Source organism: Nocardia cyriacigeorgica, assembly GCF_010858045.1.
GTDB lineage: Bacteria > Actinomycetota > Actinomycetes > Mycobacteriales > Mycobacteriaceae > Nocardia > Nocardia cyriacigeorgica_E.
Map to the genome: position 1 here is coordinate 1 of NZ_JAAGVC010000004.1, position 115,343 is coordinate 115,343.

The window sequence follows — 115,343 nt, forward strand, 5'->3', positions numbered from 1 at the left end:
CTTCTTCGAGGGCGCCGAGGGCGGCTTCTTTGACCACGCGGGTCAGGATGCGTTGCAGCAGTTGCCGCATGGTGAGCCGGATCGCGGCTTGGGTGGCGACGCGGGCGGCGGCGCCGGCGGCCGCGCCGGCGGGGGCGCCGACACCGGTGGCCATGGCGGCCAGCGCTGCGGCCATTTCGACGGCGAAGATCACCAGTTGGGCGATGATCATCAGTTTGGTGTGTTCGATGTCGTTGGCGCCGTCATCGACCAGGTCGGCCTGGTCTTTCAACAGCCCGGTCAGCGCGGCGAGGGCGCCGTCGTCGTTGCCGAGTTTCTTCCAGAACGCCTCGATCGCATCCGCGGTCTGCCCGTCCAGCGCGGACAGCAGCTGGTTGACCTGGCGTTGAGCATCGTCACCGAGATCATCGAGGGTGGTGGCGGCGCTGTTGTAGGCGTCGGCCATGCGCCGCATCGCGGTCTCATCGCCCTCGGGCCAATCACCGGCCCCCACGACATACTTCGCGGCCCACTGCAACGCCTCGGGAATCTCGATGCCCACCCCAGAACCCTCCACTCCGCCGATTGAGCCCAGAACTTACCTACGCAGACATGGACGCACCGGACCCGGTGCTGGTTCCATTGATTCCCGGCTGCATTCCGTAACGGCCGGAATCCGCCAGGAAGGGACGGCTGTCCGGCGGGCGCTGGCGGCGACCTAGTGTCTGTTCGTATGACTCCTTCACGGTGGGCTACCTGCGGCATCGCAGCCGCCGCGATTGCCGCGGCCTTCGCCGGATCGACAGCCGGCGCCGCTCCGGCCGGATCGACCACTCCGGTGGTGTACTGGCGCGATCCGGGGTTGTCACCGCAATTGGGTGCGGCGGCGGTTACGGCCGAACGCCCGCCCGATGACCCGCAGGTGATCGTGCTGCGGTTCCGGGCCGAGGAAGGGGACGGGCCGGCGAAGGAACTCGCGGTGCACTGGCACGGCATGGTGACGGGAGCAGGAGGTGTCGCTTGGTTGACGTCCGGTACTCCGCTGCGGGTCCGGGTCGGTGCAGGCCCGGTGCTCGTGACCGCCACGGGCCGGGTGACGCTGATCCCCGGCGCCGGCGTGATCGGCTGATCGCAGCCGGACGCGCATCACAACCAGAGCGCGGACCTGCTGATTGTCGCCTTACTCACCTGCTGGATCGCGTGGGTGTGAGCATGGTCCGGAGCCCGCGAACGGCCTCGCGGCCCCGCCGCCAGCGACGATGTCCGCAGGCTATGGGCGTTGGTTGGTCCGGTGCCCAGGGCGACGGTAGATTGATTCGGTGATCAGCAGCGAAGTTCGCGGATGTGCCGCGTGGGCGACCTCGGGTCCGGTCGTGCCCATGTAACAAGTGGCCCGGCGGACAGATAGTGCCAATGAACATTTTTGTCTGATTGATACGAGAACTGAGCTCGGAGAAGTGGACGCCACGCTTGGATAGGTGAGCGTCCTGTCCGGGTGTCGTCGGGGAGCGCTTGCGTGGTGTTCCGGAAGCGAGGTTACGGTTGGACCGGCTGGATTTCGGCGGAAACGGCGAAACTGGTGGTGAGCGGGATGAATTCTTTCCGTTGTCCCCGGCGCAGCTGGGTATCTGGTATGCCCAGCATGTCGATCCTCAGGTGCCGGTCAACATCGCGCAGTATGTCGATCTGCGCGGCGACCTGGATGTAGCGGCCCTCGAGCGGGCCAGTGCCGATGCCGCTCTCGAGATGGGCTCGGGCTTCCTGCGGATCATCGAACGCGATGGTGAACCGCTGCAGACCGTCGATCCGTCGCTGGACGCCACCCTCGAATACGTGGATCTGCGCGACGCCGAGGATCCCGAAGCCGCCGCCCAGGAGTGGATGCGCGCGGAGTACTCCCAGCCGCTCGACATCGTCAAGGATCGCCTGATCCGTGCGGCCGCGCTGCGGATCGAGGATCACCGCTGGTTCTGGTACTCGCGCGCCCATCACATCGCCCTCGACGGCTTCGGCGCGATGACGTTCATGACGCGCATCGCCGAGCTCTACACCGCCTATGTCACCGGCGCCGAGCCCGCGCCGAGCAAGGCCGCCGACCTGCGCACCCTCTACGAATCCGAGATCGCCTACCGCGACAGCACGCGCTTCCAGTCCGATAAGGAGCACTGGGCTCAGCGGGTAGCGGGCTTGGAGGAGGGGTCGAGCCTGGCGGGTCGTTCGGCGCCGCCGTCGCCGGTGAACGGGATCGTCAGCGCCGCCCTGTCGGAGGAGCAGGATTCGCTGCTCACCGAGGCCGTCGCCCGCCACGACTCGTCGCCCGCCGCGATGCTGATCGCCGGTTTCGCCGCGTACCTGGCCCAGTTGACCGGCAATGAGGAAGTCATCCTCAGCCTGCCGGTCACCGCACGTACTACCGCGGCGATGCGCCGCTCCGGCGGTGTGGCCTCCAATATCGTGCCGCTGCGGCTGCACGTCGGCTATGACACCTCGGTCACCGAACTGCTGCGGCAGGTGCAGGTGGAGGTGTCGGGGGCGCTGCGTCATCAGCGCTACCGGCATGAGGACATCCGCCGTGACTCGGCCGGCGACGGTGTGGTGACCACGGAGTTCTTCGGTCCGTGGGTCAACATCATGCTGTTCCACGACGAGCTGGTGCTCGGCCCGATGGTCGGCCAGCTCAGCGTGCTGTCCACCGGCAGCATCGAGGATCTGGGCGTCAACTTCTATCAGTCGGTGGCGGGCACCCGTTCGCATATCGACTTCGAGACCAACCCGAACCTCTACACCGAGGACGAGGCGCGCCGCCATCACGGCCGCTTCCTGGAGTTCTTCGACCGGTTCCTGGCCGCCGACGCCGAGACCGCGGTCTGGCAGCTCGAGGTCACCACGGCCGCCGAGCGCACCGAATCGCTGGTGGAGTGGAACGATTCGGCGCACGAGGTGCCGACCACCACGCTGCCCGCACTGCTGGACGCGCAGATCCCGCGCACCCCGGACAACATCGCGCTCGATTTCGAGGGCGCCACCCTCACCTACGCCGAGTTCGACGAGCGGGTCAACCGGCTGGCCCGGTTCCTGATCGCCGACGGTGTCGGCCCGGAATCGCTGGTCGCGCTGGGTATGCGGCGTTCGCTGGAGCTGGTCATCGGCATGCACGCGGTGCTGAAGGCCGGTGGCGCGTACGTGCCGATCGATCCGGATCATCCGGGCGATCGCACCGCCTACATCCTCGACAGCGCGGCACCGGTCTGTGTGCTGACGATCTCCGGTGACGAGCTGGAGCTGCCCGAATCGGTGCAGCGCGTGGAGATCGACACCCTTGATGTGTCGGGCTACTCGGCCGAGCCGATCACCGACGCCGACCGCCGGGCCCCGCTGCGGCCGGACAACACCGCCTACGTCATCTACACCTCGGGTTCGACCGGCCGCCCCAAGGGCGTCGCGGTGACCCATCACGCGATCGTCAACCAGCAGCTGTGGATGCTCGACGAGTACCAGCTCACTGCCGACGACGTGTACCTGCAGAAGACCGCGACCACCTTCGACGTGTCGCTGTGGGGCTACTTCCTGCCGTTGATGGTGGGCGCGAAGCTGGTCATCGCCGCACCCGACGGCCATCGCGATCCGCTGTACGTGGCGGACATGATCGCCACGCACCGGGTGACGTTCACCGACTTCGTCCCCTCGATGCTCACCGTCTTCGTCTCCCATGCCACCCCCGCACAGGTGGAGTCGCTGCGCGCGGTGTTCGTCATCGGTGAGGCGCTGCCGCCGGAGACGGCGGCGGCTTTCCGCGCGATCACCTCGGCCGGCCTGCACAACCTGTACGGCCCCACCGAGGCCGCGGTCTCGGTGACCTACTGGGAGGCCACGGCCGCCGACACCGTGACGGTGCCGATCGGTATCCCGGAGTGGAATGTCGAGGTCTACGTTCTGGATTCGCGGCTGCGGCCCGCGCCGATCGGCGCGCCGGGCGAGCTGTATCTGGGTGGACGTCAGCTGGCGCGCGGCTACCGTGGCCGCCCGGATCTGACCTCCGACCGCTTCGTCGCCAACCCGCTGTCCTCGAACGGCGAGCGCATGTACCGCACCGGCGACTTGGTGCGCTGGAACGCGGCGGGTGTGCTGGAATACATCGGCCGCACCGACTTCCAGGTGAAGTTCCGTGGTCAGCGCATCGAGCTCGGCGAGATCGAGACCGATCTGCTCGCGCACAGCGCCGTCAGCCAGGCCGTGGTGCTGGTGGTCGACACCGCCACCGGTCAGCAGCTGGTGGCCTATGTGGTGCCCGCGCCAGGGCAGACGGTGGAATCGGCGGAGCTGACGCGGTTCGTCGCGGAGAAGCTGCCGAGCTACATGGTGCCAGCGTCGATCATGGTGCTGGACGCCTTCCCGCTCAACACCAGCGGCAAGCTGGACCGCAAGGCCTTGCCGGAGCCGGTGTTCGCCGCCGACGCCTCCGGTTTCCGGGCCCCGCGCACCCAGGCCGAGCAGGTGGTGGCCGGCATCTTCGCCGATGTGCTGAGCCAGGATCGGATCGGCATCGACGACAACTTCTTCGACCTCGGCGGTAACTCGCTGGTCGCCACCCAGGTGGTGTCGCGGATCAGCGCGGCGTTCGACACCCAGCTCGGGGTGCGTGCGCTGTTCGAGACGCCGACGGTCGCCGGAATCGCGGCGCGCGCGGAGCATTCGGCCGCCACCGCGGGTGCCCGGCCGCCACTGGTGGCGCAGCGCCTGCCCGAACGGGTTCCGCTGTCGCTGGCGCAGCAGCGCATGTGGTTCATCAACCAGTTCGACCCCACCGTGCCGACCTACAACCTGCCGTTCGTGGTGCGGTTGCGCGGCCGGGTGGACGTGGAGGCGTTGCAGACCGCGCTCGAGGACGTGGTGGCGCGGCAGGAATCGCTGCGCACCATCTTCCCGGAGTCCGGTGACGGCGGCTATCAGTTCGTCATCCCGGTCGAGCAGGTCGATCTCGGCATCACCGTCGAGCCCATCGATGAATCCGAATTGCCCGGTGTGCTGGCCGGATTCGCCTCCACCGGTTTCGACGTCTCGCGTGAGCTGCCGATCCGGGTGCGGATCTACGAGGTCACCGGTGGCCGCGGTAACGGCACCCCGGAATACGCGGTGGCGTTCGTGGTGCATCACATCGCCGCCGACGGTTTCTCCTTCGGCCCGCTGGCCCGCGACGTCGCGGCCGCCTACCTGGCGCGCGCCGAGGGCGAGGAGCCGTCCTGGGCGCCGCTGCCGGTGCAGTACCAGGATTACAGCATCTGGCAGCGTGAACTGCTCGGCTCGGAATCGGATCCGGAGTCGATGGCCGCGCGCGAGATCGCCTACTGGCAGCGCGCGCTGGCCGGGCTGCCCGATCAGCTGGATCTGCCCGCCGATCGGCCGCGGCCGGCGGTGCAGAGCTTCCGTGGTGGCCGGGTCGGTTTCACCATCGATGCCGAACTGCACCAGCGGCTGTCCGCGCTGGCTCGCGCGCAGGGCGTCAGCCTGTTCATGGTCATGCACGCCTCGCTGGCGGTGCTGCTCGCGCGATTGTCCGGCACCACCGATATCGCCATCGGCACGCCGGTCGCGGGCCGCGGTGAGCAGGCGCTCGACGATCTGATCGGCATGTTCGTCAACACCCTGGTGTTGCGTTCCGAGGTCGACGGCAGCGAGCAGTTCACCGAATTCCTCACCCGCACCAGGGAAACCGACCTGGCGGCGTTCGCGAATACCGATGTGCCGTTCGAGCGGCTGGTCGAGGTGCTCAACCCGACCCGTTCGCAGGCGCGGCATCCGCTGTTCCAGGTGATGCTGTCGTTCCAGGAGATGTCGCACGCGACGCTGGAGCTGCCCGGGTTGTCGGTCACCGCCGACGAGCTCGAGGTCGATATCGCCAAGTTCGACCTGCAATGGACGGTCACCGAGGAGCGTGCGGGCGACGGCGCGCCCGCAGGCATGGCCGCGGTGGTCTCCTACGCCACCGATCTGTTCGACGAATCCACCGTCGACGAATTCACCCGCCGCTACCTTCGGGTGCTGGAAACCGTTGTCGCCGAACCGAATACCGCGGTGCGCGATATCGAGATCCTCGACGACGCCGAACGCGCCACCGTGCTCTCGGGCTGGAACGACACCACCCATGAGATTCCGGCATCCACCGTGCTGGAGCTGTTCGCCGAGCAGGTGCGGCAGCGCCCGGACGAGCTCGCCGTCGTCTTCGACGCCGCGGGCCGCATCGACGGCCTGGACGAAGAGCTCACCTACGCCGAGTTCGCGAGCCGGGTCAACCGCCTGGCCCGCAAGCTGATCGACGCGGGCGTCGGCCCGGAATCGCTGGTCGCCGTGGGCATCCGGCGTTCGGTGGACATGCTCGTCGCGCTCTACGCGACCATGACCGCCGGTGGCGGCTATGTGCCGATCGATCCCGATCACCCGGCCGAGCGCACCGAATACGTGCTCGAATCCTCGGCACCGGTGTGTGTGCTCACCACCGTCGCCGACAACATCAGCGCCGGCGAGGTGCCGGTGATCTTCCTCGACACCGAGGATCTGAGCGGTTACTCCGACGCGCCGGTCACCGACGCTGATCGCCTGGCGCCGCTGCGTCCGTCGAACACCGCGTACGTGCTCTACACCTCCGGTTCCACCGGCCGTCCGAAGGGTGTGGCGGTCAGCCATGCCTCGGTGGTCAACCAGATCACCTGGATCACCGCCGAATACCGGATGAACCCGGCCGATGTGGTGCTGCAGAAGACCCCGGTGACCTTCGACGTCTCGGTGTGGGAGCTGTTCGGCACGCTCGCCGTCGGCGCCCGGATGCTGATCGCGGCGCCGGACGGGCATCGCGATCCGCTGTACCTCTCGGAGATCATCGGACGGCACCGGGTCACCATGACCTCGTTCGTGCCGTCGATGCTCTCGGTGTTCGCCGGTGCCGCCAACTCGGCCGAATGCGCTTCACTGCGTGCGGTGCTGGTGGCCGGTGAGGCGCTGCCGCCTGCGACGGTGACCGCCTTCCGGCAGTTCTCCACGGCCGCGATGCACAACCTGTACGGCCCCACCGAGTTCACCGTGCATGCCACCGCCTGGCATCTGAACGAGGTGGCCCCGGCCAGCGTGCCGATCGGGCGCCCGGTGTGGAACGCGCGCACCTATGTGCTCGACGAGGGGCTCTCGCCGGTGCCGGTGGGCGTCCCCGGTGAGCTGTACCTCGGCGGCATCCAGACCGCGCGCGGCTATCACGGCCGCCCCGACCTGACCGCCGAACGCTTCGTCGCCGACCCGTTCGGCCCGCCCGGTTCGCGGCTCTACCGCACCGGCGACCTGGTGCGCTGGGTCGAACCGCATGACCCCGAGGTCGGCACGGCCGGTGTGCTGGAATACATCGGCCGCACCGACTTCCAGGTGAAGTTCCGTGGTCAGCGCATCGAGCTCGGTGAGATCGAGACCGCGCTGCTGGATCATCCGGCCGTCAACCAGGCCGTGGTGCTCGTGCTCGACACGGTGGCAGGCGATCAGCTCGTCGGCTACGTCGTCACCGACGCGGGCCCGGTCGATATCGACAGCATCAAGGGCGCGCTGCACCGCACGTTACCGTCGTACATGGTGCCCTCGGCGATCGTGGTGCTCGAGGCGCTGCCGCTGAACCCGTCGGGCAAGCTGGATCGCAAGGCGCTGCCGGCGCCGGTGTTCGAGGTGCGCGAATTCCGTGCTCCGACAACGCCGATCGAGGAGATCGTCGCGCAGATCTTCGGTGAGGTGCTCGGCATCACCCGGGTGGGTGTGGACGACGACTTCTTCGAGCTCGGCGGCAACTCGCTGATCGCGACCCAGGTCGCATCCCGGCTCGGCATCGCACTCGACACCCGGGTGCCGGTGCGCATGCTGTTCGAGGCCTCCACCGTCGCGGCGCTGGCCGCACGGGTGGAATCGCACGCCGGTGACGGCGCCCGCAAGGCGCTGGTGGCGCGGGACCGGCCGGAGGAGGTGCCGCTGTCGCTGGCTCAGCAGCGCATGTGGTTCCTCAACCGCTTCGACACCGAATCCGCGGTCAACAACATTCCGGTCGCCATCCGGCTCTCCGGCGATCTGGACGTCGCCGCGCTCCAGGTCGCGGTCATCGACGTGATCGACCGGCACGAGTCGTTGCGCACCGTGTTCCCGGAGACCAGCGCGGGCCCGGTGCAGGTGGTACTGGATGCCGCCCAGATCGTGCCGGACCTGACCCCGATCCCGGTCACCGAGCACAACCTGATCGACCATCTGGTGGAGCTGGCCTCGATGGCCTTCGACGTCACCAGCGAAGTGCCGTTGCACGCGCGGCTGTTCGAGATCAACGAGACCGAGTATGTGCTCGGCATGGTGGTGCACCACATCTCGGCCGACGGCTGGTCGATGGGGCCGCTGGCTCGCGACGTCATGGTCGCCTACGCCGCACGCACCTCATGGGAGGCTCCCGCCTGGTCGGCGCTGCCGGTGCAGTACGCCGATTACGCGCTCTGGCAGCGCGAGGTGCTCGGCTCCGAGGACGATCCGAACTCGTTGATCTCCAACCAGATCCGGTACTGGTCGCGTGAACTCGCCGACCTGCCGGATGAATTGGTGCTGCCCTCGGACCGGCCGCGTCCGGCCGTCGCTTCCTATCGCGGTGGCACCTATCCGTTCGTCATCTCCGGGCACACCCAGCGTGCGCTGGTGGAGCTGGGCCGCAGGCACAATGCCTCACTGTTCATGGTGATGCATTCGGCGCTGGCGGTACTGCTGGCACGGCTGTCGGGCACCAGCGATATCGCCATCGGCACCCCGGTCGCCGGCCGTGGTGAAGCCGCGCTGGACGATCTGATCGGCATGTTCGTCAACACCTTGGTGCTGCGCACCGAGGTCGACGGCGCCGCCGGTTTCGACGAGCTGCTGGCCCGCGCCCGCGAAACCGACCTGCATGCCTTCGCGCACGCCGACGTGCCGTTCGAGCGCCTGGTCGAGGTGTTGAACCCGGCTCGCTCGCAGGCCAGGCATCCGCTGTTCCAGGTGATGCTGACCTTCCAGAACACCCGGCAGGCCAGCCTGGAGCTGCCCGGGCTGTCGGTCAACGGCATCGACTACGACGCCAGGCTGGCGAAGTTCGATCTGCAGCTGACGCTCTCGGAAACCCAGGACGAGCTGGGCGAGGCCGCCGGTATGTCGGCCGAGTTCTCCTACGCGCTGGATCTGTTCGACGAGGCCACGGTCGCCGAATTCGCCAACCGCCTCGACCGGGTGCTGGCCGCGATCACCGCCGACCCGACCGTCGCCATCGGCGATATCGATCTGCTCGCGGCCGATGAGCGGGCCAAGGTCCTCACCGACTGGAACGACACCACCCATCCGGTGCCCGAGGCGACGCTGGTGTCGCTGTTCGAGCAGCAGGCCGCGGCGACCCCGGACGCGGTGGCGCTGGTCTTCGAAGACGAGCAGGCCCACCCGTCGCCCGACCACCACCCCTCATCGAATCGCTACGCGAACTTGTCTTATGCCGAATTCGCCGGGCGAGTGCATCGGCTGGCCCGCAGGCTGCTGGCCGACGGCGTGGGCGCGGATGCGCTGGTGGCGCTGGCCATCCGGCGTTCGGTGGATCTGGTCGTCGCGATGTACGCGGTGCTGGAGACCGGCGCGGGATACGTCCCGATCGACCCGGATCAGCCCGCCGACCGCATCGATTACGTGCTGGCCACCGCGCAGCCCGCGGTCGTCCTGACCACCACGCGGGACGAATTCACCGCCGAGACCGCGCCGCTGCTGGAGGTGGACGCGCTAGACCTGTCCGCCTTCGACTCGGCCCCGATCACCGATGCCGAGCGGATCCGGCCGATCCTGGGCGCGGGCACCGCCTACGTCATCTTCACCTCTGGCTCCACCGGACGTCCCAAGGGTGTGGCGGTCAGCCATGCCGCGATCGTCAACCGGCTGCTGTGGATGCAGCACGAGTACCCGATCGACGCCGACGACGCCGTGCTCCAGAAGACCCCCGCGACCTTCGACGTGTCGGTGTGGGAGTTCTTCTGGCCCTTGCAGACCGGGGCCCGCCTGGTCGTCGCCAAGCCCGACGGCCATCGCGACCCGGTGTACCTGGCCCGGATCATCGCCGAACAGGGCATCACCACCGCGCACTTCGTGCCGTCGATGCTGTCGGTGTTCGTGGCCACCCTCGGCAGCGAGAACGGTGACGCCGCGGCCCTTCCCGCACCGCGACTGCGGCAGGTGTTCGCCTCCGGTGAGGCGCTGCCGGCACCGACGGCCGCGCGCTTGCGTGAGCTGACCGGCGCCCGGCTGCACAACCTGTACGGCCCCACCGAGGCCGCCGTCGACGTCACCTATCACGAGGCGACCGACGCCGACACCGTCTCGGTGCCGATCGGCCGCCCGGTGTGGAACACCCGGGTCTTCGTGCTCGACGCCCGGCTGCGACCGGTCGCCCCCGGTATCGCGGGAGAGCTCTATCTCGCGGGCGATCAGCTGGCACTCGGCTATCTCGGTCGCGCCGACCTGACCTCCGACCGGTTCGTCGCCAACCCCTACGGCGCTCCCGGCGAGCGCATGTACCGCAGCGGTGACCTCGTCACCTGGACTTCGGATGGTGAGCTGGAGTACCTGGGCCGCACCGACTTCCAGGTGAAGCTGCGTGGTCTGCGCATCGAACTGGGCGAGATCGAGGCCGCGCTGCTGGCGCACCCGGGTATCGCGCAGTCGGTGGTGGTGGTGCGCGCCGATGCGCATTCGGGCGATCAGCTGGTGGGCTATGTGGTGCGCGAAGCCGACGCCGTCATCGATCCCGACGCGGTGAAGGCAGCCCTCGCGGCCACCCTGCCCGGCTACATGATCCCCGCCGCTCTCGTGGTGCTCGACGCCTTCCCGGTGAATGCCAGCGGCAAGCTGGACCGCAAGGCATTGCCCGCGCCGAAGTTCGAGGCCAAGAGCTTCCGTGCGCCCTCGACGCCGATCGAGGAGATCGTGGCGGAGGTCTTCGCCGATCTGCTCGGCGTCGGCCGGGTCGGTGTGGACGACGACTTCTTCGAGCTCGGCGGTAACTCGCTGGTCGCCACCCAGGCGGTGGCGCGGCTCAGCGCCGCACTCGACACCCAGGTGGGCGTGCGCACCCTGTTCGAGGCACCCACCGTGGGTGCGCTCGCCGCGCGGATGGAATCGCATGCGGGCAGTGGCGCCAGGCAGGCGCTCGCCGAGCAGGTGCGTCCGGAGCATCCGCCGCTGTCGCTGGCTCAGCAGCGGATGTGGTTCCTCAACCGCTTCGACGCCGATTCCGCGGCCAACAACATCCCGGCCGCGGTCCGGTTGCAGGGCGTGCTCGATCTGGACGCGCTGCGTGGCGCGGTGTCGGATGTGATCGTGCGCCACGAGTCGCTGCGCACCATCTACCCGTCCCACGACGGCGTTGCCTATCAGCGGGTGCTGCCCTCGACCCGGGCCATCCCCGAACTGGACGTGGTGGCGCTCGGCGAGGACGAGATCGGTTCCGCCCTCTACGAATTCGCCTCCCGCGGCTACGACGTCACCACCGAACTGCCGGTGCGGCTGCGGCTGTTCCAGCTGGGCGAGCAGGACTTCGTGCTGGCCGTGGTGGTGCACCACATCGCCGCCGACGGCTTCTCCATGCGTCCACTGGTGCGCGATCTGATGACGGCCTACGTGGCCAGGACGGCGTCGGTGGAGCCGGGCTGGCCGCCGCTGGCCGTCCAGTACATCGACTACGCGCTGTGGCAGCGCGAGGCGCTCGGCTCCGAGGACGATCCGACCTCGCTGATCTCCGAACAGCTCGACTACTGGCGCACCGCGCTGGCCGGGCTGCCCGACGAGCTGCGCCTGGCCGGCCGCCCCCGCCCCGCCGTCGCGAGCTACGGCGCGGGCACCCACCGCTTCCGGGTGCCTGGCGCGCTGATCGAGGAACTGAACCAGGTCGCGCACGGCACCGGCACCACGCTGTTCATGGTGGTGCACGGCGCGTTCGCGGCGCTGCTGGCGCGGTTGAGCGGCACCGACGACATCGCCATCGGTATTCCGGTGGCCGGCCGTGGTGAGCAGGCGCTCGACGATCTGGTCGGCATGTTCGTCAACACCCTGGTGCTGCGCACCGAGGTCGATCCGGCGCAGCCGTTCGGCGAACTGCTCGCGCAGGTGCGTGAGCGCGATCTGGCGGCCTTCGCGCACGCCGACGTGCCGTTCGAACGTCTGGTCGAGGTGCTGAACCCGGCGCGTTCGCAGGCGCGGCATCCGCTGTTCCAGGTGATGCTGTCGTTCCAGAACCTCGGCCGCACCTCACTGGAGCTGCCCGGTCTCACGGTGACCGAACTCGGCATCGATCAGCCGACGGCCAAGTTCGATCTCCAGCTCACGCTGAGCGAGGTGCCCGGCGCGGATTCGGAGATGGACGCCGAACTCGTCTACGCCACCGACCTTTTCGACTCCGGCTACGCGAAGACCTTCGCCGAGCGGTTCCTGCGGGTGCTGCGCGGCGTGGCCGACGCGCCCGGCACCTCGGTCGGCGATATCGAGCTGCTCGACTCCATCGAACGCACCCGCGTGCTGGATCGGTGGAACGACACCGAATTCCCGGTCGACGCCGCGCTGACCTCGCCGGTCGGCGATGCCGCCGCCACCCTGGTCTCGCTGTTCGAGGCCCAGGTCGCGCGCACCCCGGACGCGTACGCCGTCACCTTCGAGGGGACAAGTCTCACCTACGCCGAGTTCGCCGCCAGGGTGCACCGGCTGGCGCGCTGGCTCAAGCAGAACGGGGTCGGCCCGGAATCGTATGTGGCGCTGGGTATGCGGCGCTCCATCGACCTGGTCGTCGGCATGTACGCGATCAGCGTCGCCGGTGGCGCGTATGTGCCGCTGGATCCGGATCATCCGGCCGAGCGCATCGACTACATCCTGGAGACCGCGCGCCCGGTGTGCGTGCTCACCTCCGGTTCCGATCTGGACACCACGCTGTCACGGCAGGTGCGCATCGATGAGCTGGATCTCTCGGCGTTCTCCGGCGAAGTGCTCACCGACGCCGACCGGCATCGTCCGCTGCGTCCGGGCAATACCGCCTACGTCATCTTCACCTCCGGTTCGACCGGGCGCCCCAAGGGTGTCGCGGTCAGCCACGCGGCCATCGTCAACCGGCTGGTGTGGATGCACGCCGAATACGGTCTGGCCGCCGACGATGTGGTGATCCAGAAGACGCCGTCCACCTTCGACGTGTCGGTGTGGGAGTTCTTCTGGCCCTTGCAGGTCGGCGCGCGGTTGGTGGTGGCCAAGCCCGACGGGCATCGCGATCCGGCCTACCTGGCCCAGCTGATGGCCGACGAGCAGGTCACCACGGTGCACTTCGTGCCGTCGATGCTGTCGGTGTTCGTGGCCGAACCGCTGGCCGCCGAATACCTGGGCCTGCGCAACGTCTTCGCCTCCGGTGAGGCGCTGCCCGCGGTCACCGCGCAGCGCTTGCGCGAGCTCACCGGCGCCCGGCTGCACAACCTGTACGGCCCCACCGAGGCCGCGGTCGACGTCACCTTCCACGAGGTCACCGACGCCGACACCACCTCGGTGCCGATCGGCGCACCGGTGTTCAACACCCAGGTCTACGTGCTGGACGCGCGGCTGCGGCCGGTGCCGGCGGGTGTTCCGGGTGAGCTGTATCTGGCGGGCGCCCAGCTCGCGCACGGCTACGTCGGCCGGCCGGACCTCACCATGGACCGGTTCATCGCCAATCCCTTCACCGCGGGCGAGCGCATGTACCGCACCGGCGATCTCGTCGCCTGGACCGCGGACGGTGAACTGGAATACCTCGGCCGCACCGACTTCCAGGTGAAGATGCGCGGCCTGCGCATCGAACTCGGCGAGATCGAGAACGCGCTCACCGCACTGGAATCCATCGCCCAGGCCGTGGTCGTGGTGCGTTCGGACGAGCACACCGGCGATCAGCTGGTCGCCTATGTGGTGGCCGACCCGGACCGCGTGGTCGATATCGACGCGGTGCGCGCCGAACTCGGCAGGCAGCTGCCCGCCTACATGGTGCCGGCGGCCTACGTGGTGCTCGATGCGTTCCCGCTCAACGCCTCCGGCAAGCTCGACCGCAAGGCACTGCCCGAACCCACCTTCGCGGCCACCGCGTTCCGCGCACCGGTGACCCCGGTGCAGGAGATCGTGGCGGGCACCTTCGCCGATGTGCTCGGCGTCGAACGCGTCGGCCTCGACGACGATTTCTTCGCCCTCGGCGGTAACTCACTGGTGGCCACTCAGGTGGCGGCGCGACTCGGCGCTGCCCTGGACACCCAGATTCCGGTGCGGGTGCTGTTCGAGGCGCCCACGGTGGCCGCGCTGGCCACCCGGGTGGAGTCGTCGGCCGGTGCGGGCGGACAGGTGCCGCTGGTGCCGCGCGAGCGCGGCGAGCTGGTGCCGCTGTCGCCGGCGCAGCAGCGGATGTGGTTCCTCAACCGCTTCGACAATCAGACCGCCGTCAACAACATCCCGGTCGCCATCCGGCTCACCGGCGAACTCGACCTCGCCGCGCTCGATGCCGCCATCGGCGATGTGCTGGCCAGGCACGAGGCGCTGCGCACCGTGTACCCCGAGGTGGAGGGCACCGGCTATCAGCGGGTCCTGCCCGCCGACGAGGTGCGGGTGCGGCTGACCCCCGAGCCGGTCACCGCCGAGGAGCTCCCGGCCCGGATCGTGGCGCTGGCGAGCACCTTCTTCGATGTCACCACCGCGATCCCGTTCCGGGCCGCGCTGCTGGCCCTCGATCCGCAGACTCATGTGGTGGTGCTGGTCATGCACCACATCAGCACCGACGGTTTCTCGCTGCGCCCGCTGCTGCGGGATGTGGTCACCGCCTATGCCGAACGCGCCAGGGGTGAGCTGCCCGGCTGGGCGCCGCTCGAGGTGCAGTACGCCGACTACGCGCTGTGGCAGCGCGAGGTGCTCGGCGAGGAATCCGATCCGGAATCGGTGGCCGCCCGCCAGATCGCGTACTGGACCGAACGGCTGCGTGATCTGCCCGATCAGATCGAGCTGCCCGCCGACCGGCCGCGGCCCGAAATCGCCACCAATGCCGGTGGTACGCATACCTTCTCGATCGACGCGGAACTGCGCGGCGAGCTCGAGGAGCTGGCCCGCGCCAATGGCGTCACCCTGTTCATGGTGGTGCACGCGGCGCTGGCGACCTGGGCGGCACGACTGTCCAACAGCAGTGATATCGCCATCGGCACTCCCATCGCCGGACGCGGCGAGCAGGCGCTCGACGATCTGGTCGGCATGTTCGTCAACACCCTGGTGCTGCGCACCGAGGTGACGCCGGGCGTGGCCTTCGACGCACTGCTCGAGCAGGTGCGCCGCACCGACCTGGAAGCGTTCGCGCACGCCGATGTGCCGTTCGAGCGGCTGGTCGACGTCATCAGCCCCGCTCGCTCCCAGGCCCATCACCCGCTGTTCCAGATCGCGCTGACCTTCGAGGCCGCCTCGGCCGCCGATATGGGCACCGTCTCGCTGCCAGGTCTCGACCTGGACGTGGTCGAGTTCGATCCGGGCACCGCGAAGTTCGACATCCAGCTCACCGTCGGCGAGATCGGTGACGGCGGCCTGTCGCTGTCGTGGAACTACGCCACCGACCTGTTCGACCCGGAGACCGTCTCCGCGTTCGCCGACCGGCTGGTGCGCATCCTGCGCGGTGCCGCCGAGGACGCCTCGGTCGCCGTCGGCGATATCGACCTGCTGGGTGAAGCCGAGCGGCTCGATGTGTCGCAGCGGTGGGTCTCCTCGGGCGCCGATGCGCTCGCCACCGAGACCGGCACCGGCATCTTCGGCGACGCCGACGCCACCCTGTCGTCCCTGTTCGACGCCGCAGCGGCCGCGCACCCGCATCGGATCGCGGCCCGCTTCGGCGCCGACACCCTCACCTACGCCGAACTCGATCGGCGCGCGAATGTGCTGGCGCGCAGGCTGATCGCCGACGGCGCCGGTCCGGAGTCGCTGGTCGCGGTGATCCTGCCGCGGTCGCTGGATCTGGTGGTCGCGCTGCTCGCGGTGGTCAAGACCGGCGCCGGTTATGTGCCCGTGGACCCGGCCTACCCGGCCGACCGCATCGCCTACGTGCTCTCCGATGCCGCTCCGACCAGCGTGATCATCGACTCGACGGTTCAGGTGACGGTGCCCGAGCACCTACCGAGCGTGGTGCTGGACGGGTTCGCCGTGGAAGCCGGCAATGTGGAGGACGCCGACGACGCGCCGATCACCGACGCCGACCGCCGCGCCCCGCTGCACCCCGATCACGTCGCCTACGTCATCTACACCTCCGGTTCCACCGGACGCCCCAAGGGTGTCGCGGTGGCCCACCGGAATGTGGTGCGGCTGTTCGCCAATACCGACCGAGATTTCGGTTTCGGCCCGGACGATGTCTGGACGCTGTTCCACTCCTACGCCTTCGACTTCTCGGTGTGGGAGCTGTGGGGTCCGCTGCTGTTCGGCGGCACCCTGATCGTCGTCGACTACTACACCTCGCGCTCGCCCGAACAGTTCCTGGAACTGCTGCGCGCGGAGAAGGTGACGGTGCTCAACCAGACGCCGTCGGCCTTCTATCAGCTGGCCGAGGCCGACCGCAATGCCCAGGACGCCACGCCGCTGTCGCTGCGGTACGTAGTGTTCGGCGGTGAGGCGCTGGAACTGCGCCGCCTCTCGGATTGGGTTGCCCGGCACGGCGATACGGCGCCGCTGCTGGTCAACATGTATGGCATCACCGAGACCACGGTGCACGTGTCTTACCGTGCGCTGGACGCGGCGACCATCGCCGGGGCCGCCGGTAGCGTCGTCGGCCGGGCCATCGCCGGACTGCAGGTGTTCGTGCTGGACAACCGGTTGCGGCCGGTGCCGGTCGGCGTTGCGGGCGAAATGTATGTGGCCGGACCGCAGTTGGCGCGCGGCTACCTCGGCCGCCCGGATCTGTCGGCGGCGCGGTTCGTGGCCAATCCGCTCGGCGAGGGCACGGGCTCGCGACTATACCGCTCCGGCGACCTGGCGCGCTGGAATCGCTTCGGCGAACTCGAATACCTCGGTCGCGCCGACGATCAGGTGAAGGTGCGCGGTTTCCGCATCGAGCTCGGCGAGATCGAATCCGCCGTGCTGGCCCAGCCGGGCATCGCCCAGGCCGCGGTCATCGTGCGCGAGGACCAGCCGGGCGACCAGCGGATCGTCGCCTATGTGGTGTCGGAGCCGGATACCGCCCCGAACCTGGACCAGGTGCGTGAGGGCGCGGCCGAGCTGCTGCCCGCCTACATGGTTCCCTCGGCCGTGGTGCGGCTGGAATGGATTCCGCTGACCGTCAACGGGAAGCTGGATCGCCGCGCGCTACCCGCACCGGCCGTGCAGGCCAGGGCGTTCCGCGCCCCCGTCACCCCGGTGCAGGAGACGGTGGCCGCGGTGTTCGCCGAGGTGCTCGACCTGCCGCGGGTCGGCGTCGACGACGATTTCTTCGACCTGGGCGGCAACTCGCTGATCGCCACCCGGGTGGTCTCCCGGATCGGCGCGGCGCTGGGCACCACGGTGCCGGTGCGCACGCTGTTCGAGGCGTCGACGGTGGAATCGCTGGCCGCGCGGGTGGAATCGCATACCGGCACCGAGGCCAGGACCAGGCTGACGGCGCGTCCGCGCGCCACCGGCGAAACCGTGCCGCTGTCGTTCGCGCAGCAGCGCATGTGGTTCCTGAACAAGTACGACACCACCTCGGCCGCCTACAACCTGCCGATCGCGCTGCGGCTGTCCGGTGCGCTCGATGCGGAGGCGCTGCGCCTGGCGATGGCCGATGTGGTGCGCAGGCACGAATCGCTGCGCACCCGCTACCCCGAGCACGGCGGCAGCCCGGTCCAGGTGATCGTGCCCGCCGAGCAGATCCATCTGGATCTGAACCCGGTTCCGGTCGACGCCGGTGAGCTGCTCGAGACCGTCACCGCGTTCGTGTCCACCGGATTCGATGTGGCCGAACAGGTTCCGCTGCGTGCCCGGCTGTACCAGGTCGGCGCCGACGAGCAAGTGCTGGTCGTGGTGGTGCACCACATCGCCGCTGACGGCTTCTCGATGGGCCCGCTCACCCGCGACGTGATGCTGGCCTACAGCGCCCGCATCCAGGACAGCGCCCCCGGCTGGGAGCCGCTGTCGGTGCAGTACGCCGATTTCGCGCTGTGGCAGCGCGAGGTGCTCGGCTCCGAGGACGATCCGCAGTCGCTGATGGCCCGCCAGGTCGCCTACTGGCAGCGCGCGCTCGACGGCATCCCCGACGAGCTGGCCCTGCCGACCGACCGGCCGCGTCCGGCGGTCGCCTCGCTGCGCGGCGCCACCCTGCACACCGAACTGCCCGGCGACCTGGTGGCCGCACTGGACGAGGTGGCCCGCCGCAGCGGCGCCTCGCTGTTCATGGTCATGCACGGCGCGCTGACGGTGCTGCTGTCGCGGCTGTCCGGCAGCGATGACGTCGCCGTCGGCACCCCCATCGCCGGCCGCGGCGAACAGGCCCTCGACGACCTGGTCGGCATGTTCGTCAACACGCTGGTGCTGCGCACCGGCATCGACCCGGCCGAAACGTTCACCGAGCTGCTGGATCGGGTGCGCCGCACCGATCTGGACGCCTACGGCAATGCCGATGTGCCGTTCGAGCGGCTGGTGGAACTGCTGGCGCCGGAGCGTTCGCAGGCCCGCAACCCGCTGTTCCAGGTGATGCTGGCGTTCCAGAACCTCGACCGCACCAGCCTGGAACTGCCGGGGCTGTCGGTGTCGGCGCTGGATCTGGAAGAAAACGTCGCCCGGTTCGATCTCCAGTTCACGCTCTCCGAGCACGGTGAATCCGGCGCGGGCATGGCGTTGGCGCTGACCTACGCCACCGAGCTGTTCGACGAGGCCACGGTGGCCGAGATCGCGGCGCGCTGGCGGCGGGTGCTCGAGGCGATCGCCGCCGACGCCTCGATCAGCGTCGGGGCCATCGACGTCCTCGATGCCGCCGAACGCGCCGATCTGGTCTCGCGCACCGGTGCGCCCGCGGTGGCGCCGCGGGTGCTGGCCGATCTGCTGGCCGAGGCCGCCGCACGCGACCCGAAGGCGCCCGCGGTGGTGTTCGAGGGGACAACTCTGTCCTACGGCGAGCTGGACGAGCGTTCCAACCGCCTGGCCCGCCTGCTGATCGCCGAGGGCATCGGCGCCGAAGACCTTGTCGCCGTCGGCGTTCCGCGTTCGGCGGATTCGGTGTTCGCGGCCTGGGCTGTCGCCAAGACCGGCGCGGCGTTCGTGCCGGTCGACCCGAACTACCCGGCCGAGCGCATCGCGCACATGGTCACCGACTCCGGTTCGCCGGTCGGCCTCACCGTGGCCTCGGTGCGCGAGGGGCTACCGGAATCGGCGCGCTGGCTGGTGCTCGACGATCTGGACCTGGACGGGTTCGACGGTGGCCCGATCACCGACGCCGACCGGGTGCGCCCGGTGCGGCCGCAGCATCCGGCCTACGTCATCTACACCTCCGGCTCCACCGGCGTCCCCAAGGGCGTCGTGGTCACCCACAGCGGCCTGGCGAACTTCAGTGCCGAGCAGATCCAGCGCTACGCGCTCGACTCCGATGCGCGCGCACTGCATTTCGCCTCGCCCAGCTTCGACGCCTCGATCCTCGAGCTGCTGCTCGCGATCGGTGCGGGCGGTGCGCTGGTCGTGGTACCGCCCGGTGTGTACGGCGGCGAGGAGCTGTCGGAACTGATCCGCACCGAGCGGGTCACCCACGCCTTCATCACCCCGGCCGCGCTGGCCACCTTCGATCCGAGCGGCCTGGACACCCTGCGGGTGCTGGTCGCCGGTGGTGAGGCCTGCCCGCCGGAACTGGTGGCCAAGTGGGCGGTGCCGCTGGACGGCGAGTCCGGCGAGGTGCGCCACTTCCACAACGGCTACGGCCCCACCGAGACCACCATCATGACCAACATCAGCGATCCGCTGGTGCCGGGCGAGACGGTGACCATCGGCGGTCCGATCCGCGGTATGCGGTCGCTGATCCTGGACGCCCAGCTCAGGCCGGTGCCGGTGGGTGTCGCGGGTGAGCTCTATCTGTCGGGCGTGCAGTTGGCGCGCGGCTACCACGCGCGTCCGGGGCTGACGGCCGACCGGTTCGTGGCCAACCCCTACGGCGACGGTGAGCGGATGTACCGCACCGGTGACGTCGTCCGCTGGACGCGTACCGGCGAGGTCGAGTACGTCGGCCGCTCCGACTTCCAGGTGAAGGTGCGCGGTTTCCGCATCGAGCTCGGTGAGATCGACGCGGCGCTGGCCTCGCACGAGACCGTCGACTTCGCGGTCACCATCGGGCACAAGAACGCCGCGGGCGCGGTCTCGCTGGTGTCGTATGTGGTGGCGGCGCAGGGTCGTTCGATCGATGTGGCGACGTTGACGGCGCACGTCGAGGACCGGCTGCCCGCCTACATGGTGCCCTCGTCGATCATGGTGATCGACCGGGTACCGCTGACCCCGGTCGGCAAGCTGGACCGCAAGGCACTGCCGGAGCCGGTCTTCGCCACCGAGGTGGTGTTCCGGGCCCCGCGCACGCCGGTCGAGCAGACCATCGCGGAGGTCTTCGCCGAGGTGCTCGGCGTGCAGCGGGTCGGCGTGGACGATTCGTTCTTCGCGCTCGGCGGCGACAGCATCGTCTCCATTCAGCTGGTGTCGCGGGCCAAGGCGCGCGGTGTCGTGTTCACCCCGCGCCACGTCTTCGAACAGCGCACCGTGGCCGGTCTGGCCGCGGTCGCCGAGACCACCGACGGCACCGCGACCGCCGCGCCAGCGCTGGAGGAGCTGCCCGGCGGTGGTGTCGGCACCATGCCGCTCACCCCGGTGGTGCGGTTCATGGCGCAGCGGCGCGGTTCGTTCGGCCGGTTCAATCAGACGCTTGCGCTGGAACTTCCGGTCGGCATCGACCGGGCCGGTATCGCCGCCACCGTCGGCGCCGTCATCGACCGGCACGACATGCTGCGCGCGAGCCTGCGCCGCTCCGCCGGTGACTGGGTCGTGCAGACCGCGGCGCCGGGCACCGTCGACGTGGACGCGCTCATCGACCACACGGTGTTCTCCGCCGACGTCGACGACGCGCAGCTGTTCGACCTGGCCGCCACCGCGCTGGACGCCTCGCTGAACCGGCTCGACCCCGCCACCGGTGTGGTGGTCCGGTTCGTCTGGCTGGAACCCGACCGCGCCGACCGCGCGGGCCGGCTCATCGTCGTCGCCCATCACCTGGTGGTCGACGGCGTGTCCTGGCGCATCCTGGTGCCCGATTTCGTCGCCGCCTGGGGCCAGCTCACCGCCGGTCAGGAACCGGAGCTGGTGGCGCCCGCGACGTCGATGCGGGCCTGGGCGCACGCCCTCGAACGGGAGGCGCGCAACCCGGAGCGGGTCGCCGAACTCGACTACTGGCGTTCGGTGGTCGGTGTGGCCGACCCGCTGCTGACCGAGCGTCCGATGGATCCGGCGGTGGACACCTCCGGCGTCATCGAGAAGCATCAGGTCGAGGTATCGCCAGAGGTCACCAAGGCCCTGCTCACCACCGTGCCCGCGCTGTTCCACGGCGGCGTCAACGATGGTCTGCTCACCGCGCTGGCGCTGGCCACCGCGGTCTGGCGGTCGCGGCGCACCCGCGGGGTGCGGCCCGACGACTCGCTGCTGATCCGGCTGGAAGGCCACGGCCGCGAGGAAGACATCGTCGCCGGCGCCGATCTGTCCCGCACCGTCGGCTGGTTCACCGCGATCTTCCCGGTGCGTTTCGACCTGCGCGGCATCGATATCGACGGTGCGCTGGCCGGTGGTCCCGCGCTGGGCGCCGCGCTCAAGGCGGTCAAGGAGCAGCTGCTCGCGGTGCCGGACAAGGGCATCGGCTATGGCCTGCTGCGCTACCTGAACACCGACACCGCCGCCGAACTGCCGAATGAGCTGCCCGGCCAGATCAGCTTCAACTACCTGGGCCGGGTTTCCGACGGCGACGTGCCGGAATCGCTGCGCGGTTTCGGCTGGATTCCCGCTCCCGAACTCGGTTCGCTCGGTGGCGCCTACGACGCGGATATGCCCGCGATGGCGCCGCTGGACGTCAACGCCATCGTGGTCGGCGACAAGCTCACCGCCAATATCGGCTACCCGTCCACCCTGCTGGACGCCGCGTCGGTGCGCGAGTTCGCCGAACTGTGGGTGACCGCGCTGGAAGCGGTTGCCCGGCACGCCAATTCGACCGGCGCGGGCGGGCACACACCGTCCGACTTCGCGCTGGTGCGCACCGAGCAGCGCGATATCGACGGCTGGGAGCAGCGTTTCCCGGCGCTCACCGATGTGTGGCCGCTGTCGGCGCTGCAGTCGGGTCTGCTGTTCCACGCCAGGCTCGCCGCCGATTCGGTGGACGTCTACACCGCGCAGGCGGTGCTGACGCTGACCGGCCGGGTCGACGCCGACCGGCTGCGCGCCGCCGCGCAGGCGCTGGTGGACCGCTACGAGAACCTGCGCACCGCGTTCGTCTCCGATCACGACGGCAACCCGGTGCAGGTGGTGCTCGACAGCGTCCGCGTGGACTGGTCCGAGTACGACCGCACCGAGACCGGTGATGCCACCGACCTGATCGACGCCGACCGCATGCGGCGCTTCGATCTGGCCGAACCACCGCTGATCCGGTTCACCCTGATCCAGGTGGCCGACGCCACCGCCGAGGGCGGCGCGCGCTGGCAGTTCGTGGTGTCCAACCACCACATCCTGCTCGACGGCTGGTCGATGCCGCTGCTCATGCAGGACCTGCTGGTGCTGTACGCGGTGCACGCCGATGTGAACGCGCTGCCCGCGGTGCGTTCCTACAAGCACTTCCTGGAATGGGTCGCCCAGCAGGATCACGCCGCCTCGCTCGCGACGTGGACCGAGGCGCTGCGCGGTATCAGCGAGCCGACGCTGCTCGCCCGTCCGGACGCCGGCCGCGAGATCACCTCGCTGTCGGGTGAGTACCTGTTCGAGCTGGATGAGGCGACGACCGCGCGGATGACGGCGCTGGCCGCCGAGCTCGGCGTCACAGCGAACACCGTGCTCCAGGTCGCGTGGGCGATCCTGGTCGGCCGGATGACCGGCAACGACGACGTGCTGTTCGGCACCACCGTCTCGGGCCGCCCGGCGCAGCTCGCCGGCGTCGAGTCGATGGCTGGTTTGTTCATTAATACCGTCCCGGTTCGCGTTCGGTTCGATGCTTCCGAATCTGTACGCGATGTGCTGGTCCGGACTCAGGGTGAGCAAGCGGACCTGCTGGACCACCACTATGTGGGCTTGGCCGAGATTCAGTCCGCGGCCGGAATCGGTGGGCTCTTCGACACGCTTGTGGTGTTCGAGTCGTATCCCGTTGATGCCGAGGGGATTCAGGCGCAGGCTGCCGATATCGACGGTATGGCCGTCACCGGGTTGGACGCGGCCGACGCCACGCACTATCCGCTGACGTTGATCGCTCAGCTCGATAGCAAGCTGCGGATTCGTGCCGGTTACCTGCGCGATCTGTTCGACGAGCAGACGGTGCGGCGCATCGCCGATCGACTGATCCGGGTGCTGGGCACCATCACCGCCGAACCCGCCGTCGCGGCGGGCGAGATCGAGCTGCTCGATGCCGCCGAACGTGAACTGGTGGTCTCCGGCTGGAACGACACCGCGCACGCGGTCGACGACACCGCGACGCTGGTCTCGATGTTCGAGGCGCAGGTCGCGCGCACCCCGGACGCGCCCGCCGTCAGCTTCGAGGGGACGACTCTGTCCTACGCGGAGTTCGCCTCCCGGGTGAACCTGCTGGCCCGCTGGCTGATCGAACGCGGTGTGGGCGCGGAGTCGTATGTGGCGCTTGGTATGCGGCGCTCCATCGACCTGGTGGTCGGCATGTACGCCGTCAGCGTGGCCGGTGGCGCGTATGTGCCGCTGGACCCGGATCATCCGGCCGAGCGCACGGAATACATTCTGGCCACGGCCGATCCGGTCTGTGTGCTCACCTCGGGTGACGATCTCGATATCGACACCGCGCAGGTGCGCATCGACCTGCTGGATCTGTCCGGCTACACCGACGGACCGATCACCGATGCCGAGCGGCGCGCCCCGCTGCGGCCGTCGAACACCGCCTACGTCATCTTCACCTCCGGTTCGACCGGCCGCCCGAAGGGCGTGGCGGTTTCGCACGGCGCGATCGTGAACCGTCTGGTGTGGATGCAGTCGGCCTATCAGCTGGACGCCTCCGATGTGGTGTTGCAGAAAACGCCGGCGACCTTCGACGTGTCGGTGTGGGAGTTCTTCTGGCCCTTGCAGATCGGCGCGCGCCTGGTGGTCGCCAAGCCGGACGGGCATCGCGATCCGGCCTACCTGGCCGAGATCATCACAGCCGAGGGCGTCACCGTCACTCACTTCGTGCCGTCCATGCTGGCCGTGTTCGTCGCCGACGCGGCGGCCGCGCAGTGTGATTCGCTGCGCATGGTGTTCGCCTCCGGCGAAGCGCTCTCGCCCAAGCCCGCGCATCGCCTGCGTGAGCTGACCGGTGCGGCGCTGCACAACCTGTACGGCCCGACCGAGGCCGCGGTCGACGTCACCTTCCACGAGGTCACCGACGCCGACACCGACACCGTGCCGATCGGTGCGCCGGTCTACAACACCCAGGTCTACGTGCTGGACGCGCGGCTGCGGCCGGTGCCGGTCGGCGTGGCGGGTGAGCTGTACCTCGCGGGCACCCAGCTGGCGCGCGGTTACGTGGCCCGCCCGGACCTGACCAGCGACCGCTTCGTGGCCAACCCGTTCGGCACCGCCGAACGCATGTACCGCACCGGCGACCTGGTGGCCTGGACCGCCGACGGCGAGCTGGAGTACCTGGGCCGCACCGACTTCCAGGTGAAGCTGCGCGGTCTGCGCATCGAGCTCGGCGAGATCGAGGCCGCGCTGAACGGGCTCGACGAAGTCGCCCAGTCGGTCGTGGTGGTCCGCGGCGATCAGCACACCGGCGATCAGCTGGTGGCCTATGTGGTCGCCACGCCGGGTGTTCCGGTCGACACCGAGGCGCTGCGCGAGGAACTGGGACGGCAGCTGCCCGCCTACATGGTTCCGGCCGTGGTGATGGTGCTCGACGAGTTCCCGCTCAATGCCTCCGGCAAGTTGGACCGCAAGGCACTGCCCGCGCCGGTGTTCGAGGCCGCGGTGTTCCGCGCACCGACCACGCCGGTGGAAGAGATCGTGGCCACCACCTTCGCCGATGTGCTCGGCCTGGACCGGGTGGGCCTGGACGACGACTTCTTCGCCCTCGGCGGCAACTCGCTGAGCGCCACCCAGGTCGCCGCCCGGCTCTCGGCCGCGCTCGACACCGATCTCGGCGTGCGCGAACTGTTCGAGGCGTCCACGGTCGCCGCGCTGGCCGCAAGGGCCGAATCCCGGGCGGGTGCCGGTGCGCGCGCCGCGCTGGTGCCGCAGCAGCGGCCCGAGCTGGTGCCGCTGTCGCTGGCCCAGCAGCGGATGTGGTTCCTCAACCGGTTCGATCCCGAATCGGCGGTCGACAACATCCCGGCCGCGGTGCGGCTGTCCGGTCTGCTCGACCGGCAGGCCCTGCAGATCGCGGTCGCCGATGTGCTGGCCCGCCACGAATCGCTGCGCACCTTCTATCCCGAGGTCGACGGCACCGCCTACCAGCAGGCCGTGCCCACCGCGAAGGTGATCCCGGACCTGAGCCCGGTCGAGGTGACCGAAGCCGAGCTGCCCGCCCGCGTCGCCGAACTGGTGCGCACCGGATTCGACGTCACCTCCGAGGTGCCGTTCCGGGCCCGGCTGTTCGAGATCAGCCCGACCGAACACGTGCTCGCCCTTGTGGTGCACCACATTTCGGCCGACGGCTTCTCCATGGGCCCGCTGACCCGCGATGTGATGACCGCCTACGGCGCTCGCGTCGAGGGCGGCGAGCCGGCCTGGCGTCCGCTGGAGGTGCAGTACGCCGACTTCGCGCTGTGGCAGCGCGAGGTGCTCGGCTCCGAGGACGATCCGGAATCGGTGATCGCCGAGCAGATCGACTTCTGGACCCGGACCCTGCGCGGGCTGCCCGAGCAGCTCGACCTGCCCGCCGACCGGCCGCGCCCGGCCGTCGCTTCCGGCCAGGGCGCCACCGAGGTCTTCGAGATCGATGCGCAGACCCATGCGGCGCTCACCGAGCTGGCGCGGACCCGCGGCGCGACGCTGTTCATGGTCACCCACGCGGCGCTGGCGGTACTGCTGTCGCGGCTGTCCGGTGAGGGCGATATCGCCATCGGCACGCCGGTCGCCGGCCGCGGTGAGCGTGCGCTCGACGATCTGATCGGCATGTTCGTCAACACCCTGGTGCTGCGCACCGAGGTCGATGGCGGCGACACCTTCACCGATCTGCTGCGCACCGTCCGCTCCACCGATATCGCGGCCTTCGGGCACGCGGATCTGCCGTTCGAGCGGCTGGTGGAGATCCTGAACCCGGCGCGTTCGCAGGCGCGGCATCCGCTGTTCCAGGTGATGCTGTCGTTCCAGAACACCGGCCAGAACAGCCTGGAACTGCCCGGCCTGACGGTCAGCGGCGTCGATCTGCCGATCGACGTGGCCAAGTTCGATCTGCAACTGGTGCTGTCGGAGAACGGCGAGAACGGCGGCATCACCGCCGAGCTGATCTACGCCACCGACCTGTTCGACGCGGCCACCATGGCCCAGTTCGGCCGCCGCTTCAACCGGCTGCTCGCCGCCGTGGCCGCCGAACCCGACCGCGCCGTCGGCGATATCGATCTGCTCGACGCCCGGGAAACCGACCGCGCGCTGCGCGCCTGGAACGAGACGGCCCACGATCTCGGCGCCGTGAGCACCCTGGTCGCCGAGTTCGCCGCGCAGGCCGCCGCCACCCCGGACGCCGTCGCGCTGGTCGATCCGGCGAGCGGAATGTCGCTGAGCTACGCCGAATTCGGTGAGCGGGTGCATCGCCTGGCCCGCCACCTGATCAGCGTGGGTGTCGGCCCGGAGCGCCTGGTCGCCCTCGGCCTGCGGCGCTCGGTGGATCTGGTTGTGGCCATGTACGCGGTGCACGAAGCCGGCGGCGGATACGTGCCGCTGGACCTCGACCAGCCGGCCGAGCGCATCGACTACGTGCTCGATACGGCCGCGCCGGTCTGCGTGCTGACCACTACGCGCGACGGTTTCGACGCCACCGGTCTGTCCACGATCGTGCTCGACGAGCTGGATCTGTCCGGCGTCGACGCCACCCCGGTGACCGATGCCGAGCGGCTCGCGCCGCTGCGCCCACAGCATCCGGCCTACGTCATCTTCACCTCCGGATCGACCGGACGTCCCAAGGGCGTGGCCGTGCCGCACGCGGCCGTGGTGAACCAGATCCGCTGGATCACCGGCGAATACGGCATCGGCACCGACGACGTGGTGCTGTTCAAGACCCCCGCCACCTTCGACGTGTCGGTGTGGGAGCTGTTCGGACCGCTGTCGACCGGCGGCCGCATGGTGATCGCGAGCCCGGACGGGCATCGCGACCCGCAGTACCTGGCCGAGGTGATCGCCGCCGAACGCGTCACCATGACCTCGTTCGTGCCGTCCATGCTGACGGTCTTCGCCGGCAGTGTGTCCGCCGACGAACTCACCTCGCTGCGGTTGCTGTTCGTCGCCGGTGAGGCGTTCACCAGCGACGCGGTCGAGGCGATCCGCCGGGTGAGCACCGCCGAACTGCACAACCTGTACGGCCCGACCGAGTTCACCGTGCACGCCACGGCCGCCCCGGTCGCCGCCGAGGTCGACGGCGCGGTGCCGATCGGCCTGCCGGTGTGGAATGCCAAGGCCTACATCCTGGACGCGCGCCTGCACCCGGTGGTGCCGGGCGCGGCGGGTGAGCTGTACCTGGCCGGCGCTCAGCTGGCCCGCGGCTACGTCGGCCGTGCGGACCTGACCGCGGATCGGTTCGTGGCCAACCCCTTCGGTACCGGCGAGCGCATGTACCGCACCGGCGACCTGGTCACCCGCGGTGCCGACGGTGCCATCACCTACCTGGGCCGCACCGACTTCCAGGTGAAGCTGCGCGGTCTGCGCATCGAGCTCGGTGAGATCGAGAACGCGCTCACCGCACACGAATCGGTCGCCCAGTCGGTGGCGGTGGTCCGCTCCGACGCCCGCACCGGCGATCTCCTGGTGGCCTATGTGGTGCCCGCGGGCGGCGCGAGCGTCGACCTCGACGCGCTGCGCACGCATCTGTCCGGTCGCCTGCCGTCCTACATGGTCCCGGCCGCGATCGTGGTGCTCGACGCCATGCCGCTCAACCCGAACGGCAAGCTGGACCGGCGCGCGCTGCCGGAACCGGAGTTCGAGGCGCGCGAATTCCGCGCACCGTCGACCCCGGTGGAGGAGATCGTCGCGAACACCTTCGCCGAGGTGCTCGGCCTGCCCGGTGAACGCCAGGTCGGCCTGGACGACGACTTCTTCGATCTCGGCGGCAACTCGCTGATCGCCACCCAGGTGGTGGCCAGGCTCGGCGCCGCCCTCGACACCCGCGTCCCGGTGCGCACCCTGTTCGAGGCGCCGTCGGTGGCCGCGCTGGCCGCCAAGCTGGAATCGCATGCCGGTACCGGCAGCCGTCGCGCGCTCGTCGCCGGGCCGCGTCCGGACGAGGTGCCGCTGTCGCTGGCCCAGCAGCGCATGTGGTTCCTCAACCGCTTCGACAATCAGACCGCGGTCAACAACATCCCGCTCGCGGTCCGGCTGACCGGCGCTCTCGACACCGAGGCGCTGGCGCTGGCCGTCGCGGACGTGATCGACCGGCACGAAGTGCTGCGCACGGTCTACCCGCAGACCGCCGACGGTCAGGGTGTGCAGGTGGTGCTGCCCGCCGGGCAGCATCGCCTCGATCTCACCCCGGTCGACGTCCCGCAGGCCGAGATCACCGACCGCATCAGCGAATTGGTGCTCACCGGCTTCGACGTCACCGCCGAGGTGCCGGTGCGCGCCGAGCTGTTCCACGTGCTGGACGGCGACGGCCCCGAGACCCACGTGCTGGTGTTCGTGGTGCACCACATCTCCGGTGACGGCTGGTCGGTGCGCCCGCTGGCCCGCGACGTGATGGTGGCCTACGCGGCCCGCACCCGCGGCGAGGCGCCCGGCTGGGCGCCGCTGCCGGTGCAGTACGCCGACTTCGCGCTGTGGCAGCGCGACACCCTCGGTTCGGAGGACGATCCGTCCTCGCTGATCGCCCAGCAGGTCGCCTTCTGGTCGAACACGCTGGCCGGGCTGCCCGAGCAGCTGGATCTGCCCGCCGACCGCTCCCGGCCGGCGGTGGCCTCCAACCGTGGCGAGGTCTACGAGTTCGGCATCGACGCCGAACTGCTGCGCGGACTCGACGCGCTGGCCCGCGCACACGGCGCCAGCCTGTTCATGGTGGTGCACGCGGCCTTCGCGGCGCTGCTCTCGCGCCTGTCCGGCAGCGATGACATCGCCATCGGCACCGCCGTCGCGGGCCGTGGTGAGGCCGCGCTCGACGACGCCATCGGCATGTTCGTCAACACCCTGGTGCTGCGCAGCGAGGTGCGCCAGGACGAGCCGTTCACCGAGTTGCTCGCCCGCACCAGGGAAACCGATCTCGCCGCCTTCGGGCACGCGGATCTGCCGTTCGAGCGGCTGGTGGAGATCCTGAATCCGGCGCGTTCGCAGGCGCGGCATCCGCTGTTCCAGGTGATGCTGTCGTTCCAGAACACCGGCGAGACCACCTTCGAGCTGCCCGGCCTCGAGGTCGCGGGCCTGCCGCTGGATGTGGTGACGGCGAAGTTCGATCTGCATCTCAACCTCACCGACGCTGCCGACGGTATGAGCGCCGAATTCGCTTATGCCACCGATATGTTCGACCGCGATACGGTCGCCTCGCTGGCCGAGCGGCTGCTGCGGCTGCTGCGTGCGGCCGTGGCCGAACCGGCGTCCGCGATCGGCGATACCGATCTGCTGGCCACCGGCGAGCGCGAGCGGCTGGTGCGGGAATGGAACGCGACCGGCTTCGACGTGCCCGCCGCTCTGCCGGCGAGCCCGTCCGCGACCGACCCGGCGACGCTGGTGGCGATGTTCGAGGCGCAGGCCGTCCGCACCCCGGACGCCCCCGCGCTCACCTTCGCCGCGACGACCCTCACCTATGCCCAGTTCAGCGCGCGCGTGAACCGCCTGGCCCGGCATCTGATCTCGCTCGGGGTCGGCCCGGACACCCATGTCGCGCTGGGTATGCGCCGCTCGATCGAACTGGTCGTCGGCATGTACGCGGTGACCGTCGCCGGTGGCGCCTATGTGCCGCTGGACCCCGATCACCCGGCCGACCGCACCCGCTACGTCCTCGACACCGCAGACCCGGTGTGTGTGCTCACCACCGCGGCCGACGAATTCGACGCCGGTGAACGCACCGCGCTCGAGATCGAGGCACTGGACCTGTCCGGCTACTCGGCCGCACCGGTGACCGATGCCGAGCGCACCGCGCCGCTGCTGCCGACGCATACCGCCTACGTCATCTTCACCTCCGGTTCGACCGGTCGTCCGAAGGGTGTGGCGGTCTCGCACGGCGCGATCGTGAACCGTCTGGTGTGGATGCAGTCGGCGTACGGGCTCGACGCCACCGATGTGGTGTTGCAGAAGACGCCGTCCACCTTCGACGTGTCGGTGTGGGAGTTCTTCTGGCCCTTGCAGGTCGGCGCGCGCCTGGTGGTTGCCAAGCCGGACGGGCACCGCGATCCGGGCTACCTGATCGACCTCATCACCGCCGAACGGGTCACCACCACGCACTTCGTGCCGTCGATGCTGTCGGTGTTCGTCGCCGAGGAACGCGCGGACGAATGCACCAGCCTGCGCAACGTCTTCGCCTCGGGTGAGGCCCTGCCCGCCGCCACCGCGCAGCGGATGCAGGAACTGACCGGCGCCCGCCTGCACAACCTGTACGGCCCGACCGAGGCCGCGGTCGACGTCACCTTCCACGAGGTGACCGAGGCCGACACGGTGTCGGTGCCGATCGGCGCGCCGGTGTTCAACACCCAGGTCTACGTGCTGGACGCCCGGTTGAACCCGGTGCCCACCGGCGTCGCGGGTGAGCTGTATCTGGCCGGCGTGCAGCTGGCGCGCGGCTATGTGGCCCGCCCGGATCTGACCGCGGACCGCTTCGTGGCCAACCCCTTCGGCACCGGTGAGCGCATGTACCGCACGGGTGACCTGGTGGCCTGGAAGCGCAACGGCGAGCTGGAGTACCTGGGCCGCACCGACTTCCAGGTGAAGCTGCGTGGCCTCCGCATCGAGCTCGGCGAGATCGAGGCCGCGCTGACCGGGCTGGACGAGATCGCCCAGGCGGTCGTGCTGGTGCGCTCCGATGATCGTCTCGGCGATCAGTTGGTCGGCTACCTGGTCGCCACCGCGGGCCAGAGCATCGACCTGGAGAGCGTGCGCGCCCGGCTCGGCGCGGAACTGCCCGCCTACATGGTGCCGACGGCCTTCGTGGTGCTGGATCAGTTCCCGCTCAACGCCTCCGGCAAGCTGGACCGCAAGGCGCTGCCAGCGCCGGTGTTCGAGGCCAAGGCGTTCCGCGCGCCGTCCACCCCGATCGAGGAGATCGTCGCCGGCACCTTCGCCGATGTGCTCGGCGTGGCAAGGATCGGCCTGGACGACGACTTCTTCGCCCTCGGCGGCAACTCGCTGCTGGCCACCCAGGTCACCGCGCGACTCGGCGCGGCCCTGGACACCCAGCTGGCGGTGCGCGACCTGTTCGAGGCGTCCACGGTGGCCGCGCTGGCCAACCGGGTCGAGCGCAACGCCGGTTCCGGCCGGGCCCGCCCCGAACTGACGGCAGGGGAGCGGCCCGAGCGGATTCCGCTCTCGCCTGCCCAGCAGCGGTACTGGTTCCTCAACCAGTTCGACACCGCGACCTCAGCGGTCGACAACATTCCGCTGGCGGTGCGGCTGTCGGGCCGCCTGGATGTCGGTGCGCTGGAACAGGCCATCGGCGACGTCTTCGCCCGGCACGAGGTGCTGCGCACCATCTACCCGCGCTCGGCCGAGGGTCCGCATCAGGTGATCGGCTCGGCGGAGCGGCACGCCCCGCACCTGACCGTGATCGCGGTGCCCGAATCGCAGCTGGTCGCCAAGGTCATCGAATTCGCCATGACCACCTTCGACGTCACCGTCGAGGTGCCGCTTGCGGTGGCGCTGTTCCGCATCGTCGCCGACGACACCGGCGCCGCCACCGACGACCATGTGCTGGCCTTCACCGTGCACCACGTGGCCGCCGACGGTTCCTCCATGGGCCCGCTGGCCCGTGACGTCATGGCCGCCTACGTCGCCCGCGTCCACGGCGACGCCCCGCAGTGGGCGCCGCTGCCGGTGCAGTACGCCGATTACGCGCTGTGGCAGCGCGCGGTGCTCGGCGACGAGGACGATCCGGAGTCGCTGGCCGCCAAGCAGGTCGCGTACTGGAAGAACACTCTCGCCGATCTGCCCGATCAGCTGGAACTGCCGGCCGACCGGCCGCGCCCGCCCGCGCAGTCCTTCCACGGCAAGGCCATCCGGTTCGAGATCGATCCCGAGCGGCACGCCCGCCTGCACGAACTGGCGCGGGCCAACAACGCCTCGCTGTTCATGGTGGTGCACGCGGCGCTCGCGGTGCTGCTGTCGCGGCTGTCGGGGACCGATGACATCGCCGTCGGCACCCCGATCGCCGGCCGCGGTGAGCGCGAACTCGACGATCTGATCGGCATGTTCGTCAACACCCTGGTGTTCCGCACCTCGGTGACGCCCGGCGCGCGCTTCACCGACCTGCTCGCCGATGTGAAGGAACGCGACCTGGAGGCGTTCGCCAACGCCGACGTCCCGTTCGAGCGCCTGGTCGAGGTGCTCAACCCGGTGCGCTCGACCGCGCGCAACCCGCTGTTCCAGGTGGGCCTGTCGTTCCAGAACCTGGCCGAGACCACCTTCGAGCTGCCCGGCCTCTCGGTGAGCGCGGTGAACTTCGATTCACAGCTGGCCAAGACCGATCTGCACGTCACGCTGTACGACCGGTACGCCGATGACGGCACGCCGGCCGAGATCATCACCGAATTCGGTTACGCCATCGACCTGTTCGACGAGTCGACGGTGCAGAGCTTCGCCGACCGTTTCGTGCGGGTGCTCGACGCCGTGGTCGAGGACGCGTCGCTGCCGGTGGGCGAGATCGATCTGCTGGCGCCGGCGGAGACCGAGCGCATCGTCACCGAGTGGAACGACACCGCGCACGAGGTCGATGCGTCGGCCACGCTGGTGTCGCTGCTGGATGCGACCGTCGCGGCCACCCCGGAGGCCGTGGCGTTGGTCGCCGACGAGCCGTCCGGTATCCGCGAAGTCGCCCACCCGTCGCCCGACCACCACCCCTCATCGACTCGCTTCGCGAGGCTGACGTATTCCGAGCTCGATGCCCAGGTCAACCGCCTGGCCCGCTACCTCATCGGACGCGGTGTCGGACCGGAAGACCGGGTCGCGCTGGCCATCCGGCGCAGCGCCGATCTGGTGACCGCCATGTACGCCGTCGCCAAGGCCGGCGCCGCCTATGTGCCGATCGACCCGGATCAGCCGGCCGAACGCACCGATTACATCCTCGCCACCGCGGCACCGGTCTGCGTACTGACCACCGCGCGCGACGATTTCCGCACCGATGCGGCCGAGGCCGTGCGGATCGACGAGCTGGACCTGTCCGGCGTCGCCGCCACACCGGTGACCGCCGCCGAACGGCGCACGGAGCTGACCGCGGCGCACACCGCCTACGTCATCTTCACCTCCGGTTCGACCGGCCAGCCCAAGGGCGTCGCGGTGCCGCACCGCGCGATCGTCAACCAGTTGCTGTGGGAGACGGCCGAATACGCGCTCGGCGCCGACGACGCGATCCTGCTGAAGACGGCCGCGACCTTCGACCTGTCGGTGTGGGAGTTCTGGACCGCCGCCGTGTGCGGTGGGCGCCTGGTGATCGCCACCGCCGACGGGCACCGCGATCCGTCCTACCTCAACGAACTGATGCGCGGCACCGAGGTCACCACGCTGCATGTGGTGCCGTCGATGCTGGACGCGCTGCTCACCGAGTCCGGCGGGCACCTGCCCGCGAGCCTGCGCCGGGTGCTGGCCATCGGTGAGGCGCTGCCCGCCGCGACCGCGCAGCGGTTCCTGGCAGGCAACGACAGCGCGCTGTTCAACCTGTACGGCCCGACCGAGGCGGCGGTGTCGATCACCAGCCACCGCGTCAGCACGGCCGACGAGCTGTCGGTGCCGATCGGTGCCCCGGAATGGAACAGCCGCGTCTACGTGCTCGATGCCCGGCTGCGGCCGGTGCCGGTGGGCGTGTCCGGTGAGCTGTACCTGGCGGGTGCTCAGCTCGCGCGCGGCTACTTCGGCCGCGCCGATCTGACCGCCGACCGCTTCGTCGCCGATCCGTTCGGCACGGGCGAGCGCATGTACCGCACGGGTGACCTGGTGGCCTGGAACAGCGACGGTGAGCTGGAATACCGGGGCCGCACCGACTTCCAGGTGAAGATCCGCGGTTTCCGCATCGAACTCGGCGAGATCGAGGCCGCGCTGCTGCGGCAGCCGAACGTCACCGCCGCCGCGGTGCTCGCGCACACCGACCCGAACATCGGTGACCGGCTCGTCGCCTACGTGGTGTCCGCCGACGGCGCGATCGAGCAGCGGCAGTTGCAGGCGGCACTGGCGGCGGAGCTGCCGTCGTACATGGTGCCGTCGGTGGTGGTCGAACTCGACGCGCTGCCGTTGAACGCCAACGGCAAGCTGGACCGCAAGGCCCTGCCGGAGCCCACCTTCGAGAAGGCGGTGTTCCGCGCCCCGGTGACCCCGATCGAGCAGATCGTGGCGAATGTGTTCGCCGACGTGCTGCGGATCGCGGAACGGCCGGATTCGGAGGACAAGCGGCTCGGCCTCGACGACGACTTCTTCGCCTGGGGCGGCAACTCTTTGCTGGCCACCCAGGTGGCGGCCCGGCTGGGCGAGGCGCTCGACACCCGGGTGCCGGTGCGGCTGCTGTTCGAGGCGTCCACGGTGGCCGCGCTCGCGGTGCGGGTGGAGCAGCACGCCGAAGCGGGCGGGCGTAAGGCGCTGGTCGCGGCCCCGCGTCCGGCGGAGATCCCGCTGTCGCTGGCCCAGCAGCGGATGTGGTTCCTCAACCGCTTCGACACCGATTCGGCCGCCTACAACGTGCCGATCGCGGTGCGGTTGAGCGGCGATCTGGACGTCGCGGCGCTGCGTGCGGCGATCGCGGACCTGGTCACCAGGCACGAGATCCTGCGCACGGTCTACCCGCAGCACGACAGCGGTCCGGTGCAGGTGATCCTGCCGCCGAACCGGGCGATTCCGCGCCTGGATGTACGGGTGATTCCGGCGGGCGAGATCGAAGCCGCCGTGGTGGAACTGACCTCGACGATCTTCGACGTCACCACCGAGGTGCCGATGCGCCTGGCACTGTTCCAGGTCGCGGACGAGAACGGCGCGCCGCGCAGCGAATACGTGCTGGCCATGGTCGTGCACCACATCTCGGGCGACGGGTCCTCGGTCGGCCCGCTGACCAGGGACCTGATGACCGCCTACGCCGCCCGCTCGGTGGGCGAGGCGCCGAACTGGTCGCCGCTGGCGGTGCAGTACGCCGACTACAGCATCTGGCAGCGTGAGCTGCTCGGCGACGAGAACGATCCGAAGTCGCTGGCCGCCAAGCAGGTCGCCTACTGGGCCGACGCGCTCGCCGAGCTGCCCGATCAGCTGGATCTGCCGTCGGACCGTCCGCGTCCGGCCGTGCAGTCCTTCGCAGGCGGCAAGGTGGAACTGCACGTCGACGCCGACACCCACCGCGCGCTGATCGAACTGGCCCGTGCCGAGGGCGCGACGCTGTTCATGGTCGTGCACACCGCCCTCGCGGTGCTGCTGTCGCGGCTGTCGGGCACCGACGACATCGCCATCGGCACCCCGATGGCCGGTCGCGGTGAGGCCGTGCTCGACGACCTGATCGGCATGTTCGTCAACACACTGGTGTTCCGCACCCGCGTGGACGCAGGCGAGCCGTTCACCGAGCTGCTCAACCGGCAGCGCGATATCGACATCCAGGCCTTCGCCAACGCCGACGTGCCGTTCGAGCGCCTGGTCGAGGTGCTCAACCCGGTGCGCTCGACCGCGCGGCATCCGCTGTTCCAGGTGGGTCTGTCGTTCCAGAACCTGGCTCAGGCCAGCCTGGAACTGCCGGGCCTCGCGGTGTCGGGGCTGGATATCGACACCCAGCTCTCCCAGTTCGATCTGCACCTGATCGCCACCGACCGCTACGGCGACGCGGGTGAGCCCGCCGGCATCACCGGCTTCTTCACCTACGCCACCGATCTGTTCGATCACGGCACGGTGCAGGGCTTCGTGGACCGTTTCGCCCGCCTGCTCGGCGAGATCGTCGCCGCGCCGCGCACCCCGGTCGGCGATATCGAACTGCTCGACAGCGCCGAGCGCACCCGTCTGGTGGCGGGCCGCAATGCGACCGAGCAGCGGGTCGACACCGAGGCCACGCTGGCCTCGCTGCTGGATGCCACGGTGGCGGCGGCGCCGAAGTCGGTCGCGCTGGTCACTGATGACGGCGCCCAGCTCGCCTACGGTGAACTCGACTCCCGCGTGAACCGCCTTGCCCGGCACCTGATCTCGCTCGGGGTCGGCCCCGAGTCGCGGGTGGCGCTGGCGCTGCGGCGTTCGGTGGATCTGGTGGTCGCCATGTACGCGGTGACCAAGTCCGGTGGCGCCTATGTGCCGCTGGATCCGGATCAGCCGGCCGAGCGCACCGGCTACATCCTGGAGACGGCCGCACCGGTGTGCGTGCTGACCAACGCCGACGCCGGCTTCGATTCCGAACTGGCGCCGGTCATCTCGCTGGACGAGCTGGACCTGTCCGCGCTGAGCGAGGCGCCGGTCACCGACGCCGATCGGGTGGCGCCGCTGCTGCCGCAGCACACCGCCTACGTCATCTTCACCTCCGGTTCGACCGGCCGCCCGAAGGGTGTCGCGGTGCCGCATGCGGCGATCGCGAACCAATTGCAGTACAAGGTGGCCGAATTCGGGCTGGACGCCGCGGACGCGGTGCTGCTGAAGACCGCGGCGACCTTCGACCTGTCGGTGTGGGAGTTCTGGTCGGCGGCGGTCTGCGGTGGCCGGTTGGTCATCGCCGCGCCCGACGGCCATCGCGACCCGGCGTACCTGAACGAGCTGATGGCCCGCGAATGGGTGACCACCCTGCACGTGGTGCCGTCCATGCTGGACGCGCTGCTGACCGGTGAGCTGCCGGATTCGCTGTGGCGGGTGCTGGCCATCGGTGAGGCGCTGCCCGGTTCGCTGGCCCAGCGGTTCCGCGAGTCGCATCCGCGCACCGAGCTGTTCAACCTGTACGGCCCCACCGAGGCCGCGGTCTCGATCACCACCCACCGGGTCGGCGCGGCCGATATCGCCTCGGTGCCGATCGGTGTGCCGCAGTGGAACAGCCAGGTCTACGTGCTGGACGCCCGGCTGAACCCGGTGCCCGACGGTGTGGCCGGTGAGCTGTACCTGGCCGGTGCTCAGCTGGCGCGCGGCTACTTCGGCCGCGCGGACCTGTCCGCGGAACGGTTCGTGGCCAACCCGTTCGGCACCGGTGAACGCATGTACCGCACCGGTGACCTGGTGGCCTGGAACCGCGCCGGTGAGCTGGAGTACCGCGGTCGCACCGACTTCCAGGTGAAGATCCGCGGTTTCCGCATCGAACTCGGCGAGATCGAAGCGGCGCTGCTGGCCATGCCGGAGGTCGCGCAGACCGCGGTGGTGGCCAAGTCCGATCCGCGCACCGGCGATCGTCTGGTGGCCTACCTGGTGCCTGCCTCCGGTGTGGCCGCGCATGTGGACGAGGTCGGGTTGGAACGGCAGCGCGGCGGTCTCGATGTGGCGCAGGTGAAGTCGGCGCTGGCGGCGGCGCTGCCGTCGTACATGGTGCCCGCGGCCTTCGTGGTGCTCGACGCGCTGCCGTTGAACGTCAACGGCAAGCTCGACCGCAAGGCGCTGCCGGAGCCGGAGTTCGAGGTGCAGGAGTTCCGTGCGCCGTCGACCCCGATCGAGGAGATCGTGGCCGGTGTGTTCGCCGAGGTCCTCGGCGTGCAGCGGGTCGGCGCCGACGACGATTTCTTCGCCCTCGGCGGTAACTCGCTGCTGGCCACCCAGGTCGCGGCCCGACTGGGGGCGGCGCTGGATGCGCGGGTGCCGGTGCGGACGTTGTTCGAGGCGTCCACCGTCGCCGGGCTCGCGGTCAAGGTCGAACAGCATGCCGGGGCCGGTGGCCGCCGCGCGCTGGTGGCGGGTCCGCGTCCCGAGCAGGTGCCGTTGTCGCTGGCCCAGCAGCGGATGTGGTTCCTCAACCAGTTCGACACCGCCTCGGCCGTCAACAACATCCCGGTCGCGGTGCGGTTGAGCGGCGACCTCGATGTGGCGGCATTGCAGCTGGCCGTCGCCGACGTCGTCGGCAGGCACGAGACCCTGCGCACCGTCTACCCCGAACAGGGTGGCGCCGCACATCAGGTGATCCTGCCCGCCGACCAGGCGGTGCCGGATCTGACGCCGGTCGCTGTGCGGGCAGGCGAACTGCGCGAGCGGATCGTCGAGGTGATCTCCGCGGGCTTCGACGTGACGGTGGAAGTGCCGTTGCGCGCCAAGCTGTTCCAGGTGGACGGCACCGACTATGTGCTGGTGTTCGTCGCTCATCACATCAGCGCCGACGGCTGGTCCATGGGCCCGCTCACCCGCGACGTCATGGTCGCCTACGCGGCTCGCGCGAACGGTGTCGAGCCGGGCTGGGCGCCGCTGCCGGTGCAGTACGCCGATTTCAGCATCTGGCAGCGCGAGGTGCTCGGCTCGGAATCGGATCCGGAGAGCCTGATCAGCCAGCAGGCCGAGTACTGGCGCGCCACGCTGGCCGGACTGCCCGACGAGCTGAACCTGCCCGCCGACCGCACCCGTCCGACAGCACAGTCGTTCGCCGGCGGCCGGGTGGTGTTCCCGATCGAGGCCGAGCTGCATCGCCGGCTCGCCGAGGTGGCCAGGGAGCAGAACGCGACCATGTTCATGGTCGTGCACGCCGCGCTCGCGGTGTTCCTCGCGCGCATGTCGGGCACCGACGACATCGCCATCGGCACCCCGATCGCCGGTCGCGGTGAGGCCGAACTCGACGACGTCATCGGCATGTTCGTCAACACGCTGGTGCTGCGTTCGCATGTACGCGGTGAACTCACCTTCGGTGAGCTGCTCGCCGCGACCAAGGACGCCGATCTGCAGGCGTTCGCGCACGCCGATCTGCCGTTCGAGCGGCTGGTGGAACTGCTCAACCCGGAGCGTTCGACCGCGCGGCATCCGCTGTTCCAGGTGGCGCTGTCGTTCGAGAACCTGCCGGACAACAGCTTCGAGCTGCCCGGCCTGCATGTCGAAGCCGTCGATTTCGACGTCGACACCGCCAAGTTCGACCTGTCGCTGACCATCCGCGAGGCCGCGGGCGACGACGCCGCAGGCATGTACGCCGAATTCTCCTTCGCGCGTGACCTGTTCGACGACGCCACCGTCGAGGTGTTCGCGCAGCGCTTCACCAGGCTGCTCGAATCCATCACCGCCGCACCGCAACAGCCGGTGGGCGATCTGGCGATCCTGGCCGACGCCGAATACGAGCTGCTGACGCACGTGCACGGCGAAGACGTGATGGCCACCGGCCTGCTGCCGGATCTGCTCACCCATGGCGCCCGGCTGAACCCGGACCAGATCGCGGTGCGCTACGAGGGCCGCTCCATCACCTACCGCGAGCTCGACGAGTACTCCTCGCGGCTGGCGCGGGTGCTCATCGAGCGTGGGGTCGGGCCGGAGCGCATCGTCGCGCTGTCGTTCCCGCGCTCCTACGAGATGGTGGCCGCGTTCTGGGCGGTGGCCAAGGCCGGCGGCGCGCACGTGCCGGTCGACCCGACGTATCCGGAAGACCGGATGCGCCACATGGTGACCGACTCCGGTGCCGTGCTCGGCCTGACCGCGCGCCAGTACCTGGACCGGCTGCCGCACGAGGTCGAGTGGCTGTGCCTGGACGATCCGGCCACCGATGAGCTGATCGACGCGCGGTCGCCGGCACCGGTCACCGATGAGGACCGGATCAGCTCGCTGGCCATGCGGCACCCGGCCTACGTCATCTACACCTCCGGCTCGACCGGTCTGCCCAAGGGCGTCATGGTCACCCACGCCGGTATCGGTGGACTGGCCGACGTCGCGGCGGATCTGTACCACCTGGAATCGCACCACCGGTTCCTGCACATCTGCTCGCCGAGCTTCGATCCGTCGGTGCTGGAGTGGGTGGTCACCCACTACACCGGCGCGACCCTGGTGATCGTGCCGTCGCACATCATCGGCGGGCCCGACCTGGCCGAGCTGCTGCGCGCCGAGCGGGTGACGCACACCGTCATCACCCCGGCGGTGCTCGGCACGGTCGATCCCGAGGGTCTGGACGAACTCGAGGTCGTCTCCGTCGGCGGTGACGTCACCACGCAGGAACTGCTGGCCAAGTGGGAGCCGGGCCGTAAGTACTTCAACGCCTACGGACCCACCGAGACGACGATCATCTCGTCCTACGCGCGCCTGACCGCGGGCCGCCACGTCACCATCGGTTTCCCGGTGCACGGCATGACCGCGCTGGTGCTCGACGCCCGCCTGAACCCGGTGCCGCCGGGTGTGGCAGGCGAGCTCTACCTGGCCGGTGGCGCGCTGGCGCGCGGCTACCACAACCGCCCCGACCTCACCGCGGACCGGTTCGTCGCCAACCCGTGGAGCAGCGAGGGTGCGCGCATGTACCGCACCGGTGACGTGGTGCGCTGGTACGCCGATCCCGAACAGCGGGCGGGCAATGCCGCGGTGGACACCGTGCGATGGGAACTCGACTACGTCGGACGCTCGGACTTCCAGGTGAAGATCCGCGGCTTCCGCGTCGAGCTCGGCGAGATCGACACCGCGCTCGGCAGGCACCCCGACGTGGAGTTCGCGATCACCCTCGGCCGCGACACCGACGCGGGCGCGACGATCCTGGTCTCCTATGTGCTCGCGACGCCGGGCCACGAGATCGACACCGAGCGGCTCACCGAGTTCGTCTCGCGCTCGTTGCCGCCGCATATGGTGCCGTCAGCGATCGTGGTGCTCGACGAGATCCCGTTGACCCCGGTCGGCAAGCTCGACCGCAAGGCGCTGCCGGAACCACAGCTCGCCCCGCGCGAATTCCGGGCACCGGTCACCGAGGTGGAGGCGATCATCGCCGAGGTGTTCGCCGAGGTGCTCGGCGTGGATCAGATCGGCGTGGACGATTCGTTCTTCGCCCTCGGCGGCGACTCGATCCTGTCCATCCAGCTGGTGTCGCGGGCCAAGGCCCGCGGTGTGGTGTTCAGCCCGCGTGACGTGTTCGAGCGGCGCAGTGTGGCCGCGCTGGCCGAGGTCGCCACGCTCGGCGCGGCACCGGGCCAGATCAGCCTGGAGGAGCTGCCCGGCGGCGGTGTCGGCGATATCCCGCTGACGCCGATCATGGCGCAGATCCTGTCGAGCGGCTCGTCGTTCGACCGGTTCTCGCAGTCCATGGCGTTGCGGCTGCCCGAAGGCATCGACCGGCAGACCTTGGTCGCCACCATCGCGGCCGTGTTCGACCACCATGACGTGCTGCGCTCGCGGTTGCGTCGCGCCGGCGAGTCGTGGGCGTTCGAGGCGCTGGAACGCGGCGCGGTCGACGTCGACGCGCTGGTGCACCGGGTCGACGCGCCCGCGGACATCAGCGAGGCCGAACTCACCGAGCTGGCCACCGCCGAATTCGACGCCGCCCTCGGCCGATTGGATCCGGCCGGTGCCGCGATGGCGCAGTTCGTCTGGTTCGCCTTCGCCGGCGACCGCCGCGATGTGCTGCTCATCGTCGCCCACCACTTCGTGGTCGACGGCGTGTCCTGGCGCATCCTGATCCCGGACTTCGCGGTGGCGTGGTCGCAGCTGGCCGCCGGTCAGCCGGTGAACCTGCCTGCCAACGGCACGTCCATGCGGCGCTGGGCGCACAGCCTGGTCGACGCGGCCGCCGAACCCGAGCGGGTCGCGGAACTGCCGTTCTGGCAGGAGGTCACGGCCACACCCGATCCGCAGCTGGGAGCGCGGGCGTTCGACCCCGAGGTCGACACCTTCGCCACCGTGGAGCGGGTCGAGGTGTCGCTGTCGGCCGAGGTCACCGATGCCGTGCTCACCGCGGTGCCGAGCCTGTACCGCGGCGGTGTGAACGACGGCCTGCTGTCGGCGCTGGCCATGGCCGTCGCGCGCTGGCGCGGTGGTGACGCGGCGCTGGTCAAGCTCGAGGGCCACGGTCGTGAGGAAGAGGTCGTGCCCGGCGCGGATCTGTCCCGCACGGTCGGCTGGTTCACCGCGGCCTACCCGGTGCGGCTGGCCCTCGGCGACGCCGATCTCGACGACGCCTTCGCCGGCGGCGCCGCGCTCGGCGCGATCGTCAAGTCGGTCAAGGAGCAGCTGCTCGCCGTGCCCGACAAGGGCCTCGGCTACGGCATGCTGCGCTACCTCAACGACGAGACCGGCACGCAGCTCGCCGGCGGTTCCACCGGCCAGATCAGCTTCAACTATCTGGGCCGGATGTCGGCCGGTGAGATCCCCGAGGAGCTCGCCGAGGTCGGCTGGGTGCCGGTGGACGATCTGGGCCGCCTCGATGTCGAGATGGACCGGGACATGCCCGCCAACGCCGTGCTCGACATCAACGCGATCGTCACCGACGGCGCGGACGGACCGGAGCTGGGCGCGTCGCTGGCGTTCCCGTCCGGGCTGCTCACCCGCGAACAGGTGCGCGAGTTCGCCGACCTGTGGGTGGCGGCGCTCGAGGCGCTCGCCGCGCATGCCCGTCGCCCGGACGCCGGTGGTTTCACGCCGTCGGATATGGCGCTGGTGCATGTCGGCCAGAGCGATCTGGAGCAGTGGGAGCGCGAGTTCCCGGCGCTGTCCGAGGTGTGGCCGCTGTCGCCGTTGCAGTCGGGCCTGCTGTTCCACGCACTGATGACGCAGGCCACCGTCGACGTCTACACCATGCAGGCCGTGGTGGATCTCGGTGGCAGCCTGGATGTTTCGCGACTGCGCGCCGCGGCGCAGGGCATCATCGACCGGTACCCGAACCTGCGCACGGCCTTCGTCACCGATTCGTCGGGGCAGGCGGTGCAGGTGGTGCTGGACCGGGTCGACGCACCGTGGACCGAGGTGGACCTGCGGGAGCTGCCCGAGGCCGAGCGCCTCGGCGAATTGCAGCGCCGGATCGCCGTCGATCAGGCCACGCACTTCGATATGGCGGTGCCGCCGCTGATGCGGTTCACCCTGTTCCGCACCGGTGAGACACAGTGGCATCTGGCGATCACCACCCACCACATCCTGCTCGACGGCTGGTCGATGCCGCTGCTCATGCGGGATCTGCTGGTGCTGTACGCGGTGCGCGGTGATCAGACCGCGCTGCCGCGGGTGGCCTCCTACCGCAACTTCCTCGGCTGGCTCGCCGGACGCGACCGCGAGGAATCGCTGCGGGCCTGGGCGCGGGCGCTCGACGGGCTCGGCGAGCCGACCCAGCTGGCGCCGCAGCCGCGCGGAACCGAGGACTACTCGATCGGCAAGCTGATCACCGAGATCGACGCCGACCGCACCCGCAAGCTCACCAAGCACGCCGCCGAACTGGGCGTCACGGTGAACACGCTGGTGCAGGCCGCCTGGGGCATCCTGCTCGGCAGGCTCACCGGCCGCGGCGACGTGGTGTTCGGCGCGACGGTGTCGGGCCGGCCTGCGGAGCTGCCCGGCGTGGAGTCGATGGTCGGTCTGTTCATCAATACGCTGCCCGTGCGGGTGCGCATCGATGATCGGCAGAACGTCGGCGAACTGCTGGAGACCCTGCAGCACGAGCAGGCCGATCTGCTCGACCACCACTACGTCGGGCTGACCGATATCCAGCGGGTGGCCGGACCGGCCTCGCAGTTCGACACACTGCTGGTGTTCGAGTCGTATCCGATGGACAAGGAGGCCATTTCGGCGGCCAGCTCCATCGACGGCATGTCGGTGACCGGTGTCGGCGTCAACGACGCCACGCACTACCCGCTGACCCTGCTGGTGACCGCCGAGGCGACCATCGAGCTGACGCTGAAGTACCTGCGCAGCCGGTTCACCGCCGACGAGGTGGAGGTGCTGTCCACCAGGTTGCAGCGGGTGCTCGACGCGCTCGTCGGCGACCCGGCCGCGCTCGTCGGCGATATCGACATCCTCGATGCCGGGGAGCGGGCGCAACTGCTCGCCGACTCCGGGGTCGCCGCCGCGACCGCCGCACCCGAGCCGGTCGGCCGGGTCGGTGCCAGGACGGTGGCCAAGGTGCTGGCCGAGGTCGTCGAGGAAGATCCGCAGGCGCCCGCGCTGCTGGCCGGTGATGCCGAGATCGCCTACCAGGAGCTGGACCGCCGGTCCTCGCAACTGGCCCGGCTGCTCATCGCCCGCGAGGTGGGGCCAGGTGACGTCGTCGCGGTGACCCTGCCGCGTTCGGTGGATGCCGTGGTGGCGGCCTGGGCGGTCCAGAAGGCGGGTGCCGCCCTGCTCTTCGCCACCGGCTGCACCGCCGACGAGATCGCCACCGCCGGAGCGGCTTTCGTGATCGGTGCGACCGACGGCCTGCCCGGCCTCGACCCGGCCGACCCCGCGATCGCCACCGAACTCGCCGCCGCCCCGGGCCATCCGGTCTCCTACGCCGACCGGGCCCGCCCGCTCGGCGAAGACCACCCGGCCTTCGTGCTGCTCACGGAGGGCGCACCCGTGGTGCTGACCCAAACCCAGGCCCTCGACCGCGCCGAGCACCTGCGCGAGGTGAACGAGATCGACTACGAGTCGGCCACCTTCACCACGGCGGGCGCCGGCCGGGCAGCCGTCGACGAGTTCCTGGCCTCCGCCACCGCCGGCGCCCTCTCGGTCCTCCCGACCGACGCGGACCCCGCCGACGACATCGCGGACGGGGAAGTAACGCACTGGTTCGTGGTGCCGGGCGAGGTGATCGACGGGGCGGGTGACGTCCGGATCATCGGCGAACAGTAGTCGCGGTTCGAGGCCGATGGGGCGATGATCGTGGCGCCCCACCGGCTCGAACCGGACAAGGCTACGCAGAATTCCCGAGGGCGCCAGGATGTCGACTCGAGTGCGCGCCCACAGTATTTCAGCCTGTGTCGTGGTCGAACGCGGTACTCGGGTGTCGACGGCACGACGGGTCGATTGCCGGCTGCGTTCGCGGTCGGTAGGAGGTGCGTTGCATGCTCAAACCTGCTGCGGGTGCGGGCCGCTGGACTGCTGCCGATCTCGGCGGCCGACCGGAGAACGGACTGCGCTACGAGGTGCTCAACGGTCAGCTCGTGGTCAGTGCGGCACCCGAGCCTCGTCATCAAACGCTGATCCGACGGCTGGTGCGAGCGCTGGTCGGCACGGCGCCGTCGGAATTCGTGGTGCTCGATGGTGGCGGGATACTGATCGGCGAGGACGAAGCGGTTCCGGACCTCATCGTCGGGCAAGGCGACATCCCTATGGACAGCCGAGGGGTACCAGCTGATCGCGTCCAGCTGGCCGTCGAGGTTGTTTCCGCTTCCACCACGTTGCAGGACCGCATGGTCAAACCCGTGCTCTACGCGGCCGCAGGGATCCCGAACTATTGGCGATTCGAGATCAACTCCTTCGAAGGCCGGTTGCCAGGAGAGGAACTGCCGGTCCTCTTTGCCCACGTCCTCGGCAGCGATAACACTTACGAACAAACGCATTGCGTGGCGGCAGGGGAGAAGGTCACCTTGCGTAGCCCCTTCGAGGTCGTGATCGACCCGGGCACGCTGCTGCCCTGAGGTCAACCGAAGTTCGCCTGCCAGCTCCGCACGTCCGTGGCGGCGGAGCGGGTCGATGATCGGCGATCGAATGTTGCGATATCGATCAGGTGAGGGCGTGTTCTTCCGCGTACACCTTGCGGCAGACCGGGGCACAGAACACCCGGGTCTCACCGTTGTGGGTGAGGGTGAATTCGGCGGTGGCGATGTCGAGGGTCATGCCGCAGACGGGGTCGACGCCATAACCTTCGGGTACTTCGCGGGTGTCGGCCGCGCTGTCGTAATCGGCGGTCATCATCTTGGTGAGTTCGGTGGCGGTGGTGGTGCGGCCGACGGTGCCGAGGTTGTGTTCGCGCACGCCGAGGATCTGCACCACGCAATGCGGGTCGTCGCGCAGCCGCTGCGGATCGCCCTCGAACTCGGCGATGGCGTCGGTGATGAGGGGGATGATCCCGTCGCCGAAGCCCGGGCCCGCCCACGATCCGGGGACGGTGACCCGGGCCAGGTAGCGCGGTGCGTCCGCCGGGCTCGGCCCACCGGTGGCCCAGGCGGCGGGCTGGTGCACGAGCACGTGGGTGAACTCGCGGGCGCGCGCCAGCACCGCGTCCGGCGCGGAATCCGCGGCGGTGATCGTGTGCAGTATGTGCGCGGCGAGGGCGTGGCCCCGCTCGCCGGTCAGGGTGGGATCGGAGACGTAGAGGTCGATGGTCATCATGAGTGGATCTCCTTCGGGGACAGCAGGGTGGTGATGACGATGAGGACGAAGACCGCAACGGCGCACACCACACGGGCGATGTGGAAGTTCTCCCAGCGGGCGAGGGCGTCGGCGTAGTCCGCGGGCGGTCCGGATACCGCCCACGCCTTGATCTCCTGGTTGATCGGCACATTGCCGAGTCGAGTGATGAGGAAGACCGCGACCGCGCCGATCGTCGCTGCTCCGGCCACCCAGCGCTCCCTTCCGCGGGCGCGTACCGCGAGAACCAGGCATCCCGCGAACGTGAGAGCCATAAGGCCTTGCATGACAACGCTGTTGGCCGACATCAGCGCGGTGTGGAAACTGAGACGAACCTCCGGCGCCACCTCGCGGAAGGCGTAGAGCACGTTGGTTCCACCGTAGAGAAAGGCGCCGCCGAGCAGGCCGCTGAACAGCAGTGCGGCGCCGCGGGCGAGACGAGGACGAGCGAAGCTCACCGGTACACCTCGGTCTTCGTCGCATGGGACAGAAGTTCGTCGACCGACCACTGGTCGTCGGCGTGCGCCCCATGCTTGCTCGCCACGACACGGCCGTCGGGTGCGATGAGGAAATCGGCGGGCAGGCCGAGGCGTCCTCCTTCCGGCTTGCCCGGCGGCGCAACGTGACCCGGCGTCCGAGACGCACGCACCTCACGGGTGATGGCGCGGAGAATGGTCGGCCAGGCACGCGGATCGAGCAGGGCACGGGGCGCGGATTCCACACCGAACTCGCGGTAGAGACGGCGGCCGGGGTCGGCGATCACGGCCAGCGGCAGGTCGGCGGTGTATTTCAGGAGCTCCTCGGCACTGGAATGAAAGACGACGACCTCGCGGACATTCGCCGCGTGGATCTCATCCAGCCGGTCGACGACCGACCGCAGATGCAGACTGCACACCGGGCAGCCCGCGAACCTGCGGAATTGCAGATGGACCAGGCAGTCGGGGTCGGGAATCGGCACCGGTGTGCCGGTGATGGTGACGAGCTGTCGGCCGGCGACAGCGGACGGGAAAGGCATCCGAACTCCTTAAGTGTACAAAGTACGCCTACGACCAGTATGCGCGTATCGCGTACGCTGTCAATCCATGCCCCGCCCACGTTCGCTGACCACCGACGATCTGTCCGGCGCCGCTCTCGCCGTGATCGATCGCGACGGTCTGGAGGGGCTCACCATGCGCGCGGTCGCCAAGGAACTCGGCATGGCGACCATGGCGCTCTATCGATATGTCGCCGACCGGACGGCGCTCGAGGTCCTCGTGGTCGAACGCGTCTTCGCCGCCGTCGACCTCACCGTGCCGCGGCAGCTGAGCTGGCGCGACCGCATACGCCTGCTGCTGGACCGAACCCGGCGCGTAGCGGCCGAACACCCCGATACCGTGCCGCTGATCCTGCGGCACCGGCATTCGGCCCGAGCTTCGCTCGGCCTGATCGAAGCTATGCTGTCGACGCTCACCGACGGCGGCCTCACCGGCATCGACCGCGTCATCGCCCAACGCACCCTCATCGCCTACCTACTCGGTTTCCTGCAGAACGAGCACTACGCCGCCCTCTCCGGGGCGGGCACCGCCGCCATGGCCGCCCTATCGTCCGAGGAGTTCCCCTACCTCGCGCAAACGGCCGCCGACGCTCGCACCGTCGCGCCGGAACGCGAATTCAGCGCCGGCCTGGATGTGATACTCGACGGTCTCACGTAATATGCTGCGTCAGAATGTGATTCGTGGAGTCCCTCGCTATTCGAGCCATTGCTCCACCTCGGTGGGTAATCGAACCGCGTGGATCGGCGCCCGTCCTCGGCACTAGCACCGTTCGTACCGACGCGCGTACGGCTCCGACTCCGGTGCCACCTCGAGGCGGGGTGCTGGGCAGCCGCCGACGAGGACGGCGAACGTGGGGCCGCTGCGGGTGATGATGGTGTAGTCGACCACGCCGCCGCGTTCGGACAAGTGGGGCAGGTGCCGGTCGGCGAGTTGTCTCGCCTGTGCGGCACTGAGTTCCGCTCCGTCGGGCGGGAATACCTGGACGCCGAGTGTGCGGCCCGTGGCGTCGGGCGGGTCGAATACTGACACCCGGACGATCGCCGAGGTGGGTTGCTCGGACAGGAACCATTCCCACAGTGCGAGTTCGCTACCCGATGGGAAACGGCGGCGGCCCTCCGCGTGGATCACGCTGGGTTCCAGCCTCGAGTAGTTCTCGGACATGCTCTTCCCGTGAACGGGGGAGACCGTCCAGCGGTTGGGCGCCAGTTCCGGGAACTCCGCGATGATTCGTCGCATCGCCGCGGTGGCTCGGTAGGGTTCTGCCTCGGAGCCGGCGCTGACATCGACGGCGTGGACCCCGGACCAGTGGATCTGCGCACCGGTGCCGGCCAGCGAGAGGCGGGCCCAGTTGTGCGCGGCGTCGACGTCCCGTGCCACGTCCCGCCCGAAGGCCCAGGACCCGTAGTAGGAGTCCGTCAACCGCTCCATCTCGACCATTGTCGTCTCGCCTCGGTAGTGCGCCGGTAGCGGCTGGGCGGCCATGACACGCACCACGGACCCGGCGTCGGCTGGTGTTGCGTCATCCTCGAGCTGCACGGCGAGCGAGGACGAGTAGTACGAGTTGGGGCCGTAGGGGACGTATTCGAATACATGTGACGCGTCTGCCACTCCCGGAACGGCTTCGATGGCCGACTCGATCCGTCGCGACCAACTGTCCCGCTCGTCCTGATCGGGTCCTTCCGGGAAGAGCGAACATCCGGTGAGCAGGATCGCTGCCATCGACACGATGGCAGGCACTGTGAAGCGCATGAGCAGTCATCCTGCCAGCAGCCGGTGCCGGGCGGCTGGACGAATGTTGTCGGCTGAGGGAATGCATCGGCCGCGGCGCGCGGGATCGAGCACCGGGCAGGGACTGCATCGGCCGGATTACTCGACGGCCGCGCTGAGCCGCGCGGTGAGTTCGCGGACGCGGGCGATCAGCTCCGGGGGTTCGTGGATGCGGAATGGCAGATCGAACAGGGCGAGGTAGATCGCCAGTTCGTCGAGGGAGTTGGAACCGGTGCGTAGCGTGCAGGATTCGGCGTCGATCGGTTCGATGGCGCCGATCGTCGGCGGGATTCGGTCGGCAGCGGTCTCGGCGGGGACGGCGATGGTGACCCGGGCCGCGTAGCGGTACGGCGCCACCGCCACATTGCTGGAGACATATCCGGCGAGGTCGACGTCGGGAGCCTCGCGTGGAGTGAAACGTGGGCCGGTGGGAGTGCGCGGGTGCAGCCGGTCCACGCGAAAGGTGCGCCAGTCGGCGCGGTCGACGTCCCAGGCGATGAGGTACCAGCGGTGGCCGGTGTGGGCGAGTCGGTGTGGTTCGGTGATACGCAATGTCGTGGTGCCGTCGTGGCTTCGGTAGTCGAAGCGCAGGCGGTGTTTGTCGCGGATCGCGCCGGCGATGGCGGTGAGGATCTCCGGATCGACGGCCGGGCCACCCGCGCCGACGGTGACGGTCGCCGCGAGCAGCGTGCGCACCCGATGACGCAACCGAGCGGGCAGCATCTGCTCCAGCTTCGTCAGCGCTCGCAGCGAACTGTCCTCGATGCCGGTGATGGTCCCGCCGGCGGCGGTGCGCAGGCCGATGGCGACCGCGACGGCCTCGTCATCATCGAGCAGCAGCGGCGGAAGATGGCTGCCCGCACCGAGCCGGTAGCCGGCAACGCCGCGCGCCGCTTCGACCGGATATCCGAGGTTGCGCAGCTTGTCGATATCGCGGCGCACGGTGCGGATATCGATGCCGAGTTCGGCGGCCAGATCGGTGCCGGTCCATTCGCGATGCATCTGCAATAGCGACAGCAGACGCAAGAGCCGCGCCGACGTTTCCCACATACTTTCAGTCTGCCGCACGGTTAGGGCCGAAACTGTCCTAACCGGCTCCTACCGTAGCTCCCATGACCATCACTCCCTTCCGGATCGACATCCCGCAGAGCGACCTCGACGACCTGCACCGCAGGCTCGATGCGACCCGCTGGCCCGCATCGCTGCCCGGCGACGACTGGGATACCGGCGTGCCCACCGGCTGGCTGCGCGAGCTGGTCACCTACTGGCGCGACGAGTACGACTGGCGGGCGGCCGAACGCGGACTCAACGAATTCCCGCAGTTCACCACCGCGATCGACGGGCAGCTGATCCACTTCCTGCACGTCCGCTCGCCCGAACCGGACGCGTTCCCGCTGATCCTGACCCACGGCTGGCCCGGTTCCATCGTCGAATTCCTGGAGCTGATCGGCCCGCTCACCGACCCGCGTGCGCACGGTGGCGATCCGGCCGACGCGTTCCACGTGGTCATCCCGTCGCTGCCCGGCTTCGGGTTCTCCGGCCCGGTCGCCGATGCCGGCTGGACGGTCCAGCGGATCGCGGCGGCGTGGGCGGAGTTGATGTCGCGGCTCGGGTATGAACGCTACGGCGTGCAGGGCGGCGATATCGGCGCCGCGGTGAGCCCGGAGGTCGGTCGCGTGGCACCGGATCGGGTGGCGGGCGTGCACGTCAACGGCGGCGTTGGCGACTTCCTGCCGCTACCGCTGGCGGAGGAAGAACTGGCGACGCTGACCGACCTCGAACGCGATCGGGTGCGCCGCACCGAGGCGTTCATGCACGAGGAATTCGGCTACATCGCGATCCAGTCGACCCGCCCGCAGACCCTGGCCTACGGGCTGGTCGATTCACCGGTCGGTCAATTGGCGTGGATCATGGACAAATTCAGGGAATGGACCCACCCGCGCACCCTCGACCCCGACAAGATCATCGATCGAGACCCGCTGCTCACCAACGTGATGCTGTACTGGCTCACCGGGACGGCCGGCACCGCGGCCTACGTCGGGTACGCGCAGGACGCACCCTGGGGTGCGCAGAAGCAGAACTCGGGCGTGCCCACCGGCGTGATCGTGTTCGCTCACGATGTCGCCATCCGCAAGTACGCGGGCACCGCCGACACGATCACCCGCTGGATAGACGTCGACCGCGGCGGCCATTTCGCCGCACTCGAGGAGCCGGTGCTGCTCACCTCCGATATCCGCGAATTCTTTCGCGACCTGCGCTGAGCCGCTCAGGGCAGTGACTCCGCCAGCTCACCCGCCGAGCGCCAGGACTGACGTTCGGCGGCGAAGGCCCGCGCCTGCACGGCACGGAATTCGGCGATGGAATCGGCGTTGCCGGCGAGGAAGCGACGGTAGTCGGCGAGCCGGAACTCGCCGTCGTCGGTGCGCAGGTGCACGTTCCCGCGCGCGAAATCGGCGCGGAGGTCGAGCAATTCGTCCGGCTCCACCGGATACCAGCGAATGCGGTCGAAATACCGGAGTAGCCAGGGCGTTCCGGTACCGCGATGGTTCCACACCTGGGTCGTGCGACCGACGAACTGGTATCCGCCCGGACCTTCCATCCCATAGATGCACAGGTAGGCGCCGCCGATGCCGACCGCGTTCTCCGGCGTCCAGGTGCGGGCCGGGTTGTACTTGGTGGTGACGAGCCGGTGCCGCGGGTCGATCGGAGTCGCGACCGGCGCACCGAGGTACACATCGCCGAGACCGAGCACGAGATATTCGGCATCGAACACGGTGCGGTAGACGTCCTCGACCGACCCCAGGCCGTTCATCCGCCGGATGAACTCGATATTCCACGGGCACCACGGCGCATCCGCGCGGACCCCGTGCATGTAGCGGGTGATCGCCTCCCTGGTCGAGGGATCGTCCCAGGACAGCGGCAGGTGCACGGTCCGGCTCGGCACCACGAGCGCGTCCGAGGCGGGCAGCTGTCGTTCGGCTTCGGTGAGCAGATCCAGCAGCGTCCGCACCGGAAGGACCGCCGGATCGACCTTCACCTGGAGTGACCGCACGCCCGGCGTCAGGTCGACGATTCCGCGCGGTGCGAGCGCGAGCAGATGCTCGTGTAGCGCGTGCACCCGGGCGCGCAGGCCGAGATCCAAGGTCATGGCGCCGTATTCGATGAGCACACCGTCGTCACCGGCGCGCCGGTAGGTGACGCCGGTGTCGTCGTCGGCGTCGATGCGGCGGAGAATGCCGTCGTCACCGTCGCCGCCGGCCGACAGCACCGGCTGCCAACCGGCCCGCCGAGCCGGGCCCAGCGAGGCCATCGGCGCGGAGTGCTCCGCCCGGATCGGCACGAACCGAACCGTATCGCCGGGGCACAGCTGGCCGAGCTTCCACCGATCCGCCGCGACCACCGTGACCGGGCAGACGAAGCCGCCGAGGCTCGGACCATCCGGGCCGAGCAGAATCGGGGTATCGCCGGTGAAGTCCAGCGCACCGACCGAATACGGGGTGTCGTGAATATTGGACGGATGCAAACCCGCTTCACCGCCGTCGGTGCGCGCCCACTCCGGTTTGGGTCCGATGAGCCGCACGCCGGTGCGATCGGAATTGAAATGCACCTCGTAATCGGTGCCGACAATGGTGTCGAAGTCGGCGCGGGTGAAGAACTCCGGCGCGCCGTGCGGGCCCTCGGTGACGGCGAGTTCCCAGCGCCGCGACAGGACGGGTCGATCGTCGGCCGGTACCGCGGTGGCACGCGGGGGACGGGGCGGTCCGAGCGGCAGCAGCTCACCGGCTCGCAGTATCCCTCCGGTGCTGCCGCCGAACTTGCCGAGGGTGAACGTTGCCGAGCTGCCCAGATATTCGGGTAGTGCGAGGCCGCCGGACAGCAGAATGTAGGTGCGCAAACCAGGTCCTCGGATGGCCCCCACCTCGAGGACCGCGCCCGCGGCCACTTCGAGGGTGCGCCACTGCTCCACGGCCGCGCCGTCCACCGTTACCTGCGCCGGCGCACCGGTGACGCACACCCAGGTCGTCGCATGGAACCGCAGCGCCGGCCCGGTGAGCGTGCATTCCAGGCCGGCCGCGCCCTCGGCATTGCCGAGCACCCGGTTCCCGAGCCGGAACGACACATCGTCCATCGGACCCGACGGTGGCACTCCGACATGCCAATACCCGATGCGCCCCGGCCAGTCCTGCACGGTGGTCATCGCACCCGGCCGGACCACCTCCACCTGGTGGACCGGCAGCGCGGCGTCCGGTGCGGTGACCGGAGCGGGATCGATGATGGTCATCGCGAGACCACCATGCGAACCGGAGTGGGCTCGAAACCGTTGCAGGGGTTGTTGATCTGCGGGCAGTTCGATACCAGCACCAAGGTGTCGGTGTCGGCGCGCAGGGTCACCCGCTTGCCCGGCGCCGACCGGCCGTCCACGATGCCGAGGGTGCCGTCGGCCTCCACCGGGACATTCATGAACCAGTTGATATTCGACACCAGATCGCGTTTGCCCAGACCCCAGCGCATGCCCTCGGCGAGGAAGTTCTCCACGCAGGCGTGCTGATGGCGGGTGTGGTGGCCGTAGCGCAGGGTGTTCGATTCCTGGGAGCAGGCTCCGGCGAGGGTGTCGTGGTTGCCCACCTCGTCGGCGACCACCGTCATCAGTGGGGTGCCGTTCTCGGTGCGCAGCACGCTGCCGGTGGTGAGGAAGATATTGCGCTGAGCGGCGACGGTGGCCTGGGCGCTGTATCGGTCGGCGTGATCGTCGGCCGCGTAGAGCAGGCAATCGACAGCTTGGTTGCCGTGCAGGTCGATGATCTCGAGGTACTCGCCGGCACGGATGATCGCCGACCATGGGGCGCAGGCTTCGACCAGGTGGTCGCCGATGACGGTGCGGGCAATGGTGTCGCTCATGCGATGTCCTTCGAGTCGAGGGCGGCCGCCCATGCGGTTTCGGTGTTCTGCACGGCACGCAGGTATTCCGGATCGGTGTTGTGTGTGGCGCCGAGATCGGCGGGGGCGGGCCACGCCAGCACATCGAGATCGGTGACCGGCCGGTCGTCGAGTGCGTGGGCGGCATTGGCGATCAGCACGATGAGCGGAAGGTGGATGATCAGCTCGACAGCGGCACCGGGGGCCCGGTTGCCGGTACTCGTGAGGCTGCCGTCGTCGCCTACTCGCACACCACGGAACAACGACACGGGGGGTGCGATATCGCGCGGCGTCAAGCCCTGCTTGGCTGCGGCCATGCGCAGGAGGCTCCGGCCGGTGTCCGAGGGCCCGCACAGCGCGTCATGGTGGCCGGAATCGTCGGTCGTGATGGTGGCGAGCACCCGGCCCTGATCCGAGAGCAGCGGATGCCCGGGACCGAGATAGGCCTGCCAGGGCACCTTCATCGTGTCGGCGACATTGAGTCGCTCCCAGGGCGCGCCGGCCCGCAAGAGTGACAGGTGGGCGCAGGCCGCACCGCCAGGGTCGGCCAGCCGCAGGCGGGTACCGCGGCCGAGCACGACGTTGATGTAGCCGTCGGCCGGAATGCGCTGGGCGAAGGTGAGAGCCTCCAGGTCCAGGCCCGGCGGGAGGTCGGGTCCGGCGATTGTCGCTGTCGCCGCTTGCGCCCGGGCATGGGCTCGGGCGCCGGTGGTGGATGAGGTCGTCTGATTCATCTCTGCTCCTCGATACGGATGGCAGGCGGTTTCGGGGCTCGCGGCCCGATCGGCGGAACGGGCTCGCGGACAGTGGGTTCGCGTTCGAGCCGTTCGCGCGCCCAGCGGCCGGGTGAGCTGGCGCGCGGTCCGGCCGCGCGATGGTCGCGGCCGCGGATATCGCGTCAGCGGACGAGGCGCCGGCTGTCGGGTCAGCCGTTGCGCGTCGGCTCGGGTAGTCGGTTGCGGCGTCGGCTCGAGGTCAGCGGTTCGGCGTCGGCTCGGCAGCCAGTGGTTGAGGCATCGGCTCCGAGGCGGCGGTGCGGCCGACCACCATCCGGTAGACCAGCACACCGACCGCGAGCGTGCCGAGCACGAAGATCGGTGCGGCCCAGCGCATGACCGCCGACCCGCCGTCCGGCGTGTACACCTCGGCCCTCGGCCAGGCCAGATTCACGACCATCGCGATGCCCCAGAACACCGCGAGCACATTCACCGGAATCCCGAAGCGGCCCAGCGAGAACAGCCCGGCCCGGCTGCCCGCCTGCTCCGCGGCGGGCCAGCCCCGGAAACGGCGCACCAGCAGCGGCACTGTCACCAGGAGATAGGCGAGATACAGCGTCACGATGCAGACGCTGGCCAGGGTCGCGAAGATGGCGGCATTGCCGAGATTCACCAGCAGCAGCGCGATGGCGAGTACGCCGAACACCACCGCGGGCAGCACGGGTGTGCCGAAGCGGGGGTGCACGACCGCGAGCGCGCGGGCGAAGGGCAGCTTCCCGTCCCGTGCCATCGAGAAGATCAACCGGGACCCGGCGGTCTGGATGGCCAGCGTGCACACCATGATCGCGATCGCGACACAACCGAGCAGCACCTTGCCCGCCGTGCTGTTCAACTTGGCCGTCAGCACATAGGCCAGGCCATCGGCGGACAGGGCGCCGTCGGACAGGCTCGGCGCGGCCATCAGCGCGCCGAGCAACATCAAACCGCCGCCGATCGCCGAGACCGTCAGCGCGGTCAGGATCATCCGTGGCGCGACCCGGCGCGGATCTTTGGTTTCCTCGGAAAGCTCACCGGCCGAATCCAATCCGATCATGACGTAGGCCGCCATCAGCCCGGCCACCAGGAACGCCGCCCAATAGGGGCCGGGCGCGGCGTGCTCGGTCTCGAACACGACACCGGGGCCGCGTTCGGTATCGGCGAAGAACAGCGCGATGATCGCCAGCACGCCGACGATCTCGATGGTGACCCCGATCGAATTGATCCGCGCCATGAGATCGATGCCGATGACATTGATCAGCGTGGTCAGCGCCATCAATACGGCGCCGAGCAGCACCGCGTTCATCGCACCGGACGACGAGGTGAGTGCGGTCTCGGAGCCGATGATCTGGAATCCGCTCCAGATCGAGGGCAGCACCACCTGCAGCGCGATCGCCGCCGCGGCCGCGGTGACCACCCGCGCGATGATCATCAACCAGCCGGCGAACCAGCCGACGACCGCCCCGCCCAGCCGCCGCGACCACTGGTAGATGCACCCCGACAGCGGATACCGCGCCGCCAGTTCGGCGAAGTTCAACGCAACCATGAGCTGGCCGAGGAACACGATCGGCCAGGTCCAGAAGAACGCGGCCCCGCCGAATGAATAGCCGAAGCCGAAGAACTGGAAGATCGTGGTGAGGATCGAGACGAACGAGAAACCGGCCGCGAACGAGGCATAGCGCCCGAGCTTGCGGTGCAGGACCGGCTGATAGCCGAAATCGGCGAGATCGGCACTGTCGGAGCCGTGATCGGGCGGATCTGCGGGGCGGGTGTCGACTGTGGTGGCCATATGCGGAGGTCCTTCGGCGAGCGCCAATAACTATCAGCCGATAGTTTTGCGGCCGCGATCGCGCTTTCGGTGACCTGCGTGTATCGGTTGGAGGTCTCCCGGTAACTTCTGGGTTTCCTGCTTTTCTATCGAATGACAGAAATCTCACCGCCTGGTGCGGCGCATGGCGAGGCGGGCCGGGTGCCCGCGTGCGGGGCCCGTGATGGGCGCGATGCGAGAATGAGGGCGTGGTCAATCTCGGTCCAGGACGTCCGCGCGTCGAGCAACGCCTGCGCCGCGGCAGCACACCACGCGAGGAGATCCTCGACGCCGCTGCCGAGCTGTTCACCACCAACGGCTACGGCAGCACTTCGACCCGGGGAATCGCCGACGCCGTCGGCATCAGACAGGCCTCGCTGTACCACCATTTCGCCGCCAAGGACGACATCCTCGACGCGTTGCTCGCCGAAACCATCGCCGCGCCTTTGGCTTTGGCCGCGCGGCTGCGCGAGATCGATGACCGGGCGCCGGTACGGCTGTATGCCCTTGCCTGGTCGGACGTGGATCAACTCTGTGCGTCGCGGTGGAATCTCGGCGCGCTGTATCTGCTACCGGAGCTGCGCGGGGAGCGCTTCGCGTCGTTTCGGCTACGGCGTGACGAGCTTCGCACGCAGTACGAGCAGTTGGCCGCGGAGGTGGTGGCCGAGGCGGGGGCAGCCGGTGTGCCGGCCGCGATCACCTTGCCGTTCCGAATGGTCGAAACCGTGATCAGCATCCGATCCGATCATGGCGCGGCGCCTGCCACGGCGCGCTCGGACATCTCCGATGCGGTGCTGCGCGTCCTCGGCTGGCCGGGCCCGCTGGACCCGGTGCGGGCCGAAGCGGGTGCGCTCCTCGGGCGCATCGGCTGAAAGTCAGGACTTGCCTTTGGCGGCGACCCAGTCCAGACCCCAGTTGTAGCGTGCGTCGACGACGCTGTTGGTCCAGCCCGGCCGTTCGACCGACGGTGGAACGAAGACGCCTTCGCGACGGACCAGCAACTCCCCGTCGACGTTCTCGATCAGCGCGAGAACCATCGAGCGCGAATTATCTGTACAGCCATCGACTTGCATCTCGATCGGTGGCGCACCGGGCGGGTACAGCGTCGCGGTTGCTCGTACGCCTCGCAGGTCGGGGGCACCTTCGTAGAGTGTTGCGTACACCAGCAGGCGTTTGAAGTCGGCGACGTGATCGAGATTGATGTCGAGATTCTCGCCGTTGACCGCACTACCGGTTCGATCGTCCTTGTCGAGTCGCACGTACGGCTCGGTGTCGAGCGCTCCGAAACTACCGAGCGCCTGGATGATCCCTTTGTTGCCGTTGCCGAGCTCCCACAGGCAGCGGAGATCGAGGTCGATGGCTTTGCCGCGGCGCTTGCCGAACAGGCCCCCACCCCCCGTCGACCAGTTGAGATTCACCCGCATCGTGCCCGCGCTGACGCCGCCCTTGGTCAGGGACACCGACGGCGCTTCCTTGGTCAGGGACAGCTTGGTCATACCGATCGGCGCCGATCCCGCCGGCGCGCGATGCTGCGGCGCCGGCGGGAATGGCTGGGGTGCCGACTGCTGGTAGTGCGGTCCCGGCGCGAACTGCGGCGGCGCCGGCTGCTGGTACTGCGGCTGTGCGGCGAACTGCGGTCGGAGCGGTGCGGGGTTCGGCGGAATCCCTTGGGGCTGCTGGAACTGCGGTGGTTGCGGCGCGGCACTCGGTGCAGGCACCTGCGACGCCGTCGGCTGTGGCGGCGTCGGCGGCGGGGTCGGCTGGACAGGCGCCGGGTCCTCATCGACGGAGATGCCGAAATCGGTAGCGAGCCCGGCGAGCCCGGTGTCGTAGCCCTGCCCGACCGCGCGGAATTTCCACGCGCCTTGCCTGCGGTAGAGCTCGCCTAGCACGAAGGCGGTTTCGCTGGTGGCGCCGGTGCTGTCGAAGCGCGCGAGCTCGGCCCCGTTCGCGGGATCGAGCAGGCGTACATACAGGCCGTGGAGCTGGGCGAAGGTGCCGCCGTCGGCGGAGGCGGCGATGACGATGGTGTCGATCTGGGGTTCGACCTGAGCCAACCACACGGCGAGCAGATCGATGACCTGCGCCCCCTGCTGCTTCCCCTCGTGCCGCACCGCACCCGACGGATGCGCGGGCTGGTTGTAGAACACGAAATCGTTGTCGGAGCGGACCTTACCCTCGGCGAGCAGCAGGGCGGACGCGTCCGCGTCGGGGACGCCCGGCCCGGATCGCCATCCCACTTCGACACGAACCGCGGCCAGGGGAACAGCGACGTTGGCGCCCTTCGTCATCGACACGACTGCCAACGTATCCGAGGGCGGTGCACCCGGCCACCCGGCGCGAATCCGGCCGGGCCGACTCGCCGCTCAGTGCGTCGGTGGCGCGATATTCCAGTGCTCGTGCAGCGCTCCCGCGATCTCCGGCAAGACCATCACCGGAATCTTCTTGCGGCGCAGCATGTTCCGGATCTGATCCACCTGCTCGCGTTTACGCATGTCATAAGCGCTCGACACCGGCCCGCTCACCGGCGGGATCGACAACAACACGAGTTCGCCGTGCTCTTCGTCGCCGCCGACCAGGTCCAGCGCCAGCGACCAGCGGGCGCGCTCGTCGAGGGTGAAGCGGCCCGCGACCACCCGGTCCCAGTCGATGCTGGTCTCGGCCCACGGGGTGCGGCGGTAGATGGCGCCTTCGGTGAGCACGACGGCGTCACGGGTGAACAGGGCCACCAGCACCGCAACGCCGGCGATCGCACCGGCGAGCAGCCCGGTGAACACGCGGTTCATCCCGAACGCGGCGATGGTGGCCAGGCACAGCGCGACCGTGACGGCGATGCCGAGCACGCCGTAGATCATCGCGCGCCTGGTGGGCACCACGCCCGCGTGCACCAACGTCATCTCGTCTCCGTCCGCTACCGCAACTGGCTGGTCAGGACCATACTGCCGCGGCGCGGACGTCGCCACCAGAGGACGGCTCAGGCCTGCAGCGCGACGGCCGCCTCGGCGGTGTAGACGAGGAAGGTCAGGCTCTGCTGGAAGTACAGCTGCACCGATTCCGCGTCGTGGCTCAGGTAGCCGATCGAGAGATCCTGGCCGATCTGGAGGTCGAAATCGCCGCCGCGGGTGGTGAGCACGAACGCGCCGTCGATGGCGGGCGCCCAGATGATCTCGCCCTCCGGGATGAGGCGCTCGATGTGGGTGCGGATCGGGTGCCCGTGGTCGGAGGTCTCGCTGACGGCGGTGTAGAGGTCGGCGCTCAGCAGCACCGAGTAGGGGCCGTCCACACCGGCCAGGCGCAGCTCGCTCAGCGCCTGGGCGACGGCCTCTGGTACCAGCCGCGGATCGCTGGGCACCGCGACCGGCTCGTTCGATGCGCTGGCCCGGATGCCAGTGATGTTGGCGGCCGGGTAGCCCTCGAAGATGGCGCGGTCCTCGGCCCAGGCGATGCGCTTGGCGGCGTCCTTGACCGGGTCCAGGTCGGCGTCCTCGGCGCCGCGCTCGATATTGTCGAGCTCCTCGCGCGAGAGGGTGAACGGCACCCGCAGCTCCACCAGCGGGGCCACCAGCCGCTGCCGGGCCTGCACGCCGTCATCGGGGGCGGCGATGGGCGCGGTGCGGCCGAGCCCGACCGCGGAGTAGTCGGTGCCGTGCGGACCGGACAGGTCGACGACGCGGCGGCCGGCGATATGCCGCTTGAAGGTGCGGGTGGCCTCTTCCTCGATCGCCGACCAGGCCTCGGAGGTGATCGGCGCGAGTTCACGATGCAGGTTGTTCATGAATTAACTGCTCCTTTTCAACGTGCCGATACCGAGAGAGCCGTCGGCGGCAGGTGCGGCGGGGGTGGCGTCGTCTGCCGGTGCGTCCCCTGGTGGGTCGGGCAGATCGTCGAGGAAGTCTTGGGCGGGAACGAAGAACAGGCTGCCGGTGACGGCGATGGAGAAATCCAGGATCCGGTCGTAGGCCGCCTCGTCGGAGCCGAGGAACATGCGCTCGAGCATGCGTTCGGTGACGCTCGGCGTGGCCGAATAGCCGACGAAGTAGGTGCCCATCTCGTTGTCGCGGATGCTGCCGAAGGGCATATTCGCCCGCAGGATCTGCCGTTCGGTGCCGTCCGGGTCGACGATCGTGTTCACCGCGACATGCGAGTTCGCGGGCTTCACCTCATCGGGCAGCTCGAAATCGTCGAGCTTGGTGCGCCCGATGACCCGTTCCTGCTCCTCGACCGAGGTTGCCGCCCATTCGCTCATCTTGTGCACGTACTTCTGCACGATGACGTAGCTGCCGCAGGTGAAATCGGGGTCCTCGTCGCCGATCAGCGCCACCCGGCCCGCCGGGGACTCGGCCAGCGCGCCCTCGGGGTTCTCGGTGCCGTCCACGAAGCCGAGCAGATCGCGCTGTTCGAAGTACCGGAAGCCGGTGACCTCGTCGACGATGGTGGCCGCCCCGTCGAGCCGCTTGCCGATCGCCATGGCCAGCTCGAAGCAGGCGTCGTGCACCTCGGCCTTGATGTGGAACAACAGGTCACCAGGGGTGGCGGGCGCCTGATGGCGCGGGCCGTCGTATCCGGGGAACTCGTGCAGTTCGGCCGGGCGAGGCCCGGAGAACAGCCGGTCCCATGCCGCGGAGCCGATGCCGACGATGCAGGTGAGGTCGGCTCCGGGCAGCCGGAATCCCACCGAACGGCGCAAACCCGCCAGATCGGCGAGCAGATCGCGCACCGTCGCTTCGCCACCCTCGTCGATGGTGGCGACGAGGAAGATCGCGGACGGTGTGAGCGGTTGGAGGATCGGCTGCGGCTCACCCATGATCGACAAGCCTAGTAGCTGCGAGCGTGCTGACCGCAGCGATTGGGCAAGGGCGTGTTAAGGCTCACCCGGATCATGGGGCGCGCGTTGCTGTTTCGTAAGCCTCACCTACGTCGGCGCGCTATTTCGCGACGGTCAGCAGAAAGGCCACGTCGTCGACGGCTTTGACACTGTGCCGGGCCTTGGGGACCACGAGCAGATCGCCCGCCGAACCCTTCCATTCGTTGGCGCCGCTGATCAGGGTCAGGGTGCCGCTGAGCACCAGCAGGGTGGCATCGCCGAAGTTGTCGTGTTCGGCCAGGCTCTGGCCCGCACTGAGACCGACGACGGTCTGGCGCAGCGTTTGCGCGTGGCCGCCGTAGATCGTTTGCGAGCTACGGCCGCTCGTGGCGGTAGCGGCCAGTTTGAGTTGCTGGCGAGCTACCGCGGTCAGCGATTTCTTGTCCATGGACTGCCTTTCGCAGATCACACCCGGAACAGGGCTGGTGTTCGGGGCCGATATCGCTGAGTATGCCCGACCCGTCACCGGCGCTCGGGCGTTTTGCGTCGGTTGTGCGGTCGGAGCGGGAGTGCAGTGGGAAGGATTCAGCGGCGTCGAGTGAATCTGCGGATCCGGTACCGAGGGCCCGCACTCGACTGCTGCCACGGCGTGTCGTCGTCGGCCCGCCAGTGCGCGTCGATGGGCGGTGCGTAGGCGTCGCCCGCGATATCGAGGTCGATCTCGGTGACCAGCAGTTCGGTGGCGTACTCCATTGCGGCGCGATAGATTTCGCCGCCGCCCATGATCCACACATCGTCGGGTGCGGTCAGTGCGAGCGCGTCCGGGAGTGAGGCGCTGCGTTCGGCGCCCTCGCCCGACCAGTCCGGCTGTCTGGTCACCACGATATTGCGGCGACCGGTCAGCGGGCGGAAACGTGGCGGCAGCGAATCCCAGGTGCGCCTGCCCATCACCACCGGATGACCCAGGGTGACCACCTTGAAGTTGGCCATGTCCTCGGGCACCCGCCAGGGGATCCGGTTGCCCGCACCGATCACCCCGTCGGGTGTCTGGGCCCAGATCAGGCCGATGACACGGGACGGGCTCACACGGCCACCGGGGCCTTGATCGCCGGGTGGTGCCGGTAGTCGGCGATCTCGATGTCGTCGTAGGTGTAGTCGAACAGCGAGGACGCCTTGCGCAGGGTCAGCGTGGGGAACGGGTAGGGCTCGCGGGTCAGCTGTTCGGTGACCTGTTCGACGTGGTTGTCGTAGATGTGGCAGTCACCGCCGGTCCAGATGAAATCACCCGGCTCGAGCCCGGTCTGCTGGGCCACCATATGCGTGAGCAGTGCGTAGCTGGCGATATTGAACGGCACCCCGAGGAACAGGTCGGCGCTGCGCTGATACAGCTGGCAGGACAGCTTTCCGTCGGCCACATAGAACTGGAAGAACGCGTGGCACGGCGCCAGCGCCATCTTGTCCAGTTCGGCCACGTTCCACGCCGACACGATCATCCGGCGCGAATCCGGATCCTCGCGCAGGGTGCGCAGAACCTGGGAGATCTGGTCGATATGACTGCCGTCCGGGGTGGGCCAGGACCGCCACTGCACGCCGTAGACCGGGCCGAGCTCGCCGTCGGGTGCGGCCCATTCGTCCCAGATCGTCACACCGTGCTCGCGCAACCAGCCCACATTGGAATCACCGCGCAGGAACCACAGCAATTCGTAGACGATCGACTTCAGGTGCACGCGCTTGGTGGTGATCAGCGGGAACCCGGCCGACAGGTCGTAGCGCAGTTGATGGCCGAAGACGCTGCGGGTGCCGGTGCCGGTGCGATCGGATTTCGGCGTGCCGGAGGTGAGCACCTGACGGAGCAACTGTTCGTACTGGGTGTCTGGGGTGGTCACGTCCTCGACCTTACTTCCAGCCCGTCGGCTCAGCCGCGACCCCCGGCGGCGTCGGTGCGCTCGATGCCGCCCCATAGGCTCGCCCCATGCGGAAGCTGTACGTGATCGGCATCGGCGCCGGCGATCCGGACCAGGTAACGGTGCAGGCCATCAAGGCCATGCGCGAGGCCGAGGTGTTCTTCGTGATCGGCAAGGGCGCCGAGAAACAGGAACTGGTGGATGTGCGCACCACCATCCTGGCCGAGCACATGGATCATCCGTATCGGATCGTGGAGATCGCCGATCCGCCCCGGGCGCGCACCCCGATGGACGGGGCCGGCTACCGCGAGGTGGTCGACGACTGGCACGAACGCCGCTCACTGCTGCTCGAAGACGAGTTCGCGCGGGTCGACGGGGTCGGCGCGATCCTGGTCTGGGGCGATCCGTCCCTGTACGACAGCACCCTGCGCATGGTCGAACGAGTGCTCGCCCGCGCGACGATCAGCTTCGACTACGCCGTCATCCCCGGCGTGACCAGCGTGCAAGCCCTCGCCGCCAGCCATCGGACGGTGTTGCACCGCGTCGGCGAACCGGTGCACATCACCACCGGACGCCGCCTGCGCGAGGAGGGCCTGGGTCCCGGATCGACGGTCGTCATGCTGGACGGGGACTGCGCGTTCACCGATCTGCCCGGCGATACCAGGATCTGGTGGGGCGCCTACCTCGGCATGCCCGATCAGGTGCTCGTCGAAGGTTCGATCGCCGAGGTAGGTGCGCAGATCAGCGAACGCAGGCAGCGGCTGCGCGCCGACAAAGGCTGGATCATGGATACCTACCTGCTGCGCACGCCAGAGCCGACCGGCGACGGCGAATAACCGCAGATCTGCCGACCGGGTCCGTAGAGTGGGCGGTATGACCGAACAGGACATCCTGGGGCGTATCAAGGAATTGGTCGAGCAGGAGCACACGCTGCGGTCGCAGGCCACGAGCGGTGAGCTGGATCCGAAATCGGAACGGCAGCGACTGGCCGAACTCGAGGTGATGCTCGACCAGTGCTGGGACCTGCTGCGCCAGCGCCGCGCCCGCATCGACGCGGGTGAATCACCGGACACGACGCAGGTCAGCTCGCCACGGCAGGTCGAGGGCTACCTCCAGTAGCGCCCCGTGCAGACCACCGAATTCGACGTCATCGTCATCGGCGGCGGACCGGCGGGGGAGAACGCCGCCTCCTACGCCATCGCGGGCAGCGATCGGACCGCCGCGATCGTCGAGCGTGAACTCGTCGGCGGCGAATGCTCCTATTGGGCGTGCATCCCGAGTAAGGCGCTGCTACGCCCCGGGCATGTGCTCGGCGCCGCCCGCGCCATGCCCGGAGTGCGCGCCGACGGACTCGATGTGGCCGCGGTGCTGCGCCGCCGCGACGAATTCGTGCACAACCACGACGACTCCTCGCAGGCCGATTGGGCGCACGACAACGGCATCGAGGTGGTGCGCGGAGCCGGTCGGCTGGCCGGTGAGCGGCTGGTCGACGTCGGCGGGCGCACGCTGCGCGCCCGCGAGGCGGTGGTGCTGGCCACCGGCGCCAAGGCCAACATCCCCGATGTGCCGGGGCTGCGGGCCGCGCGGCCGTGGACCTCACGCGATGTCACCAATCTGGCCGAGGTGCCGCGCCGGGTGCTCATCGTCGGCGGCGGCGTGGTGGCCTGCGAGGCCGCCACCTGGCTGGCCGCGCTCGGTTCGGTGGTCACGATGGTGGTGCGCGGTGATTCGTTGCTCGGACGGGTCGAGCCGTTCGCTCGGCAGCGGATCGCCGATGCGCTGACCGGGCGCGGCGTCCGGATCCGCTTCGGCGCCGAACCGGTGCGGGTGAGGCGTGCTCAGGTCGGCGATACCGGCGAAGGCCGCGTTCACGGCGGCCCGGTGACGGTGACGGTGCGCGACCGGCACGGCGAGAACGACCTCGAAGCCGACGAGGTCGTGGTGGCGGCCGGACGCGCCCCCGCCACCGAGGACCTCGGCCTGGAATCGGTCGGATTGTCGCCCGGCTACGTCGAGGTCGACGATCAGCTGACGGTGCACGGGCTGCCCTGGCTCTACGCCGTCGGCGATGTGAACCATCGCGCCGCGCTCACCCACATGGGCAAATATCAGGCCCGTATCTGCGGTGACGTCATCGCCGCCCGCGCCGAGGGCAGGCCACTGACGGGCCAGCGCTACGCCGCCACCGCCGACCACGCGCAGGTACCGCAGGTCGTCTACACGGATCCGGAACTGGCCTCGGTCGGGCTCACCGAAGAGGCGGCACGCACGGCCGGCCACCGGGTCGACACGGTCGAACTCGATATCGCCGTCGCCGGGTCGGCGCTGGCCCGCGACGATTACGCGGGCCGGGCGAAGCTCGTCATCGACACCGACGCCGGGACGCTGCTCGGCGCCACATTCGTCGGCCCCGAGGTGGGCGAACAGCTCCATGCCGCGACGATCGCGGTCGTCGGCGGTGTTCCGCTGGACACGCTGTGGCATGCGGTGCCGGCGTTTCCCGCGGTGAGCGAGTTCTGGTTGCGCCTGCTGGAGGCATGGCGCGCCTGAGCTGCCGGTAGCTCCGCAACCAGGCGATCGGATCGCATCGGGTGACCGCAGGTCCGGCGAGCCGTGCCCGCCCGCGTCGAACACAGCGCGGCGCGGGCAGGCGCTTCAGGACAGCGGCAGCGCGGCGATCGGGTCCGTGGTCGGGCCAGGTGAGCCGCCGGCGGGTTCGATGGTCATCGCGAGCTGATCGGCGGCCGCGAACTCGGTGACGTACGGCGCCTCGGCCGTGGGCAGATCGCTCAGCACACCGGCCGATCGGGGCACCCCTTCCGGGCCGATCAACCACAGCTGATGGGCCTGGCCGGTCGGCGGTGCGGGCACCGCGTCGAAGGTGATCGCGACGGCATCCAGCTCGTCGGAGATATGCGCGATGAGAGTGCCGCCGGTGCTGACCGGACTCGTCTCGGTGCGGGCATCGGGCTGGCGCAGCACCTGGTCCGCGGTCACCATGCGGGCGGGCGGCTGCTCCTCGGTGCGTTGACCGAGCACGGCGGCGCCGATCGCGACCACGGCGGCAACCGCGGCAGCCGCGGCGGTCCAGCGCATGAACTTGCGGCGCCGCAGCCGCGCGGCGGCGAGTTCGTCGGAGCCGTGCTCGTCGCCGGGGGCGCGGTCGGGTGCGGCGGTGTCGTCGCGTTCGCCGATCGCCTCCAGGATGCGCCCTTCCAATTCTTGCGGAGGGGCCTTCGCATCGAGTATCGACAGGGCGCCCATCGCTTCGCGCACCTCGCGCACGATCGTGTCGAAGGCGCGGCGGATGTCCGGATCGCAGACGCGCAGGCGGTGTTCGATGCTCTCGCGTTCGGCGTCGGAGACCGCGTCGAGGGCGTAGGGGTGGGCGAGATCGAGTAGGTCGTGATCGTCGGGATGCTCGGGTGGGGGCGCGTCGGTCATCAGCGGGTAACTCCGGTCAGGCAGTCCTGGAGGCGCTTCAACCCGTCCCGGATGCGGCTTTTGACGGTCGGCAATGGTGAGGCGAGGTGGTCGGCTACCTCCCGGTAGGTGCGGCCACTGTAGTAGGCCAGGGCGACGGCTTCACGTTGTGTGGACGTCAGCGTGTCGAGGCAGTCGCGCACGGCCTGTTCGTCCAGGCGCTGGCCGACCGTTTCGGCGACGATGTCGTGATCGCGGCCGAGGTGGGTGTGCCCGTAGACGGCGTCGCGGCCCGCGGCGGAGCTCTCGCTGCGCACCCGGTCCACCGCCCGCCGGTGGGTGATCATCATCAGCCAGCCGATCGGGCTCGACATCGCCGGATCGTAGCGATCGGCCGACGACCACACCTGGAGGAAGACCTCCTGGGTGGTCTCTTCGGCCGCCGCTGGGCTGCGCAGCACCCGCAGCGCGAGCCCGAAGACCCGCGGACTGGTCTCGCGATAGAAACGGGTGAAGGCCTCACGGTCACCGGTCGCGGTGGATTTCAGCAGACCGTCGAGCCTGGCGCGGACCTCGCCGTTGCCGTGCCGGACCGGGCAGGCCGCCTGCTCACCGGCCAGGTCATCGGGGGCGATGGGGCCGATGAACGGGATGGGACCCGTATCTCTGGTCATGATCGTCTCCTCGCCCGCATGACAGGAGGTTCGCCGTGGCCGTACGGCGGGATGGGAGCGAATGCGGGAATGTGGCCTGAGCCACGTCCGTGGCTTCGTCGGAGCACGGGTTCAGTCTTGCGCACGGTCGCGGATCCGGTGGGCGATTCGCCTGCGAATTTCGGTTTACTTCTGTTGGCCCCGCGCCAGTTGTCGTTACCATCGGTAAATGGTCGCGTCGACAGATGTCACGACCGCGGACGGCGTCGTTCGCGGTCACCGGGGCCGCCGGGTAATGCGCTGGCGGTCGATTCCCTATGCGGCGGCGCCGGTGGGTGAGCTGCGCTTCCGTGCGCCGCGTCCGGTGCAGCCGTGGACCGGAGTCCGCCAGGCCACCGAATTCGCCAACGCCGCGATGCAGCACCGCACCGGTGCGCAGATCGGGGCCCGGCGCTATCAGCCGACCAGTGAGGACGCGCTGACGCTCAACGTCACCGCGCCGGTCTCGCGTGGCAACACGCCGCTGCCGGTCATGGTCTTCATCCACGGCGGCGGCTACCTCTTCGGCACGTCGGCGCTGAGTCTCTACTCGGGTGCGCGGCTGGCGGTGGGCGGCGAGGTGATCGTCGTGTCGCTGAACTACCGGCTCGGCGCGTTCGGCTACGCCGATTTCGGCGAGTTCGGCAGCGCCGCGCGGCCGTTCGACTCCAATCTGGGCCTGCGCGATCAGATCGCCGCGCTGCAGTGGGTGCGCACCAATATCGCGGCCTTCGGCGGCGACCCGGGCAATGTGACGATCTTCGGCGAATCGGCGGGCGCGCACGCGGTACTGAGCCTGCTCGCCACGCCGTCGGCGGCGGGACTGTTCCACCAGGCGATCGCGCAGAGTGCGCCCGCCGACTGGGCGCTGACGGCCGACGACGCACGCTTGGTCGCCCGCCGATGCGTGGAAGCGCTCGGCGCGACGCCGGACACCGCGCTGCGGGTCCTGTCCGAGGCCGACGCCTACGCCATCCATCGCGCGTTCGGCCGGGCGATGCGCGCTTCATTGCAGGAACGGCCCGGGTTCTTCGCGGCCGCGCCCGTCGTCGACGGGACGTTGTTGCCGCAGGCGCCGATCGACGCGATCGCCGACGGCAATGCCCACCGGGTGCCGCTGATCATCGGCACCTGCAACAACGAGGGCACCCTGTTCGCGAAGTTCGCCGACGACGCGCTGCCGACCACGCCGCAACGCCTGCACGCGGCCATCGGTGACGATGCGGCCGAAGCCAGGGTGCGCGCCGCCTACCCCGGCTATCCGGCGCCGAAGGCCGCCATCCGGGCGGGCGGCGATTTCGTGTTCTGGCGGCCGTCGATCGAGGTGATGGCCGGGCACAGCAAATACGCACCGACCTACGCCTACCGCTACGACTACGCGCCGCGCGCGCTCCGGCTGGCCGGGCTCGGCGCCACGCACGCCACCGATCTCATCCCGGTGTTCGGCGTCGTGGACAGCCCCTTCGGCCGGGCGCTCACCGCGGCCGGTGGGCGGCGCGGTCTGGTATCGGTGACCAGGCAGTTCCAGGACAACTGGCTGCGTTTCGCGCACACCGGCGCACCGCTGCCGTCCTGGCCGGCCTACACCGAGAGCCGGCGCAGCACCTTGATCATCGACGCGCCGAGCCGGGTCGAACACGATCCGGCGCAGGCGCGCCGGCTGGCGTGGGAGGGCGTGCGGATGCCGAGGCTGGTGGAGCAGCGCGAAGTGGATCTCGGCTGAGCGCTACTTGAGCAGGCGCGACATGCGCCGGTCGGCGAGGATCTTGCCGCCGGTCTGGCAGGTGGGGCAGTACTGGAAGGACCGCTCGGCGAACGACACCTCGCGCACCGTGTCACCGCAGACCGGGCACGGCAGGCCGGTGCGGGCGTGTACCCGCATGCCCGAACGCTTTTCGCCCTTGAGCCGCGCGGCGTCCTGCCCGACGGAGCGTTGCACGGCATCCAGTAACACCGTGCGCATGGCCTCGTACAGCTGCGACACCTTCTCCGGCGAGAGCGATTTCGCGGTGGCGAACGGTGAAATGCGCGCGGTGTGCAGGATCTCGTCGGAGTACGCGTTGCCGATGCCCCCCAGCAGCGACTGTTCGACCAGCGCGGTCTTGATCCGTTGCGTACTCGCGCCGAGTAGCTGCGCGAACTCGTCCTCGGTGACGTCGAGCGCGTCGGGACCGAGCCTGCTGATGCCCGGCACCTGCTGCGGATCCTCGACGATGTAGACCGCGAGCCGCTTCTTCGTGCCGGCCTCGGTGAGGTCGAAGGCCGGGGTGGCGCCCTCGGGGGTGAAGAAATGCACCCGCAGCGCGAGCGGGCCCTTGCCGGGCTTGGGCGGGGTGGCGCTGGGGTTATCGGTCCAGCGCAGCCATCCGCCGCGGGAGAGGTGGGTGATCAGCCAGATCCCGCTGCAGTCGAGGCCGAGGAATTTGCCCCACCGGCCCGCACCGGTGACGTCGCGACCGGACAGTGCCGTCACGGGTGGGTCGAAGGTCTTGACCGCGCTCAGCGCCGCGACGTCCACGCGTCCGACCACCGCGCCGACGGCATGCTCTCGCAGGAACTGCGCCAGCGCCTCCACTTCCGGTAGTTCGGGCACGCGATTCAGGTTACCTGCGGCCACCGACAGATTCGGGCTGCAGCGGGCTGGTGGTTCGCGGGTGGACATGCGCGCCGCTTGGTGGAACTTTGTTCCGATTCTTGCCTCGCGTGGGCTTCGGGAAGGTTCGGCCACGCCGCTCCGAAAGGCGCAGGACGGCCGCTGTCCGCGCCTCGAAGGGTCGAGCGACTAGCCGCGCCGCAGCCCGGCGATGAGCAGCCCGACCAGCCTGCGCGCGTCGTAGCGCGGATTGTTGCCCGCACCGATGCACAGGTTGCCCACGCCGCGCATCAATTCGTAGGCCTCGACATCGCCGGCGATCTCGCCTGCGGTGGTGGCGGCGTCGAGCAGTTGGGCGCACACGGGAACCAGGCGATCGAGGAAGTAGGTGTGCAGGGCCTCGAAGGCGGCGTCGTCGGACTGTAGGGCCTCGGCCAAACCGTGTTTGGTGACCAGGAAGTCCACGAACAAATTGATCCAGCGACCCAGCGCCGCGTGTGGTGAGGCGACGGCCGCCAGGAGCGCCGGGCCCGCCTCCGCGCAGGCCTCGACCTGATGACGGTAGACCGCGACGATCAGGTCGGCGCGGGTGGGGAAGTGGCGGTAGATCGTGCCGACACCGACACCGGCCCGTGCCGCGATATCGCGCACGGGGACGTCGACGCCCGAGGCGACGAAGGCGGCGGCGGCAGCGTCGAGCAGGGTCTGCTCGTTGCGCCGGGCGTCCGCGCGCTTGCGCGGGGTCGGTGATTCGCTGCCGTCAGCGGGCACGGCGCCACTCCCTTCGTCCTTCCGGTTGGCAACCGGAACATTGTTCCGTATGGTGCTTATCGGAACATCGTTCCGCTTGTTCAGGATGCCAGAGCGGGCGAGTCGGCTCCACCCACGCACCGGGTCGCGGTGCATTTCGAGAGGACTGGGCATGCAGTACCGCAGTGTGGGACGCACCGGCGTACAGGTCAGCACGCTGGCGCTGGGCGCAATGAACTTCGGCAGTATCGGCCGCACCGGCCAGGACGAGGCGACCGCGATGGTCGACGCCGCCCTCGACGCCGGGATCAACCTCATCGACACCGCGGACATGTACGGCCGCGGCGAATCAGAGGAAATGGTCGGCCGCGCCATCGCCGGCCGCCGCGACGACATCGTGCTGGCCACCAAGGCATGCATGCCGATGTCCGACGAGCGCAACCACCGCGGAAGCTCACGCCGATGGCTGGTCCGAGCGCTGGACGACAGCCTGCGCAGGCTCGGCGTCGAGCACGTCGACCTCTACCAGGTCCACCGCTGGGACCCGAGCACGAGCGATGAGGAAACCCTCTCGGCGCTGACCGATCTCCAGCGCGCCGGAAAGATCCGCTACTTCGGCTCCTCCACCTTCCCCGCCTACCGCATCGTCGAGGCGCAGTGGGCGGCCCGCGAACATCGGCTCGGCCGCTACGTCACCGAGCAGCCGGGCTATTCGATCCTGCAACGCGGCGCCGAGGCCCATGTGCTGCCGGTGACCGAGCAGTACGGGCTCGGCGTACTGGTGTGGAGCCCGCTGGCCTCGGGCTGGCTGTCCGGTGCGATCCGGGCCGGACGCGAGATCACCACCAGCCGCTCGACTTTCATGCCGGATCGCTACGACCTCACGGTGCCGGCCAACAAGGCCAAGATGGACGCCGTCGAACAGCTGGCCGCCGTCGCCGACGACGCCGGCCTGACCATGATTCAGCTGGCACTCGGCTTCGTCACCGCACACCCGGCGGTGACCACGGCGCTGATCGGGCCGCGGACCATGGACCACCTGCGCTCCCAGCTCGCCGCCGCGGACACGGTGCTCACCGCCGAGGTGCTCGACGCGATCGATGCGATCGTCGCGCCGGGCCTCGATCTGGCCCCGCACGAAAAGCACGACGCCACCCCTGCCCTGCTCGAGCCCGGGCTGCGACGCCGCTGAGCGTGACGGTGACGGGTTCGCGCCGCACGGGTGGACGCGCATGGTGAGGTCGTCGCGGGTCAAGGTCGGTCGAGGAGCGCAGGACGGCGCCCGTCCGCCGCGACGTCTGATCGCGGTGTGGCCGATCGTCGGCGGCGTTCACGAGCCGGCGTCGGCGAGGCATTCGGCGGCGATCGGGATCGCGGTGGCGAGTTCATCGTCGGCCAGCGCTGAGTAGCCCAATGCCACACCGAAGGTGCGGCGCTGCCCGATGTGGTGCCTGGCCAGGCCGTCCAGGGCGACTCCGCGGCGTGCTGCCTCGGTGACGGCGCGTTGCTCGGCGTCGGCGCTCATCAGCGGGATGACGAGGTGCGAACCGGCATCGTCGCCGCGGATGGCCAGCCCGCGGCGGGTGAGTTCGTCCACGACGAATGCCCGCCGCGGTGGCATCGTGCGGCGGAGCCTGCGCAGGTGGCGGGCCAGGTCGCCGTGTGCGGCCAGTTCGGCCAGGACCAGCTGGCCGGCCGGGCTCGGTGCGCTGCCGATCTGTTCCCGGTAGGCGAGCACGGCGTCGGTGATCTCGGGTGTGGCGACCAGCCAGCCCGCGCCGAGAGTGGGGGAGAGGATCTTGCTGGTCGTGCCGAGATGAATGACCACATCCGGCGCCATCGCCGCCAGCAAAGGCAACGGAGCTGTGTCGTAACGCAATTCGCCGTCGTAATCGTCCTCGATGAGCAGAACATCGTTGGCCCGCGCGTAGTCGACCAGCTGCACGCGGCGGCGCGCGGCCATTCGTTCGCCGAGTGGGAACTGATGTGCCGGAGTGCAATAGACAGCCTTGACGTCACGAGGTAGCTCCGCGACGCGCAGGCCCTCGTCGTCCACCGGTACCGGCAGGACCCGCACTCCCGCCGCCCGAAACGCTCCGACCGCCCGCTGATAGCCGGGATCTTCCATCGCGACGCTGTCACCGGGGCGCAAGACGGCGCAAGCGATTTCGTTCACCGCCGCACTCGCCCCTGCGGTCGCGAGGATCGCGGTTCCGGCTGCGGCGCTCAGCCCGCGATGGCGCAGCAGATGATCGGTGACCGTCGCGAGATACCGCGGCTCACCCGCGCGATCCTTGCGGACCACCGGTTCGCGGTCCGCGGCCGCCCGCCAGGCCCGGCGCCATGCGGGGCGGTCGATAGCGGGGACACAGGGCGCGCCGGGGCGCAGATCGAGCAGTGTGGACGTGCCGGAGACCGCGGCCGGCTCGGCGGTGTCGTGGCGTGCGGGTGCCGGTGCGGCGGTGAGATACGTGCCCGAGCCGCGCCGGCCGGTGAGCCAGCCTTCGGCATGCAGCTGATCGTAGGCGGCGGCGACCACGGTCCGGCTCACGGCGAGCTGAGCGGCCAGCGACCGAGACGACGGCAGCCGGTCACCGCCGCGTAGCACGCCGGAGGTCGCCGCCTGCCGCAGCCCGTCGGCCAGCTGCACCGACAGCGGCGCGGCGCCGCGGCGATCGAGGTCGAGCAGCTCGGCGATCACCTCGGACATCAAGTGGCCTTTCGAACTCGATCAGAATTGGCTATTCAAGGATGCCACTGTACCCGGCACGGTAGAGCCATGACCGAACACGCACCGCTCCGGCCACCGCTTTCGCCGACCCCGCGCAGTACACCCACGCGGCTGAAGGATCGCGCAGGCAAGGATCGCGCCGAGCTGGACGCCGTGCTCGACGCAGGCCTCGTCTGCCATCTCGGAGTGCTGCTCGGCGGCACTCCCGTGGTGCTGCCCACCGCGTACGGCCGGGACGGAAACCTGCTCTACCTGCACGGATCCACCGGAGCGGGCAACTTGCGGGCCGCGCTGGAACACGATGTCTCAGTGGCCGTCACCCTGGTGGACGGGGTCGTCTACGCCCGCTCGGCCATGCATTTCTCGATGAACTACCGGTCCGCGGTGGTGCTCGGCCGCGCCGTGGAGGTCACCGATCCGCGGCAGCGGCTGCACGGGCTGCGGGTGATCGTCGAACATGCGGCGCCGGGCTCCTGGGACCGGGTGCGGCCGCCGAACAAGAAGGAGCTCGCCGCGACCGCTGTGCTCGCGCTCGAACTCACCGAGGCGTCGGTGAAGACGCGGGCCGGCGGGCCGAAGGACGACGCGGACGATATCGCCCTCGGCGGTGTCTGGGCGGGGGTGCTGCCGACCCGTCAGGGGTGGGGCCCGCCGGTGTCCGCGCCCGACCTCGAGCCCGGTGTCGCGATTCCGTCCTCGGTGTCCCAGCGCACGGCCCGCCAATCCGGCTGATCGAAGGTGAGTCCGGCCAATGCCGCGCTGACTTCTTCCGGTGCGGCGGGCGCGACACCGTGCGCGCTCACCGCCGCGATCTGTTCGTATTCGGCGGAATCCGGCATGGCACCAGGTTAATTCGTGTCGCGGTCCGCGGGCTGCCGTGCCTCCAGCCGGTGGGTGATGCTCGTCGTCAGTACCGCCACCACGGTTCCGATGACGACCAGGTCGAACAGCATCTGCACGGTGCTGGCTATGCGGGCCACCTGGCCGACGGCGTGCACGTCGCCGTAGCCGACGGTGGCCAGCGTGGACACGGTGTAGTACAGCGCATCGGTACGGGTGTCGAGGCCGTCGAACTGTTCCGGATCGCGTTGCTCCAGCACGAAGTAGAAGATCGCGAAGAACACCACGACCACCGACACCAGCAGCAGCAGGCCGTCGATGCGCCGGGTGGTGTCTTCCATGGCGGCGACGTACTGGGTGATGCGCCGGTACCCGAGCCAGCACAATCCGATCACGCCGGCGGCGAAGGCGAGCAGGGTGAGGATCCGGCCGGGCCAGTCGTCGGCGAAGTCGTAGCCGACGGGGACGAAGTAGAACAGCAGCAGCGCGCACACCACCGTGGCGACATTGCGTAAGGCGTGTGCGCTCTTGGAGGGCCGTGCGGTCGCCGTCATCGGTCAATGATCGGCCGAGGGGGTGCGCCCGGTGGTGATACACGCCAAGCGTTGGCGAATTGCGACCGGTTGCGTGCGCGGTCCTCAGTGCTGTGCCGTGATGCTGTTCCGGCGGCCGGCAGCCGGTGACGGATGTCGCCGCGCCGGTCGGCCGAGCTCACTCAGCCGATGAAGTAGTGCGAGTCGCGTTCGTGCAGTACAAGGTCGGCTCGGTGCGCGGTGCCTGCCACCAGGTCGGCATTGGCCATATCGCTGTCGTGCACTTTGGCCCGCGCGGCGGTGTCGTCGCGGCCGCCGCGCAGGTGGCGGTGCAGCAGCCGTTCGACGCGGGTGTTCCGGTCGGCGGTCAGATACCAGCATTCGTCCAGCAGCGGCCGCACCTTCGACCAGGGGCCGTCGTCGAGCAGCAGATAGTTGCCCTCGGCGATGACGATGCGCTGGTGGGTGACGACGATGCCAGCGGGTGTCGGCTCGTCGGTGGCGCGGTCGAACGTCGGCCACGGTACCGGTGCGCCGATCGGGGTATGCCGCAACCGGTTCAGGCCGTCGACGAACCCGGTGACGTCGAAGGTATCGGGTTCGCCCTTGCCTGCCAGCCGCCCGATGGCCCGCAGTTGTGCATTGCGCAGGTGGTAGCCGTCCATCGGCGCGAGTTCGGCGACATTCGACCCGGCCGCGGCGTCGACGGCTGCCCGCAGCGCCGCGGCCAGCGTCGACTTACCGGCCCCGGGCGGGCCTGCGATGCCGAGCAGGTACCGGCCCCGGCAGCCTCCGGCCCGATCCAGCACCCGCTCGGCCAGCGCATCGACCGTCGTCTCGAGCTCGTCCGTCACCGCCGTGACAGTACTCGCGCGATCGGCCGTCACCGGCTCCGTCGAGCCGGCGGCGGCCGTTGCACCGCGGTGAGCGCAGGCGTGTCAGGCGACGAACGCCCGCTCGATGATGGCGGCGGTATCGACTCCGGTGGGCAGGGTGCCGAACGCGATGCCCCAGTCGTCGCCGAGCCGGGTGGCGCAGAAGGCGTCGGCGACCGCGGAGTGGCCGTGCCGCACCAATTGCGCGCCCTGCAGGACCAACGCCATCAGCTCGACCACGCGGCGGGCCCGGTACTCGATATCGCTGAGGTCGGACAGTTCCTTGCCGACGCGGTCGATGGCGTCGTCCAGGCGCGGGTTTCCGCCACGGGCCAGGTTCACCTCGTTGAAGTAGGCCTCGACCGTCTCCGGCTGGCGCCCCATCGCGCGCAGAGCATCGAGCGCGGCGACATTGCCCGAACCTTCCCAGATCGACATCAGCGGCGCCTCCCGGTACAACCGTGGCATCCCGGATTCCTCGGCATATCCGTTGCCGCCGAAGCATTCCAGCGCCTCCGCGGCATGCGACGGCGCGCGCTTGCACACCCAGTACTTGGTGACGGCCAGCGCGATCCGGCGCAGCGCCGCTTCGGCCGGATCACTGCCCGCGCGGTCGGTGGCGCCGGCCAGCCGCATCATGACCGTGGTGGCCGCATCGGATTCGATCACCAGATCGGCCAGCACGTTCGCCATCGCGGGCTGGTCGATCAGCTTGGCGCCGAAGGCTTCCCGATGACGCGCGTGATGTACCGCGGAGACCGCGCCCACCCGCATCCCGGTGGCCGAACCGATCACGCAGTCGAGCCTGGTCATGTTCACCATCTCGATGATGGTCTTGACGCCCGCGCCCTCCGGGCCGACCAGCCAGCCGGAGGCGTTCTCGTATTCGATTTCGGAGGAGGCGTTGGACTTGTTGCCCAGCTTGTCCTTGAGCCGCTGGATGCGGATCGGATTGCGGGTGCCGTCGGGCAGCACGCGCGGCAGCAGGAAACACGAGAGTCCGCCCGGGGCCTGCGCCAAGGTGAGGAACATGTCCGACATGGGGGCGGAGGTGAACCACTTGTGCCCGACGATCCGGTACGAGCCGTCCGGCTGCGGGGTGGCGGTAGTGGTGTTCGCGCGGACGTCGGAGCCGCCCTGCTTCTCCGTCATCGACATGCCCGCGATCAGACCGGCCTTGGTCGACGGCTCGCGCAGGCCGAAATCGTACGTGCGCGAACCGAGTAGCGGTTCGTACCGCGCGGACAGCTCCGGATTGTTGCGCAGCGCGGGGACCACGGCGTACGTCATCGAGATCGGGCACATGTGGCCGGCCTCGGCCGAGCCCCAGGTGAAGAACTTCGCCGCGCGCGCGGTGTGCGCGCCGGGACGTTCGTCGAGCCACGGGGCGCCGTGCAGGCCGTGCGAGACCGCGACGTTCATCAGCTCGTGCCAGTACGGGTGGAACTCGACCTCGTCGATGCGGTGGCCGTAGCGGTCGTGGGTGTGCAGCACCGGCGGGTTCTCGTTGGCCAGCCTGCCCCACTCCTGGGCGCGCGCTCCACCCGCGAGCACACCCAGCTCGCGCACCTCGGCCTCGGCCCACCCAGCGCCCTCCCGGTGCAGGCCTTCGATCAGCGCCGGATTGCGGGAGAAGTCGAACGGGACGATCGGCGGGACCTGGTTGACAACGTCATGCGTCTGCATCGTGCGCTCCTGGGAGGTTGACCACGGGCATCGGCATGGTCGCCGTGCCATCGGTGCGGGCGGGATCGGGGACGGACGGGTGCGCGCCGGGCGCGGTGCCGAAGACGGGCAGCTCGGCGGTGGGTGCCGTGGTGGAGACGGCTGCGGACGGCCAGCTGATATCCGGGTGCGGACCGCGGCGCACACCGAGCGCGCGCAGGGCGAAGGACACCAACTCCGGCACGACCGATTCGGTATGCGGTGCGTGGGCCAGCGGCCCGACCAGTACCTCACCGATGGCGCCGACCATGGCGGCGGAGCTGATGCGGGCGTCCTGGGGCGGCAGCTCGCCGCGGGCCACGCCGTCGGCCACTGCGGATTCGAAGGTCTCGGCGAAGGCGCGCCGGAAGCGCAGGCGTTCGGCGTCGACCGCCGCGTCGACGGGTTCGGCGAGCAGGACGTAGGCGAGTTTCGGATTCTTGAGCGCGCGCACGGCGAACGTCTCGACCGCCGCGCTGACCCGCTGCGCGGCATCGCCGCCGGAACCGGCCGCCGCGACGGCCTCCACCTCACGGGTGACCACCTTGCGGAACACCCCCGTGACGAGATCGGCCTTGCCCTCGAAGTGTTTGTACACCGTTCCGGTGGCCACGCCGGCCTCGGCGGCGACGGCGGCCATGGACAGCCCGGCGAAACCATCACGGGACAGCACCCTGGTCGCGGCCTGCACGATCAGTGCGGCCTGCGCGTCGAGCCGGGCCTGTACGGCGGGGGTTCTGCGGTACACCACGCAAGAAGTGAAGCACGAATTCACTTCTTCACACAAGGGGGTATCAGGCCGTATGGTCGGTCAGATGAGCGTCAGAGTCGAACACGCCGGCCCGGTCACCACGGTGATCCTGCACCGGCCGCAGGCACGTAATGCCGTCGATGGGCCGACCGCGCGGGCGCTGGCGGAGGCCTTCCGGGCCTTCGATGCCGATCCCGACGCCGCGGTCGCGGTGCTGTGGGGCGATGGCGGCACGTTCTGCGCCGGCGCGGACCTCAAGGCGATGGGCGGGGAGAACTCCAACCAGGTCACCGAGGACGGCGACGGCCCCATGGGGCCCACCCGGATGCGCTTGTCCAAACCGGTGATCGCCGCGGTCTCCGGCTATGCCGTGGCGGGCGGGCTCGAGCTCGCGCTGTGGTGCGATCTGCGGATCGCCGAGCAGGACAGCACCTTCGGCGTGTTCTGCCGCCGCTGGGGCGTTCCGCTGATCGACGGCGGCACCGTCCGGCTGCCGCGGATCGTCGGCACCGGCCGCGCCATGGACATGGTGCTCACCGGCCGCCCGGTCAGCGCACCGGAAGCCTTGGAGATGGGCCTGGTCAGCCGTGTCGTGCCCACCGGCGATGCCCGCAGGGCAGCCGAGGAGATCGCGGCACAACTCGCGGCGCTACCGCAGACGTGTCTGCGCTCGGACCGGATGTCACTGCTGGAGCAGGACGGGCTCGACGAAGACGCCGCCCTGCGCAACGAATTCCGGCACGGTATGCGCGCGCTGATGGACGGCGCCCTCGACGGTGCGGCCCGGTTCGCCGCTGGTGCCGGCCGCCACGGCGAATTCGGATGACGCGATGACCGGGCGCGGGAGCGATCCGACCCGACTCACCGTTGTCGACGAGATCTTCCTGCGCACCCACCGTGGCCTCGGCACACCCATCGCCCTGCAAGGGTTGTGGCGCACCGGCGACCGAGTCGAGCCCCGGTTGCTGCGGGACCTGCACGCGCGCCTGCGCCGTGGCCCGCTCGGCCGGCGGGTCGTCCGTGCGCGAGTGCCGGGAGCGCGCCGGTCCTGGCACGCGACCGTCCGGGCGCATCCACTGGACCTGCACGATGAGGTCGCAACCAGCGAGGTGCTCGGCTGGGCCGACACCCTCGGCGGCGACCTGGACCCCGAGTACGCGCCGGGCTGGCGGCTGTCCTCGGCCCCCGTGCACGACGGCGGCACCGTCATCGCCTTGACCTGCTCCCACGTCCTGGCCGACGCCCGAGGCCTGATCATCGCCGTCGACGCGGCCCTGACCGGGCAGACCTGCGAGCCGGCCACCGAACCGCACTCCGACTGGGCCGACGCATGGGCGCAGCTCGCGACGGTGCTCGGCGGCACCACCGCGGTACTGGGATCCGTGCTGAGGCGGTGGACCTCCCCGGCCGCTCACACGAGCGCGGCCGGTCGCGCTCCGGGGTCCGGCGCTGCTCGACCACCTGCCATCACCGGCCGCGATCACGCGCGCGCCGAGGGGATGCGGCAGTCGATCGGCACCGCGAACACCGCAGACGACCCATGCGCCACCCCGCTGCCGGCCATCGGCGCCATCCTGTGCCTCGATGCCGAGCAATGGGACCGCATCGCCGCCACCTCCGGGGGCACCGCCAACAGCTTGTTCATCTGGTGTGTCGCGAACACGCTGTGGGCCGGTGGTTTTCCCGCATCGACGATCGACGCCGCGCTGCCCGTCGACACCAGGGACGAACCCCGGGTGGACAACGATCTCGCCATGACCGCGATCACCGTCACCCGGGCCGACTCACCCGGCGTGATTCGCGCGAAGGCCCGCACGGCCTACGAGCACCGGATGACCAGCCCGGCCGGTCTACCCGAGGAAACTTTGCAGCTGGTCCCGGACCGCCTGGCCTACACCATGTCTCGTGGCGCAGGCGAACGCGACATCCTCTGCTCCAATATCGGCACCCTCCCCCCGAGCCTGCACAGCTTCGGCCCGCACGAGTGCACCGCCATCGCCGCCCGCGCCATCCACCCCGGCCTCACCTTCGCCCGACGCCCACGCACCCGTCTGTCGGGCTACCTGTCCCGCGACCGAGATACCTACACGCTGGCGTTGGTGAGTCTCGCCCCCGAACTCGTTCCGAATTCGGCGGCGCTGCACCGGCTTGCCGAGGAGACGGTGCGCAGCGTCGGTCTCTCGCCGCGCGGGTGGTAGCGAATACGCGGCAGCTGCCGCCGTGACGGCGCCCGGTGTCCGCGCGCTCGATTCGACGGAAAACCAGTCGCACAACCTCGACGCACCTTGCTAGCGTCTCCGCCGTGATGTCCCCGGAGGCCTCCAGACGATAGCCATCTGGCCGATCTGCCAGGTGGCGTTGTGGTGTAGCGATACGCGGTGACGATTCGATCGTCACCGCCGGCGCATGCGCCCACGATGCCGCGTCGTGCCGCATTCGCGGCCCAGATCTGGCCGGGCTCGAGGTACCGCGCATCGTGCGCGCATTCCGCTCTCGTCGTCGAGCCATCCCCGGCCGACGGCGGATTCGTCTCATCACACCTCTCGGAGTCCTATCGTGCCAATGGTGGTATTCGTCCTGGCCGCAGCAGTATTCGCCCAGGGCACTTCGGAATTCATGCTGTCGGGCCTGCTGGAACCCATGGCCGCCGATCTCGGCGTGCCGATCGGCTCGGCCGGCCTGCTGACCTCGATGTTCGCGGTCGGGATGATCATCGGTGCGCCGGTGATGGCGGTAACCGCGAGCCGCTGGCCCGTGCGGCATTCGCTCACCGGGTTCCTGGCCTTGTTCGTCGCCGCTCACATCGTCGGCGCCCTCACCTCGACGTTCGGTCTGCTGCTAGCGACGCGAGTGGTGGCGGCGGTCGCCAATGCCGGATTCCTGGCTGTCGCACTGGCCGCTCTGCCTGCGCTGGTGGGTGCGGAGCGGGTCGGCAGGGCGACCTCGATCATCCTGTCCGGCGTCACCGTGGCTTGTATCGCGGGCGTTCCGGCGGGCGCGGCGCTCGGACACGTGCTCGGCTGGCAGTCGGCCTTCTGGGCGGTGGTGCTGGTCGGTGTGCCCGCGCTCGCCGCGACGTGGCTGCTGGTGCCCGCTCGGGATCATCGCGCCCACCCGCCCGCCGAGCACCTGTCATTGCGCAGTGAGCTGTGGGTCGCGGGGAGGCCACGAGTGTGGGTCGTCATGGTGGTGGGTGCCCTGGTGAACGCGGCGATCTTCGCAGGCTTCACCTACCTCGCCGTCGTCGCCACGGAGGTCGGCGGCGCCGGCGAGGCCTGGGTGCCGGTGGTGCTGGCCTTGTTCGGCGTCGGATCGTTCGCCGGGGTGAGTGGTGCGGCCCGATGCACCGACCGGCAGGCCGCGCTCGTGGTCGCGGCGGGCGTCGTCGTTCTTCCGCTCGTCTGGGCCGTCACGGCACTGGCCGCGGCGCTGCTGCCCGTCCTGTTGCTGATGGTGGTAGTCGGCGGCGCCGTGTCATTCGCGGTCGGATCCATTCTGATCGGTCGTATCGTCAGCGCCGCGGCGCCGACCGCACCCAGGCTCAGCGGGGCTTTCGCCACCACCGCATTCAATGCTGGGGCCGCCGCTGGGCCCGCGGTCGCCGGCGTCGCCATCGGTATCCATGGTTCGGTCTCGGCGGCATTGTGGGTGAGTGCTGCGCTGGCCGCCGCGGCAACGGCCATCACCGCGGCCGGGCGCGGGCTGATGACACCACCCGTGTCTCCTGCGGAGGAACCCGCGCCCGAGCGCACGCCGACAAATTGAGCGTGGTGTACCGGCGTCCGAGCTCGCCCGGGTCCTGGACCGAACGGTGTCCCCAGCGGCACCGGCTGTCGCCCGGGTCTACGTTCCGATGCGACGCAGCCGGCTCATCGGGACAACGCCCGTGCCGGGACCCCGTCAGCGATGGTCTCGATACCAGCGGATCAGCTCGTCGGTGGACGAATCTCCCTGCGACTGTGGTGGTTCGGACGAGGTGAGCAGCGGAGCCAGTGCCAGGGCCTGCTGTTTGCCGAGCTCCACACCCCACTGGTCGAAGCTGTCGATGCCCCAGATGGTGCCTTCGACGAACACCTGGTGCTCGTAGAGCGCGATCAGCTGACCCAGCACCGACGGCGTGAGCTGCGGCGCGAGGATGGTGGTGCTCGGCCGGTTGCCGGGCATCACCTTGTGCGGCACCAGCTTCGGATCGGTGCCGTCGGCGGCGACCTCTTCGGCGGTCTTGCCGAAGGCCAGGACCTTGGTCTGGGCGAACAGATTGCTCATCAGGATGTCGTGCATGCTGCCGGTGCCGTCGCGGGTCGGCAGATCGTCGGTGGGGCGGGCGAATCCGATGAAGTCGGCGGGGATGAGCCGGGTGCCCTGGTGCAGCAGCTGATAGAAGGCGTGCTGACCGTTGGTGCCCGGTTCACCCCAGAAGATCTCGCCGGTCGAGGTGGTGACCGGGGTGCCATCGGCGCGCACCGACTTGCCATTGGATTCCATCGTCAGCTGCTGCAGATAGGCGGGAAAGCGCGCGAGATCATTCGAATACGGCAGCACCGCACGCGATTCCGCGCCGAAGAAGTTCGCGTACCAGACCCCGAGCAGGCCGAGCAGCACCGGCGCGTTGTGCTCCAGCGGCGCGGAGGCGAAATGCTGGTCGATGCTGTGCATGCCGTCGAGGAACTCGGCGAAGCGCTGCTTGCCGATGGTGATCATCACCGACAGCCCGATCGCCGAATCCACCGAATAGCGTCCACCGACCCAGTCCCAGAAACCGAACATGTTGGCGGTGTCGATCCCGAACTCGGCCACCCGCTCGGCATTGGTGGACACCGCGACGAAATGCTTGGCCACCGCGTCCTCGCCCAGCGCGTCGACCAGCCAGCGTCGAGCCGCGGTGGCATTGGTGAGCGTCTCCAGCGTGGAGAACGTCTTCGACGCGACGACGAACAGCGTGCTGGCCGGATCGAGGCCGTCCAGCGTCGAGACCAGGTCGGTGGGGTCGACGTTGGAGACGAAACGGGCGCCGATGGTCGTCTCGGGCGTCTCGCCCACGGCGTAATGGCGCAGCGCTTGATGCACCATGACCGGTCCGAGATCCGAGCCACCGATGCCGATGTTCACCACGGTCGCGATGCGCTCGCCGGTGGCCCCGCGCCACTGCCCGGACCGCACCTGATCGGCGAACGCGCCCATCCGGGTGAGCACCTCGTGTACCTCGGCGCCCGCGTCGGCGCCATCGAGGATCAGCGATCGGCCCGCGGGCAGACGCAGCGCGATATGGCCGACGGCGCGGTCCTCGGAGGTATTGATGTGCTCGCCGCGGTACATCCGGTCGCGGCGCTCTTCCACGCCCGCCTCGCGCGCCAATTCGACCAGCAGTTGCAGGGTTTCCCGGGTGATCCGGTGCTTGCTGTAGTCGATGTGCAGATCGCCCGCGGTCACCGTCAGCTCACGTCCGCGGGCGGGATCCTCGGCGAAGAATTCACGTAGCGTCCGGCCGGAAACAGCGCTGTGGTGGTCGTGCAGTTTCTGCCAGGCCGCCGATGCGGTGATGTCGCTGCTCACGTCCGCCGAGCGTAGTAGCCGCCCCGTTCGCGTGCACGCGAACGGCACCGAACGCCGACGGCGCGGGCCTAACCTTGGCTCATGGCCTCCGAACGCGAAGTACTCGAATCCGTACCCACCCAGCTGTGGATCGGCACAGGAGCCGACGCCACCGGCGGCGCGACCTTCCCGGTCTACAACCCGGCCGACGGGCAGGTGCTGACCCACGTCGCCGACGCCACCCCCGAGGACGCGATGCGCGCGCTCGACGCCGCTGTCGCGGCGCAGGCCGAATGGGCGGCCACCCCCGCCCGTGAACGCGGCGAGATCCTGCGCACCGTCTTCGAACAACTCACCGCGCGGGCCGAGGAGTTCGCGCTGCTGATGTCCCTGGAAATGGGTAAGGCGCTGCCCGAAAGCCGCAACGAGGTGCGCTACGGCGCCGAATTCTTCCGCTGGTTCAGCGAGGAAGCGGTGCGGGTGCACGGCCGCTACCTGCACGCACCGTCGGGCACCGGCCGGATCATGGTGCACAAGCAGCCCGTCGGGCCGTGCCTGGCGATCACGCCGTGGAATTTCCCGCTGGCCATGGGCACCCGCAAGATCGGGCCCGCGCTCGCCGCGGGCTGCACCATGATCGTCAAACCGGCGTCGGAGACGCCGCTGACGATGCTGCTGCTGGCCAAACTGTGCAGCGAGGCCGGCCTGCCCGACGGTGTGCTCTCGGTGATCACCACCAAGCGGTCCGGTGCCGTCACCGGCCCGCTGCTCCAGGATCCGCGGCTGCGCAAGCTCACCTTCACCGGCTCCACCGAGGTCGGCCGCAAGCTGGTCGAGCAGTCCGCGCACGGCCTGCTGCGCACCTCGATGGAACTGGGTGGCAACGCACCGTTCGTGGTGTTCGACGACGCCGACGTCGACGCCGCCGTACAGGGCGCGATGCTGGCAAAGCTGCGCAATGGCGGCGAGGCGTGCACCGCGGCCAACCGCTTCCACGTTCAGCGCGGCGTGGCCGCGGAGTTCACCGCCAAGCTGATCGAGGCGATGACCGAGTCGGTGGTGCTCGGCCGCGGCACCGATCCGGACACCACCCTCGGCCCGTTGATCAACCAGGACCAGCGCGATACCGTGCGCGAACTCGTCGACGACGCGGTGCGGGCCGGCGCGACCGTGCGGCTCGGCGGTAAGGAACCGGACGGGCCCGGCTGGTTCTATCCGGCCACCGTCCTGACCGATATCCCCGCCGAGGCCAGGATCCTGCGCGAAGAGGTGTTCGGCCCGGTCGCGCCGATCGTCACCTTCGATACCGAGGACGAAGGTCTTGCCGCGGCAAACGACACCGAGTTCGGCCTGGTCAGCTACGTGTACACGCGAGATATGGACCGGGCGTTGCGGGTGGCCGAGGGCCTGGAGAGCGGCATGGTCGGGATCAACCGGGGCGTGATCTCGGATCCCGCGGCGCCCTTCGGCGGCGTGAAGGCGTCCGGCTTCGGGCGCGAGGGCGGCACCGAGGGCATCGAGGAGTATCTGTCCACCAAATACATCGCGCTCACCTAGCGCGAACGACGGCAGAGACGAGACGACCGCCCCGGGGTGTGAACACCCGGGGCGGCCATGGGGGAGGCGACGATCTCGCGACCGTCGCGAAGTGTGGGACGCCCGCCTACCCGGCGCGTGCGCGCCGGTGCTCGGGGCGAGGGCTCAGTGGCCGAGGCGACCGCGGCCGAGCCGCAGCAACAGCATCGCGAGGGTGTGGCCTTCCTGGCCCAGTTCGCTGAAGCGCTCCAGCACCTTCATCTCACGGCTGTGCACAAGGCGGGGCCCGCCGGACGCCATTCGGGTTCGGCCGATGATCCGCGAGATCTCGGTCCTGCGTTTGATCGCGGCGAGGATCTCGGCATCGAGCCGGTCGATCTCCTTGCGGAGTTTCTCGATCTCGGCCTCGGTATGAGGCAGAGCCGATTCGGACCCGGTCGTCGTGGCAGGGGTGCTCATCATTCATCTCCTCGTGTCAGAACGTGGATCGGTCGACGCGGGCAGCTCGTTACCGATCGGTTCTTTCACCGTGAAACAGACCTGGTGGGCCTTGCATTGTCCCCCCAGCATTGTCTCCCCAGTGGGGGCGCTCAGGTGCAAAGTCCGCGATACCCATATGCGGGGGACATCCGTTGCGGACGTCTCGCGGGAGCCCTGACCATGTGGCCAGTCTGCCACGGGTCGAAAGGTATGCAAAACGGTTACGTTTGTGAATCTGCTGAGAACGCGTTCACAGCTTTCCGGCCGCGACGACCTGGGCCGGTTCACCGGTCGTTGACACGATGCTCACTCCGAGGTCGCCGGGCGGGCCCAGGAGTTCAACTCTGTCGGTGTGCGCCGGTAGCGTGGACAGACGATGGACAGCACCTTGGCTCCCGAGACGCATGGCGGTCACCGGCCCGAACCCGAACCGCGATCCGGCACCTCATCGCAGGCCCAGCCCGCCTCCGAGGCTGCTCGAGCACCGCAGCCGCCGGAGAATGCGGCGGTTGCTCCCGCGGCGGCTCAGGGCGGCCTACGGGCCCAGCAATTGCGCCTCACGGCCGAGCAGCAGCAGCGGCGCAGCGAAGCGGGTCAGCGCCGCGCCGAGGAGGAGCAGCGGCGGGCCGAGGAGACCGAGCGGCTGCTCGAAGGCCTCAATCCGCAGCAGCGCGCCGCGGTGGTGCACACCGGCGCGCCACTGCTGATCGTCGCGGGCGCGGGCTCCGGTAAGACGGCGGTGCTCACCCGGCGCATCGCGTACCTGCTGGCCGCCAGGGGCGCCACCCCGGGCCAGATCCTGGCCATCACCTTCACCAACAAGGCCGCCGCGGAGATGCGGGAACGGGTGATCGGGCTGGTCGGCCCCCGCGCGAACAACATGTGGGTCTCGACCTTCCACTCCAGCTGCGTGCGGATCCTGCGCATGCAGTCGGCGCTGCTGCCCGGGCTGAACTCGAACTTCTCCATCTACGACGCCGACGATTCCCGTCGCCTGCTCACCATGATCAGCCGCGATCTGGACATCGACACCAAGAAGTACTCCGCCCGCCTGCTGGCCACCGCCATCTCGAACCTGAAGAACGAGCTCATCGATCCGGCCAAGGCCACCGCCGACGCCGAATCCGACGACGCCGAACTGCCCGGCCTGGTCGCCCGGGTCTACACCGAGTATCAGCGCAGGCTGCGCGCGGCCAACGCGCTGGATTTCGACGATCTGATCGGCGAGACGGTCGCGCTGCTGCAGAACCATCCGCAGGTCGCCGAGTACTACCGCCGGCGCTTCCGGCACGTGCTGGTCGACGAGTACCAGGACACCAACCACGCCCAGTACATCCTGGTCCGTGAGCTGGTCGGCCATCACGCGAGCCGCCCACCCGCCGACGCGGCCGGTGACGCTGACGCCGCCGCGGGCGCGGCCGCTGCTGCCGGAACCGAGGAGGAGTGGACCGACGACGATCAGCACCGGGTCCCGCCGAGTGAGCTGTGTGTCGTCGGCGACGCCGACCAGTCCATCTATGCCTTCCGCGGCGCGACCATTCGCAATATCGAGGAGTTCGAACGCGACTTCCCCGACGCCGAAACCATCCTGCTGGAACAGAATTACCGCTCCACCCAGCACATCCTGTCCGCCGCGAACGCGGTCATCGCCCGTAACGAGGGCAGGCGGGAGAAGCGGCTGTGGACCGATTCCGGTGAGGGCGATCTGATCACCGGCTACGTCGCCGACAACGAACACGACGAAGCCTCGTTCGTGGCCCGCGAGATCGACCGGCTGGTCGACGCGGGCGAGGCCACCTATGGCGATGTGGCGGTGTTCTATCGCACCAACAACAATTCGCGTGCGCTGGAAGAGATCTTCATCCGCATGGGCCTGCCCTACAAGGTGGTCGGCGGCGTGCGGTTCTACGAGCGCAAGGAAGTCCGCGATGTCGTCGCCTACCTGCGGGTGCTGGAAAACCCCGACGACGCGGTGAGCTTGCGCCGCATCCTCAACACTCCGCGACGCGGGATCGGCGATCGCGCCGAAGCGTGCGTGGCGGTCCACGCCGAACAGCGTGATATCGGTTTCGCCGCCGCTCTGCGCGATGCCGCCGAGGGCAAGGTCGCGCTGCTGAACACGCGCGCCCAGCGCGCCATCTCGGGTTTCCTCGACCTGCTAGAGGAGATCAGGGCCGCAGGGCAGCGCCCGGACGCCGATTTCCCCGATGTCGGCAACGTGGTCGAGGCGGTACTCGACCGCACCGGCTACCGTGCCGAACTGGAAGCCTCCGATGATCCGCAGGACGGTGCCCGGCTCGACAACCTCAACGAGTTGGTCAGCGTCGCACGGGAATTCAGCTCCGAGGCGCACAACAATGCCGAGGCGGCCCGTGCCGAGGGGCTGCTGCCGGAGGCGGCCGACGGCGAACCCGAACCCGGCTCGCTGGCGGCCTTCCTGGAGCGGGTATCGCTGGTCGCCGATACCGATCAGATCCCGGACGAGGGCGCGGGAGTGGTCACCATGATGACCCTGCACACCGCCAAGGGCCTGGAATTCCCGGTCGTCTTCGTCACCGGCTGGGAGGACGGTCAGTTCCCGCATATGCGGGCTCTCGGCGATCCGGCCGAACTGGCCGAGGAACGCCGTCTCGCCTACGTCGGCATCACCAGGGCAAGGCGCAGGCTGTATCTGAGTCGCGCGGTGGTGCGTTCGGGCTGGGGGCAACCGGTGTCCAATCCGGAATCGCGCTTCCTCCAGGAGATCCCGGGCCATCTTATCGATTGGAAACGGCTGGAGCCCAAGAACTCCGGTATGCGCGGCGGGCGTCGTCGCGGGGATGACGCCGGCGAACGCGACTGGACCGAAGGCTGGTCGGAACCACGCCCCGGCGTGCGCGATCGCCGGCCCGCCCCGCGCAGCGCCGGCGTGAAGCGCAACAATGTCGACCTGGTGCTCGCCGTGGGCGACAGGGTCAGCGACGACAAGTACGGGCTCGGCCGGGTCGTGGCCGCCGACGGAGTCGGTCCGCTGGCCACGGTGACCATCGATTTCGGTACCGCGGGCAAGATCCGGCTGATCCCGCAGTTCAGCCGGACGCTGGTCAAACTCTGAACGCCTGCTGACCGATCAGTTCGGCAGCAGGTCGGTCAGTGCGTCGTCGAGGGTCGGGTAGCGGAACCGGAAACCCGTGTCGCGCAGCACCGCTGACGTGGCGTGGCGGCCGGTGAGCCCGAGCGCCGGATCGGAGCGCAGCACCACGGCGCCGAGGGCCAGTAGCGGTTTCGGTGTCGGCGGCGCGGGCGGCCGGTGCAGGTGCCTGCGCAGGGTCGTCATCAGGTCTCGATTGCGCACCGGGAAATCGGTGGCCGCCACCAGGATGCCGTCCGGCAGCCGTAGCTCGGGGTCGAGCCCGAGCGCGGCGCGGACGATCGCGAGCCAATCCTCGATGTGGATCCAGCTGAACCATTGCTTGCCATCGCCGATCCGGCCGCCGAGGCCGGCCCGTGTGAGCTGACACAGGCGTTTCAGCGCCGGTGCCTGCGGATCCAGCACGATGGAGGTGCGCAGGACGGTGTTGTGGCGGGCTTTCGCGCCGTCGAACGCGTCTTCCCACGCGGCGGCCACGCCCGTCATCTGTGGCAGGGCCGCGGCACCGGTCGGCAGCGGTGTGGTTTCGGTGCACCGGGTTTCGCCCGCATCGGACCAAATGGCGGTGGTGCTGGCTTGAATCCAGTAGTCGATCGGGGCGTCGAGTGCGCCCGCGGCGGCGACCAGTGCGCGGGTCGGTTCGACTCGGCTGCGCCGGAGTTCGTCGATGTTGTGGGCGGTCGGCCGGCAGTCGACCAGCTTGCCCGCCAGATTGACGACGGCGGTCGGGCCGGGATTCACCAGGGAGTCGGCCCAGTCGCCGACCGTTCTGCCGTCCCATTCCCGTTGCGGGAAGGGCAGTTCCGGGTCGCGTCGGCGGGTGAGGATGACAACGTGCTTGCCCCGGCAGACCAGGTCGGCGGCGATGTGACGGCCGAGCGCTCCGGATCCGCCTGCGATGACGGCGGTGAGCGCGTCGGCGGCGGGGGAGATTCCGGCGAGTGTCGCCAGCCGGGCGAAGCAGACTCGGGCGTCGGTCTCCACCAGCGTGCCGATGATCGCGCGAACCGCGCCTGCCGACGGGCCGGTGAAGGTGAGCCGTTGGGCCAGTTCGGTTCCGCCGGCCACGGAGGTGAGGGTCCAGGTGAGAAACATCCGGCCCATCGGGGTGTCCTGCTCGAGGGTCAGTTCGCGTTCGGGTTCGACCGTGGTGAGCACGAACGGGTCGGCGCTGCGCTGATGCACGGGGCCGAGCAGACGTCCACGCGGGACGATGTCGCCGGTGGTTCCGGCGGCGACGGGGCCGTGCATGACGACGGAGGTGACTGCCGGATTCCATTCGGGCAACCGCTGTGGGTCGCCGAGTACGCGCCAGATGTCGGCGGCGGGCAGTGCGAGGACTTGGGTGTACGTCGTTGTACGAGCCATGGCCTGACGCTATGTGGCGCGCCCGTGCTGCGGAAGCGTGCTCTTGCTCACCGTGGGTGTGCCACAGCGTCGCTCACGATGCACCGAGCGGTCCTCGCGCGGTGTGAAACGCGTTGATCAGTCGCGCATCTGGCCGAGGCTGATGCCGCGGGTGGCCAGCCAGGGCAGCGGATCGACCTTGTCGGTGCCGTTGAGCCAGACCTCGAAATGCACGTGTGGACCGGTGGAGAATCCGCGGTTGCCCATGGTGGCGATCTGGTCGCCCGCGAGCACCCGCTGACCCTGCGACACGGTGGCGGTATCGATGTGGCCGTAGATGGTGACGGTGCCGTCGTCGTGCAGCAGCCGCACCCACATGCCGAATCCGGCGGCGGGGCCCGCCTCGATGACGGTGCCGTCGGCGACGGCGTAGATGGGCGTGCCGATCGGGCCCGCCACGTCGATGCCGAGATGCTGTACGCCCCAGCGGGCGCCGAAGCCGGAGGTGAAGTTGCCCGCGGCGAACCGGGCGAACAGCGGCCGCAGTTTGGCGGCTTCCTGGGCGGCCAGATCTTCGGCGTACTTCTGGCCCTTTTCCAGGATGTCGGTGAACTGGCTCAGATCGACCGGCGCGCCGACGGTGAGCACCTGCGGTGAATCGGGCGAGGTGGCCGCGGCGGCGGTCTGATCGTCCGCGTTCATCGGCGAGTGCGAGGCGATCTCGTAGATCTGGTCGGCCTCGTAATCGGCCGCCATGGTGGTCTGTTCTTCGGGGCCGGCGAAGGCGCACTGGCCCGCGGCGACGAACGCGCCCGCGGCGACAGCGGCGACCGCTGCCCGGCCCTTGAGGGCCGTGGGTGGCGCGGGTAGTCGGTGTGCGCCGCCGCTGCGCGAGCGACTCTCGCGTGCGGGGATGACCTTCGGCGCGGCCGGCTCGTCGGGTTCCTCGGCGGGCTCGTCGGCCTCGCGCCAGGTCTCGCCGCCGCCGCTCCACGCACCGCCGTCGGACCAGGTCTCGCCTTCGGTCCAGCTCTGTTCGGACCACTCCGGGGTCCAGCCGTTGTCGCTTTCGGACCAGGCGTCGCCCTCGGTCCAGGAGGCGTTGTCGTTCCAGGCGTTGTCGGCGGACCACGAGTTCCCGGCCTCGCCGGCATGCTGGGCGTTGTGCGCGCCGGGGGCGGTGTGGAAGCCGTAGCCGTGGTGCCCGCTGTGCGCGGGTGCGGCCGCTGCGCCGTCTTCGTGGCGGTATCGGTGACCCGACCGGTTGCGACTGGGGTCGAGGGTCGTGTGGTGGTTCATCGGCGAGCCCGCATCGCCATGCGGAAGGATCTCGCGCGCATGCCCGGCCCGGACGGGGGCGGCATCGACGGGTCGATCATGGAACGGCTCTCCACCGACGGAGTGCTGTGGTGCGTCAAGCTTGCCGTCCTCCTCATCACCTGGAACAACGGAGTCGTGACCGGGTTGTGATATCGACCGCATCGACGGTAACGAAACGATTGCGCGCTGCGCAAGCGGTGTGCACATTCCGGCCACACTTGTGAGATGGATCACGATATCAGCTCGATTCAACTCACGCGTTTCTGGGCACCTGAGTGAGGTTGCCTGGTCGTGACGGGTCCGTGATCCGCGGCCGGGATGCCCCGCGAGCAGGCGTCGGGTGACTCGTCAACAAGCTACTCGCGAGTAGCGTTGGCCAGCGGTTTTGCCCGTCCCGGGGGTTCGGCCGTGACCTGCGCCACTTAGGATGTACGTGGCCGATTGGCCTTCCATGTGACTGGTTAGAGTCCGACCCGACCCGCTTCCGACGTCGGGCCGCCAACAAAGACGTTGTCATAGCAACGCAGACGAGACGGTGAATACATGGATCTCTTCGAATATCAGGCGAAGGAGCTCTTCGTTAAGCACGGAGTGCCTTCGTCGGAGGGCCGCGTGACGGACACGGCCGAGGATGCCCGCGCCATCGCGCAGGAAATCGGCAAGCCGGTGATGATCAAGTCCCAGGTGAAGGTCGGCGGCCGTGGCAAGGCAGGCGGCGTGAAGTACGCGGCCACCCCGGAAGACGCCTTCACGCACGCGTCGAACATTCTCGGCCTGGACATCAAGGGCCACATCACCAAGAAGATCCTTGTCGCCGAAGCCAAGGACATCGCGGAGGAGTACTACATCTCCTTCCTGCTGGATCGTTCCAACCGCACCTACCTGGCCATGTGCTCGGTCGAGGGCGGCATGGAGATCGAAGAGGTCGCGGAGAAGACCCCCGAGCGCCTGGCCAAGGTGCCCGTCGACGCCGTCAAGGGCGTCGACCTGGCGTTCGCGCGCTCCATCGCCGAGCAGGGCCACCTGCCCGCCGAGGTGCTCGACGCCGCGGCCGTGACCATCCAGAAGCTGTGGGAGGTCTTCGTCGCCGAGGACGCCACCCTGGTCGAGGTCAACCCGCTGGTGCGCACCCCGCAGGACGAGATCCTCGCCCTCGACGGCAAGGTCACCCTGGACGAGAACGCCTCCTTCCGGCAGCCGGGCCACGCGGAGTTCGCCGACATCGACGCGACCGACCCGCTCGAGCTCAAGGCCAAGGAGAACGACCTCAACTACGTCAAGCTCGACGGCGAGGTCGGCATCATCGGCAACGGCGCCGGTCTGGTCATGTCGACCCTCGACGTGGTCGCTTACGCGGGCGAGAAGCACAACGGGGTCAAGCCGGCCAACTTCCTCGATATCGGTGGCGGCGCCTCGGCCGAGGTGATGGCCGCAGGGCTGGACGTCATCCTGAACGACGCGCAGGTCAAGAGCGTGTTCGTGAACGTCTTCGGCGGCATCACCGCGTGTGACGCGGTGGCCAACGGCATCGTCAAGGCGCTGGAGATCCTCGGCGACGAGGCGAACAAGCCGCTGGTCGTTCGGCTGGACGGCAACCGCGTGGAGGAGGGTCGCAAGATCCTCGCCGACGCCGCGCACCCGCTGGTGACGCTGGCGCAGACAATGGACGAAGGCGCCGACAAGGCCGCCGAACTGGCTGCCGCCAAATAACGACGGCCGAGTAAGGACAACAACATGTCTATCTTCCTCAACAAGGATTCCAAGGTCATCGTCCAGGGCATCACCGGCGGCGAGGGCACCAAGCACACCGCCCTGATGCTGAAGGCTGGCACCCAGATCGTCGGTGGCGTCAACGCGCGCAAGGCGGGCACCACCGTCTCGCACACCGACAAGGACGGCAACGCCGTCGAGCTGCCGGTCTTCGGTGGCGTGGCCGAGGCCATGAAGGAGACCGGCGCCGACGTCTCGATCGCGTTCGTGCCGCCGAAGTTCGCCAAGGACGCCATCATCGAGGCCATCGACGCGGAGATCCCGCTGCTGGTGGTCATCACCGAGGGCATCCCGGTGCAGGACACCGCCTACGCGTGGGCCTACAACGTGGAGAAGGGCAACAAGACCCGGATCATCGGCCCGAACTGCCCCGGCATCATCACTCCCGGCGAGGCGCTGGTCGGCATCACCCCGGCCAACATCACCGGCAAGGGCCCGATCGGTCTGGTGTCCAAGTCCGGCACGCTGACCTACCAGATGATGTACGAGCTGCGTGATTTCGGCTTCTCGACCTCCATCGGCATCGGCGGCGACCCGGTCATCGGCACCACCCATATCGACGCCATCGAGGCGTTCGAGAAGGACCCGGAGACCGAGCTGATCGTGATGATCGGCGAGATCGGCGGCGACGCCGAGGAGCGGGCCGCGGCCTACATCAAGGCCAACGTCACCAAGCCGGTCGTCGGCTACGTCGCGGGCTTCACCGCCCCCGAGGGCAAGACCATGGGCCACGCGGGCGCCATCGTCTCGGGTTCCTCGGGCACCGCCCAGGCGAAGAAGGACGCACTCGAGGCCGCGGGCGTGAAGGTCGGCAAGACGCCGTCCGAGACCGCCGCGCTGGCGCGGGAGATCCTGGAGAAGGCAAGCGTCACCGCCTGATTCGGTCAAGGCCCGGAGGCGGTAGCGCAGCGTCACCACGTAGGGCCGCCGAATCGGGCAAGTCGAATTCAGCCTGATTCCCGATTCCATCCGATGGGTCTTCGAAGGCCGCTTCCGGTTCGCCGGCGGCGGCCTTCGTCGTTATCCACAGGCGCCGATTCTCTCCACAGGGGAATCGCTCGGTGATGACCTCCGCGCCACAGTGCAGTAGCGTCAGGAGGGAATCAGTCGTGAACACACATGTATGACTCGACCTAGGAGACGACGACATGTCATACCCGACCGGGGGCTCCGGGTACAACGCGCCCGCGCCGACGCCCTCCGCTTCCCCCAACCCCGGCCAGTCGCCGGCCGGCGCAGGCACCGAATCCGGTGCCGCCGCCAAGGGGCTGCCGTTCTTCCTGACGATCGGCGTGGCTGCGCTGGGTGTGATCACCTTCCTCCTCGGCTTCCTGCCCTTCATGGGCCCGGATATCGAAGGCCTCGGTAGCGACGCGGATTCGCTGAACGCCTTCGTCTCCGGCTCCACCGCCCTGCTCGCGCTGGCGCTGCTCGGCGGGGCGCTCGCGGGTCTGTCGCTGCTGCCCAAGCAGAACTGGATCGGCGCCGCCGCGGCGGTGTCGGTCACCGCGTTCTTCGGCGTGCTGTTCCAGTCGTTCAGCTTCCCCGAGAGCACCAAGGCCGAGTTCGGTGTCTGGGTTCTGCTGTTCTTCGTGTTCGTCCAGGCGGCCATCGCCGTCGCGGTCCTGCTGTTCGAGGCGGGCATCATCAAACTGCCCGAACCGCGCCCGGCCGCGCAGCAGGCGCAGGCAGGCTACGGCCAGCAGCCGGGTTACGGTCAGCAGCAGTACGGCCAGCAGCAGGGTGGCTACGGCCAGCAGCAGTTCGGTCAGAGCCAGCCGGGCCAGGGCGGTTTCGGTGGCGGGCAGTACCCGTCGCAGCCGTCCTACAGCCAGCCCGGTCAGCAGCCCTCCTACGGCCAGCAGCCCGGTCAGCAGCAGTACGGTCAGCAGCAGCCGTCCTACGGTCAGCAGCCCGGTTACGGTGCGGGACAGCAGCAGTCGCCGTATGCCGGTGGCCAGCAGCAGTCGCCGTCGGAAGGCGCCACCCAGCAGTTCGGTCAGCAGCAGCAGTACGGCCAGCAGCAGTACGGTCAGCAGCAGCCGCCGCAGCAGGGCCAGCAGGGCCAGCCGTTCGGAGGCGAGCAGAACGCCGATCCGGCCGCTGATCCGACGCGGGCGTTCCGTCCCTCGGACGACAACAAGTAATCCGGCAGCCACACGGTTGTCATCGGTGCTCTCCCGGCGCCCGGCGCGCCTGCCCCGCTCGCGCCGGGAGAGCTGCCAACCTGAATCTTCATGAGCTCCCCGCGGAATTCGCTTGTCCGACGGACCGCACCGGTCCGATCCGAGCCGGAGCCGCCGGTCGATGAGCCCGGCTTTCTGTCACTCACCCCCGAACGGGCGCGGGTGTTGTCGCTCGTCGCCGCCCGCCCCGCCGCATTCGGGCTCGCGGCCATCGTCGTCGCGATGTTCGCCACCCTGCTGGCCTCCGGCAGCGGCCTTTCCGGTATTTCCGGTGCCATCGCGGGTAGTTGGCTCGCGGTGCACCAGGTTCCTGTCGTCATCGGCGCCACCACGCTCGGTGTACTACCGCTGCTGCCCACCGCACTGATGATGTGGGCATGCGCGCGGGAATGCGCGCACGCCGTCGAAGCCGATCCCTCTCGCGCCGATCTGGCCTGGTTGATCGCCGCCGCCGCGGGTGGGCCCCTGCTGGTCACCGCGGTCTGCCTGGCCGTCACCGAGGACGCCGCCGGGGTACTGCCCATGCAGCCGCCGAATCCGCTGTCCGCCTTCGCCTGGGTGGGCGGGCTGCACCTGGTGGCCGCCGGATGCGGTATCGCCGCCGGGCTCTGGCCCGCTTCGGCCGATCGGCTGCCGTACTGGGTGGTGGCCGCCGGTTACGTCGCCGCGCACACCGTGCTGCGGATGCTCGGCGCCGCCGCCGTGGTCACCGTCGTCTCGCTGCTGGCGCACTGGTCCCGGATCGGTGACAGCTTTTCCGGCGCGGGCAATGCCGGCGGCGTCATCGGGCTGACGGTGCTCTCGCTGCTGTATCTGCCCAACGTGGTGATCGGCGCGGTGGCCGTGCTGGTCGGTGCCGGCGTCGAATTCGGTGAAGCCTCGGTGGGTGTGTTCTCGGTGGTCGGTGGCCCCGTGCCGGCGATGCCGGTGCTGGCCGCGCTGCCGACCGGTCCCGCGGCGGGCTGGTGGCCGGTGCTGCTGCTGATCCCCGCGGTCATCGGTGTGATCGGTGGTCTCGACACCGCCCGCACCTCGCCCGACCGCATCGTCGCCCCGTGGTCCACGCTCGCGGGCGCGGCGCTGGCGACGGTGGTGTTGGTGCTGCTCGGCGCGGTGGCAGGCGGTGAACTGGGCACCTTCGGCCGCATCGGCCCCGACCTGCCGATCTTTGCCGTGGTCACCTTCGTCTTCCTTGCCGTCACCGGGTACGCGGGGCTGGTCTTCGCACGCCTGTTCATCACTCCGGTCGGTAGCCCGATCCCCGGATTCGGCATCGACGATCACGACGAGGACTATCCCGACGAGTACGACGAAGACGACTACCCCGACGATGCCTACGACGAATACGACGAGTACGACGACTACGAATTCGGCGACTACGACGACGGCCCGGAACTGACGCTGGAACTGGACGCCGAAGTCGTCGACGAGCAGCCCGCGCTCGACCACCACACCGAACGTCCGGGCGAGCCGCCCGCCGAGATCGTCGACGCCGAGGTGGTAGAGGCGGACCTGCCGGAAAGTGGCCGAACCGAGGATCGTTAGGCTCTACGGCGGTGGCAACGATCCGGCCACCGCCCGACCCGACTTCCAGGAGTAGAGCGCTGACCTCCCCGGCCCCATCCGAAAAGGCCCCGGCCACCGTCGTCGTACTCGCCTCGGGCACCGGATCGCTGCTGCGCGCGCTCATCGAGGCCACCGCGACGCCGGGCTATCCCGCCCGGATCGTCGCCGTCGGTGTCGATCGGACCTGCGCCGCCACCGAGCACGCCGCCGCCGCCGGCATCCCGCATTTCCGCATCGCGCTCGCCGACTTCCCCGATCGCAGCGCGTGGGATACCGCGCTGACCGACGCGGTCGCGGCCCATGAACCCGATCTGGTGGTCTCCGCCGGTTTCATGAAGATCCTCGGCCCGATGTTCCTGAAGCGGTTCGGCGGACGCATCATCAACACCCATCCCGCGCTGCTTCCGGCCTTCCCCGGCGCCCACGGCGTCCGCGACGCGCTCGCCTACGGCGTCCGGGTCACCGGGTCGACGGTGCACCTGGTGGACGAGGGCATCGACACCGGCCCGATCCTGGCGCAGGAAGCGGTCGAGGTGCTGCCCGATGACGACGAGGCCACCCTGCACGAGCGCATCAAGGTTGTCGAGCGACGGTTGCTGGCGGAGGTTGTCGCCGCCGTCGCCACCCGAGGCATTGTCTCCGACGGACGAAAGGCAGTTATTCCAGATGAGCGAGTTTCCCGGTGAGTGAATCCAGCGACCGCAAGCCGATCAGCCGGGCGCTGGTGAGCGTCTACGACAAGACCGGGCTCGTGGAGCTCGCGACCGGCCTGCACGAGGCCGGGGTCGAACTGGTCTCGACCGGGTCGACCGCCGCCCGCATCGCCGACGCCGGAATCCCGGTGACCAAGGTCGAAGACCTCACCGGATTCCCGGAAACCCTGGACGGCCGGGTCAAGACGCTGCATCCGCGGGTGCACGCGGGCATCCTCGCCGACACCCGCAAGAGCGAGCACGTCGATCAGCTGGTCGAGCTGGGCGTGGAGGCCTTCCAGCTGGTGGTGGTGAACCTCTACCCGTTCACCGAGACCGTGGCCAGTGGCGCGTCGCCCGACGAATGTGTGGAGCAGATCGATATCGGCGGTCCGTCGATGGTGCGTGCCGCGGCCAAGAACCATCCGTCGGTGGGTGTGGTCGTCGACAGCGGCGATTACGGGAAGGTGCTCGACGCCGTGCGCGCGGGCGGTTTCACCCTCGCGGAGCGGACGGCGCTGGCGGCCAAGGCCTTCCAGCACACCGCGAACTACGATGTCGCGGTGGCCAGCTGGATGACCAGTGTGCTCGCACCCGGCACCGAACGCTTCCCGGACTGGATCGGTGGCAGCTGGGATCGTGCCGCGGTGTTGCGCTACGGCGAGAACCCGCATCAGGAAGCCGCGCTCTACACCGCCAACGACGGGGCCCCCGGCCTGGCGCAGGCGCGGCAGTTGCACGGCAAGGAGATGTCGTACAACAACTACGTCGACGCCGACGCCGCGTGGCGTGCCGCCTATGACCACACCGATCCCGCGGTGGCGATCATCAAGCATGCCAACCCCTGTGGCATCGCGTTGGGCGCCGATATCGCCGAGGCGCATCGCAAGGCGCACGCCTGCGATCCGGTGAGCGCCTACGGCGGCGTGATCGCGGCCAACCGCGAGGTCACCGTGGAGATGGCCCAGCAGGTCGCCGAGATCTTCACCGAGGTGATCGTCGCGCCGTCCTACGCCGACGGCGCGGTGGAGGTGCTGCAGCGCAAGAAGAACGTGCGCATCCTGGTGGCCGAGCCGCCTCGCCGGGCCGGTGTCGAGCTGCGGCCGATCAGCGGCGGCGCACTGCTGCAACAGCGCGACATCCTCGACGCCGAAGGCGACGATCCCGCCAACTGGACGCTGGTGGCCGGCGAACCGGCCGACGCCGCGACCCTCGCCGATCTCGCCTTCGCCTGGCGTGCCTGCCGCGCGGTGAAGTCGAACGCCATCCTGCTCGCGCACGACGGTGCCTCCGTCGGCGTCGGCATGGGCCAGGTGAACCGGGTCGACGCGGTCGGGCTGGCCGTGCAGCGCGCCGGTGATCGCGTCAAGGGTTCGGTGGCCGCGTCGGATGCCTTCTTCCCGTTCCCCGACGGGCCGGAAGCGCTCATCCAGGCCGGTGTGCGGGCCATTGTGCATCCGGGCGGTTCGGTGCGGGATCAGGAGACCATCGACGTCGCGCGCGCGGCGGGGGTCACCGTGTATCTGACGGGCTCGCGGCACTTCGCGCACTGAGCGTGCGAGCATACGACGCCGCGTCAGGGCTCAGGCCCGGCGCGGCGTCGGTCGTTTCCAGGGTGGTCGGGGCCGCGTGGCGAGCGTTGTCGTTCGGCCTACGCCGCGCTGCGGACTTCCCGATCACCCACCGGTGCCTGCAACGGCAGCTCCAGCGTCCCGAACACCGCGATCATCACGCACATCTTGCCCACCGCGTCGGCCCGTGTGCCCGAACGCAATTCGATGGTGACGGCCTCGTCGGTCTCGGTGACGGTGGCGTCGACGCCGTAGCACTCCGGGGCGCCGGTCTCGAAGCTGATCGCGATCCGGTTGCCTGGCAGGGCGGTCCATGAGGTGAACGGGATCGGGTGGGCGCCGACGATGGCGGGGTCGGCGGTGAACGGTTCACCGGTGGCGGCGGCCGGGTTCTCGGTAGGAGTGTTCGGCGCGGTGCTGGTCACCGAACTCGTAACCTCTTGTGCGGCACCGTCATCGGTATCGCCGCAGGCGGCGAGGGGCAAGGCGGTGACGGCAACGGCGAGCAGGGTGGCACAGCCACGGCGCAGCGACATGGGCACACCTTAACGCAGGCGCCCGCCGTGTCTGCTGCGCGTTCGCCCGGCAGACGACAAGGCCCCCGATGGCGCATCGGGGGCCTTGGTCGTGGTGGGACGTCGGTGCCGTGAGTATCGCGGTGCCGCGAGCTGGTGGACGCGGCGGCGCGGATCAGCGGCTGGTGAACGGGAGCAGCGCCATCTCCCTGGCGTTCTTGACCGCCACTGCCACCTGGCGCTGCTGTTGCGGGGTGAGGCCGGTGACGCGGCGGCTGCGGATCTTGCCGCGGTCGGAGATGAAGGTTCGCAGCAGGTTGACGTCTTTGTAGTCGACGGTCTCGATACCGGCGGCGATCAGCGGGTTCTTCTTCGGCTTGCGGGCCTGTTCGGCTCGGACCTTCTTCGACGGTGCTCGCTTGACTGCCATTAGTCGGGTTCCTTACTCACGAGATCAGGGGTTCTACCAGCTCGATTTGTGCACACCGGGCAACTCTCCCCGATGGGCCAGCTCGCGTACACGTACCCGAGAGAGCCCGAACTTCCGGAGATGTCCGCGCGGTCGTCCGTCGGCGGCGTCCCGATTGCGCAATCGTACCGGACTGGCATCGCGGGGCAGGCGCTGTAGGGCCGACTGGGCGGCGGCCCGGTCGGCGTCGGCGGTTGCCGGGTTGCGGATCAGTTCCTTGAGCTCGGCTCGCCGCGCGGCGTAGCGGGCGACGATCTGCTTGCGCTGTTCGTTGCGTGCGATCTTGGATTTCTTCGCCATCAGCGTTCCTCGCGGAAGTCGACATGCTTGCGCACGACGGGGTCGTATTTGCGCAGCACCATGCGGTCGGGGTCGTTGCGCCGGTTCTTCCGGGTGACGTAGGTGTAGCCGGTGCCCGCGGTGGACTTCAGCTTGATCACCGGACGGATCTCGGTCGATTTCGATGCCATCGTGGTTCTCCGCTCAGATCTTGTCGCCGCGCGCTCGGATGCGGGCCACCACGGCCTCGATCCCGTCGCGGTCGATGGTCTTGATGCCCTTGGCCGAGACGGTGAGCGTGATGCGGCGGTCCTCGCTGGGCAGGTAGTAGGTCTTGCGCTGGATGTTCGGGTTCCAGCGGCGGTTGGTCCGTTTGTGTGAATGCGAGACGGATTTGCCGAAACCGGGCCGGCGGCCGGTGACCTGGCAGTGGGCCGACATGGCGGGCTCCCTCCAATAGGTGATGACAATCGTTTTCGACAACGACCGCTCGGCACTGTACCGTGTGGCGAGCTGTTAATGAAAACCGTTACCGAAAGGGGTTGCTGTGATTCCCGATCGCAGAACACCGGTCGTGGTGGTCGCCGGGTCCTCCGGGCGCACCACCGAGGGCGTCGACCAGGTGGCCCGTGCGTTGGGCGCCGCCCCCGGCACCGTCGTCGTCCGCCACGATCTGGCCGAACTGCGGGAGGGTATCGTCCGCCGGACGGTGTGTGACGGCGGCCGGGAGAGCGTCGAGGTGCTCGAGCTGGCCCACGGGTGCGTCTCCTGCACGCTGCGCGCGGATCTGCTCCCGCTGCTGTGCACCCTGGCCGCCCGAGATTCGGTGACGCGTATCGTGCTCGCGCTCGACCCTGCCTTCGAAGCGGAAGCGGTATGTCACGCCATCGACGACGTCGTCGATGGCGGTGTGATCGGACGGGTGGACGGCCCCGCGCGCCGTGACGTGCGCATCGAGGCCGTGCTGACCTGTGCCGATGCGCGGGTCTGGCTGGCGGACGCCACCGGCGAGGAGACCCTCGCGGAATGTGGCCTCGCCACCGCCGACGACGACCGCACGGTGGCGCAGGTGGCCGTCGGCCAGGTCGATTTCGCCGACGCGCTGATCGTGACCGGCGCCGACCAGGTCGACGCGCTGGACCGGGAACGGCTGGGCGCCGTCCTCACCCGGCTCGTCCCACAGGCCCCGGTGCACTGGTGCGCGGCCGAGGCGATCGGCCCGGCCGAGGTGGAGGCGCTGCTCATGCGGATCCCGGCGGACTCGCGGCGCGGCCGGATCTTCGACGCCCACGCGCCGCTGCTGCGCGGTCAGCCACCGCTGGGTACCGAGCACGGGGTGACCCTGGTCGAATTCGCCGCTGGCCGCCCGTTCCATCCCGCACGTCTGCACGAGGCACTGGACGTGCTGTTCGAGGGTGTGGTCACCGCGCGCGGCCGGCTGTGGCTGGCCACCCAGCCGGACGAGGTGGTGTGGCTGGAATCGGCCGGTGGCGGTTTGCGGGTCGGCGGCGCCGGCCGCTGGCTGGCCGCGATGACGCCGGACGAGCTCGCCGAGGCCGACCCGGACCGCCGGGCCATGTCCGCGCTGCGCTGGGACGACCGCTTCGGCGACCGCGATGTCTCACTGGTGATCCTGGTGCACGACGCCGACCCGGCCGATATCCGGCAGGCCTTGCACTGGGCGCTGGTCGAGGACGACGAATTGCGGTTGGTGGAGCGCGCACCCGAGCGGGTGGCGCAGTGGGACGACCCGTTCGGCGAGTGGCATGCCGACCCGTGCGAATCCTCCGAGTCGACCGGGCTACCCATCGTGGGCGATCAGCGCGGCGCCGAGTGAACCGCGGGCCCGATTCCCGAATCCGGTCGCGCCGTGAGCTTCCCGCGGCACCTCGACCGCACGACAGAAAGGACGATTGATGAAGGCAGGGATACATCCGGACTACCACCCGGTGGTGTTCGAGGATTCGAGCACCGGCAAACAGTTTCTGACCAGGTCCACCGCGAGCAGCGACCGGACCGTGGTCTGGACCGACGGGCAGACCTACCCCTTGCTGGTGGTCGATGTCACCGCGGATTCGCACCCGTTCTGGACGGGTGCGCACCGGGTGCTCGACACTCAGGGCCGGGTGGAGAAGTTCGAGCGGAAGTACGGCAAGCGGGCGCGCGGCGCACAGCCCCAGCCCGGACGAGGGGAGGGCTGACATGGCGGTTCCGAAGCGCAGGATGTCGCGGTCCAACACCCGCAGCCGTCGCTCGAACTGGAAGGCGACACCGCCGGACCTCGTGCCGGTGACGGTCGGTGGTGTCGTGCATCGGGTTCCGCGCCGAATTGTCCAAGCGGTGCGGCGCGGGCTGATCGACCCGGAACGGATCTGAGGGATCCGTTCGCCCGCAGTGCACAGGGCGGCGTCGCGCAATCGCGACGCCGCCCCGCGCATCTCATCGGCGTGATCAGCCCTCTTGTTCTTTGAGCCGAACCAGAGCGGCGGCGAGCTGGAAGAACTTGTTGTTGCCCAGATCTGCGATGGTCTTGATCTTCAGGGCGTCCAGCAGCTGCTTGTCGTGAGCCTCGGTGAGGCCGGCGAGCGCCGACGGGGGCGCGGCGAGGATTTCCGCGAGCGACTTGTTCTCGTACTCCTTGTCGAGCACCTTGTCGAGCACAACGTTGACGGCCATACGAAACTCCTTCGGACGAACCTGCATGTGCGTTGCGACGATAGCGCGCGGGATGGCGTCAGGGGGCCTGAACTCGAGAGGAAGTCGGCTACCGGCGCGCCACTATTTCCCGGCCGTTCACCCGGCGTGCGCTCTTGGAGTCCGCCGGTCGATGGCAATCGACTGGTTATCGTTGCTGGTGAGGCGACTTGGCGATACAGTCGAAGGGTCGATTGCGAGCAGATTGCCAACTCTCGAATTTCGTACTGAGAGTTGGTTTTTGGCCTGAGTAAAAGTCCTGCCGCACTGATGATTTCGGGATAGCCCGCCGGTACCCTCGTTCGAGAGGGCGGGTTCTCCCGAAAGGGAGAACCCGCTCATCGCCAAGTCTCTCCGGCCCTCGCCGAAACGAACTCACTCACCGCACTTCTCGCGCCGTGCCGTGGCGATTCTCCACCGCGATGCAGCCGAGGAGTCGACGGCTACCAGCGACCGGCGGGAAACCGGGACCGGCGCGTATGGAACGCGAGGATCACCGGTCCTCCGGAGCGGCGGAGCCGCCGTCCGAATCCGCGACCCCCGCCGCAGAATCCGTCGCGCCCCCACACGGCAGCCCCAGCACAGCGCTGACCCGGCCGAGCACCTCGCCGAGCAACGCCGCGGGCAACGTCAACAGCCACCACAGCGACGGCCCGGCCAACTGCTCGACCCGCTGCACCAGCTCGGCGACCGTCGCCTCCAAGTCGCTGATCTCGGTGCGCAATTCCCCGACCTGCGCCCGCAACTCACGCAGCAACGCCTCCTGCTCGGCCGTCACCGGAACCCCCGCCCAGGCCTCAGTGCGCCGGCTCGAGCACCGGGCGCGGCGTCGGATCCACCGCCGCCAGCTCCCGCCGATCCGGCGCCACCAGCACCGCGGTGATCGGCAATGCCAACGCCAGCGAACCCAGCACGAACATCGGGAAGACGAAGTCGAACAACTGCATCCCCGCCGGGGATTCGGCGGCATCGTCGAGGGTGAACCCGAGCGCCGCCACACCGGTGTAATACACGCCTGCCACACCGGCAGCGAACAAGACGATGGTGCCGATCCGCGCCGCGAGCACCTGCATCGACTGGAACACCCACAGGCATCCCGTCGCGACGATCACCGCGATCAGCGCGGCCACCACCAGCAGCCACACCGTCAGCTCGACCGAACCCTGCACATCCACCGAGGACAACTGCAGGTACTGCATCAGCCCGGCGCCGAGCCCCATCACCAGCCCGCCGGTCAACAGCCGCGGCAACCGCAGCTCACGCCCGACGATCACCAGCCCCGCGAACACCGCGATGACGATCACCGCCAGCGAAACACCCAGCGTGGCCGCGTCATAACGCAGCACCGACCCAGGTACCGCCACCCCGAGCAGCGGCACCGCCGTCGCCAGCCAGATACCAACCCCACCGATCGAGATCGCCGCCGCGCCCAGCCAGACCGGACGGAACCGGGCCGAACGCCTGCCGTGCACCACACACGCGAGGCCCACCAGCGCGCCGAGCGCGGACACCCCCAGCGACAGCCCGATGAGCCAGTAGCCCATGGCGAACCACTCCATATCGGCGTCCGCCCCGGCCGCGAGCAGACCCGTCGCCGAAGCCAGCGTGTCAGCCATGCCTGGCGGCCCCTTCCAGTTCCATGGCCTGCAACTCCGAGATCGCGTACTCGGTCACCGCGGCAAGTGCCTGCCGCACCTCGACGGCATTGCGGGCATCGATATCCACGATCGGCACACCGGGCCGCACCGACAACGCCTCGCGCAGTTCCGCGATCGGGAAGCGCGGCGCGTCCGGGAACCGGTTGACCGCGATCAGGAAGGGCAGCTTGCGCGCCTCGAAGAAGTCCACCGCCGCGAAACTGTCCTCCAGCCTGCGGGTATCGATGAGCACGACGGCGCCGATGGCGCCGCGGATCAGGTCGTCCCACATGAACCAGAAACGCCGCTGGCCGGGCGTGCCGAACAGGTAGAGCACCAGATTGCCCGGCAGGATGATCCGGCCGAAATCCATGGCGACGGTGGTCGTCTCCTTCTCCGGAGTATCGGCGAGATCGTCGATACCGTCGGAGAACCGGGTGACCATCGCCTCGGTGCGCAGCGGAACGATCTCCGAGACCGCACCGACGAAAGTGGTCTTGCCCGCACCGAAACCACCGGCGACGACGATCTTGGTCGACGCGGTGCGATTGTCGGTGTCCTCGGGCGCGGAGCCCCGATCCGGTCTCCTATAAGGCACGGAGTCCACGCAATGTCCTCTCCATCAGGGAACGGCGTTCGTCATAGCTCGCCTGTTCGGTCAGAGTCGAATGCACTCGCAGGTTCCCGTCCACGACGAGATCGCCGATAACGACCCGGACCATACCGAGCGGACGATCCAGGTGTGCGGCGATTTCGGCAACTGAGAGCAGGTGCGCACCGAGACGCAGGATCTCGATGCGGATATCACCGGAGGGCCAATCACCGCGCGGGGTATAGGAGATGGTCTCGATGACCGCCTCCAGCGGCAGGTCCACCGCGGGCTCGGTGCGCCCCGACGTCAGGGCATAGGGTCTGACGCGAGTGGTCGGCCGGTTGTACGGCCCGGAGCCGAATGAGGACATGGATCACTCAGACGGCAGTGCGGGCGGTGGCGGAAACCACCGAGCCCACTCGATCGACCAGCAGCGCCATCTCGTAGCCGATGCGGCCGATATCGTGCGACTTGTTCGCCAGCACCGCCAGATGCGAGCCGTTGCCGACGCTCATCACCAGCAGATAGCCGCGCTGCATCTCCACGATCGACTGCATCACCTTGCCGCCGTCGAAAAGCTGTGCGGCACCGGTGGACAGGCTCGCCAGGCCAGCGGTCACCGCGGCCAGCTGTTCGGCGCGGTCGGCGGGCAGATGCGGGCTGGTGGCCTGCAACAGGCCGTCCGCCGACACCAGGACCGCGTGGGAGACACCGGGTACGTCCCGGGTGAACCGGGCCACCAGCCAATTCAGGTTCTCGTCCGTGGTGCTGTTCGGGTTCGGGTTGGTCATGCAAGCCCTCCGTCGTTGTGCTGCGCTTCGGCCCGCCCGCTGCGGACCCCACTGAGATGCCTGGTCAGGTTGTTCCGGATCTCCTCCGGGTCACGAGCGCCCGCTTCTTCCACCGGGGCCAGGCCACCCGGCACCAACTGCGCACCCGGCCTGCGGATCGGCAGGCCGCCGACGGTCCGGCCGCTGGTGGTCGGCTTCGCGGCATCCTCGGCCGCCGTCCAGCCCGCGTCCGCGGGGGAGGACCAGGTGCCGCTCGACGGCTGCGCGGTGGCGGGCTCGACCAGCCACTCCGACACCATGCGCTGATAGATCGGGGTCGGCGAATCGCCGCCCACCGGCTGCAGGCGCGTCGAGGTCGTGGTCGCCACCGCGGATTCGGCGGTGACGGTGACGGTCTCGGGCTGCTGCTGCGCCGGCTGTGGTGCGGGCGCCTGCTGTGGCTCGTCGCGCACCGCGGCCGGGCGCCGGATCGGCAGACCGGAGCCGGCGGTGGTGGCCCGCGGTTGCGGCTCCGGGGTCTCGGTCTGCGGCGCCGGGGCCGCGGTCTGCGGCGCCATGGTCTCCGCCTGCGCGGTCACGATCGGGTGCTCGGTGGTCTCGGCCCACAGGCCCGTCGGCTCTTCCTCCGGTTCGGCGGAGACGATCCGGTTCGGGCCGGTCGCGGCGTCGCCCGGATGCGGCTCCGGCGTCGGCGGTCCGAACGGCGCATGGCCGGAACGGTCCTCGGCACCCGAACGCTGCGCGCCGGAATCGGTGCGCGCGCTCGCCGGAACCGAGACGGACGGCTGCTCCGGCGGCTCCGCCACCCGGATGGACGGGCGACGCTGCGGCAGGCCGTTACTCGTGGTGCCCCACGACGACAGCGGCACCGGCTCCGATTCGGGTGCGGGCGAGGGAGCTTCCGGCAGGCTCGGCACCGACACCAGGGTGCGCTGCGGCGGCGTACCCGGCGGCAGCGCCGCGAACGGATCGGTCGGCGGCTTGCCGTCGGCGTCGTCCATCGCGGGCGCGACCAGAGCGCCGGGCAGATGCACGCTCGCGGTGATACCGGGCTGCTGGGCCATGGTCGAGGTGCGGCGCAGGCTGACAGTGATGTTGTGCCGCTTGGCCAGCCGGCCCACCACGAACAGGCCCATCCGGCGGGCGGTTTCGATGGTGACCTCACCACCGGAGGCGAGGCGCTCATTGGTGGCCTGGAGGTCTTCGGCCGACATGCCGAGGCCGCGGTCGGTGATCTCGATGAGGTAGCCGCCGTCGACTGCGCGCGCGACCGTCACCGCGACCGGCGTCGTCGGCGGCGAGTAGCGCAGCGCGTTGTCGATGAGCTCGGCGAGCAGATGCTCGATGTCGACCGCTGGCTCACCGGCGACGACTCCCTCGGGCACGGTGCCGATCTCGACCCGCTGATAGTCCTCGACCTGCGAGACCGCACTCCACAGCATGTCCGACAGCGGCACCGGCTGCAGCTGGCCGCGGCGCAACGCCGTACCGGCCAGCACCAGCAGGTTGTCGCCGTTGCGGCGCATGCGGGTGGCGAGGTGGTCGAGGCGGAACAGGCTCTGCAACCGTTCGCTGTTGTCCTCGTCGTGTTCCAGATCCTCGATCAGCGCCAGCTGCTGCTCCACCAGCGACTGGCTGCGCCGCGACAGGGTCTCGAACATGTTGCCGATCTGCACCCGCAGGCGGGCCTGCTCGGCGGCGAGATTGAGCGCCTGTTCGTGCATTTCGTCGACGGCCCTGGCCAGCTGGCCGATCTCGTCGGTGGTGTGCACGGCGACCGGGGTGATCTTCGGGGTGGTGCCACCGGCACGCACCACCGACAGCTCGTCGGGCAGCTTGACGTGCGCGACCTCGAGCGCGTCGCGACGCAGCCTGCGCACCGGGACCACCAGGGTCCGCGCGACGGCGAGCGCCAGCGCCAGGCCGGCCAGCAGCACCGCCATCACGATCGTGGTTTCGCGCAGGGCGCTGTTCTGCGCGGTGGTGGTGCGGTCGAGCAGCGCGGCGTCGATGATGTCGGTCAGCTGCGCGGTGGTGGCGTCATAGGTGTCGGCACTGACCTGCAGCGAGTCGAGCACCGCCGGATTGCTCGCCGGGTCGGCGGTGTTCTGGCTGAAGGTCGCCAGACGCGTTTGCACCGCGTCGAGCAGCGGCCGCATGTTGCCGGCCAGCTCCGGCAGAATCTGGCCGTACTGATAGATCATGGTCAGCTCGGCACCGGCGGAGGTGAGCACCCGTGCCCGCATGCTCGGGTTGCGGGCGGCATCGGGCGAGCTGATCAGCATGCGCTGCTCGGTGAGCACGCGGCGGGCGGTCTGAATCGTGGTCAGCTGGAGAAAGTATCGCTGGATGACGAGGTCTTCCACCGAGGGTGAGAGCGCGAGCGCGTTACCGATGCGCATGCCGATCTCGTCGGCCTGATCGCCGACCATGGCCGGTGATCCGCTGCGCAGGCTGTTGCGCATGGTGGTGCCGATGGCGACCGCCGAGGACAGCTCGGCGGTCACCTTGCCGCTGACCCCGGTGTCCTGGAGCGCGGTTTCCATATCCGCCAAGGCCTGATCGAAACGGGTCAGCGCGGCGTCGGTGCGCGGGTCGGCGGGGTTGCCCCAGCTCGACGTCGCGGTCACCGCCAGATGTTCGGTGGCGGTGCCGAATCTCACGATGGGCCGGATGATGATGGCCTGTTCGGTGGCGGCGTCCAACTGGTCCATGGTCTGGAGCTCGTTGTTGATCCGCAGTACCGCGAACGCGGTGGCCAGTACCACCGGCAGCACGAGCACGATGCCGACCTTGCGGGTAACCGACCAGTTGGGCAGGCTGAATTGCCAGGGTCGCGGTGCAGCTTCCATCCGCTTGTGTCGCCTCCGCATCACGAGTGACCCCGGCCGTGCGTGGGGAGTTCTGGATTCGATGTGAACCGCGCCAGAACCAACCTGAGGTCTTCTTTTTACCGCAGGGAACATACCCCGCAGAGGGAGCATCGGCAATCTGGACGTTCCCCACGTTAAACCTCGAATATGGCCGAGCAGAACAAGATTCGCGAACGAATGATCGCGTGCGAGAGCCGCGGCCGTGCAATCCGGTAAATGTGCAGGTCAAGATCACTTATCGGACAGCGGGCAAACATTTCGGTCGCGGAACGCGCTGGTGGCGGCGTGTCGGAGCAGCCCTCTCAGTCCGCTCTCAGTCGATGCGGTCAAACTGGTGACATGCGCATTCTGGTAGTCGACGACGATCGCGCCGTCCGGGAATCGCTGCGGCGGTCGCTGACCTTCAACGGCTACACCGTCGACCTCGCGGTCGACGGTGTCGACGCATTGGACAAAGTCACCGCGCAGCGACCGGACGCGCTCGTCCTCGATGTGATGATGCCGCGCCTGGACGGCCTCGAGGTCTGCCGCCGTTTGCGCAGCACCGGCGACGATCTGCCGATTCTGGTTTTGACCGCACGGGATTCGGTTTCCGAACGGGTCGCCGGTCTCGACGCGGGCGCCGACGACTATTTGCCGAAACCATTCGCGCTCGAAGAATTGCTCGCGCGGTTGCGCGCGCTGCTGCGCCGCCGGACCAGCGATCCGGGCGAGACCTCGGAAACGATGCGGTTCGCCGATCTGTCGCTGGATCCCGTCACCCGTGAAGTGCTGCGCGGAACCCGTTCGATCAGCCTCACCCGCACCGAGTTCTCACTGCTGGAAATGCTGATGGCGAATCCGCGCCGGGTGCTGACTCGCGGCCGGATTCTCGAGGAGGTGTGGGGCTACGACTTCCCCACCTCGGGCAATGCCCTCGAGGTCTACATCGGCTACCTGCGGCGTAAGACCGAGGCCGAGGGCGAACCGCGATTGATCCACACCGTGCGCGGTGTCGGCTACGTACTACGGGAGACGCCGCCGTAGGCGGGCGCGGACATGGCACGTTCAGCTTCCAAACGGCCGGGAAAATCCGGCACCGCCGCTGGTGTGGCGCCGCTGGGGCAGCCCCGTCGCGGTGCCGAGCCGGCGCCCATGCGCCCGCCGACGCCGCTGACCCGCACGGTCTCGCTGCGCTGGCGGGTGACGCTGCTGGCCGCCTCGGTGGTGGCCATCGCCGTCGCGGTCACCTCCATCGCCGCCTACGCCATGGTCGCGCGGGCGCTCTACGGTGACGTCGACGCCCAGTTGCGCGCCAGGGCCGCGACCATGATCAGTGGCGATATCGACAGCATGGCCTTCCAATCGCTCGGCGTGGCGACGCTGTTCTCCAACAACATCGGCGTCGGCCTGATCTACCCGTTCTCGGTGTCCTCGCCGACCGCGCCGGAGGGTGAGCGTCCACCCGACAGCCTCCCGGTCTACATCCCGCCGCAGCCGACCAAGCCGCCCATCGGCACCGAGGAGATCGCGGTCGCCAAGGGCGAACACACGTCCTCGCTGCGCACCTTCAACAATCAGCGGGTGCTGGCCCGGCGCATGGATTCGGGTGTCACGCTGGTGATCTCCCAGCGCCTCGAGCCGACCCGTGAGGTGCTCGACCGGCTGGCGTGGCTGCTGTTCGTGGTCGGCGGGTGCGGCGTGCTGCTGGCCGCGGCGGCGGGTACCGCGGTCGGGCGCACCGGATTGCGGCCCATCGCCCGGCTCACCGCGGCCACCGAGCGGGTGGCCCGCACCGATGATCTGACGCCGATCCCGGTCACCGGTGACGACGAGCTGGCCCGGCTCACCGAGAGTTTCAACACCATGCTGCGTGCCCTGGCCGAATCCCGCGACCGGCAGCGCAGGCTGGTCGCCGACGCGGGCCACGAGTTGCGTACCCCGCTGACGTCGCTGCGCACCAACATGGAATTGCTGATCGCGGCGGGCAGGCCCGGCGCACCGCGGATTCCGGACGAGGACATGGCCGAACTGCGCGCCGATGTGGTCGCCCAGATCGAAGAGCTGTCCACCCTCGTCGGCGACCTGGTCGATCTGGCTCGGGAAGACGCGCCGGAAACCGTCTACGAGCGTGTCGATCTCGGCGAGGTCGCCGAGCGTGCGCTCGAACGCGCACGTCGCCGCCGCGGCTCCATCGAGTTCGTCGCGGCGCTGCGGCCGTGGTTCGTCTACGGCCACGAGGCCGGGTTGGAGCGAGCCATCCTCAACGTGCTCGACAATGCCGCGAAATGGAGTCCGGCCGGCGCGCAGGTGCGGGTCAGTATGGCCGAGGTGGGGCGCGGGCTGCTCGAACTCTCGGTCGACGACGCCGGTCCAGGCATCCCGCCCGCCGAACGCGAGCTGGTGTTCGAGCGGTTCTACCGGACCACCGCCTCGCGTTCGATGCCGGGCTCGGGGCTCGGGCTCGCGATTGTGAAACAAGTCGTGACAAAACACGGCGGCACCATCACGATCGATACGTCCGAACGCGGCGGCGCGCTGATCCGCATCGTGTTGCCCGGTGAGGCGGGCGCGCCCGCGGCGGCCGCCGAGGACGAGGCGGATCGATAGGTCGATCGGGCCGTTCGATCCGCAGCGAACTTCAAGCACGGTCTCAGTCCGCTCTCAGCAGTCGGCGTCACGCTGGATGGCACGACGTGAGAAAGAAACGAGTAACCATGACCGAGGATTTCACCGATCGACCGCACGGCCCGCATCCAGGGGCCGTGCCGCCGCCGGGTTACCACTCGGCGCCAGGTCCGCAGGGCCCTCCGTTCGGCCACGCCCCCGTTCCCGAGCCGCAGCCCGCCCCCAAGCGTCCGGTCCGCACCGGCCTGGTCGCGGGCGCGGTCGCGCTGGCATTGGTCAGCGGCGGCGTCGGTGGCGCGGTCGGCGCGCTGGTCGCGGGCGACGACGGCGCCGCGACCACTGTCACCAACGCCCTCGACGCACCGAAGCCCAATATCGATAACGCCTCCACCGCGCCCGCCGGCTCCACCCAGGCGGTGGCCCAGCGCGTGCTGCCGAGCGTGGTGATGATCAAGGTCGCGAGCAACCGCGCACAGGGCGAGGGCTCGGGAGTCATCTTGTCGTCGGATGGACTGATCCTGACCAACAACCACGTCGCCGCGGGCGGCGGTCCCGGCGCGAAGATGGAGGTCTCCTTCGCCGACGGCAGCACCGCGTCCGCGACCATGGTCGGCGCCGATCCGGTGTCCGATCTTGCCGTCATCAAGGTCGAGGGCAAGACGGGCCTGACCCCGATCGAACTCGGCAGCTCGGCCGGCCTCCAGGTCGGTCAGCCCGTCATCGCGATCGGCTCGCCCCTCGGCCTCGCCGGCACCGTCACCACCGGCATCGTCTCGGCGTTGAACCGGCCGGTCTCCACCTCCGGTCAGCCGAGCGCCGACCCGGCCACGCCCAACCCCGTCATCGACGCCATCCAGACCGACGCCGCGATCAATCCGGGCAATTCCGGCGGTGCGCTGGTCGACGCCAACGGCAAGCTGATCGGCATCAACACCGCGATCGCCACCCTCGGCGGCTCCGACCTCGGCGGCCAGCAAAGCGGCTCGATCGGGCTCGGGTTCGCCATCCCGGTCGATCAGGCCCGCCGGGTCGCCGAAGAACTGATCGAGACCGGCCACGCCACCTATGCCCAGATCGGCATCACGGTGCCGCGTAACGACACGGTGCGCGGAGCACGGGTGCTCGAGGTGACCCCCGACGGTCCCGCCGCCAAGGCCGGTATCCCGGCCGGAGTGGTGATCACCCGGATGAACGACCGCACCATCGACTCCGGCGACGCCTTGGTCGCCGCCGTCCGTTCCAGCCGACCAGGAGACAAGGTGAGCGTGACATATACCGATGAGCAGGGCGGAAACGCCAAGACGGTCGAGGTGACCCTCGACGCGGTGTCGACCGGGGGAGTGCGGTGATGCAGGTGCTGCACGGGGGATGGGAGCCGATGCTCGGCGGTGACGCTACGGTGAGCACCATGGACATCGATGGTTCCGTGGCAGGACGCGCACTGGTCGTGGTCGTCGACGACCGCACCGCGCACGGTGGTGTGGATTCGCTGGGCCCGCTGGTCACCGAATTGCTCACCGAAGCGGGCTTTCTCGTCGACGCGTCGGTGACGGTGCAGGCCGATGAGGTGGAGATCCGTAACGCGCTCAACACCGCGGTGATCGGCGGCGTCGACCTGGTCATCTCGGTCGGCGGCACGGGTATGTCGCCGCGCGATGTCACGCCGGAGGCCACCTCCCAGGTGCTCGACCGTGAGCTGCCCGGTATCAGCGAGGCCCTGCGTTCCTCTGGCCGGGTCGCCGGTTCCCTCGACGCGGGCCTTTCGCGCGGCCTGGCCGGTATCTCCGGCAGCACCCTTGTGGTGAACCTGCCCGGTACTCGTTCGGCCATCCGCGATGGCATGGCGACCCTCGGCCCGCTCGCCAGCCGGGTGATCGGTGAACTGTCCGGATTGGACGAATGAGTTCTTCCGACGATCGCAGCGACGTCCCCCGTCCGGTCCGCCGGCCGGGGGACGCCGCGCGTCTGGCGCGCATCTTCGGTGAGGTGCTCCCGGAGACCACCGGCGACGAACGCGGCGACGACCGCGACACGCCGTCGAGCACCGACGACTGGTTGCGGTCGCAGGTTCCGCCGCATCACGGCTGAGTTCTTCCGCGTTCCAGCTACCGCCCTGGCGCCGATGCCTCGCCCGTTATCTACTGCCCTGCTACGTATTTACTGACGCGTAGCTATCTCGAGCGTTCAAGATTCAAGCTCTTTGCTGTTCCGATCTCCTCCGGAATACGTTCTCGTCCCGTATTCGCCGCTGGTGCTGCTTCGCCGTCCGGGGCAATTCGGCTACTTTGCCGGAACTCGCATCCTGCATTTATGCACGTCAAGCGATATAAGCATTTTGGCTATGTGATACAGATCACTCGAGTCTTGACGAATACTTTCGTTGTCCGTTCCGTTACCGCCGGTTAATCTCGCCTCGGGCCATCGCAACCGCCTCCGCAGTCCAGTGGCCTGCACGAATGTGCAGACCTCGCGGAGTCGGGTGTGGCCCGGCGGTAGTCGAGCTTTGCGTTGAAATAACAGCGAGTTACACAACGGCAACAAATAGGCGACACACTGAGCTGGGCCTGTGAGGACCATGTCCAGCCTCGACGGTCGAGGCTGGTCTGTTCGAGAAAAATTGATGAGGGGAAGTATGAGCGAGAACCGCACCAACGGTTTGCGCCGCGGAGCCCGTGCCGCGGGCGTCGGCGCCGCAGCCGCCGTGGCCCTGGGTCTGCTTTCGACCGGGGCCGCAAACGCGGATACCTTCGTGCCGTTGCCGGACGGCGAGAAGGTTGGTCCGGGTGTGACCATCAAGCGCACCCATGAGCACGCTGTCGTTTCGCCGTCCATGGCGGCCAATGGCGCAGGTCGCGTTGTCTGGGTTTCGGGCACCGCGAGCGCGGACGTCACCGTCACCCCCGAGGGCGAGGTGGGTCCGAACAACGGCCCCGCCGGCGCGCCGGGTACCAACAACTCCTCCACCCACGGTGCGTCCCAGCTGAACACGGGCTACATCGTGGGCTGCCAGGTCAGCATCGGCGACGAGGCCATCTCCGCCGGTCTGTCGGGAAGCATCGATGTCGAGGGCGCCTCGGTCGGCGGTGCGGTGGGTCTGGAGCTGGGCCCGGGCGAGGTGAAATTCGTCCAGATCGAGTACAAGGACATTCTGAAGCCGGGTCACTACTCGGTCGAGTACCAGGACGTCGAGATGGAG

Annotated in this window: 75 protein-coding genes (1 of these 75 running past the window's edge); 33 read left to right on the forward strand and 42 right to left on the reverse strand. The window is 69.2% G+C overall.

Going from position 1 to position 115,343, the window contains the following annotated elements; all coding sequences use genetic code 11:
• A partial coding sequence (locus tag GV790_RS05395; RefSeq protein ID WP_375139369.1) for a WXG100 family type VII secretion target occupies positions 1 to 541 on the reverse strand: 541 nt, incomplete at its 3' end.
• A gap of 171 nt (positions 542 to 712) precedes the next feature.
• On the opposite strand from GV790_RS05395, the gene GV790_RS05400 reads away from it, so the two are divergent.
• The 3 genes from GV790_RS05400 to GV790_RS05410 all read left to right on the forward strand — a co-directional run bounded on the left by GV790_RS05400 (position 713) and on the right by GV790_RS05410 (position 45,971).
• Positions 713 to 1,108, forward strand: a complete 396-nt coding sequence (locus GV790_RS05400; RefSeq protein WP_163811157.1) for a hypothetical protein — start codon at positions 713 to 715, stop codon at positions 1,106 to 1,108.
• Positions 1,109 to 1,521: 413 nt separating this feature from the next.
• Entirely contained in the window at positions 1,522 to 45,183 is a 43,662-nt protein-coding gene (locus GV790_RS05405; protein ID WP_163811165.1) for a non-ribosomal peptide synthase/polyketide synthase, read from the forward strand.
• 212 nt (positions 45,184 to 45,395) lie between these two features.
• On the forward strand, positions 45,396 to 45,971 hold the full coding sequence (locus GV790_RS05410; protein WP_163811167.1) for a Uma2 family endonuclease: 576 nt from the start codon (positions 45,396 to 45,398) through the stop codon (positions 45,969 to 45,971).
• Positions 45,972 to 46,056: 85 nt separating this feature from the next.
• Here GV790_RS05410 and GV790_RS05415 read toward each other — a convergent pair whose 3' ends face one another.
• From GV790_RS05415 to GV790_RS05425, 3 genes are read right to left on the reverse strand one after another with little or no spacing between them, the layout of a single operon-like run.
• The gene (locus tag GV790_RS05415) at positions 46,057 to 46,665 is read right to left on the reverse strand and encodes an ATPase (protein WP_163811169.1); all 609 of its coding nucleotides are present in this window, start codon (positions 46,663 to 46,665) and stop codon (positions 46,057 to 46,059) included.
• Positions 46,662 to 47,141: a DUF1772 domain-containing protein gene (locus GV790_RS05420; protein ID WP_163811171.1), complete on the reverse strand. Its 480-nt coding sequence runs from the start codon at positions 47,139 to 47,141 to the stop codon at positions 46,662 to 46,664. The genes GV790_RS05415 and GV790_RS05420 overlap by 4 nt, the downstream gene beginning before the upstream one ends.
• Positions 47,138 to 47,698, reverse strand: coding sequence for a peroxiredoxin-like family protein (locus tag GV790_RS05425; RefSeq protein WP_163811173.1), 561 nt, complete (start codon positions 47,696 to 47,698; stop codon positions 47,138 to 47,140). Before GV790_RS05425 ends, GV790_RS05420 begins: the two co-directional genes overlap by 4 nt.
• A gap of 67 nt (positions 47,699 to 47,765) precedes the next feature.
• On the opposite strand from GV790_RS05425, the gene GV790_RS05430 reads away from it, so the two are divergent.
• Positions 47,766 to 48,374 carry a TetR/AcrR family transcriptional regulator gene (locus tag GV790_RS05430; protein ID WP_163811176.1) on the forward strand — a complete coding sequence of 203 codons (609 nt, stop codon included), beginning with the start codon at positions 47,766 to 47,768 and terminating at the stop codon, positions 48,372 to 48,374.
• 102 nt (positions 48,375 to 48,476) lie between these two features.
• Here GV790_RS05430 and GV790_RS05435 read toward each other — a convergent pair whose 3' ends face one another.
• Complete coding sequence (locus tag GV790_RS05435; RefSeq protein WP_163811178.1) at positions 48,477 to 49,466, reverse strand: hypothetical protein; 990 nt, start codon at positions 49,464 to 49,466, stop codon at positions 48,477 to 48,479.
• Between the two features lie 117 nt (positions 49,467 to 49,583).
• On the reverse strand, positions 49,584 to 50,534 hold the full coding sequence (locus GV790_RS05440; protein WP_163811180.1) for a helix-turn-helix transcriptional regulator: 951 nt from the start codon (positions 50,532 to 50,534) through the stop codon (positions 49,584 to 49,586).
• A gap of 62 nt (positions 50,535 to 50,596) precedes the next feature.
• On the opposite strand from GV790_RS05440, the gene GV790_RS05445 reads away from it, so the two are divergent.
• Positions 50,597 to 51,745 carry an epoxide hydrolase family protein gene (locus GV790_RS05445; protein WP_163811182.1) on the forward strand — a complete coding sequence of 383 codons (1,149 nt, stop codon included), beginning with the start codon at positions 50,597 to 50,599 and terminating at the stop codon, positions 51,743 to 51,745.
• Between the two features lie 5 nt (positions 51,746 to 51,750).
• Here the strand turns inward: GV790_RS05445 and GV790_RS05450 are convergent, their stop codons facing one another.
• The 4 genes from GV790_RS05450 to GV790_RS05465 form a co-directional block, all read right to left on the reverse strand.
• Complete coding sequence (locus GV790_RS05450; protein ID WP_163811184.1) at positions 51,751 to 53,766, reverse strand: 5-oxoprolinase/urea amidolyase family protein; 2,016 nt, start codon at positions 53,764 to 53,766, stop codon at positions 51,751 to 51,753.
• Positions 53,763 to 54,383: an urea amidolyase associated protein UAAP2 gene (locus GV790_RS05455; RefSeq protein ID WP_163811186.1), complete on the reverse strand. Its 621-nt coding sequence runs from the start codon at positions 54,381 to 54,383 to the stop codon at positions 53,763 to 53,765. The genes GV790_RS05450 and GV790_RS05455 overlap by 4 nt, the downstream gene beginning before the upstream one ends.
• Positions 54,380 to 55,135, reverse strand: a complete 756-nt coding sequence (locus GV790_RS05460) for a DUF1989 domain-containing protein (protein WP_163811188.1) — start codon at positions 55,133 to 55,135, stop codon at positions 54,380 to 54,382. Before GV790_RS05460 ends, GV790_RS05455 begins: the two co-directional genes overlap by 4 nt.
• A gap of 241 nt (positions 55,136 to 55,376) precedes the next feature.
• Positions 55,377 to 56,942 carry an amino acid permease gene (locus GV790_RS05465; protein ID WP_163811190.1) on the reverse strand — a complete coding sequence of 522 codons (1,566 nt, stop codon included), beginning with the start codon at positions 56,940 to 56,942 and terminating at the stop codon, positions 55,377 to 55,379.
• A 227-nt stretch (positions 56,943 to 57,169) separates the two neighbouring features.
• On the opposite strand from GV790_RS05465, the gene GV790_RS05470 reads away from it, so the two are divergent.
• Positions 57,170 to 57,832: a TetR/AcrR family transcriptional regulator gene (locus tag GV790_RS05470; protein ID WP_163811192.1), complete on the forward strand. Its 663-nt coding sequence runs from the start codon at positions 57,170 to 57,172 to the stop codon at positions 57,830 to 57,832.
• Between the two features lie 3 nt (positions 57,833 to 57,835).
• On the opposite strand, the gene GV790_RS05475 is transcribed toward GV790_RS05470, so the two are convergent.
• The 7 genes from GV790_RS05475 to GV790_RS05505 form a co-directional block, all read right to left on the reverse strand.
• On the reverse strand, positions 57,836 to 59,251 hold the full coding sequence (locus GV790_RS05475) for a TerD family protein (protein ID WP_175585811.1): 1,416 nt from the start codon (positions 59,249 to 59,251) through the stop codon (positions 57,836 to 57,838).
• A 75-nt stretch (positions 59,252 to 59,326) separates the two neighbouring features.
• The gene (locus GV790_RS05480) at positions 59,327 to 59,857 is read right to left on the reverse strand and encodes a hypothetical protein (RefSeq protein WP_163811196.1); all 531 of its coding nucleotides are present in this window, start codon (positions 59,855 to 59,857) and stop codon (positions 59,327 to 59,329) included.
• A gap of 77 nt (positions 59,858 to 59,934) precedes the next feature.
• Positions 59,935 to 60,735 (reverse strand): family 1 encapsulin nanocompartment shell protein, encoded by an 801-nt coding sequence (locus GV790_RS05485; RefSeq protein ID WP_163811198.1) that lies wholly within the window; start codon positions 60,733 to 60,735, stop codon positions 59,935 to 59,937.
• A gap of 3 nt (positions 60,736 to 60,738) precedes the next feature.
• Entirely contained in the window at positions 60,739 to 61,764 is a 1,026-nt protein-coding gene (locus tag GV790_RS05490) for a Dyp-type peroxidase (protein ID WP_163811200.1), read from the reverse strand.
• A gap of 121 nt (positions 61,765 to 61,885) precedes the next feature.
• Positions 61,886 to 62,212, reverse strand: a complete 327-nt coding sequence (locus GV790_RS05495) for a cupin domain-containing protein (protein WP_036540261.1) — start codon at positions 62,210 to 62,212, stop codon at positions 61,886 to 61,888.
• Between the two features lie 137 nt (positions 62,213 to 62,349).
• Positions 62,350 to 62,850 carry a dihydrofolate reductase gene (locus GV790_RS05500; protein ID WP_163811202.1) on the reverse strand — a complete coding sequence of 167 codons (501 nt, stop codon included), beginning with the start codon at positions 62,848 to 62,850 and terminating at the stop codon, positions 62,350 to 62,352.
• The gene (locus GV790_RS05505) at positions 62,847 to 63,650 is read right to left on the reverse strand and encodes a thymidylate synthase (RefSeq protein ID WP_163811204.1); all 804 of its coding nucleotides are present in this window, start codon (positions 63,648 to 63,650) and stop codon (positions 62,847 to 62,849) included. Before GV790_RS05505 ends, GV790_RS05500 begins: the two co-directional genes overlap by 4 nt.
• Before the next feature lie 86 nt (positions 63,651 to 63,736).
• Between GV790_RS05505 and cobF the strand changes: the two genes are divergently transcribed.
• The 3 genes from cobF to GV790_RS05520 are packed head-to-tail and all read left to right on the forward strand — an operon-like array spanning position 63,737 to position 66,218.
• Entirely contained in the window at positions 63,737 to 64,504 is a 768-nt protein-coding gene (gene cobF, locus GV790_RS05510) for a precorrin-6A synthase (deacetylating) (protein WP_163811206.1), read from the forward strand.
• 37 nt (positions 64,505 to 64,541) lie between these two features.
• Positions 64,542 to 64,787 carry a DUF2630 family protein gene (locus GV790_RS05515; protein ID WP_163811208.1) on the forward strand — a complete coding sequence of 82 codons (246 nt, stop codon included), beginning with the start codon at positions 64,542 to 64,544 and terminating at the stop codon, positions 64,785 to 64,787.
• Positions 64,788 to 64,793: 6 nt separating this feature from the next.
• Positions 64,794 to 66,218 carry a dihydrolipoyl dehydrogenase family protein gene (locus GV790_RS05520; protein ID WP_163811210.1) on the forward strand — a complete coding sequence of 475 codons (1,425 nt, stop codon included), beginning with the start codon at positions 64,794 to 64,796 and terminating at the stop codon, positions 66,216 to 66,218.
• 105 nt (positions 66,219 to 66,323) lie between these two features.
• Here GV790_RS05520 and GV790_RS05525 read toward each other — a convergent pair whose 3' ends face one another.
• Together GV790_RS05525 and sigK are read right to left on the reverse strand one after the other, a co-directional pair.
• A complete protein-coding gene (locus tag GV790_RS05525; RefSeq protein WP_163811212.1) occupies positions 66,324 to 67,112 on the reverse strand; it encodes an anti-sigma factor in 789 nt (262 codons plus the stop codon).
• On the reverse strand, positions 67,112 to 67,765 hold the full coding sequence (gene sigK / locus GV790_RS05530) for an ECF RNA polymerase sigma factor SigK (protein ID WP_163811214.1): 654 nt from the start codon (positions 67,763 to 67,765) through the stop codon (positions 67,112 to 67,114). The genes GV790_RS05525 and sigK overlap by 1 nt, the downstream gene beginning before the upstream one ends.
• A gap of 208 nt (positions 67,766 to 67,973) precedes the next feature.
• Between sigK and GV790_RS05535 the strand changes: the two genes are divergently transcribed.
• The gene (locus GV790_RS05535; RefSeq protein ID WP_163811216.1) at positions 67,974 to 69,506 is read left to right on the forward strand and encodes a carboxylesterase/lipase family protein; all 1,533 of its coding nucleotides are present in this window, start codon (positions 67,974 to 67,976) and stop codon (positions 69,504 to 69,506) included.
• A 3-nt stretch (positions 69,507 to 69,509) separates the two neighbouring features.
• Here the strand turns inward: GV790_RS05535 and GV790_RS05540 are convergent, their stop codons facing one another.
• Complete coding sequence (locus tag GV790_RS05540) at positions 69,510 to 70,376, reverse strand: Fpg/Nei family DNA glycosylase (protein WP_163811218.1); 867 nt, start codon at positions 70,374 to 70,376, stop codon at positions 69,510 to 69,512.
• 189 nt (positions 70,377 to 70,565) lie between these two features.
• Entirely contained in the window at positions 70,566 to 71,147 is a 582-nt protein-coding gene (locus GV790_RS05545; protein WP_163811220.1) for a TetR/AcrR family transcriptional regulator, read from the reverse strand.
• A 151-nt stretch (positions 71,148 to 71,298) separates the two neighbouring features.
• Here GV790_RS05545 and GV790_RS05550 point away from each other — a divergent pair, with 151 nt between their 5' ends.
• Positions 71,299 to 72,318: an aldo/keto reductase gene (locus GV790_RS05550; RefSeq protein WP_163811222.1), complete on the forward strand. Its 1,020-nt coding sequence runs from the start codon at positions 71,299 to 71,301 to the stop codon at positions 72,316 to 72,318.
• Between the two features lie 138 nt (positions 72,319 to 72,456).
• Here GV790_RS05550 and pdxR read toward each other — a convergent pair whose 3' ends face one another.
• Positions 72,457 to 73,836, reverse strand: a complete 1,380-nt coding sequence (pdxR, locus tag GV790_RS05555; RefSeq protein ID WP_163811224.1) for a MocR-like pyridoxine biosynthesis transcription factor PdxR — start codon at positions 73,834 to 73,836, stop codon at positions 72,457 to 72,459.
• 69 nt (positions 73,837 to 73,905) lie between these two features.
• Between pdxR and GV790_RS05560 the strand changes: the two genes are divergently transcribed.
• Entirely contained in the window at positions 73,906 to 74,589 is a 684-nt protein-coding gene (locus tag GV790_RS05560; RefSeq protein ID WP_163811226.1) for a pyridoxamine 5'-phosphate oxidase family protein, read from the forward strand.
• A 116-nt stretch (positions 74,590 to 74,705) separates the two neighbouring features.
• Here the strand turns inward: GV790_RS05560 and GV790_RS05565 are convergent, their stop codons facing one another.
• The 4 genes from GV790_RS05565 to GV790_RS05580 form a co-directional block, all read right to left on the reverse strand.
• Positions 74,706 to 75,251 (reverse strand): potassium channel family protein, encoded by a 546-nt coding sequence (locus GV790_RS05565; protein ID WP_163811228.1) that lies wholly within the window; start codon positions 75,249 to 75,251, stop codon positions 74,706 to 74,708.
• Between the two features lie 161 nt (positions 75,252 to 75,412).
• Positions 75,413 to 76,084: a nucleoside/nucleotide kinase family protein gene (locus tag GV790_RS05570; protein ID WP_163811230.1), complete on the reverse strand. Its 672-nt coding sequence runs from the start codon at positions 76,082 to 76,084 to the stop codon at positions 75,413 to 75,415.
• 84 nt (positions 76,085 to 76,168) lie between these two features.
• Positions 76,169 to 77,791, reverse strand: coding sequence for an acyl-CoA dehydrogenase family protein (locus GV790_RS05575; protein ID WP_163811232.1), 1,623 nt, complete (start codon positions 77,789 to 77,791; stop codon positions 76,169 to 76,171).
• The gene (locus GV790_RS05580; RefSeq protein WP_163811234.1) at positions 77,778 to 78,560 is read right to left on the reverse strand and encodes a TetR/AcrR family transcriptional regulator; all 783 of its coding nucleotides are present in this window, start codon (positions 78,558 to 78,560) and stop codon (positions 77,778 to 77,780) included. The genes GV790_RS05575 and GV790_RS05580 overlap by 14 nt, the downstream gene beginning before the upstream one ends.
• Positions 78,561 to 78,624: 64 nt before the next feature.
• Here GV790_RS05580 and GV790_RS05585 point away from each other — a divergent pair, with 64 nt between their 5' ends.
• The 3 genes from GV790_RS05585 to GV790_RS05595 all read left to right on the forward strand — a co-directional run bounded on the left by GV790_RS05585 (position 78,625) and on the right by GV790_RS05595 (position 82,325).
• Entirely contained in the window at positions 78,625 to 79,386 is a 762-nt protein-coding gene (locus GV790_RS05585; protein WP_163811236.1) for a crotonase/enoyl-CoA hydratase family protein, read from the forward strand.
• Positions 79,387 to 79,390: 4 nt separating this feature from the next.
• Positions 79,391 to 80,758 carry a hypothetical protein gene (locus GV790_RS05590; protein ID WP_163811239.1) on the forward strand — a complete coding sequence of 456 codons (1,368 nt, stop codon included), beginning with the start codon at positions 79,391 to 79,393 and terminating at the stop codon, positions 80,756 to 80,758.
• Positions 80,759 to 81,122: 364 nt separating this feature from the next.
• The gene (locus tag GV790_RS05595) at positions 81,123 to 82,325 is read left to right on the forward strand and encodes a Cmx/CmrA family chloramphenicol efflux MFS transporter (protein ID WP_178127593.1); all 1,203 of its coding nucleotides are present in this window, start codon (positions 81,123 to 81,125) and stop codon (positions 82,323 to 82,325) included.
• 135 nt (positions 82,326 to 82,460) lie between these two features.
• On the opposite strand, the gene pgi is transcribed toward GV790_RS05595, so the two are convergent.
• Positions 82,461 to 84,113, reverse strand: a complete 1,653-nt coding sequence (gene pgi / locus GV790_RS05600; protein ID WP_163811242.1) for a glucose-6-phosphate isomerase — start codon at positions 84,111 to 84,113, stop codon at positions 82,461 to 82,463.
• A gap of 81 nt (positions 84,114 to 84,194) precedes the next feature.
• On the opposite strand from pgi, the gene GV790_RS05605 reads away from it, so the two are divergent.
• Positions 84,195 to 85,649 (forward strand): NAD-dependent succinate-semialdehyde dehydrogenase, encoded by a 1,455-nt coding sequence (locus GV790_RS05605; RefSeq protein WP_163811244.1) that lies wholly within the window; start codon positions 84,195 to 84,197, stop codon positions 85,647 to 85,649.
• A 144-nt stretch (positions 85,650 to 85,793) separates the two neighbouring features.
• Here the strand turns inward: GV790_RS05605 and GV790_RS05610 are convergent, their stop codons facing one another.
• A complete protein-coding gene (locus GV790_RS05610) occupies positions 85,794 to 86,087 on the reverse strand; it encodes a chorismate mutase (protein WP_081505625.1) in 294 nt (97 codons plus the stop codon).
• Positions 86,088 to 86,484: 397 nt separating this feature from the next.
• Here GV790_RS05610 and GV790_RS05615 point away from each other — a divergent pair, with 397 nt between their 5' ends.
• Entirely contained in the window at positions 86,485 to 89,202 is a 2,718-nt protein-coding gene (locus GV790_RS05615) for a UvrD-helicase domain-containing protein (RefSeq protein ID WP_175585807.1), read from the forward strand.
• A gap of 15 nt (positions 89,203 to 89,217) precedes the next feature.
• Here GV790_RS05615 and GV790_RS05620 read toward each other — a convergent pair whose 3' ends face one another.
• Both GV790_RS05620 and GV790_RS05625 read right to left on the reverse strand, forming a co-directional pair.
• Entirely contained in the window at positions 89,218 to 90,606 is a 1,389-nt protein-coding gene (locus GV790_RS05620; RefSeq protein ID WP_163811246.1) for a DUF1731 domain-containing protein, read from the reverse strand.
• Between the two features lie 117 nt (positions 90,607 to 90,723).
• Positions 90,724 to 91,884: a M23 family metallopeptidase gene (locus GV790_RS05625; RefSeq protein ID WP_163811248.1), complete on the reverse strand. Its 1,161-nt coding sequence runs from the start codon at positions 91,882 to 91,884 to the stop codon at positions 90,724 to 90,726.
• Between GV790_RS05625 and GV790_RS05630 the strand changes: the two genes are divergently transcribed.
• The 7 genes from GV790_RS05630 (at position 91,876) to purH (ending at position 99,672) form a co-directional block, all read left to right on the forward strand.
• A complete protein-coding gene (locus GV790_RS05630) occupies positions 91,876 to 92,055 on the forward strand; it encodes a hypothetical protein (RefSeq protein WP_163811250.1) in 180 nt (59 codons plus the stop codon). The two genes, GV790_RS05625 and GV790_RS05630, sit on opposite strands and share 9 nt — an antisense overlap.
• 393 nt (positions 92,056 to 92,448) lie before the next feature.
• On the forward strand, positions 92,449 to 93,615 hold the full coding sequence (gene sucC, locus GV790_RS05635; protein ID WP_163811251.1) for an ADP-forming succinate--CoA ligase subunit beta: 1,167 nt from the start codon (positions 92,449 to 92,451) through the stop codon (positions 93,613 to 93,615).
• A 24-nt stretch (positions 93,616 to 93,639) separates the two neighbouring features.
• Complete coding sequence (sucD, locus tag GV790_RS05640; protein WP_036540074.1) at positions 93,640 to 94,554, forward strand: succinate--CoA ligase subunit alpha; 915 nt, start codon at positions 93,640 to 93,642, stop codon at positions 94,552 to 94,554.
• 269 nt (positions 94,555 to 94,823) lie between these two features.
• Positions 94,824 to 95,822, forward strand: coding sequence for a DUF5336 domain-containing protein (locus GV790_RS05645; RefSeq protein ID WP_163811253.1), 999 nt, complete (start codon positions 94,824 to 94,826; stop codon positions 95,820 to 95,822).
• Positions 95,823 to 95,912: 90 nt separating this feature from the next.
• Complete coding sequence (locus tag GV790_RS05650; RefSeq protein WP_163811255.1) at positions 95,913 to 97,406, forward strand: cell division protein PerM; 1,494 nt, start codon at positions 95,913 to 95,915, stop codon at positions 97,404 to 97,406.
• An 11-nt stretch (positions 97,407 to 97,417) separates the two neighbouring features.
• Entirely contained in the window at positions 97,418 to 98,113 is a 696-nt protein-coding gene (gene purN, locus GV790_RS05655; RefSeq protein ID WP_375139370.1) for a phosphoribosylglycinamide formyltransferase, read from the forward strand.
• Entirely contained in the window at positions 98,110 to 99,672 is a 1,563-nt protein-coding gene (gene purH / locus GV790_RS05660; protein ID WP_163811257.1) for a bifunctional phosphoribosylaminoimidazolecarboxamide formyltransferase/IMP cyclohydrolase, read from the forward strand. The genes purN and purH overlap by 4 nt, the downstream gene beginning before the upstream one ends.
• A gap of 98 nt (positions 99,673 to 99,770) precedes the next feature.
• Here the strand turns inward: purH and GV790_RS05665 are convergent, their stop codons facing one another.
• From GV790_RS05665 to rpmB, 5 genes are all read right to left on the reverse strand, one after another.
• Positions 99,771 to 100,226, reverse strand: coding sequence for a hypothetical protein (locus GV790_RS05665; RefSeq protein ID WP_163811259.1), 456 nt, complete (start codon positions 100,224 to 100,226; stop codon positions 99,771 to 99,773).
• A 154-nt stretch (positions 100,227 to 100,380) separates the two neighbouring features.
• Entirely contained in the window at positions 100,381 to 100,635 is a 255-nt protein-coding gene (gene rpsR / locus GV790_RS05670; RefSeq protein WP_036540059.1) for a 30S ribosomal protein S18, read from the reverse strand.
• Positions 100,636 to 100,668: 33 nt separating this feature from the next.
• The gene (gene rpsN / locus GV790_RS05675; protein ID WP_163811261.1) at positions 100,669 to 100,974 is read right to left on the reverse strand and encodes a 30S ribosomal protein S14; all 306 of its coding nucleotides are present in this window, start codon (positions 100,972 to 100,974) and stop codon (positions 100,669 to 100,671) included.
• Positions 100,974 to 101,144 (reverse strand): 50S ribosomal protein L33, encoded by a 171-nt coding sequence (gene rpmG, locus GV790_RS05680; RefSeq protein WP_163811263.1) that lies wholly within the window; start codon positions 101,142 to 101,144, stop codon positions 100,974 to 100,976. Before rpmG ends, rpsN begins: the two co-directional genes overlap by 1 nt.
• 13 nt (positions 101,145 to 101,157) lie before the next feature.
• Positions 101,158 to 101,394, reverse strand: a complete 237-nt coding sequence (gene rpmB, locus GV790_RS05685; protein WP_014352957.1) for a 50S ribosomal protein L28 — start codon at positions 101,392 to 101,394, stop codon at positions 101,158 to 101,160.
• A gap of 106 nt (positions 101,395 to 101,500) precedes the next feature.
• Here rpmB and mrf point away from each other — a divergent pair, with 106 nt between their 5' ends.
• The 3 genes from mrf (at position 101,501) to rpmF (ending at position 103,329) form a co-directional block, all read left to right on the forward strand.
• Positions 101,501 to 102,790 (forward strand): ribosome hibernation factor-recruiting GTPase MRF, encoded by a 1,290-nt coding sequence (gene mrf, locus GV790_RS05690; RefSeq protein WP_163811265.1) that lies wholly within the window; start codon positions 101,501 to 101,503, stop codon positions 102,788 to 102,790.
• A 79-nt stretch (positions 102,791 to 102,869) separates the two neighbouring features.
• Positions 102,870 to 103,154, forward strand: a complete 285-nt coding sequence (locus GV790_RS05695; RefSeq protein ID WP_163811267.1) for a type B 50S ribosomal protein L31 — start codon at positions 102,870 to 102,872, stop codon at positions 103,152 to 103,154.
• A gap of 1 nt (position 103,155) precedes the next feature.
• Positions 103,156 to 103,329: a 50S ribosomal protein L32 gene (gene rpmF / locus GV790_RS05700; RefSeq protein ID WP_163811269.1), complete on the forward strand. Its 174-nt coding sequence runs from the start codon at positions 103,156 to 103,158 to the stop codon at positions 103,327 to 103,329.
• Between the two features lie 75 nt (positions 103,330 to 103,404).
• On the opposite strand, the gene GV790_RS05705 is transcribed toward rpmF, so the two are convergent.
• The 7 genes from GV790_RS05705 to GV790_RS05735 form a co-directional block, all read right to left on the reverse strand.
• Positions 103,405 to 103,629 carry a hypothetical protein gene (locus GV790_RS05705; RefSeq protein WP_163811271.1) on the reverse strand — a complete coding sequence of 75 codons (225 nt, stop codon included), beginning with the start codon at positions 103,627 to 103,629 and terminating at the stop codon, positions 103,405 to 103,407.
• Between the two features lie 511 nt (positions 103,630 to 104,140).
• Positions 104,141 to 104,425: a DUF4200 domain-containing protein gene (locus tag GV790_RS05710; protein ID WP_163811273.1), complete on the reverse strand. Its 285-nt coding sequence runs from the start codon at positions 104,423 to 104,425 to the stop codon at positions 104,141 to 104,143.
• A 19-nt stretch (positions 104,426 to 104,444) separates the two neighbouring features.
• On the reverse strand, positions 104,445 to 105,263 hold the full coding sequence (locus GV790_RS05715) for an MHYT domain-containing protein (protein ID WP_163811275.1): 819 nt from the start codon (positions 105,261 to 105,263) through the stop codon (positions 104,445 to 104,447).
• Positions 105,256 to 105,882 (reverse strand): GTP-binding protein, encoded by a 627-nt coding sequence (locus GV790_RS05720; RefSeq protein WP_014352951.1) that lies wholly within the window; start codon positions 105,880 to 105,882, stop codon positions 105,256 to 105,258. The genes GV790_RS05715 and GV790_RS05720 overlap by 8 nt, the downstream gene beginning before the upstream one ends.
• Positions 105,872 to 106,246 carry a DUF742 domain-containing protein gene (locus GV790_RS05725; protein ID WP_036540042.1) on the reverse strand — a complete coding sequence of 125 codons (375 nt, stop codon included), beginning with the start codon at positions 106,244 to 106,246 and terminating at the stop codon, positions 105,872 to 105,874. Before GV790_RS05725 ends, GV790_RS05720 begins: the two co-directional genes overlap by 11 nt.
• A gap of 7 nt (positions 106,247 to 106,253) precedes the next feature.
• Positions 106,254 to 106,667 carry a roadblock/LC7 domain-containing protein gene (locus tag GV790_RS05730; protein WP_014352949.1) on the reverse strand — a complete coding sequence of 138 codons (414 nt, stop codon included), beginning with the start codon at positions 106,665 to 106,667 and terminating at the stop codon, positions 106,254 to 106,256.
• Positions 106,664 to 109,519, reverse strand: coding sequence for a sensor histidine kinase (locus tag GV790_RS05735; protein WP_163811277.1), 2,856 nt, complete (start codon positions 109,517 to 109,519; stop codon positions 106,664 to 106,666). Before GV790_RS05735 ends, GV790_RS05730 begins: the two co-directional genes overlap by 4 nt.
• Positions 109,520 to 109,879: 360 nt before the next feature.
• Here GV790_RS05735 and GV790_RS05740 point away from each other — a divergent pair, with 360 nt between their 5' ends.
• From GV790_RS05740 to GV790_RS05765, 6 genes are all read left to right on the forward strand, one after another.
• Positions 109,880 to 110,566, forward strand: a complete 687-nt coding sequence (locus GV790_RS05740; protein ID WP_163811279.1) for a response regulator transcription factor — start codon at positions 109,880 to 109,882, stop codon at positions 110,564 to 110,566.
• 12 nt (positions 110,567 to 110,578) lie between these two features.
• Positions 110,579 to 112,129 (forward strand): HAMP domain-containing sensor histidine kinase, encoded by a 1,551-nt coding sequence (locus tag GV790_RS05745; RefSeq protein WP_375139371.1) that lies wholly within the window; start codon positions 110,579 to 110,581, stop codon positions 112,127 to 112,129.
• Positions 112,130 to 112,236: 107 nt separating this feature from the next.
• Positions 112,237 to 113,496, forward strand: coding sequence for a S1C family serine protease (locus GV790_RS05750; protein ID WP_163811281.1), 1,260 nt, complete (start codon positions 112,237 to 112,239; stop codon positions 113,494 to 113,496).
• A gap of 59 nt (positions 113,497 to 113,555) precedes the next feature.
• Complete coding sequence (locus GV790_RS05755; RefSeq protein WP_178127606.1) at positions 113,556 to 114,050, forward strand: MogA/MoaB family molybdenum cofactor biosynthesis protein; 495 nt, start codon at positions 113,556 to 113,558, stop codon at positions 114,048 to 114,050.
• Positions 114,047 to 114,235, forward strand: a complete 189-nt coding sequence (locus tag GV790_RS05760; protein ID WP_163811286.1) for a hypothetical protein — start codon at positions 114,047 to 114,049, stop codon at positions 114,233 to 114,235. The genes GV790_RS05755 and GV790_RS05760 overlap by 4 nt, the downstream gene beginning before the upstream one ends.
• 544 nt (positions 114,236 to 114,779) lie before the next feature.
• Positions 114,780 to 115,343 carry the 5' portion of an MspA family porin gene (locus GV790_RS05765; RefSeq protein ID WP_163811288.1) on the forward strand. Its footprint extends 111 nt past the window's final position, so 564 of the gene's 675 nt are visible here — the first part of the coding sequence; the start codon lies at positions 114,780 to 114,782; the stop codon falls past the right edge of the window.

Bases quoted from the DNA above. Each gene is read 5' to 3' on its own strand.
- GV790_RS05615 (WP_175585807.1), top strand. From the start codon at position 86,485: ATGGACAGCACCTTGGCTCCCGAGACGCATGGCGGTCACCGGCCCGAA.
- rpmB (WP_014352957.1), bottom strand. From the start codon at position 101,394: ATGTCGGCCCACTGCCAGGTCACCGGCCGCCGGCCCGGTTTCGGCAAA.
- GV790_RS05515 (WP_163811208.1), top strand. From the start codon at position 64,542: ATGACCGAACAGGACATCCTGGGGCGTATCAAGGAATTGGTCGAGCAG.
- GV790_RS05415 (WP_163811169.1), bottom strand. From the start codon at position 46,665: ATGATGACCATCGACCTCTACGTCTCCGATCCCACCCTGACCGGCGAG.
- GV790_RS05695 (WP_163811267.1), top strand. From the start codon at position 102,870: ATGAAGGCAGGGATACATCCGGACTACCACCCGGTGGTGTTCGAGGAT.
- GV790_RS05525 (WP_163811212.1), bottom strand. From the start codon at position 67,112: ATGACCGACGCGCCCCCACCCGAGCATCCCGACGATCACGACCTACTC.
- rpsN (WP_163811261.1), bottom strand. From the start codon at position 100,974: ATGGCGAAGAAATCCAAGATCGCACGCAACGAACAGCGCAAGCAGATC.
- GV790_RS05560 (WP_163811226.1), top strand. From the start codon at position 73,906: ATGACCGAACACGCACCGCTCCGGCCACCGCTTTCGCCGACCCCGCGC.
- sucC (WP_163811251.1), top strand. From the start codon at position 92,449: ATGGATCTCTTCGAATATCAGGCGAAGGAGCTCTTCGTTAAGCACGGA.
- GV790_RS05495 (WP_036540261.1), bottom strand. From the start codon at position 62,212: ATGGACAAGAAATCGCTGACCGCGGTAGCTCGCCAGCAACTCAAACTG.
- GV790_RS05480 (WP_163811196.1), bottom strand. From the start codon at position 59,857: ATGACGTTGGTGCACGCGGGCGTGGTGCCCACCAGGCGCGCGATGATC.
- GV790_RS05715 (WP_163811275.1), bottom strand. From the start codon at position 105,263: ATGGCTGACACGCTGGCTTCGGCGACGGGTCTGCTCGCGGCCGGGGCG.
- GV790_RS05730 (WP_014352949.1), bottom strand. From the start codon at position 106,667: ATGACCAACCCGAACCCGAACAGCACCACGGACGAGAACCTGAATTGG.
- GV790_RS05565 (WP_163811228.1), bottom strand. From the start codon at position 75,251: ATGACGGCGACCGCACGGCCCTCCAAGAGCGCACACGCCTTACGCAAT.
- GV790_RS05605 (WP_163811244.1), top strand. From the start codon at position 84,195: ATGGCCTCCGAACGCGAAGTACTCGAATCCGTACCCACCCAGCTGTGG.
- GV790_RS05595 (WP_178127593.1), top strand. From the start codon at position 81,123: ATGGTGGTATTCGTCCTGGCCGCAGCAGTATTCGCCCAGGGCACTTCG.
- GV790_RS05755 (WP_178127606.1), top strand. From the start codon at position 113,556: ATGGACATCGATGGTTCCGTGGCAGGACGCGCACTGGTCGTGGTCGTC.
- GV790_RS05425 (WP_163811173.1), bottom strand. From the start codon at position 47,698: ATGCCTTTCCCGTCCGCTGTCGCCGGCCGACAGCTCGTCACCATCACC.
- sucD (WP_036540074.1), top strand. From the start codon at position 93,640: ATGTCTATCTTCCTCAACAAGGATTCCAAGGTCATCGTCCAGGGCATC.
- GV790_RS05725 (WP_036540042.1), bottom strand. From the start codon at position 106,246: ATGTCCTCATTCGGCTCCGGGCCGTACAACCGGCCGACCACTCGCGTC.
- pdxR (WP_163811224.1), bottom strand. From the start codon at position 73,836: ATGTCCGAGGTGATCGCCGAGCTGCTCGACCTCGATCGCCGCGGCGCC.
- GV790_RS05435 (WP_163811178.1), bottom strand. From the start codon at position 49,466: ATGCGCTTCACAGTGCCTGCCATCGTGTCGATGGCAGCGATCCTGCTC.
- GV790_RS05625 (WP_163811248.1), bottom strand. From the start codon at position 91,884: ATGAACCACCACACGACCCTCGACCCCAGTCGCAACCGGTCGGGTCAC.
- GV790_RS05585 (WP_163811236.1), top strand. From the start codon at position 78,625: ATGAGCGTCAGAGTCGAACACGCCGGCCCGGTCACCACGGTGATCCTG.
- GV790_RS05400 (WP_163811157.1), top strand. From the start codon at position 713: ATGACTCCTTCACGGTGGGCTACCTGCGGCATCGCAGCCGCCGCGATT.
- GV790_RS05460 (WP_163811188.1), bottom strand. From the start codon at position 55,135: ATGAATCAGACGACCTCATCCACCACCGGCGCCCGAGCCCATGCCCGG.
- GV790_RS05665 (WP_163811259.1), bottom strand. From the start codon at position 100,226: ATGTCGCTGCGCCGTGGCTGTGCCACCCTGCTCGCCGTTGCCGTCACC.
- GV790_RS05410 (WP_163811167.1), top strand. From the start codon at position 45,396: ATGCTCAAACCTGCTGCGGGTGCGGGCCGCTGGACTGCTGCCGATCTC.
- sigK (WP_163811214.1), bottom strand. From the start codon at position 67,765: ATGACCAGAGATACGGGTCCCATCCCGTTCATCGGCCCCATCGCCCCC.
- GV790_RS05430 (WP_163811176.1), top strand. From the start codon at position 47,766: ATGCCCCGCCCACGTTCGCTGACCACCGACGATCTGTCCGGCGCCGCT.
- GV790_RS05490 (WP_163811200.1), bottom strand. From the start codon at position 61,764: ATGGGTGAGCCGCAGCCGATCCTCCAACCGCTCACACCGTCCGCGATC.
- GV790_RS05445 (WP_163811182.1), top strand. From the start codon at position 50,597: ATGACCATCACTCCCTTCCGGATCGACATCCCGCAGAGCGACCTCGAC.
- GV790_RS05550 (WP_163811222.1), top strand. From the start codon at position 71,299: ATGCAGTACCGCAGTGTGGGACGCACCGGCGTACAGGTCAGCACGCTG.
- GV790_RS05575 (WP_163811232.1), bottom strand. From the start codon at position 77,791: ATGCAGACGCATGACGTTGTCAACCAGGTCCCGCCGATCGTCCCGTTC.
- GV790_RS05465 (WP_163811190.1), bottom strand. From the start codon at position 56,942: ATGGCCACCACAGTCGACACCCGCCCCGCAGATCCGCCCGATCACGGC.
- rpmF (WP_163811269.1), top strand. From the start codon at position 103,156: ATGGCGGTTCCGAAGCGCAGGATGTCGCGGTCCAACACCCGCAGCCGT.
- GV790_RS05735 (WP_163811277.1), bottom strand. From the start codon at position 109,519: ATGGAAGCTGCACCGCGACCCTGGCAATTCAGCCTGCCCAACTGGTCG.
- GV790_RS05440 (WP_163811180.1), bottom strand. From the start codon at position 50,534: ATGTGGGAAACGTCGGCGCGGCTCTTGCGTCTGCTGTCGCTATTGCAG.
- rpmG (WP_163811263.1), bottom strand. From the start codon at position 101,144: ATGGCATCGAAATCGACCGAGATCCGTCCGGTGATCAAGCTGAAGTCC.
- GV790_RS05620 (WP_163811246.1), bottom strand. From the start codon at position 90,606: ATGGCTCGTACAACGACGTACACCCAAGTCCTCGCACTGCCCGCCGCC.
- GV790_RS05610 (WP_081505625.1), bottom strand. From the start codon at position 86,087: ATGAGCACCCCTGCCACGACGACCGGGTCCGAATCGGCTCTGCCTCAT.
- GV790_RS05705 (WP_163811271.1), bottom strand. From the start codon at position 103,629: ATGGCCGTCAACGTTGTGCTCGACAAGGTGCTCGACAAGGAGTACGAG.
- GV790_RS05645 (WP_163811253.1), top strand. From the start codon at position 94,824: ATGTCATACCCGACCGGGGGCTCCGGGTACAACGCGCCCGCGCCGACG.
- GV790_RS05740 (WP_163811279.1), top strand. From the start codon at position 109,880: ATGCGCATTCTGGTAGTCGACGACGATCGCGCCGTCCGGGAATCGCTG.
- GV790_RS05485 (WP_163811198.1), bottom strand. From the start codon at position 60,735: ATGAACAACCTGCATCGTGAACTCGCGCCGATCACCTCCGAGGCCTGG.
- rpsR (WP_036540059.1), bottom strand. From the start codon at position 100,635: ATGGCAGTCAAGCGAGCACCGTCGAAGAAGGTCCGAGCCGAACAGGCC.
- GV790_RS05750 (WP_163811281.1), top strand. From the start codon at position 112,237: ATGACCGAGGATTTCACCGATCGACCGCACGGCCCGCATCCAGGGGCC.
- cobF (WP_163811206.1), top strand. From the start codon at position 63,737: ATGCGGAAGCTGTACGTGATCGGCATCGGCGCCGGCGATCCGGACCAG.
- GV790_RS05760 (WP_163811286.1), top strand. From the start codon at position 114,047: ATGAGTTCTTCCGACGATCGCAGCGACGTCCCCCGTCCGGTCCGCCGG.
- GV790_RS05535 (WP_163811216.1), top strand. From the start codon at position 67,974: ATGGTCGCGTCGACAGATGTCACGACCGCGGACGGCGTCGTTCGCGGT.
- GV790_RS05450 (WP_163811184.1), bottom strand. From the start codon at position 53,766: ATGACCATCATCGATCCCGCTCCGGTCACCGCACCGGACGCCGCGCTG.
- GV790_RS05745 (WP_375139371.1), top strand. From the start codon at position 110,579: ATGGCACGTTCAGCTTCCAAACGGCCGGGAAAATCCGGCACCGCCGCT.
- GV790_RS05650 (WP_163811255.1), top strand. From the start codon at position 95,913: ATGAGCTCCCCGCGGAATTCGCTTGTCCGACGGACCGCACCGGTCCGA.
- GV790_RS05590 (WP_163811239.1), top strand. From the start codon at position 79,391: ATGACCGGGCGCGGGAGCGATCCGACCCGACTCACCGTTGTCGACGAG.
- GV790_RS05475 (WP_175585811.1), bottom strand. From the start codon at position 59,251: ATGACGAAGGGCGCCAACGTCGCTGTTCCCCTGGCCGCGGTTCGTGTC.
- GV790_RS05455 (WP_163811186.1), bottom strand. From the start codon at position 54,383: ATGAGCGACACCATTGCCCGCACCGTCATCGGCGACCACCTGGTCGAA.